Origin of the sequence: Rhizobium grahamii (assembly GCF_009498215.1) — a bacterium.
Taxonomy (GTDB): Bacteria; Pseudomonadota; Alphaproteobacteria; order Rhizobiales; family Rhizobiaceae; genus Rhizobium; species Rhizobium grahamii_A.
Genome location: NZ_CP043498.1, coordinates 850,906 through 962,497, shown reverse-complemented (window position 1 = coordinate 962,497; position 111,592 = coordinate 850,906). Strand labels below are relative to the sequence as shown.

The following is a 111,592-nucleotide window of genomic DNA, read 5'->3' as shown; positions in this document are numbered from 1 at the left end:
CATGAAGCCGAGCGCCTTTTCGAGGCGGGCCTTGACGCTGGTGGTTTCCAGCATCTCCTGCTTCTCGGTGATCTTGATCGACAGGTGCGAGGCAACCGTATCGGCCAGCTTCGAGTAATCGTCGATCTGGCTTGCGGCGCCGACAACCTCTGGCGAGATCTTCTTGTTGAGCTTTACGTAGCTCTCGAATTCGGAGACGACCGAGCGGCTGAGCGCTTCAAGCTCGACCGGATCGTCATCTGGCTCTTCGAGAACGTGACCGAGGGCTTCGTAGAAATCCTCGCGGTCCGTATAGGAATCGATTTCGGCGCGCGCACGGCCCTCGACCAGCACCTTGACGGTGCCGTCGGGCAGCTTCAGCAGCTGCAGCACGTTGGCGACCGTACCGACATTGTGGATAGCAGACGGTTCCGGATCGTCATCGCTCGCATTGATTTGCGTAACGAGCATGATCTGCTTGTCCGATCCCATGACCTCTTCGAGCGCACGGATCGACTTCTCGCGGCCGACAAATAGCGGCACGATCATGTGCGGGAAGACGACGATGTCGCGCAGGGGCAAAACCGGATATGCGATGCTCGCAACTGACGTTTTCTTCGTCATTTTATTTCCTTTCCATCGTCCCGTTTCCGGGCTCTTCTGGCGCGGCCACTAGAACCGGCCGCACTCCACTTGAAACAACAAGTGGAGGTTCTGACTATGCTTTTCAAGCTGCACCATGGCCGGTGTCCCCCTGGACATGACAGCTATGCGACAACGGAACACCTTCACTTTGGAGCGCCGTGCCAAATCGGCGGCAACCACTTCCGAAGCGGCTAAAACACAAGCCCGAAACACACCAACGGAATCATTCCATAATTGCCAAGGGCGGGGGAATCCGCAACGGCAACAGAGGCGGTTTCCGACCTCTTTAGCAAGATTTATCAGGGTCGTGCACTGGTTTTGAAATAGAAAGGGGCTCGCCAACGGCAAGCCCCCTCAATTCACGGTTCTTATCGTAAAGATATCTCTAAGGCGTCACGCCGAAGCGTTGGCCTTTTCGTCCTGCCGATCGGCGTAGATGTAGAGCGGGCGAGCGGAGCCGCGCGCCACTTCCTCGGAGATGACGACCTCGCGGACGCCTTCGAGCGCCGGCAGTTCGAACATCGTGTCGAGCAGGATCTTTTCCATGATCGAGCGCAGACCACGAGCACCAGTCTTGCGGACGATCGCCTTGCGAGCGATTTCGCGCAGAGCATCCTCGTGGAAGGTCAGCTCGACGTCTTCCATCTCGAACAGGCGCTGGTACTGCTTGATCAGCGCGTTCTTCGGCTCGGACAGGATCTGGATCAGCGCGTCCTCGTCGAGATCCTCGAGCGTTGCCAGAACCGGCAGACGACCGATGAATTCCGGGATGAGGCCGAACTTGACCAGATCTTCCGGCTCGAGTTCGCGCAGCACTTCGCCGACGCGGCGATCGTCCTGAGCCTTCACGGTCGCGCCGAAGCCGATCGAGGTCTTCTCGCCACGGGCGGAGATGATCTTGTCGAGGCCAGCAAACGCACCACCGCAGATGAACAGGATGTTCGTCGTGTCGACCTGCAGGAATTCCTGCTGCGGATGCTTGCGACCGCCCTGCGGAGGAACAGAAGCAACCGTGCCTTCCATGATCTTCAGAAGCGCCTGCTGAACGCCCTCGCCCGACACGTCGCGGGTGATCGACGGGTTGTCCGACTTGCGGGAAATCTTGTCCACTTCGTCGATGTAGACGATGCCGCGCTGGGCGCGCTCGACGTTGTAGTCGGCAGCCTGCAGCAGCTTCAGAATGATGTTTTCGACGTCTTCACCAACATAACCGGCTTCGGTCAGCGTCGTCGCGTCAGCCATCGTGAAGGGAACGTCGATGATGCGAGCGAGCGTCTGGGCAAGGTAGGTCTTGCCGCAACCGGTCGGACCGACCAGCATGATGTTCGACTTCGCCAACTCGACTTCGCCGTTCTTCGACGCATGTGCGAGGCGCTTGTAATGGTTGTGTACGGCAACGGACAGGATCTTCTTCGCCTGGCGCTGACCGATGACATATTCGTCGAGAACCTTGATGATGTCCTGGGGCGTGGGAACGCCGTCACGGGACTTGACCATCGAGGATTTGTTTTCCTCACGGATGATGTCCATGCACAATTCGACGCATTCATCGCAGATGAAAACTGTCGGCCCGGCAATCAGCTTCCGGACTTCGTGCTGGCTCTTTCCGCAGAAGGAGCAGTACAGGGTGTTCTTAGAGTCGCCGCCGTTGCTGCCGCTGACTTTGCTCATATCACTTTCCTTCCAGCACGCCGCATTTCAAAGTGAAATAGCGGTCCACTCATTGGCCTGCTCCTACCAGGAGCATCAGCCGGGCCAAGGCCTTTAAGGGGTACGAACCGGTACAAACTATGTTGTTCTCGTTCCGGCGGCAACGGTTTCCCCTTTGAATGCCGATGCTATGTCATAAAAATTCAACATAGCATTAATACTTGAGATTGCCGCACCCGCCACAGGGTTTCTTCCCTTGTTCGATCACAAATGAGATAGAACTGTGGCGGATAAAACACCATCCCTACTTCTTACTAGGCCGCATCGCCTTCCATCTCGGCACGCGACGTCAGGACCTTGTCGATCACGCCCCAGCTCTGCGCTTCTTCCGCATCCATGAAGTGATCGCGGTCGAGCGTCTTTTCGACTTCCTCGTAGGTGCGACCCGTGTGCTTCACGTAAACCTCGTTAAGGCGGCGCTTCATCTTCAGGATGTCGCGGGCGTGGCGCTCGATGTCCGATGCCTGCCCCTGGAAACCGCCCGAGGGCTGGTGAACCATGATGCGGGAGTTCGGGGTCGCGAAGCGCATGTCCTTGTGGCCGGCAGCGAGCAGCAGCGAGCCCATCGATGCGGCCTGACCGATGCAGAGCGTCGATACGGCCGGCTTGATGAACTGCATCGTGTCGTAGATCGCCATACCGGCGGTGACCACGCCACCCGGAGAATTGATGTAGAGCGCGATTTCCTTTTTCGGGTTCTCGGCTTCCAGGAAGAGGAGCTGGGCGCAAACGAGCGTCGCCATATGATCTTCGACCGGCCCCGTCAGGAAGATGATGCGTTCCTTGAGCAGGCGCGAGTAGATATCATAGGAGCGTTCACCGCGATTGGTCTGTTCCACAACCATCGGCACGAGCGCCATAGCGGTATCGACTGGGTTTCTCATGTGCGTCCTTTGTCAACGTCTTGCCGGCCCGACGCCGGGAATCAAAGAAAATGCCTTACCCCTACATAGAGCTTCCCTACCCTCCTCTTCAAGACACGCCTGGGTATAACGTTAAGAGGCGGGCGGGTTACCGAACGATGTGGTCTCGTCTATCGCCTATTGTTCGAAACGCGCGTTAATCGCGACCTGACAATTCGTACCCCCACAGTTTTTCTCTCCAGCAAGATGAAGGAATACTGAATCCTCCGCAAACCCGTCCCGCGTTTACCGGACGGAAAGCCTATCGGCAGATATGTGTCGGCAGACCCCGATGGAACAGGCGCCGGTTAAGCAACTCGCCAGTCTCTTTTGGGAATGATGCTGGCAACGAAGGGGTATTGCCGTGTTCAGCGTTACAACGGGACTGACGATTTGGTGTGCGGAGGCCGCGACACTTGCCCTGGTGGCGTTCTCGGCGTGGCACCACAATGTCCGCAACAGGGCCTATCTGCATTGGGGCTTCGGTTTTCTGCTGAGCGCTATAGGCTTTGCCATGGTCGCACTGCGCGGTCACATACCCAACCTGCTTTCGATCGAAATTGGAAACGCCATCGCGCTGGCCGGTCAGAGCGCCTGGATCGCCGGATATCTGGCGCTAGACAAGCGAAAGATCGAATGGTGGATCGCGCTGCCGCCTCTTGTATGGCTCGCGGGCGTTTTCCTCCCCTGGGTCAACGACGACTATGCCAACCGCGTCATTCTCTACAATCTGGCGTCCGCAACCGGTGCCACCGGGCTTGCCATGGCGGTCATGTCACCCGGAATCCGGCTTGAGCCGACGCGTACAAAGCTCGCTGTCATCTTCCTGTTTCAGAGCTGCGTATGTTTCGGTGCCGCCCTTGTAATCGGACTGACGTCCCCGACGGCTGCTGAGGCTGCAAACTATGCGGGGATCGCAGCCTTGGGAACCGCCTTCCCTCTGACACTCGCCTGCGTGCTGACGTGCCGCGTCATCATGGAGCGCTCGGAAAGACAGCTGCGGCTTTTGAGCGCCACCGATACACTGACCGGCGTGTTCAACCGCCGCGGTCTCTTTGCGCAGTTCGCCGGCATACAAATTCGGGCTCATGACGAGAAGCGTCAGATGGCCGTCCTCCTCTTCGACCTGGACAATTTCAAGCGTATCAATGACAGCTTCGGACATCATGCGGGCGATGTCGTGCTGACCGTGTTTGCCCGGATGGCCCGTCAGTATACGCTGGCCGGCGCATTCGGACGCATGGGCGGCGAGGAATTCGCAGCCTTCGTCAGCGTGGCCGACCAGACGGAAGCCGAAGCGCTTGCCGAATCGATCCGGGCGGAACTCTGCCGCGCACCGATCAACACCGGAGACGCGCTCGTCCCGGCGACTGTCAGCACCGGTGTTGCCCTCTCCTCGCCGATCGAAGCCAATATGGACAAGCTCGTTTCGGCAGCCGACCGTGCGCTCTATGCAGCCAAGGCGGCGGGTCGCAACTGCACCGTCGTCTTCGGCGAGGCAGAGGCGGCAGCTCCCCCACCCGCGGCGCCTGCCGAACGCAGCGGCGAGCTCGTTCCGACACTCGACGACCAGATTCATGCGCTGCGCCGCGTCGGATCGCTGGCTCGTTAGGCATCGCCTCGATCTTTGAGAAGGATTGAAGCCGAAGTACGCGCTTATGCGACTTTCCGGCTTGCGACAAATCCGCTAAGCCGGAGACATGATGATACCCTCGTTTCTCTCCATAGACGCGGCTACGCGACACGTCTCGCTGGATGCCAGCAACCCGGAATTCTATAACAATCCCAACGCCGCCTATGCGGCGCTGCACGCCCATTGTCCCACGTTTTACTGGGATCAGCAGAAACAGTGGTTCTTCACCGGCTATGACCATGTGAACGCGCTCCTGAGGGACCGCCGTTTCGGCCGCCAGATCCTGCATATTGCCTCGCGTGAGGAACTTGGGCTTCCAGAGCCTGACCAGCACGTCGCGAATTTCGACCTCGCCGAGCGCTATTCGCTGCTCGAACTCGAGCCGCCCGAACACACGCGCCTGCGTACGCTCGTCAACCGGGCCTTCGTTTCCCGTCATGTCGAAAAGATGAAGCCGGAGCTTACCGAGCTCGCGACCAGGCTGATCGACGATTTCGAGAAGAAGGGCGAGGTCGAGCTGCTCTCCGCCTTCGCCGACATCATCCCCGTGACGATGATCGCACGCATGATCGGCATCCCGGAGGAGATGGGGCCGCAACTGCTCAAGTGGTCGCATGCCTATATCCGCATGTACCTCTTCGGCTGCACGCGAGAAGACGAGGACGGCGCCGACAAGGCCTCGAAAGAATTCTCGGATTACGTCAAGGGCATGATTGCGGAACGCCGCGCCAATCCGCGCGACGACCTGCTGACCCACATGATCCATACGGAGCATAAGGGGCAGTACCTGACCGAAGACGAGCTCGTATCGACGACGATCGTTCTATTGAACGCCGGACACGAGGCGACTGTCCACCAGATCGGCAACTCGGTGCGCGTCATCCTGGAGAGCGACTACAACCCGGCAGAGCTTTTCAAGGACGAGGCGACGACCGAGCGGACAATCGAAGAGACTCTGCGGATCTGCGCGCCTGTTCATATCTTCCAGCGTTGGGCGCTGGAGGACGTGGAGGTCGACGGCGTTTCCTTCAAGCGTGGCGACAAGGTCAGCCTGATCCTCGCCGCCGCCAACCTTGATCCGGCAAAGTTCAGCGATCCCCTGGTGTTCAAGCCAGCGCGAAACGAAGCCGCCAATCTTTCTTTCGGTGCCGGCATCCACTTCTGCATCGGCGCACCGCTGGCACGTCTGGAGCTCAATGTCGTGCTTCCGATCCTATTCGAACGGTTGGCGGGACTGAAGATCGCAGGGACGCCTGCGATCAAGGACGTCTACCATTTCCATGGATTGGACCGGCTCGACCTCTGCTGGTAACAAAAAATCCGCGCCCCTCAGGAAGCGCGGATTGTGAATTAGACGAAGTGGACGCCGGACTGCGGCGTCCTTGTTATGATTTATTCAGCGGCCCGCAGGGCGGGCGCAGGCAATTCCTGCTCAGGCAATAGCTGACCTGCCATTGCCGCGGCGAACTGCTCCTGATCGAGCTCATTTTCCCAACGCGCGACGACAACCGTTGCAACGGCATTGCCGACGAAGTTCGTCAGAGCCCGGCATTCGGACATGAACCTGTCAATGCCGAGGATAAGTGCCATGCCGGCGACCGGAACGGACGGGACGACCGACAGCGTCGCGGCAAGGGTGATGAAACCTGCACCGGTGATCCCGGCAGCGCCCTTGGAGCTCAGCATGGCAACCGCGAGAAGCAGGATCTGATCTGCCAGCGACAGCGGCGTGTCCGTTGCCTGAGCGATGAACAGGGCTGCGAGCGTCATGTAGATGTTCGTGCCGTCGAGGTTGAACGAGTAGCCGGTCGGAATGACGAGACCGACGACCGAGCGCTTGCAGCCGGCACGTTCCATCTTGGCCATAAGACCCGGAAGCGCTGCCTCGGAGGACGACGTACCGAGCACCAGCAGCAGTTCTTCCTTGATGTAGCGGATCAGGGAAAGGATCGAGAAGCCGTTATAGCGGGCGACAGCACCGAGCACGACCAGCACGAAGATCAGGGACGTCAGGTAGAAGGTGCCGATCAGCATGGCGAGATTGGCAATAGAGCCGATGCCATACTTGCCGATGGTGAAGGCCATGGCGCCGAATGCGCCGATCGGGGCAGCCTTCATCAACACGGCGACCAGCTTGAAGACGGGGGACGTCAAAGCCTGCAGGAAATCCACCACGGGACGTCCGCGATCGCCGACCATCGCCAGCGCGATACCGAACAGGACCGAGAAGAACAGGACCTGAAGGATATCCCCGTCAGCAAAAGCGCCGACAATCGTGTTCGGGATGATGTTCATCAGGAAGCCGGTGATGGTCGTGTCGTGCGCCTTCTCGGCGAAGCTCGCGACAGCCTTGGCGTCGAGCGTCGCGGGATCGATGTGCATGCCGGCGCCAGGCTGGACGACATTCGCCACGACGAGGCCGACGGCCAGCGCCAGTGTCGAGAACACCAAAAAATAGATCATGGCCTTGCCGGCAACACGACCGACCTTCTGCAGGTCGGACATGCCGGCGATACCGGTGGCTACCGTGAGAAAGATAACTGGCGCGATAATCATCTTTACCAGCTTGATGAAGGCGTCGCCGAGCGGCTTCAGCGCCGTTCCGATCTCGGGATAGAAATGGCCGAGCAGAATACCGGCCGCGATCGCCGCCAGAACCTGCACGTAGAGGTGCCGATAAAAGGGTAGTTTGCCACGCGCTGGGGTGGCGGGGAGTGCAATGTCCATCATGTCCTCCATCGAGCCCCAAACCAGACCGGCCTCCCGGGGCGAATGCGTTAGTCGAAATGCAGCAGGTACTGCAGCCAGTACTTTGCAACATCCGTGCCAGAACATTCAGGGTCGTTTATCGAATTGATATCTATGTGCATTTCTCCGACGGCCTGCTTCGGCAGCGACAGATTGAGCGGATTTCCGCACAAATCCATTTGACGAAAGTGCGAAATTGCGCACATGATCGATGATGCTCGACACCATTGCTCAGACAGGCGAAGCGACCCGAAGCACCGCTGAAAACAGCCGGCGGGGATGGACCATATTCGCGGCGATCGCGGTTATCCTCCTGGCTGCTGCCTTTATAGCTGCCGGCTCCTACGCCCGACGCTCGTCGATCGAGGCACTGGAGAGCCAGAGTCGTACCGACGCCAATCTGAAGATCGCCCTGCTGACAGCCGTGATGGAACGGCCGAGAGCACTGCCACTGCTGCTTGCCGAAGATCAGCAGGTGATAGACGCGCTGCTCTCCCCCCGCAGCAACGCGGTCGACATCCTGAACCGGAAGCTGGAACGCCTCGTTACCGGCACGCAGGCAGCGGTGCTTTACGTCATCGGCAAGGACGGCATCGCCATCTCCTCGAGCAACTGGCGCGAACCGCTCAGCTTCGTCGGCAACGACTATACCTTTCGCGCTTACTTCCAGCGCGCGATGACAGAGGAGACAGCAGAGCATTTTGCCCTCGGCAGCGTCAGCAAGCGTCCCGGTCTTTATATCGCCAGACGCGTCGGCAGTGCCGCCGCGCCGCTCGGCGTGGTCGTGGTCAAGCTCGAATTCGACCGCCTGGAGGCCGACTGGAGAGACGCGAAACGGCCCGTCTACGTGACTGACGACCAGGGCGTCGTGCTCATCACCAGCATTCCTTCATGGCGCTTCATGACTGCGGAGCCGGTACCCGAAAAGGACCTCGCCGCCATTCGCGCCAGCCTGCAATTTGGCGATGCTCCGCTGACGCCGCTACCGATTATGCGGCCGAAGGCGATCGATCCCGAAGCATCGCTCGTCGCTGCCGTGTTGCCCGGCGGCGGCGAAGCAGAATATCTGCGCCTGCAGACCCCCGTTCCGACGACGCCATGGCGGCTCGAATATCTCGTGCCGACCGAAGCCGCCGTCGCCGCCTCCGTTCGCGAAGTTCGCCTCCTGGTGCTTGCGGCCCTCGTTCCGATCCTGGCGATCGTCGCCTTTCTCATCCGGCGCCGTCATGTCGCTGCGGCGAGGATCGCGGCTGAGCAATCGATGCGCGAGGAGCTTGAGCGCCGCGTGGTCGAGCGGACAGAGGATCTCAGCCGCGCGCGTGACCGTCTTCAGGCCGAGATCTCGGATCACAAGGAAACCGAGGCGCAGTTGCAGGTCGTTCAGCAGGAACTCGTCCAGGCAAACCGTCTCGCGATCCTCGGCCAGGTCGCGGCCGGCGTCGCGCATGAGATCAATCAACCGGTTGCCACGATACGCGCCTATGCCGACAACGCCCGCGTGTTTCTCGACAGGCAGCAAATACGACCCGTCGAGGAAAACCTCGGAGCCATCGCTTCGCTGACGGAGCGCATCGGGACGATCACCGAGGAACTGAAGGCGTTCGGCCGGAAAGGACGCGCCGCTCCCGAGCCGGTCGACCTTCGCAGCATCATAGAAGGCGCCGTCGTGCTGTTGCGAAGCAGATTCGCGGGCCGGCTGGATGCGCTGGATATCAGCCTTCCGCCCGCCGACGTCAGGGTGATGGGCAACCGCGTCCGGCTGGAGCAGGTGCTGATCAATCTTTTCCAGAATGCTCTCGAGGCGCTGGAAGGCAGACCCGATGCGAAGGTCGAGGTCTCCGTCACGGACACGGCCGATACGGTGACCATACACGTGGCCGATAACGGGCCTGGCATATCGGACACGATCCTGAAGTCGCTGTTTACGCCGTTCAACACATCGAAAGAAAAGGGACTGGGGCTCGGGCTGGTGATCTCGAAGGACATCGTCGCCGACTACGGAGGGCAGATCGACGTCACGAGTAGCACCGCCGGCACCTGTTTCACCGTCCAACTTCCGAAAGCAAAGACATGAGCGACGCACCTGCCATCTTTCTCATCGATGACGACAGGGATCTCCTGCGCGCGACAAGCCAGACATTGGAGCTTGCCGGCTTTGCGGTTTCCGCATTTTCCACAGCAGGCGAGGCTCTTTCCAACCTGACTCCGGATTTTCCTGGCGTAATCGTGTCCGATATTCGCATGCCGCAGATCGACGGATTGCAGCTATTCGACCGCGTGCGCAAACTTGATATCGACCTGCCCGTAATCCTGATCACCGGTCACGGCGACATACCGATGGCGGTGAAGGCCATCCAGGACGGCGTCTATGATTTCATCACCAAGCCTTTCGCGGCAGATCGCCTCGTCCAGAGCGTCCGGCGCGCCGTCGAAAAACGGCGGCTTGTCATGGAAAACCGCGCACTGCGGCGAGCCGGCGAAGAGGCCCGCGACGATCTCCCCCTCATCGGCCAGACACCGGCGATGGAACGTCTGCGTCGTACGTTGCGACAGATCGCGGACACCGACGTCGACGTGCTCGTGACCGGCGAAACCGGCAGCGGCAAGGAAGTCGTCGCCAGCCTCCTGCATCAGTGGAGCCGCCGCTCTTCGGGCAACTTCGTGGCGCTCAACTGCGGCGCTCTGCCCGAAACGGTCATCGAAAGCGAACTATTCGGGCACGAGCCGGGTGCCTTTACGGGCGCACAGAAGAAACGCATCGGTCGCATCGAGCATGCAAGCGGCGGCACGCTCTTTCTCGACGAGATAGAGAGCATGCCGCCATCGACACAGGTCCAGATGTTGAGAGTGCTTGAGATGCGCGAGGTGACGCCGCTCGGCACCAACGAGGTAAGGCCCGTCGACCTCAGGGTCGTTGCGGCCGCCAAGGTCGATCTCGGCGACCCCGGCCAGCGCGGGGAGTTTCGAGAGGATCTGTATTATCGGCTGAATGTCGTGACGATCTCGATTCCGCCATTGCGAGACAGGCGAGACGATGTTCCGCTGCTTTTCGGATATTTCGCGGAACGGGCGGCCAAGCGTTTCAGGCGGGAGGTTCCGACGATGAGCGCCGATACTCGCCAGCACCTCCTGAGCCATGACTGGCCCGGCAATGTTCGCGAACTCTCGCATTTCGCGGAACGCTTCGTTCTCGGCGTCGAGCAGCCGTCCGCTTCCAAGGAAACCAGGCGTGTCGAGACAGACGACGATCTGCCGTTACCCGATCAGCTGGAGCGGTACGAAGCGAGTGTCATCCGGCAGGCGCTCGACAGAAACGAGGGCGACGTCAGGCGAACGATCGCTGCCCTCGGCATCCCGCGCAAGACCTTTTACGACAAGCTGCAGCGGCACGGCATCACCAGGAGCGATTTCGAACCTGCCGGCAACAAGGATTAAAAAAGCCCGCTCCGCGGGGTGGCGGAGCGGGAAATTGACTTACCAGCGTGAGGGTCGACCGCCGCCGCCCCTCACAGGAGCAACCTATGCGATGCCGCCGGGCTGCGCTTTGACATGGATCATTGCGGCGGAGGAACAGATCGTGCCGCGATCATCGCTCAGTCGACGTTGACGCCGTAGCGAGCAGCCGGCTTGCTATGCGAAAGATTGGGGCCAAGCGCCAGGCGCGCTGTCGTCAGTTGCGCCAGATCGTTTTCATTCGGCAGTGACGGGATCGTGATCAGCTCACCCTTGTCGAAGCCAGCCAGCGAGGCATCGACCATATCGTTGACATCCATCACCATCGAGGCGGGAAGATTGTCGACGGAGCCTCCTGCGCGTTCGAATATTTCGGTCCGGGTCAGACCAGGTAGCACCGCCTGAACCTTGACACCCTGCTCCGCGACTTCCGCGTGGATTCCCTGGGTGAGATTGAGCACGAAGGCCTTTGTGGCGCTATATGTGGCGTTGAACCGCTCCGGTATGAATACCACCACAGAGGCGATATTGACGATCGCGCCCCTGCCCCGCTTGGAGAATGCCTGTGCCGCAGCGACTGCAAGGCGGTTTACCGCGACGACGTTGAGTTCGATCATGTTTTCCAGATAGTCGGCGTCGTCGTCGAGCATCTTGCCCTTGGGTCCAATGCCTGCATTGTTGACCAGCATCGTGATCGCCGCATCGTCACGCAGGCGTTGTTCGACGACGCGAACATCCGCCCGGTTCGTCAGATCCGCCACCAGCACCTCCACCTCAACGCCCTGCTCGGCCTTCAGCCGCTTCGCCAGAGCCGAGAGGCGCTCGCCGTCGCGTGCGACAAGAAGGAGATTGTAGCGGCGCTTTGCCAGGCGATCAGCATAAGCGGCGCCGATCCCCGAGGAGGCACCGGTAACCAAAGCAGTCCCAGGATTGAAACCAGACATGACGGTATTCCTTTCCAATTTTGATTTTACTGGCATATGCCACTATATTTGTATAGTCGTGCCGCCAGCGCAAGGGGAGAGACGATAAATTTCGAAATGAGAGGATTGACTGACCGTCAACGATCGGAAGACATCGAGACCGGAGATCGATCATGAACGACAAGACCGAAGCACCAGGCAGCTGGGACTACTGCAACAACAGCGCCCTGAAACGCGCCTCCCGCCAGCTTGGCCAACTCTACGAGGATATCATGGCGCCGAGCGGGCTGAGGGCGACGCAGTATGCGCTGCTCACCCAGATCAAGCTCGGCGGCGCGACGCCTCTGAAGGCCCTCGCCGAGGCTATGGTGATGGATCTTTCCGCGCTCGGACACACGCTGAAGCCACTCTTGAGGGACGGCATGGTCGAGCTAGTACCCGACGAGAAGGACCGTCGCGTAAAGCGCGTTCGGCTGACGGCGTCAGGAGAGGCAAAATGGGCGGAAGCCCAGCTCCTATGGAGAGACGCTCAGGACCGGTTCGATCGCGCCTTCGGCAAGGACGCTGCCGACGCCTTGCGACAAACGATGAACCTGATTTCATCAGGCGGTTTCGCAGAGGCCTTCGCCGACGCGAAGCCGACGTCACCGAATAGAGACAAGTGCGTTTCGGCAGGACAGACTAGCCCGATCAAACGCGGATGACGTAGTCCTTGCGGGTCGTCTCGATGACTTCCCAGGTTCCGATGAAGCCCGGCTTCAAGATCATCCTGTCGCCGGCGCGCAGATGAACGGGCTCTCCGCCCTCCTCCGTCACGATCGAATAGCCGGAAAGGACATTGAAGTACTCCCACTCGTCATAGACGATGCGCCACTTTCCCGGCGTCGCTTCCCATATGCCGGCATAGATACCGCCATCGGCTTCGTCGAAACTCCATGTGCGGAACTGCGGATCACCAGCGATGATCCGGTCGGCGGCGGGAGCGCCGAACTCCGGTTTGCTACCGTTCTCTTCGAATCTGATGAACGTCGTCATCGGCCCTCTCGATATCCTTCGCGGCGGAGCGCGACTGCCTAAAATCTATCGGCATCTTGCACTCTGCGCACGGCAGGTCCAGCAAAACTGAGATCGGATCTCGATCATGGGGCTTGGAGCGCTGTGATCGCTATCCTTGTGTGATAAAATGCGATTCTCGCTCCAGTCACTGTTCCCGGACTCACAGACGCATGAAATTAACGGCATCCGATCTCAATCTAATGTGGGAATTCCGGCTCCTCTTCAAGGTAAACTCAGGACCGCCCAATCCGATCGGCTACGGCTGGCTGATCGCAGACCAACACCTGAGCGTCAAAAATGAAGTTGTGATCGAACCCTATTCGGGCCTTTACGGGGGACCCTACGTCCCCAGCACCGGCGGTGTTCACTATTGCGGCCTGACATCGATCGGATTGCTGTCCTATTCCTATTCGCCGTTGCCTGAACCGATGAAGGTCGGACGCTATTGCTCCATTTCATCGGGTTTGACCTTCCTGGACAGCTATCACCCGCTTGACCTGGTGACGACCTCGATCATTACCTTTCGCAGCAAAAGCGTACTTTGCCGGGATTTCACCAATGCTGAACAGGTTTCAAAATATGGTTGGGACATCCACGGCAATAAACCCTATCCTACCTTGGAGAACGACGTATGGATCGGCCGAGACTGCACGTTGCAGATGGGCATTCGCCTTGGCACCGGTTCTGTCGTCGCGGCCAACAGCGTGGTGACGAAGGACGTGCCGCCCTTTGCGATCGTCGGCGGAAATCCGGCAAAAATCATTCGCTACCGGTTCGACGAGGCGACGATTGCGAAATTACTGGAAAGCGAATGGTGGAACTACCACCCCAAGAATCTCTGCGCGATCGGCTTTGACGACATTCCGAGGTTTCTCGATGAGGTGGCGCTGCTGAAGGACGATCCGACAGCCAAGCTGAACCTGCCCATATTGCGGATCACCGACAAGGAAATGGTCGCCACAATGCCGTGACCAGCGCCCCGGCCACCATTTTCAGATCCTTTCGTCGAATCAGACGAAAATCAGCACCCGCACTATCCAAGCCGGGTGCTGATCATGTTGCTATCTGGCGGGAAGCGCCGATCAAGCCTTTGCGAGCGACTGTTCGAGGTCGGCGATGATGTCCTTCACATCCTCGATGCCGATCGACAGGCGGACCACGCCGGGGCCAGCGCCGGCAGCGATCTTCTGCTCGTCGGTCAGCTGCCGGTGGGTGGTGGATGCCGGATGTATGATCAACGATCGGGTGTCACCGATATTGGCGAGGTGCGAGAACAGCTGCAGCCCTTCAACGAGTGCCTTGCCCGCCTCGTAGCCGCCCTTGACGCCGAACGTGAAGACGGAGCCCGCTCCCTTCGGCGAATAGCGCTTCTGCAGGGCGTGGTTCGGGTCGTCCTCGAGGCCGGCATAGTTGACCCAAGCGACCTTGCTATGCGCCTTCAGCCATTTCGCCACGGCAGCGGCGTTCTCGCTGTGGCGCTGCATGCGCAGCGGCAGCGTCTCGATCCCGGTCAGGATCAGGAAGGCGTTGAAGGGCGAGATCGCCGGACCAAGGTCGCGCAGACCAAGGACGCGGCAGGCGATCGCGAAGGCGAAGTTGCCGAAGGTCGAGTGGAGAACGACGCCGTTATATTCCGGCCGCGGGCTCGAGAGCATCGGATAGTTGCCGGACTTCGACCAGTCGAAGGTGCCGCCGTCGACGATGATGCCGCCCATGGAGTTGCCGTGGCCGCCGAGGAACTTGGTCAGCGAGTGGACGACGATATCGGCGCCGTGTTCGATCGGGCGAATGAGATAGGGGCTGGCCATCGTATTGTCGACGATGAGCGGCAGTCCGTGCTTGTGTGCGACTTCCGCGATCGCGGCGATATCGACGAAGGTGCCGCCCGGATTGGCGAGGCTCTCGATGAAGATCGCGCGGGTCTTTTCGTCGATCTGGCTCTCAAAGCTCGAGGGATCGCCTGAATCTGCCCAACGAACCTGCCAGCCGAAATTATCGAAAGCGTGGCCGAACTGGTTGATGGAGCCGCCGTAAAGGCGCTTGGCCGCTACGAAATTCTCGCCCGGTCGAAGGATCGTGTGGAACACGATCATCTGCGCGGCGTGGCCCGAGGCAACGGCCAGCGCCGCCGTGCCGCCTTCGAGAGCCGCGACACGTTCTTCGAGAACCGCCTGCGTGGGTTCATGATGCGGGTATAGATGTTCCCGAACTGCTGCAATCCGAAGAGAGCGGCTGCATGATCAGCGTCGTTGAAGACGTAAGCCGTGGTCTGATAGATCGGCGTGGCGCGCGCACCGGTCGCCGGATCGGGCTTGGCGCCGGCATGGACGGCCAACGTGTTGAATCCCGGATCATTATTACTCATGAAAATTCCTCCCGTTTTTACAATTTGACGCGGCGGAGCATAGCCGACACGCCGTAAAAGGTAATCGCCAATCTATTTCAACCGAGGCGCGTTTAAAGAAAAAAACGTCCCATCAGGCGATCAGGCGCGGATACTCGATTGCCGGGCAGCGATTCATGACAACCTTCAATCCGGCGGTCTCGGCAATCTGCGCGGCCGCATCATCACGAACGCCAAGCTGCGACCAGATCACCTTCGGGCGGGGCTCCATCCGCAGCGCCTCCTCCACCACCTCCGGCAAGTATTCGGACGCCCTGAAGACATCGACCATATCGACTGCGGTGGGGATGTCGGCAAGCCGGGCATAGACGAGTTGCCCATGGATCAGCTTGCCTGCCTGGCCGGGATTGACGGGGATGACCTGATAGCCGCGTGCCAGCAAGAACGCCATGACACCGTTGCTGGGGCGCGCCGGATTTGGCGAGGCGCCCGTCAGCGCGATCGTCTTCACCGAGCGCAGGATATCAATGATATAGTCGTCGTCATATCGGTCGTGGTTCATGCGTGCCTCTTTGCCACCAAGCCATGATTTCCGCGCCGAATTTTGAAACCGGCGCCTCGCTTTTATCGTATATAGGTAGTGCCAAGCCACAGGAGGATCCCCATGAGAAAGACGGCCCTTTTGCTTTCCTTTGCATTGGTCGCGTCGCCGGCCATGGCAATCTCTCGATACAACTCGCAGAGCATGACGTGCCAGAGCGCCCGTGCGGCCATTCACAACGAGGGCGCGGTGATTTTCCGCTATCCGTCCAAGCGCGTTCCCGGGATGCCGCTCTACGACCGCTATGTCCGCAACAGCCGCTTCTGCGACGGCAACAAATATGCTGAATGGACGCGTATTCCGACGAAGGATGACCCCAGCTGCCGGGTTCTCAATTGTCAAAATATCGACAACCTGGACGGGATGTTTCTTGTTCCAGACTATTCGCTCTGAGGCGATCGCAAGACATCTGCGCCGCTCTCGTCCAGCTTGCTGAAACACAACTTCTCCGGCCCATCAAAACGGGCCGATTATGACAACGTGTGTCATTCACGCATCACGCCTAAAAATTGCGAGAGCACGCGAGGCTCTCGTTCTATGTATATCCTGTATATGAACACCATATGTTCCTGCATATGTTAGAAACACCTCATAGTTGAATGAGGCGAATCGATTAAACGCAGTTGGCGTACGTACATCTTGGTGACACCGCCAGCCGACAATCTGTGATTGTTAACGCGTTCGTCACCGCTACGTGTCGGGATCGCACCACGCAAAGCCATGTTGGCATTTTGCCTTTGACGGCGTAACAAGGGCCTCGGATCCCCCGTCAATACACCGCTCGGTAGTCTTTCTTGTCGCTCACAGTCATCCTGCTGGTTCTTCTAGGCGCGCTGCTGCACGCAATCTGGAACGCGCTCATCAAGGCGGGCACGGACAAGTCGCTTGACGCCAGCCTCATCTCGGCAGGTGGTGCGATTACGGCCCTGCCCTTCCTGTTTTTCCTGCCGCTGCCGGAGGCCTCGGCCTGGCCTTACATCGGCGCTTCGGCGATCCTTCAGTTCATCTATTTCCAGCTGGTCGCCGGCGCCTATCGGGCGGGCGACATCGGCCTCGTCTATCCGATCATGAGGGGCTGCGCGCCTCTGCTGGTCGCCGCGACAAGCGGTTTCATCCTGAACGAGAGCCTCTCGCCCGGCGCGATGCTTGGCACCGCGACGATCTGCGCGGGCATTCTCACGCTGGCGCTCGAGGCAAGACGCGGCAGCGGCCATGCGATCCGTCTGGCGCTCGCCAACGCTTGCGTCATCGCGACCTATACCTATGTCGACGGCATCGGGGCGCGGATATCCGGCAACGCGATATCCTATACGCTATGGATGTCGCTGCTGCCTCCGATCCTGCTTCTGACCTGGGCCGTCTCGAAGCGGGGCGCGGTGGCTGTTGCCGTGCATGTCCGCTACAATTGGTGGCGCGGACTGATCGGCGGCGGCGGATCGATTGCCTCCTACGGCCTCGCGCTATGGGCGATGACAAAAGCGCCGGTCGCAACCGTCGCTGCGCTTCGAGAGACGTCGATCCTGTTCGCTCTGCTGATTTCCGTTATCGTGCTCAAGGAAAAGGCCAGTCCGTGGCGCTATCTCGCCGGCGCGATCATCGCACTTGGCGGCCTGATCCTCAAGCTCGCCTGAGCTATTCGCCAGTCCACTGTGGCGTGCGCTTGGACAGGAAAGCCCCGATCCCCTCTTCGGCATCGGCCGTCAGCATATTGTCGACCATTACCTGCGCCGCATAGCTGTAGGCTTCCTCGACCGGCATTTCGAGTTGGCGATAAAACGCTTCCTTGCCGAGCTTCAGCGTCAGCGGCGATTTGCTCGCAATTACGGACGCATATTTGGTGACGACCTGCGTCAGGTACTGTTTCGGTACGATGCGGTTCACGAGGCCGAAATCCTTGGCCGTGGGGGCGTCGATCGTCTCTCCGGTCAGCAGCATCTCCATCGCCTGCTTGCGATGGGCAGCCCGCGTCACAGCCACCATCGGCGTCGAGCAGAACAGGCCGATATTGACGCCCGGCGTGCAGAAGGTTGCCGTATCGGTGCAGATTGCAAGATCGCAGGAAGCGACAAGCTGGCAGCCGGCAGCGGTCGCAAGGCCATCGATCTCGGCAATGACGGGCTTAGGGAGGCGGGTGATCTCGAGCATGAGGTCGGCAGCCAGCGCGAAGGTTTCCTCGAAAAATGCCTCGCCGCCGTCCTCGTCGGCGCGATGCGCGGTCAGCTCCTTCAGGTCGTGGCCGGCGGAAAAGACATTGCCCGTCGAGGCGATGATGACCACGCGGACGGCAGCGTCTTCGGCAGCGCTCTGCAGCTCGCCGATCAGCGTTTCCATGACCGCGATCGAAAGCGCGTTTGCAGGCGGATTGCTGAGCGTCAGCCGCAGGACCCCGTCGCTCAACTGCGGAATGACAAGCGCGCCCTCGCCCGCTTTGCTCGGGTCTTTCCGAAAGGATACGACTTCGGCCATGGTCTAACTCCCTGCATTGCCATTTCGTGCTAATTGTTCTGCCACAGGCGACAAGCAATTTCGAGGCAAACTCATGCAGCCGGTCATGACGATCGACGAGCTCCACCGTTTTCTGGACACGGATTTCCCCCAGATCCACACGGACGGTCGGGTCTTCTCCATCACCGAAATCCGCCCCGGCAGCGTCTCGATGCGTCTCGACCCAAACGAGAGGCACTTACGCCCCGGCGGCACTGTATCAGGCCCCGCGCTTTTCACCCTGGCGGATGTCACGGCCTATGCGTCGGTGCTCGCGCATATCGGACCAGTCGCACTGGCTGTGACCACCAATCTCAACATCAATTTCCTGCGACTGCCAAAGCTCCGGCCAACGACCTGCATCTGCAGAATTCTCACGCTCGGCAAGCGCCTCGCGGTCATCGAGGCATCGATTTTCCAGGAGAATGAGGACGAGCTGATCGCCCACGCAACGGCGACTTACTCGATTCCGCCACGCGAAATGTGAGGTATTAAATTACCACATACCTAAGCGCTTGATTTTGCTTGTATGTTTTTATGGGGCAGTAACTCGGCATCATTGACCGGGCACGTCTTTGCCTTTATACACACCCCCAGAAATGCAGCCTTCCGGGGCTGCTTTCTTTTTGGTGCGTCTCCGGACGTCCAAACCAAGCAACAAGAAACGCCCTTCGCCTTCGGGCACAAGGGATCCAAAAGAGAGTAACTACTATGGCAACTTTCTCCCAGAAGCCTGCAGAGGTGGAGAAGAAGTGGGTCATCATCGACGCCGAAGGGCTGGTCGTTGGTCGTCTCGCTTCCGTCATCGCTATGCGTCTGCGCGGCAAGCACAAGGCAACCTTCACGCCCCACGTTGACGACGGCGACAACGTCATCGTCATCAATGCCGACAAGGTCGTATTCACCGGCAAGAAGTACTCCGACAAGGTTTACTACTGGCACACCGGTTTTGCCGGCGGCATCAAGGAGCGTACCGCTCGCCAGATCATCGAAGGCCGCTTCCCGGAGCGCGTTCTCGAGAAGGCTGTTGAGCGCATGGTTCCGCGTGGCCCGCTCGGTCGTCGCCAGATGAAGAACCTCCGCGTTTACGCTGGTTCCAACCATCCTCATGAAGCACAGCAGCCTGTCGTTCTCGACGTGGCCTCGCTGAACAAGAAGAACGTAAGGAGCGCCTAAGAATGGCTGACCTCTCCTCCCTGAAGGATCTCGGCACGGCTACCGAAGCTTCGGCTCCGGTTCACGTCCGCAAGGTCGACTCGCTTGGCCGTTCCTACGCGACCGGCAAGCGCAAGAACGCTGTTGCCCGCGTCTGGGTCAAGCCGGGCTCCGGCAAGATCATCGTCAACGGCAAGGAATTCGCGGAATACTTCGCACGTCCGGTTCTGCAGATGATCCTGCGCCAGCCGATCGTTGCTGCTGCCCGCGAAGGCCAGTTCGACATCATCGCTACCGTTGCCGGTGGCGGTCTTTCCGGCCAGGCCGGTGCTGTTCGTCACGGTGTTTCCAAGGCTCTCACCTACTTCGAACCGGGCCTGCGCTCGGTCCTGAAGAAGGGTGGCTTCCTGACCCGCGACAGCCGCGTTGTTGAACGTAAGAAGTACGGTAAGGCCAAGGCTCGCCGTTCGTTCCAGTTCTCCAAGCGCTAATCGCTTCGAACTATCGAAATGCGAAGGCCGGGCTCTGCCCGGCCTTTTTTGTTATTCCGGCCTACGAAAGAAGGCCTCCAGCCTGTACCCATCAGGGTCGATCACGAAGGCCGCGTAGTAGAACTGGCTGTATTCCGGGCGGACACCGGGTGGGCCATTGTCTTCGCCGCCATTGGCAAGGCCCGCGGCATAGAAGGAATTGACCGCTTCCTCGCTGGTCGCCGTAAAGCAGAAATGCAATCCCGATCCACGATCCGCCGGCACCGGATGCTCTGCCTCCATGACCCAGAAGGCCGGCTTTTCGGCACCGTATCCGACAGTATTGCCAAAACTGGACAGCCGCTCATAACCGAGCGCTCCGAGTGCCGCGTCGTAGAACGCTCCCGATCTTTCAATATTCTTTACGCCGATCGATATGTGATCGAACATGGGTATCAGCTCCTTCGCTCATCGCTGGCTGCAGGTTCTCCGACACCGGGAGCGAAGTCAACGACGCGCTTCGATCCCGAACCAACAACGGCAGCTTCAGAGCGTGCCATCGGCGGCCACACCGCTAGGCCGCCGGCCCCAGAGCGCCGAGAAGTGTCGCGAAGGCACCCTCGCTCTGGTAGGGAAACACCAATCGCAGCAATTCCGGGCCAAGTCTCGGCTGAAGCCGACGCGCTTCGACCTCGCAGTGCGCGCGCCGTACCTCGTCTCCGCGCAGGGCATGGGCAGCTGCAAGCAAGATGAGTGTTCGCCATGACTTCGTCGGTACATTCTCAAATTCCTCCGCGGCGTCATCGCCACGGCCTTGCTGAAGCCGAATGATGCCGCTGATCGCCCAGAACCACACCGGCGGATGCGTCGATCGTCGAAAGCATTCCTCGATTTCGGCAGCGGCGGCTTCCAGATCACCGACATAGTGGAGCAATTCGGCGAAATCGGCGCGGATCTCGACATCGCTTGGCGCGAGGTCGCGCGCCTTGCGGTAGTGGGATTTCGCGCCCTCATAGTTTCGCATCATCAACTGAACCAGCGCCGCAGAGTACTGCGCAAAGGCGTCGTTGTTGTCGAGGCGCAATGCGATGCGCGAGACGTCCTCAGCGCGTTGCAGACGCTCAGGCGTGCCCTCCATGCTGAAGGTGTGCGTCAGTGCAATGGCGTGCATGGTGTGAGCTTCGATAAGACCAGGGTCGAGCTGCGCGGCTCTCTCGAAGAAGCGTTCGGCCTCCCACAGCAGATGTTTGGCATCGAGCATCCTGCCATAAAGAAAGTTCTCGTAGGCGGACCAGGAGGATTCGGGTCTAGTGGCGACGGTCTTGGATGACACATGGAGGACCTTGTCCACCACGAGCGACACGATCTCCGCTGCGACGGATTCGATTGCATCCATTTGACAATCTGCCGGAAGATCGAATGCCCGAGACCACAGTATCGACGTGGCCGTCGTGGACGCGAACCTAACGCTCAGCCGGAACGGGCCTGCTCCATGAACGCCGATGCTCACTGTGTAATCGTGAGCGCGCATGCTCATTTCCGCCGCCGAAGTCGGAGCGACGTCGATCCAGCGGCGCTCCGAGAGAAACTGCTCGATGCTCGAGCTTACCAACCCTGCAATATCCTGCCCGCCGGCAAAGGGTGAGGACCCTGATGCAACTCGCACGAGGACTTTTTCCGCGCTCCGCGACGACGTCGCTTCGTCAGCCGCGAGTGTGCAGCGGGGATCGGGCCAGTCCGGCGCGGTTGCCAGTGCCAGACGCGGACTGGTCGTTCGATGTTCTTCAGGCGTTTTTCGCCGCCAGCGACGAACTCGCCCCCAAGTCGCGTCGCGATCTGGTGATAGACCCCATCGGTCACGCATATGCCGCCCGGCAACGCGTTTGCTTCAATACGAGAGGCGACGTTGACCCCATCCCCGAACATGTCGGAGCCGTCCACCAGAACGTCCGCAAGGTTGATGCCAATCCTGATCGCCGGGCGCGCGCCCTCACCTGTTCCGTTCACCAACTCGCCCTGGATCGCCATCGCGCATTCGACCGCGCCAGTCACCGAGTCGAATACGGACAGTGTTCCGTCGCCAATCAGCTTGAAGATCCGGCCGCCATTGCGCTCGATGTTCGGCTCCACAACATCGCTGTGTATCGCCTTGACCAGCGCGAGCGTCGTCTCTTCGTCGCTTTCCATCAGGCGGGAATAGCCGACAACGTCCGTCGCCATGATCGCTGCCAGCCGTCGCTTGAGAGGCACGCTCGGCATAAGCCCTCCGAGAACCGTTTCACTCAGCATCAACAACGACGGGTAGAGTAGCACAGAACGATCGGTGGGATCATCGTCTCCGCGATGCTGCGTGTGCCTTGCATTCTATCGTCCTGTCGCTTACCCCTTCTGCCGGCAGGCATCCGCCTGCGTCAGATCGAAGTCAGGATTACCCTCGTGGCAAAGAAGACCATAGATCACGCCTTCACGGCAACCAGCCTCACCTCCTCAGCCAGCGACCCGACCTTTGCCGGCGCGCTGTCATTCATGCGCCGCCGCTTCACCAAGGATCTGACCGGCGCGGACGCCGTTGTCTGGGGCATTCCCTTCGATGCGGCGACCTCAAATCGGCCCGGCACGCGGTTCGGTCCCCAGGCGATACGCCGCGCATCGGCGATTTTCGACAACGACCCGCAATACCCTTTCAATCGCGACCTCTTCGCCGAGATGGCCGTCATCGACTATGGCGACTGCCTGCTCGATTACGGCAATCACCACGAGACGCCCAAGGCGATCGAGCAGCAGGCCCGAACGATCGTCGACAGCGGCGCCTTCATGCTGACCCTTGGTGGCGATCATTTCGTCACTTGGCCGATCCTCAAGGCGCATGCCGCCAAGCATGGACCGCTGGCGCTCGTCCAGTTCGACGCACACCAAGACACCTGGTTCGACGACAACAAGCGTATCGACCACGGTTCCTTCGTGGCGCGGGCAGCGCGAGACGGCATCATCGATCCGGATCGGTCGATCCAGATCGGCATCCGGACGCATGCGCCCGAGGATTTCGGCATTCACATTCTCTATGGTCACCTGCTCGAGGACATGAGCGCCGGCGATATCGCATCGACGATCATCTCGCACACCCGCGGGGCACCGTCCTACCTGACCTTCGACATCGACTGCCTCGACCCGGCCTTTGCGCCTGGCACCGGCACTCCTGTTTCGGGCGGCCCCTCCAGCGCCAAGATCCTCTCAGTGCTGCAGCGCCTGCACCAGCTGGACATCAGGGGCGCGGATGTCGTGGAGGTGTCACCGCCCTATGACCATGCCGATATCACCGCCATTGCGGGGGCGACGGTCGCGATGTATATGCTTGGCCTGCATGCCGAACGCCGCGCAAGCGCGTCACACGGCTGACTCATCTCTCTTACAAAATGATTCCGGACTTCTTTCTAACCTATTGAAAGTGTGAGCAAGACAATGGCACCGAAGATCTTCATCGATGGCGAACACGGCACGACGGGCTTGCAGATCCGCACGCGCATGGCCGGCCGTCGCGATGTCGAGCTTCTGTCGATCCCGGAAGCCGAGCGTCGCAACGCGGCGATGCGCGAGGATATGCTCAATAACGCCGACATCGCGATCCTCTGCCTGCCCGACGATGCTTCGAAGGAGGCCGTGCAGATGGTCTCCGGCAATAACAACGTGCGTGTCATCGACACCTCCACTGCCTTCCGCGTCAACCCGACGTGGGCTTACGGTTTCGCGGAGATGGACAAGGAGCAAGCGGAAAAGATCAAGGCTGCTCGCTTCGTCGCCAATCCCGGCTGCTACCCCACCGGTGCCATCGGCCTCATTCGGCCGCTGCGTGCTGCCGGCATCCTGCCCGACGGCTATCCGGTCACGGTCAATGCGGTTTCGGGCTACACCGGCGGCGGCAAGCAGATGATCGCGCAGATTGAAGACCAGAGCCGCGACGATGCGATTACCGCGCCACACTTCCTCTATGGCCTGACGCTGACGCACAAGCACGTTCCCGAGATGAAGATCCATGGGCTGCTCGATCGCGCGCCGATCTTCTCGCCGTCGGTCGGGAAGTTCGCGCAGGGCATGATTGTTCAGGTGCCGTTGCATCTCGATGATCTGGCCGATGGCACGACGCTCGAAAGCATCCATGCTGCCCTCGTCGCTCACTATGCCGGCCAGGATATCGTGACTGTCGTGCCGCTGGAGCAGAGCAGCAAGCTGCCGCGTATCGATGCTGTCGAACTCGCCGGCAAAGACACGATGAAGCTCTTCGTTTTCGGCACGCCGGGCGCCTCGCAGGTCAATCTCGTGGCGCTGCTCGACAACCTCGGCAAGGGCGCTTCGGGCGCGGCTGTCCAGAACATGGACCTAATGCTCGCCTCCTGATCCGGGAGCCTGTCGATGTCGCTTGATGCGCTGCTGGCAGACACGGGCGCGTGGTTTACCACGGCCCTGCCGGATCATGGCGTGCTATCGCTTATCGTCATCGCCTTCATTGCGGGGCTGGCACGGGGTTTCTCCGGGTTCGGTGCGGCATTGATCTTCATTCCGCTCGGCGGCGCGATCATCGGCCCAAAGCTGATATCGCCCGCCCTGCTTGTCATCGACGGCCTGGCAACGCTTGGGATGATCCCGCCGGCCTGGCGCAGTGCCAACCGGCGCGAGGTCTTCACGATGGCCGCGGGCGCCATCCTCGGCGTGCCCGCCGGTACCGCGGCACTGGCTCTGATGGATCCGCTTACCCTGCGCTGGGCGATCACGGCCGTAGCGATTTGCCTGCTCGCGTTGCTTGTCTCCGGCTGGCGCTATCACGGCGAACCGCGGGCGCCGCTTACCTCGATGACCGGGCTCATCGCCGGGCTTTTCAGCGGCGCAGCGCAACTCGGCGGACCTCCTGTCGTCGCCTACTGGCTCGGTGGGACGACCGGTTTTGCCCGGGTGCGCGCGAATGTCGTCCTCTACTTCGCGGTTTCGACCTGCTTCAGCGTCGTAAGCTACTATTTCGGCGACCTGTTTGTGCCGGCGGTCTTTGCTCTCACGGTTGTCATCCTGCCAAGCTATGCGGCCGGTCTCTATGGTGGCTCGTTGTTGTTTGGGCTTGCCAAGGAAAGCACCTTCCGGCTGATCTGCTATCTTTTGATCGGCGCGTCGGCCGTCATGGGGATGCCTGCTCTCGACGGCATTCTCCGCTAGTACCGCCCAAACACGCCTCCCCAAACGGTTGACCGGAACGTTTCGTCTCGTTCGTTGATCATGCGCGCGCCTGCGAATACAGTCTGGCCACGAGCGAGCGGGAGATCCTCATGGGCAGCGTCATCCTCTTCGGCATTGCATTCATCGGCGGCACGATCGTCGTTACGCTGGCTTTCTATTTCCTGATGCGTTTCATCATGGGGGCCGACCCGACCGGAAAGGACAGGGAGCTGGCCGGCGCAGTGGTCATGCGCATATCATCCCTTCACGCGCTGATCCTGGCGCTGGTGTTCGCGCAAGAGATGATCGAATACCAGCAACTGAAATTCGAGAGCGTGACCGAGGCGAACGCCGTCGCCAACGTCTATTTCGACGCGGAACGCTACGGCGCCAATGAAAAGCCGCCGATCCAGCAGGCCCTGTTCGAATATGTCCAGATCGTCGTTGATGAGGAATGGCGCAGCTTGGGCACCACGGGGCAGCTTTCGGCCACCGCATGGGCCAAGTGGGATAACGTCTACCAGCGAGTACTGGATCTGACCCCAACCAATGTTCGGCAGCAGAGCATCCGCGATCACATGCTCGCCAATGTGCACGCCATCTCGGACTCCCGAGACAAGCGCGAAAACAGCGGCACGGACTCCGTCAGCAAGATCTTCTGGTTCGCTGCGATCTCTGGCGTCATCTTCATGGCGCTCGGCTACTATCCCTACCCGCCCGACGCACGAAATCTGCTGCTGCTGTCCGTTCTCGGTGCCTTCACCGGCATTATTCTCTTCTTTATCTACGCGTTCTCGGACCCCTACAATCCGCCGGCCACGCTAAAGCCGACGGCGTTCGAGCGCCTGCTGGAGGAACTGGCAAGCCCGCCGCCGTCGGGATAGCTCGTTCCTCCGTCAGCGAGCAGCCAGAAGGGCGCGGGTGCGAAGCGCGAGTGTTTCGCCCGGGCCATGGACTGCGGCGAATAGCAGGCCGGCAAAGAAGGTGAAGTGATCGATGAAGAAGCCGAATTCGGCCTGGTTTCCCGTCCACCGCCCCGGCCCATGGAATGAAAAGGCCAGGAAGAGAACGTATAGGCCGGCAAGCAGCGCTGCTTCGGAGAAGAATGCCCCCGTCAGCAGGGCGAAAGCGAGTGCGAGTTCGAAGAATGCCGCGACCCACGCGAGGAACAACGGCATCGGAAAGCCGGCAGCCGCGATGAAATCTGCCGTCGACTGCATGTCCAGGAATTTCAGCGTCGATGCCATGATGAACACCGCCGCGAAGATGAGGCGCGCGACGAGAATAGCGATTGCCTTACCCTTCTCCCTGCCCGTAAAGGGCACCCGTTTGATCTCTGGCAGATGATGCCTGTTGCGTCTTCCCTACAAGGACGAACTGCCTGGCGCCTTGCCGACAGGCCTACAATCTTTTTCGCAGGTGCCGGGAAATGAAACCCTCGACGCTAGGCTCGCAGGACGTTCGCGGTTTGATTCAAGTCGTTCATCTATCGATTCCGGAAACAGCCTGAACCCGTTGATCTCGGAGTCCTTTGACGCGGCGAGGCCCGCATCGGCGTTTATGCGATTTCTATTTTCCGCGGCGCGCAGCGGAATGGATTCCCTACGGCCGCCAGCTGTAGCCTTTCCTCATGATGCACGAGGTGAACGTCATGAGAGATTTCATTTCTTCGAGCTTGCAGATCGCACGACCGGATAGGCGCATGCCGAAACGGCAAATGCGCGAAAGGCGGACGGCCCAGGCTCTGGTCATCTTCGGCGTCGTACTGGCGGCGGTAGAGCTCTACGTGATCCTGGCCGGGTTCTGACGCCAATGAGACCGAACAGCCTCCTTCGTCTCGGCGCCGTCACGACTGCGTTGGTAACGCCATTCCGGGGCGACGCCGTCGACCTTTCAACGCTTGAAAAGCTCGCCGTCAGGCAAGTGCTGTCAGGCGTCGGCGGCCTCGCCGTCTGCACAGTGACGGGCGAAGGCCCGACCCTTTCGATGCTCGAGCGCTCGGCCGTCCTTCAATGCTGCATGAGAGCCGCCGACCGTCGCGTTCCGGTGCTCGCCGCGACCGGCACCAACTGCACACTCGAGACAATAAGGCTCACCCAACAGGCCGAAGCCCTTGGCGCAGCGGCAGCGATCGTGACCGTCCCTTACTATTCAAAACCGGGGCAACGCGGTATTCTCCACCATTTCCAGACGCTTGCGGCGGAAACCAGTATTCCTGTCATCGTCGACGACAATCCGGCACGCTCTGCAAGCAGCCTTTCGCCTCAGACATTGGAGGCGCTTGCGACAATCCCCTCGATCGCCGGCGTGATCGGACATGGAATACAGCCTCCCTCGCCTGCATTGCGCGAGCGCTTCCTCTTCCTTTCCGACAGAGACGACACCTCGCTCGCCTTTCTAAGCGGCTACGGCACCGGCATCATCTCGTCCGGCGCCAACGTCCATCCGCGATTGTTCAACTCGCTCCACAATGCCGCCCTCGCCGGCAACATTCCCGGCGCTTTGGCCCTTGAACGGCGGCTGCATCCCCTGACGCAAATATTGGGCGATCAGGCACCGGCTCAGATCAAGTATGCGCTGCGGCTTCTCCTCGATGTCGATGCGACGGTTCGGCTGCCGATGGTAGAGCTCGATGCCGACGAAAGAGCCGCGGTCTTCGACGCACTCACCTCGGCTGCGGAAACCCGCCCTCTCGCATCTTGATGCGACTACATCCCCCTGCATCCACACCATGAAAGGAACCGAAATGCCCCTCCACCATCATGCTCGCCGTTTCGCCGCAGCCAGCCCGAAAGCGCTGCCGCGTTTCACGATCGGCAGCAACAGCGCGGGTCGCTGGGTCGTCAACGATCGGGAGGGGCGCGTCGGCGGGATATTCGTCAGCCGGGATGCGGCGCTGCATTTCGCCGTCGAAGAATGCGACCACGATCTCAGCCAGATCTCGTTCGCGCCGGGCGAAACCGCACTCCGCCTCATCGCGGGCAGTGAGGATCCGATCGTCCATTAGCGCTTTCGCGGAAAAGCGGGCGGAAGCCTCAAAGGCCAACTCTTCGTTAACCGAAGATTGCTAGCGTTTGTCGCAATAGACGACGGACGCCCCCAATGCCGAAACCCAATTTTCGCTTCACCCACTACGACCTCAAGGAACAGCGAGCTGGGACGATCATCGAGGTGACGCTGTCTGCCGTGGCGAATGTTCGCTTGATGACGGCACCGAACTACCAGCGTTTTACCGAAGTGCTCGATTTCAAGTATGTGGGCGGCGTAGCGCGCAAATCGCCGGTAAAGCTGTCGATCCCGGAGAGCGGCCACTGGCATCTGGTGGTCGACATGGAAGGACATCATGGTCTGGCGGAGTCTGCCGTGAAACTGATCGCGGGCCCTGGCGGCCAGATGCGGGCCTCCTGATCAGCGCTGATTGCGCTCCTTGCGAAGCTTCGCCCACCAATCCAGACGCTTCCTGATATCCCGCTCGAAACCGCGTTCCGGCGGGTCGTAGAAGGTCTGGCGTCCCATCTTCTCCGGAAAATAGTCCTGACCTGAAAAGGCATCCGGCTCGTCGTGATCGTAGCGATAGCCTTCGTTGTAACCTTCATCCTTCATCAGCTTCGTCGGCGCATTCAGAATGTGCTTCGGTGGCAGAAGCGAACCATTTTGCTTGGCAGCCATGGTCGCGGCCTTGAAGGCGGTGTAGACGGCGTTCGATTTCGGGGCGGTGGCGAGATAAACGCAAGCCTGTGCGAGCGCCAGTTCCCCTCCGGAGAGCCGAGATAGTCGTAGGCATCCTTGGCGGCGTTGCAGACGACCAGTGCCTGGGGATCGGCAAGACCGATATCCTCCACGGCCATGCGCACCAGCCGGCGTCCGAGATATAGCGGATCCTCGCCGGCGTCGAACATGCGCGCGAGATAATAGAGCGCGGCATCCGGATCGGACCCGCGGACGGACTTATGCAAAGCAGAAATCAGATTGTAGTGCCCGTCCTGCGCCTTGTCATAAACAGGCGCCCGGCGCTGGACGATCCGCGTCAGGCCCTCCGTGTCAAAGGTCTCACCCTGACGGACAGCGCGCCAGACCTCTTCGGCAAGGGTCAGTACCGCGCGACCATCGCCGTCGGCCATGCGGAGCAGGCTGATCCTCGCCTCCGGCGTCAGCGGCAGGGATTTCTGCTCGGTTGCCTCGGCCCGCTTCAATAGCTCTTCTAGGCTCGTATCATCATGCGACTTGAAGGTGAGGACACGGGCACGCGACAAGAGAGCGGCATTGAGTTCGAACGACGGGTTCTCGGTCGTGGCGCCGACAAGGATGACGGTACCGTCTTCCATGACCGGCAGAAAACTATCCTGCTGCGCGCGATTGAAGCGATGGATTTCATCGACGAAAAGCAGCGTCTGGCGCCCGTCCATGCGGCGCAACCGCGCGGACTCGAACACCTTCTTGAGATCCGCGACACCGGAAAAGATCGCCGAAATCTGCTCGAAGGCAAGACCCGCCTCGCCCGACAGTAGCCGCGCGACGGTGGTCTTGCCGGTGCCTGGCGGGCCCCAGAAAATCATCGATCCCAACGAGCCGCTTTCGATCATCCGCCTGAGAACGCCGTCATCACCGGTCAGGTGTTCCTGACCGGTGACTTCACCAAGCGTCTGCGGGCGAAGCCTGTCTGCAAGCGGTCGCCGGTTGGCGACCTCCTGCGGAATGCGCGGCGCGAAGAGATCGTTGCTCATCGGAAGAACTGCCGGATGCGCTGACCGTCACGCTCGATCTCGACGCGCCAGAAATTCGGCCCCTGACTGGCGACCGATTCCAGTTCCTTGGTGGTCTTCACCTCGGAACCGTTGACGGAGACGATGATGTCCTTCGGCTCGAAACCGAGGCTTGCGGCAACCGATCCATCCTTGACCTCGGCAACGACGACACCGCTGGCCTCCGACGCCATCCGCAGCTCGTCGGCGACACGCGGCGAGAGATTTTCGACGACCGCACCCGTGAACGGGGAATGGCCACCGATGGTCCGCTGGTCTCGAGGCGCGGTTTCCGGAGCGCGTGCAAGGGCGAGATCGACCTGCTTCTCCTTGCCGTTGTCGACCACGGTCAGCTTGGCCGAATTGCCGAGACCCGCAGTCGTGAGGCGATAGAGCAGCGCGTCGGGATGTTCGACGGTGACGCCGTCGACGGCCGTGATCACCTGCCCTGGCTTCAGGCCGGCCTTGGCAGCAGGGCCACCTTCGCTCACCTTGACGACGATTGCGCCGCGCGCCTTGGCGAGGCCGAGGGCGTCGGCAACCTCAGATGTGACGGCATCAAACGAGGCTCCCACATAGGGGCGCTCGAAAGCCTTTACACCGGCGTCGGCGGAGGCAAGAAACACCTTCACCAGATTGGCCGGGATGGCGAAGCCAATGCCGTTCGAGCCGCCACCGCGCGAAAAGATCGCGGTATTGATGCCGATCAGTTCACCCTTCATGTTCATCAAGGCGCCGCCGGAATTGCCGGGATTGATCGAGGCGTCGGTCTGGATGAAGAAGCCGAACTCGTTCTTGACGACCTGATTGCGGGCCAGCGCCGAAACGATGCCCGACGTCACCGTCTGGCCGACACCGAAGGGATTGCCGATCGCAAGCACAAGATCGCCGACCTCAACGCCGTCGGAGTTGGCGATCGGCAGCGTCGGGAAGGTTTCCTTGGTGTCGATCTTCAAGACGGCGAGATCGACCCGGTCGTCCTTCAGTACGACCTTGCAGGGAAATTCCCGACCGTCAGACAACGCGACCTTGATATCGTCAGCGCCATCGACGACGTGGTTGTTCGTCACGATCGTTCCGTTCGCCTCGACGATCACACCGGAGCCGAGCGAAGACTGTTTCTCGCTGCGGTTCGGCATCTGCTGGCCGAAGAACTGCTCGAAGAAGGGGTCGCCGGCAAAGGGCGATTGCCGGCGCACTGTCTTTTCCGCATAGACATTGACGACGGCGCCGGCGGTCTGCTTGACGAGCGGCGCAAAGGAGAGCTGCATCTCCAACTGACTCTGCGGCACGGTCTTGGCGGTTTGCGCAATGGCGGCAACCGGCAGCGCGAGCATCAGAGCCACGAGAGGCAGGGCTGCGCGCTTTAGCAAGTCTGGCATGGGAAGTCCTTTTGAAATTCTCTTGTGAAGACGTTGTAGCGCCGGACGCTAGAAAGGAAAGAGGGCGGAAGGATGGAAGAATACGGCAAGGCGGGACGACGTGAAGCGCTTGTGAAGTTGAGTCAAAGACGATTGGTATGCATCTGATAACAAAGATCAAAGCATGGACGAAGTCACTCAAGCGTGACATCGTCGTACTCTGGCTGGCGGCGCGCGACAACCGCGTTCCCTGGCACGCCAAGGCAGTCGCCGGCGCTGTCGCCGCCTATGCGCTTTCGCCCATCGACCTCATCCCGGATTTCATTCCGGTGCTGGGCTATCTGGACGATCTGGTGATCGTGCCTCTCGGGATCATGCTGGCCATCCGCCTGATCCCTCCCACAGTGATGGCAGACCTTCGGGCTCAAGCGACAAAACGACTGGAGCGTCCGTCGGGACGAGCCGGCATGATCTTTATTCTTGCCGTTTGGGCGTGCTGCATCATCTACATGTGCCTGCTCTTTCTGAGAGCCATTCGTAGTTGAACAGGAAACCATGCATGATCTCTCGTCGAAATATTGCCTTGACGCTGACAGGCGCTTCCATGCTGCTGTCCTTGTCTACAGTCACCCACGCCGCCAGCTTCGATTGCGAGGCGAAAACGCTGCAGCCTGACGAAAAGGCGATCTGCGACAACCGCCCGCTCAACGATGCCGACGTGAAGATGGTGACGACATTCGACCTGCTCTCCGGCCTGATGGCGATGGGAGCGCGCGGCACGCTTCAGGACGAACAGACCGCCTGGCTGAAGAAGCGACAGGCTTGCGGCGCCGACACGTCCTGTATCAAGGCGGCCTATGACGAACGGCTGCTGCAGCTGGACGCGACCTACAAAAAGATAAACCGGCCGCTTTGAGGCGACCGGTCCATATGAGCAGCTGACTCTTAATCAGCGGGTCGAGATCGCCGTTCAGCGACCGCCGAGGTCACGCACAGCGCCACGGTCGGCGCTGGTTGCAAAGGCGGCATAGGCTTTCAGCGCGGTCGTGACGTTGCGCTTGCGGACTTCGGCCGGATGCCAGCCCTTCTCCTCCTGAGCGGCACGGCGCGTGGCCAGCTCCTTGTCATCGACCCGCAGGCTGATGGTCCGGTTCGGGATATCGATGTCGATCATGTCGCCATCGCGAACAAGGCCGATCGTGCCGCCATTGGCCGCCTCAGGCGAGGCATGGCCGATAGAAAGACCCGACGTACCACCGGAGAAGCGACCGTCGGTGATCAGCGCGCAAGCCTTGCCGAGGCCCTTCGACTTCAGGTAGCTGGTCGGATAGAGCATTTCCTGCATGCCCGGACCGCCCTTCGGACCTTCGTAACGGATCACCACAACATCGCCGGCGACGACTTCATTCGACAGGATCGCCTTTACGGCCGCGTCCTGGCTCTCATAGACCTTGGCCGGGCCTGAAAATTTCAGGATCGATTCGTCGACACCTGCGGTCTTCACGATGCAGCCGTCGAGCGCGAGGTTGCCCTTCAGAACGGCGAGGCCGCCATCCTTCGAGAACGGATGCTGTGCATCGCGGATAACACCCTTCTCGCGGTCGAGGTCGAGTTCTTCCCAGCGAGAGCTCTGGCTGAAGGCAACCTGCGTCGGAACGCCACCCGGTGCGGCGCTGAAGAGATCGAAGGCAGCCTTGTTGTCGGTGACCGCGACATCCCATTGGGCCAGTGCTTCGCGCATGGTCGCAGCATGGACGGTCGGCAGGTCGACATTCAGCAGGCCGGCACGATCGAGCTCGCCGAGGATCGCCATGATACCGCCTGCGCGGTGAACGTCTTCCATGTGAACGTCGGCCTTGGCAGGCGCGACCTTCGACAGGCAGGGAACGCGACGCGACAGACGATCGATGTCGTCCATGGTGAAATCGATTTCGCCCTCATGAGCGGCTGCCAGAATGTGCAGGACGGTGTTGGTCGAGCCGCCCATGGCGATGTCAAGCGCCATGGCGTTCTCAAACGCGCCCTTGCTGGCAATGGTGCGCGGCAGAGCGGTCAGATCGTCCTGTTCGTAATAACGGCGGGCAAGTTCGACGACGCGACGACCGGCTTCAAGGAAGAGTTCCTTGCGGTCGGAATGGGTGGCGAGCGTGGAGCCGTTTCCAGGCAAGGACAAGCCCAAGGCTTCGGTCAGACAGTTCATCGAGTTTGCCGTGAACATGCCGGAGCACGAGCCGCAGGTCGGGCAGGCCGAGCGCTCGATGACGGCAACATCTTCATCGCTGATCTTGTCGTCGGCGGCAGCGACCATGGCATCGACGAGGTCGAGCGCGACCTTCTTGCCATGCAGGACAACCTTGCCGGCTTCCATCGGGCCGCCGGAGACGAAGACCGTCGGAATATTGAGGCGGAGCGAGGCCATCAACATGCCGGGCGTGATCTTGTCGCAGTTGGAGATGCAGACCATGGCGTCGGCGCAGTGGGCGTTGACCATGTACTCGACGCTGTCGGCGATGAGTTCGCGCGACGGCAGCGAGTAGAGCATGCCGTCATGGCCCATGGCGATACCGTCGTCGACGGCGATCGTGTTGAACTCCTTGGCGACACCGCCTGCTGCTTCGATTTCGCGGGCGACGAGCTGGCCGAGATCCTTGAGGTGGACGTGGCCGGGCACGAACTGGGTGAAGGAGTTCACCACCGCAATAATCGGCTTGCCGAAGTCCGAATCCTTCATGCCCGTTGCGCGCCAAAGGCCGCGCGCACCCGCCATATTGCGGCCGTGGGTCGTGGTTCTGGAACGATAGGCTGGCATTGGCATATTCCTTACGTGTCGGAAACTGTCGGCGACGCGGGGGCGCAGTGCTAGAAGCGGCCAGGCTATCGCCGTATTTTGGAATTGTCCTAATCCAAACGGCCTGAGCTGTCACTACCGGGAAGGCCGAAACCGGTACGCCTGCTTCGCCGGGTGCATCGGTCATATACGATGGCCACCGTCGTTTTGTTACAGACTATTCCATCAAACAGCGTACACAAAAAGTTGGCTTTCCGCAGCCATGCCACTGGGCATAAACAATGATCCAAAGACGCGATTGATGCGTTGAAGGTTTATACCGAGCTGCCAATGCTCAGGAGGTTTCCGATGCCAGCCTATCGCCCACCCAAGATCGCATCTTCGGAGATCACGCCACAGCAGGTCTATCTCAGACGCCGCGAGTTCCTCGGCGCCGCCACGCTGGGCGCTATGGCGCTCTACGGAGCCGGCAAGGCCAGCGCCGCGGCTCTCTCTGTCATCGAGAGCAAATACAAGGTCGATGAGAAGGCGACGTCGCTAAAGGACATCACGACCTACAACAATTTCTACGAATTCGGGCTCGACAAAGGCGACCCCGCCGCGCTCTCGGGAAACTTCAAGCCCCTGCCCTGGACGATCAAGGTCGATGGCATGGTCAACAAGCCGGGCACCTTCGATGTGGAAGCCTTGATGAAGGAATTCCCGATCGAGAACCGCACCTATCGCATGCGCTGTGTCGAAGCGTGGTCGATGGTCATTCCGTGGGACGGCTTTCCGCTTGCCTCCCTGCTCGACAAGGTGGAGCCGCTGGGGAGCGCGAAATACGTCGCCTTCGAGACCGTCGTACGACCGGACGAAATGCCGGGGCAGAAAGGCATCTTCCAATCGCTCGACTGGCCTTATGTCGAAGGTCTGCGGCTCGACGAGGCACGCCATCCACTCACGCTGCTCGCCGTCGGCCTCTACGGCCAGACGCTCCCCAATCAGAATGGTGCGCCGATCCGGCTGGTCGTGCCGTGGAAATACGGCTTCAAGGGTATCAAGTCGATCGTCCGGATCACCCTGACCGACAAGGAGCCGAAGAACACCTGGCAGGTAACCAACTCGCAGGAGTACGGCTTCTACGCCAACGTCAACCCGGAGGTCGATCATCCGCGCTGGAGCCAGGCGAGCGAGCGGCGTATCGGTGAAAGCGGCTTCTTCGGTGCCAGCCGTCATCCAACGTTGCCGTTCAACGGATATGCCGACGAGGTCGCCAGCCTCTACAGCGGCATGGATCTGCGGAAGAATTTCTGATGGCTGGTCTATCGTTCAGCCTGCCGAAACGCTGGCAGTCCGCCTCCATATGGGCGCTTTACGTCGTAGGGCTGCTGCCTGCCGTCTGGACGTTCTATCTCGGCGCCACGGATCAACTCGGTGCCGATCCGGTGAAAACCTTCGAACTGTTCCTCGGCCTCTGGACGATCCGCTTTCTCATCCTGACGCTGGCCGTCTCGCCTGCCCGCGATTTCTTCGGCTGGAACTATCTCCGCTATCGCCGCGCACTCGGGCTGCTGACGTTCTACTACGCGCTGATGCACTTCACGGTCTACATGGTGCTCGACCAGGCGCTCGACCTCTCGGCAGTGCTTGATGACGTGTTGAAACGCCCCTTCATCATGTTCGGGATGGGTGCTCTTGCCCTGCTGGTGCCGCTTGCAGTGACCTCGAACAACTTCTCGATCCGCCGGCTCGGGCCGAATTGGGTGCGGTTGCACCGGCTCGTCTATATCGTGGCGGCGGCCGGCGCCGTGCACTTCGCGCTGTCGACGAAAATCCTCGACCTCGAGCAATATATCTATGTCGGCCTGATCATCCTGTTGATCCTCTATCGTTCCTGGCGACCGATCGCGCGGAGCAGGAAGCGCGGGCAAGGCAGGCAGCGGAGCGCCACAGCGGCGGTTTGATCGCCCGTCGCTATGTGAATGATCACCGCCTGCGCCAAGCTTCAACGAGGCAGGCTGCCGATATGCCTGTCGAATAGGCGACAACGTTCCAGACGGAAAATACGCGCCCCAGGAGCAAAGCTCCGGCCGTGGTCAGACGGAAAGCATCCAGGGCCGGCGTGTGATAGAGGCGTGAGAGTTCGACGGCAACGGCAGCAGCTACCGCGACCAAAGCCGTTAGGTATAGTCGTGTCCGTGGCGCCGCCAGGCGGCATATCAGGTAGACCATGGCTCCCCAAAGCATCGAGCCACCATACTTGACCACGAGAAATGGCAAGCCGATCTCGTACCCGAATCGGCGCAAGACGAGGCCCGCCGCAATCACTGACAGCACGGAAAGAAAATAACGGAGTCTCGGCCGCGCAAAGGAAGAGGCAGCGGCGTGTATAGCGCCTTCGGTCACAATCTTAACGATTTCCTCGATACTAGCTGCGGTGGCGTCTTCGAAGCGCCGCGCCGTGGCTACCGGCCGCGTCGCGAATGCATCTCCTGCTCTATTGGCGGCCCAATGTCAAAAACTGCTGTGCTTCAAAACCTCCTGCCCTCGCTAGACAGACATCTGATTGACAGGCCGGCGGCTGATCGACTGGGGGGCCTCAAGCGGTTTCTGGTCGAGTTTCTCTATTTCGGCATCAAGGAAGCGCGCGCCTGCCTCTTTGCCGGATTGTTCTTTCTCGCCGTCTTCGCCGTGCCGCGGGCAGGACTGGCCGGAATTCCCCGCTATGATCTCCTGCTATTGATCGCAATCGTCATCCAGGCCGTAATGGTTTGGACGAAGCTCGAGACCATCGACGAGCTGAAGGCGATCTCGCTGTTTCACCTCGTCGGCTTCGCACTCGAGGTTTTCAAGACCTCGGGCAGCGTCCCGTCCTGGTCCTATCCCGATTTCGCCTACAGCAAGATCTTTGGTGTGCCGCTTTTCTCCGGGTTCATGTACGCGGCGGTCGGGAGCTATATCGTCCAGGCCTGGCGGCTCTTCGACCTGCGAATCAAGCACCATCCTCCCTATTGGATGGCCGCCCTGACGGCGCTGGCGATCTACGCCAATTTCTTCACCCACCACTATATCGGCGACTACCGCTGGTACATCGCGGCATGCACTCTCGGCCTTTATGCCAGAACAACAGTCGTGTTTCGGCCCTATGACCGCGACCGGAAGATGCCGCTGCTCTTTGCCTTCGTCCTGATCGGCTTCTTCATCTGGCTCGCAGAGAATATCAGCACCTTCCTCGGCATATGGCAGTATCCCAACCAGGTCGGCGCGTGGTCGATCGTTCATCTCGGCAAATGGAGTTCCTGGTGCCTTCTCGTCATCATGACGTTCACGATCGTTGCCAACCTGAAGCACATCAAGCATTGCATCCACGTACCCGATTGAACCACGCAGCAACTCAGGCAGATGCACAAACGAAAACAGCCGGGCTTTTCAGCCCGGCTGTTTTGCTTCCGGCGAACCGGAAAGGACTAAGCGGCTTCAGCAGCGGCTGCTTCAGCTTCAACGCGAGCCTTGTCGGCTGCGCCCTTGGCATAGGTGTCGCGGTCAACGAATTCGATGACTGCGAGAGCAGCGTTGTCGCCCTGGCGGAAGCCAGCCTTCATGATACGCAGGTAGCCGCCGTTGCGGGTTGCGTAGCGCGAAGCGATCGTGTCGAAGAGCTTCGAAACGACAGCGGCGTCGCGGATCTGCGAGATCGCCTGACGACGAGCGTGCAGGTCGCCGCGCTTGCCGAGTGTTACGAGCTTTTCAACGATCGGACGGATTTCCTTTGCCTTCGGCAGGGTCGTCACAATCTGCTCATGGGTGATGAGCGAAGCCGCCATGTTGGCAAACATTGCCTTGCGGTGGCTAGCGGTTCTATTCAGCTTGCGGCCGGCTTTACCGTGGCGCATTGCTATTCTCCTTCACTTGCAGGCATCCGCCTGCCGTTTGAATGTTAGTACTGGTCTTCGTAACGCTTGGCGAGATCTTCGATGTTCTCGGGCGGCCATGCCGGCACTTCCATGCCGAGGTGCAGGCCCATGGAAGCGAGAACTTCCTTGATTTCGTTCAGCGACTTGCGACCAAAATTCGGTGTGCGGAGCATTTCTGCTTCGGTCTTCTGAATGAGGTCGCCGATGTAGACGATATTGTCGTTCTTCAGGCAGTTTGCCGAGCGAACAGACAGTTCGAGTTCGTCCACCTTCTTGAGGAGCGCCGGATTGAAAGCGAGTTCGGTGACTGCTTCCTCTTCGGTTTCCTTCTGCGGCTCGTCGAAGTTGACGAACACGCCAAGCTGATCCTGCAGGATGCGAGCCGCGAAAGCGACGGCATCTTCGCCGGAGATCGAACCATCGGTTTCGATGGTCATGTTCAGCTTGTCGTAGTCGAGAACCTGTCCTTCACGGGTATTTTCTACCTTGTAGGACACCTTCTTGACCGGCGAATAGAGACTGTCGACCGGAATGAGACCGATCGGAGCATCTTCCGCACGATTGCGATCGGCCGGAACATAGCCCTTGCCGTTGTTGACCGTGAATTCCATACGGATTTCGGCGCCCTCGTCGAGCGTGCAGATCACATGCTCGGGGTTGAGGATTTCGATGTCGCCGACCGTCTGGATGTCGCCAGCCGTTACAACGCCCGGGCCCTGCTTACGCACGACCATGCGCTTTGCGTCATCGCCATCCATCTTGATGGCGATTTCCTTGATGTTGAGGACGATGTCCGTAACGTCTTCGCGGACGCCCGGGATCGACGAGAATTCATGCAGCACGCCATCGATCTGCACGGCCGTCACTGCGGCACCGCGCAGCGAGGACAGCAGAACGCGGCGAAGCGCGTTGCCGAGGGTGAGGCCGAAACCGCGCTCCAGCGGCTCTGCTACGAGCGTCGCCTTGGTGCGCGAGCTCGAAGAGAACTCGACCTTGTTCGGCTTGATCAATTCCTGCCAGTTTTTCTGAATCATATTTTTGCCTTCCGTTCGTTGCCACCATCCAATCGTGACAACCGAGCTTGAGAAGCACCGGGAGCGAAGATCCGCTCACCGGTGTTGTGAATGGCGATGATCAGACGCGGCGCTTCTTGCGCGGGCGGCAGCCATTGTGCGGGATCGGCGTCACGTCGCGGATGGACGTGATCATGAAACCAGCAGCCTGGAGCGCGCGCAGAGCGGACTCACGACCCGAACCCGGACCGCAAACTTCGACTTCCAGCGACTTCATGCCATGTTCCTGAGCCTTCTTGGCGCAGTCTTCGGCAGCGATCTGAGCAGCGAACGGGGTCGACTTGCGCGAGCCCTTGAAGCCCTTGGCGCCAGCAGACGACCAGGCAATAGCATTGCCCTGCGCGTCGGTGATCGTGATCATCGTGTTGTTGAAGGTCGAGTTGACGTGGGCAACGCCCGACGAAATGTTTTTACGTTCGCGACGGCGAACGCGTACGGCTTCCTTGGCCATTTGTATCCCTTTCTTGGATCTCTGCACCGCCGTAATACCAGCGGCTACACCGGAACGAGACCTCGCGGCCCTGCCCCAAACTCAAAAGAGGCCGGCGCAGACCGCCAGCCCCCTCACCTCCGGTTTCCCGGAAATTACTTCTTCTTACCAGCGATAGCCTTTGCCGGGCCCTTGCGGGTACGAGCATTGGTGTGCGTGCGCTGACCACGGACCGGAAGGCCGCGGCGATGACGCAGGCCGCGGTAGCAGCCGAGGTCCATCAGACGCTTGATGTTCATCGAGGTCTCGCGACGCAGGTCACCTTCGACCTGGTAATCGCGGTCGATGGTTTCGCGGATCTGGAGGATCTCGGAGTCCGTCAACTGATGGACGCGCTTGTCAGCCGGAAGACCGACCTTCTCCATGATTTCCTGAGCGAATTTCGAACCGATCCCGTGGATATACGTCAGCGCGATTACAACGCGCTTTGCAGTCGGGATGTTGACGCCAGCGATACGTGCCACGCCTATTCTCCTTGCGTTCCAGTTGCCATCCGGCAAGTGGTGTCTCGTTACACGACCCAGAGAGGTCGCAATTACAATTCAGGTTCTCAACAAGTCAAAACGATCGAACCCGGAATTCCCTTGGGAAGTCCGCGCCGATCGCATGAGATATCGCGAGTTGGCGCGGTGTTTAGCGGAATCAGCGCTTAAAAGCAACCGCTTCCGCCAAGTTTATTTCCAAAGCCCTAAAGCTTCGAAAGAATGGCTTCGATCTCGTTCGTGACGTGATCGATGTCCGCCATGCCGTCCACCGACTTCAACTTGCTCTTGGCATAGTAGTAGCCGATCAGCGGCGAGGTTTCCTTATAGTATGCCTGGAGGCGCGTGACGACCGTTTCGCGGTTGTCATCCGGGCGGCGCTTGAAGTGAGTCGAACCGCAGCGATCACAGACACCGTCGACCTTCGGCTTCACGTTGGTGTCGTGATAGCCGGCGCCGCAGTTGGCGCAGGTGTAGCGACCGGATACGCGATCGGCCAGGATCTTGTCGTCGACCTGGATCTCGATCACGGTCGAGAGCTCCAGCCCCTTGCCCTTCAGCATGCTTTCCGTCGCGTCGGCCTGAACCAGCGTGCGAGGATAGCCGTCAAGGATAAAGCCCTTGGCGCAGTCGGGAGCATCGAGACGCTCAGAAACGATGGCATTGACGATCTCATCCGAGACAAGCTTGCCGGCGTCCATGACGGCCTTCGCGCGCTTGCCTACTTCCGTGCCTGCCGCAACGGCTGCGCGGAGCATGTCGCCCGTGGAGAGTTGCGGAATTCCGTACTTCTCCACGATCCGCTGAGCCTGGGTCCCCTTACCCGCGCCCGGCGGCCCTAACAGTATGAGTCTCATCGCCCCCTCTTTCCTCCACGCAACTTCGATTTCTTGATCAGGCCTTCGTATTGCTGTGCGATCAGGTGACCCTGGATCTGTGCCACCGTGTCGAGCGTTACGCTAACCACGATCAGGAGCGACGTGCCACCGAGGGACAGCGGAATGCCCGTTTGCGACACCAGAATTTCCGGCAGAATGCACACGAAGACGAGGTAGATCGCGCCGATGACCGTAATGCGGGTCAGCACGTAATCGATGTACTCGGCGGTCCGCTCACCCGGACGGATCCCGGGAATGAAGCCGCCATGCTTCTTCAGATTGTCGGCCGTGTCCTTCGGATTGAAGACGATGGCCGTGTAGAAGAAGGCGAAGAAGGCGATCAGCAGACCGTAGAGCAGCATGTAGAGCGGCTGGCCGTGGCCAAGGGCTGCAACGATCGATGTCGCCCAGGACGGAAGAGCCGTGGTGTTTGCGAAGCCTGCAATCGTCGCCGGCAGCAGAAGCAGCGAGGACGAGAAGATCGCGGGAATGACGCCCGAGGTGTTGAGCTTGAGCGGCAGATGCGAGGTGTCGCCCTGGAACATGCGATTGCCGACCTGACGCTTCGGATACTGGATCAGAAGGCGGCGCTGCGCGCGCTCGACGAAGACGATGATGGCGATAACCGCAATCGCGATGAGGATGACGGCAAGAATCAGCGTCGTCGACAGAGCGCCGGTGCGGCCAAGTTCCAGCGTACCTGCAAGCGCCTGCGGAAGGCCGGCGGCAATACCTGCGAAAATGATCAGCGAAATACCGTTGCCGATACCGCGCGAGGTGATCTGCTCGCCGAGCCACATCAGGAACATCGTGCCGCCGAGCAGCGTGATGACGGTAGAGATTCGGAAGAAGATACCCGGATCGACAACGAGACCGTTGCCGCTCTCAAGGCCAACGGAGATGCCGTAGGCCTGCAGGGCGCCGAGAAGAACGGTGCCGTAGCGGGTGTACTGGTTGATGATCTTGCGGCCCTGCTCGCCTTCCTTCTTCAGGTTCTCGAGCGCCGGGACGACAGAGGTCATCAGCTGCACGATGATCGAAGCGGAAATGTAGGGCATGATGCCGAGCGCGAAGATCGCCATGCGCTGTACAGCGCCGCCCGAGAACATGTTGAAAAGGCCGAGAATGCCGCCAGCCTGGCCGCGGAAGGCCTGAGCGTAAGCTTCTGGATTGAGGCCTGGAAGCGGAATATGCGTACCCAGCCGGTACACGAGGAGAGCTGCCAGTGTGAACCACAGGCGCTTCTTAAGATCCTCGGCTTTGGCGAAGGTCGAGAAATTGAGGTTGGAAGCCAACTGTTCCGCTGCAGACGCCATGCGATTCTCCGCGCTACCAATTTCGGGGTTCCCGCCTGGGGCTCATCCCGGAATCGGCATTTCTGAATTATTCAAAAGCGGGCTTCGGACGGATTGCGGGCGCAACCTATGCCTCACCCTGTGTTTAGTCGTACCGTCCATGACGCACGTGCGTCCAGCCGGTTTTTGTGAGGCTCACATATGGGAGCAAAATCGCCCGGTGTGAAGCACCCCGGGCGACTTATCATAGATTAAATTACTCTGCAGCTGCGGCAGAAAGAAGCGTGACGGAACCGCCAGCCTTTTCGATCTTTTCGACAGCAGGCTTGGAAGCGCCGGCTACTTCGAACTTGACCTTTGCCTTCAGCTCGCCGTCGGCGAGAACGCGAACGCCGTCCTTGACGCGACGGATAACGCCGGCAGCCTTGAGAGCTGCTGCATCAACCGTGGACTTGGCGTCGAGCTTGCCAGCGTCGATCGCAGCCTGAACACGCTCCAGCGACACGACGACGAAGTCGGCCTTGAAGATGTTGTTGAAGCCGCGCTTCGGCAGGCGACGGTAGATTGGCATCTGACCGCCTTCGAAACCGTTGATGGCGACGCCTGAACGGGACTTCTGACCCTTCACACCGCGACCACCGGTCTTGCCCTTGCCCGAACCGATACCGCGGCCGAGGCGCTTGCGGCTGTGGGTCGAACCTTCGTTGTCTTTGATTTCATTGAGTTTCATAGCGAATCTCCCGGCTTACTTCTCGTCGACGATGCGAACGAGATGCTGGACGGCACGGATCATGCCACGAACGGAAGGCGTATCTTCCAGAGTGCGGCGACGGTGCATCTTGTTGAGTCCGAGGCCGATCAGCGTGCGCTGCTGGACATCAGGACGGCGAATCGGGCTGCCGATCTGTTCGACAGTAACCGTCTTCGCTTCAGTCTTCTTGGTAGCCTTAGCCATCTGTCAGACTCCTCTTATTCTTCAGAGGCGTTGCCGGAAGCGGCACGGCGAGCCTGAAGCGTTGCATACTTGATGCCGCGCTGTGCTGCGATGTCCTTCGGGTGAACCTGGTGCTTCAGAGCGTCGAAGGTAGCACGAACCATGTTGTATGGGTTCGAGGAACCGGTCGACTTGGCGACAACGTCGTGAACGCCGAGCGTTTCGAAAACGGCGCGCATCGGACCACCGGCGATGATACCGGTACCGACCTTGGCCGAACGAAGCAGGACCTTGCCGGCGCCATGGCGGCCATGAACGTCGTGATGCAGCGTACGACCGTCACGCAGCGGTACGAAGATCAGTTCGCGCTTAGCAGCTTCAGTCGCCTTGCGGATTGCTTCCGGCACTTCGCGTGCCTTGCCGTGACCAAAGCCAACGCGGCCCTTCTGGTCGCCGACGACGACGAGAGCGGCGAAACCGAAACGACGGCCGCCCTTAACAACCTTGGCGACGCGGTTGATCGCGACCAGCTTGTCGACGAATTCGCTATCGCGTTCTTCGCGGTTCTGGCGATCGTCGCGAGAACCTCTTCTTTCCTGTGCCATTGTCCTTTTCCTTTTTCTTTTGCGGGTGGAACGGCAGACAAAACGAGGACCGCATCAGCCTCCCCTATCGAGGAGCGTTTGCGGTCCGGTGAAAATCCGGCCGGACGCTCTAAGCTCCGGCCGGAAATCTAATTAGAAGGTCAGACCGCCTTCGCGGGCTGCGTCTGCCAGGGCCTTGATGCGGCCGTGGTAGATGAAGGCGCCGCGGTCGAATACGACCTCGTTGACGCCTGCCTTCTTTGCGCGCTCTGCAACGAGCTTGCCGACGAGGGCAGCCGCTGCGGTGTCAGCACCGGTCTTCAGAGAACCGCGCAGATCCTTGTCGAGAGTCGAGGCGGACGCGAGCGTCTTGCCGGCAACATCGTCAATGACCTGAACATAGATGTTCTTCGAGGAGCGATGAACCGACAGGCGCGGACGGCCATTGGCCACCGACTTGAGATGACGGCGCACGCGGTTGGCACGACGTGCAAGTGCTTCTTTCCTGCTAGCCATTTCGCGTGATCCTTACTTCTTCTTGCCTTCTTTGCGGACAATCCGCTCTTCGGCATACTTGACGCCCTTGCCCTTGTAAGGCTCAGGACCGCGGTATTCGCGGATTTCGGCGGCAACCTGGCCGACCTGCTGCTTGTTGATGCCGGAAACGATGATTTCCGTCGGCTTCGGCACAGCAATCGTGATGCCCTGCGGTGTCTCATAGACAACGTCATGGCTGAAGCCGAGCGCCAGCTGCAGGTTCTTGCCCTGCAGCGATGCACGGTAACCGACGCCGTTGATTTCGAGCTTGCGCTCAAAGCCGTCCTTGACGCCCTTGAAGATGTTCTCGATCATCGTGCGGGACATGCCCCACTTCGAACGAGCATCCTTGGACTGCGTGAGCGGCGTGACCACAACCGCGTTATTTTCGAGCTTAACGCCGACTTCGTCGTTTGCGACGAAGAACAGCTCGCCCTTCGGGCCCTTTGCAGTAACCTTCTGGCCTTCGACCGTAGCCGTAATCCCAGCAGGTACCTGAACGGGCTTCTTACCGATACGAGACATTTTTATATCCTGTCTGTTCGCTATGGAGATCGATGCTCGGTATTAGAATACCGAGCAAAGAACCTCGCCCCCAACGTTCTGTTCGCGAGCCTGGTGATCGGCCATCACACCCTTCGGAGTCGAAAGGATGGTGATGCCGAGGCCGTTCGCGACCTGCGGAATGGACTTGACCGAGACATAAACCCGGCGGCCCGGCTTGGACACACGGCCGATTTCACGGATCACCGATGCGCCTTCGTAGTACTTCAGCTCGATGCTGAGTTCAGACTTGCCATTGCCGAAATCGACAAGGGAGTAGCCACGGATGTAGCCTTCAGCCTGAAGAACATCGAGAACACGTGCACGGAGCTTCGAAGCAGGCGTCGAGACCGACGACTTGCGGCGGGAAGCGCCGTTACGGATGCGAGTGAGCATATCGCCCAACGGATCAGTCATTGTCATCTAACCTGCTCCTTACCAGCTCGACTTGACGATGCCCGGCACCTTGCCGAGATTGCCGAGTTCACGCAGCGCGATACGCGACATGCGCAGTTTGCGGTAGTATGCGCGCGGACGGCCCGATACTTCACAACGGTTGCGAATACGGGTCTTCGATCCATCGCGCGGCAGGGATGCCAGCTTGATCGAGGCCTTGAACCGCTCTTCGATCGGAAGAGCCTGGTTCATGATGATCGCCTTCAGCTCAGCCCGCTTGGCGGCCTGGTTAGCGACCGTAATACGGCGGCGCTTGTTCTTTTCAACTGCGCTTGTCTTCGCCATGTGTGGTTCCTTTTCTACGCTCGTCGTTACGGTTACTGACGGAACGGGAAGTTGAACTCTGTCAGCAGAGCCCGCGCTTCGTCGTCCTTCGTTGCCGTCGTGCAAACGATGATGTCCATGCCCCACATCTGATCAACCTTATCGTAGTTGATCTCAGGGAACACAATGTGCTCCTTGATGCCCATGGCGAAGTTGCCACGGCCGTCAAAGCTCTTCGGGTTCAGGCCGCGGAAGTCGCGAACGCGCGGAAGCGCGATGTTGATCAGACGGTCCAGGAACTCGTACATGCGAGCGCCGCGCAGGGTAACCTTTGCGCCGATCGGCATATCTTCGCGGACCTTGAAGCCAGCGATAGAGTTGCGTGCACGGGTGATGACCGGCTTCTGACCAGCGATAGCGGCCAGGTCAGCTGCAGCAACAGTCGGCTTCTTCGAATCAGCCGTTGCTTCACCAACACCCATGTTTATTACGATCTTGTCGAGCTTCGGAATCTGCATCTCGTTGGCGAAGGAGAACTTCTCCTGCATCGCCGCACGAATGCGCTCGACATATTCCTTCTTGAGCCGCGGCTCGTACTTTGCCTCAGCCATCAGATCACCTCACCGGAACGCTTGGCCACACGGACCTTCTTGCCGTCAACAACCGCGAAACCGACGCGGGTCGGCTTGCCGTCCTTGTCGACGATTGCAACGTTAGAAAGGTGAACAGCGGCTTCCTTCGTGATGATGCCGGCTTCCTGGTTCTGCGTCTGGCGCTGGTGGCGCTTTACGACGTTGATACCACGAACAACGGCACGATCTTCCTTAGGCAGAACCTGAAGGACTTCGCCAGTGCGGCCCTTGTCCTTGCCTGCGAGCATGACGACCTTGTCGCCCTTACGAATCTTTTGCATCGTTCGCGCTCCTTACAGTACTTCGGGAGCGAGCGAGATGATCTTCATGTGGTTCTTGGCGCGAAGTTCGCGCGGAACCGGTCCGAAGATACGGGTGCCGATCGGCTCTTTTTTGTTGTCGATGAGGACTGCTGCATTGGTGTCGAAGCGGATGATGGAACCATCAACGCGACGGATTTCCTTGGCGGTGCGAACAACAACCGCCTTCATCACGTCACCCTTCTTCACGCGGCCGCGCGGAATAGCTTCCTTGATCGAAACGACGATAACGTCGCCGATCCCGGCATACTTGCGCTTAGAACCGCCCAGCACCTTGATGCACATGACACGACGTGCGCCGGAATTATCCGCCACGTCGAGGTTTGTTTGCATCTGAATCATATCAGGTCGCCTTTTTGGTTTACCGGAATGGTTGGGCTCAGAGCCCCCTTCCCCGGCTTATGAAAATTGTCAGCCGGCCGCTTGCCACGAGAGCAGGCGAAAACACGGCATAGCTTGAATAGCGCGGGATCGATCGTGCCAGGGTGGTTTCCCAACGGGACCTTCCGTGCGCTCAAAGCAAAAGAACGCTCGACGAACGAGCGTTCTGACGCTGCTTCATACAGATATTTCCGCGAGACGCAAGGCCTCGCGCAAAAATCTTACTTGGCCTGGGCGGCTACAACCGTCCAACGCTTGTCCTTGGAGATCGGCGCGCATTCCTCGATGGATACGGTATCGCCGATCTTGTACTGATTGTTTTCGTCGTGGGCCTTGTACTTCTTGGAACGACGAACGGTCTTCTGCATCAGCGGATGAGCGAAACGACGCTCAACGCGGACAACTACAGTCTTCTCGTTCTTGTCGCCAACGACGACGCCCTGCAGGATGCGCTTCGGCATATTCTTAGGCCTTTGCTTCTGCCGCCTTCTGGCGGGCAATGGTTTTCACGCGGGCGATGTCCTTGCGAACTTCATTGACGCGGGAGGACTTTTCGAGCTGACCGGTGGCCTTCTGGAAGCGCAGGTTGAACTGCTCCTTCTTCAGGTCGGCAAGCTTGTCCTTGAGCTGATCGGCCGTCAGGCCGCGAACTTCTTCGGCTTTCATGTGCCTTGCTCCTTACTCTGCAATGCGCTGTACGAAGCGCGTCTTGACCGAGAGCTTGGCAGAGCCGAGGCGAAGCGCTTCGCGAGCGATTTCTTCGCTGACGCCGTCGATCTCGAACATCATGCGGCCTGGCTTGACCTTGCATGCCCAATATTCAACAGAGCCCTTACCCTTACCCATACGGACTTCGGTCGGCTTAGCGGTTACCGGAACATCCGGGAACACGCGGATCCACACGCGGCCAGCACGCTTCATGTAACGCGTGATCGCGCGGCGGGCCGCTTCGATCTCGCGTGCATTCACGCGGTTTGGCTCCTGAGCCTTAAGGCCGAATTCACCAAATGCGAGGTCGGAACCTCCCTTGGCGACGCCCTTGATGCGGCCCTTGAATTGCTTGCGGTACTTAGTACGCTTTGGCTGCAACATTTCTTATTCTCCGAACTTATGTGCCACCAACGCTATCAAGCGTTGTCGCGGCGACGATCGCGGTCACGGCTAGCCGGACCCTGAGCATCACCCTCGAGTGCGCGGCGCTCGGAGGCCATCGGATCGTGCTCAAGGATTTCGCCCTTGAAGATCCAAACCTTGATGCCGCAGATACCGAAAGCGGTTTCCGCTTCGGCTGTGCCGTAGTCAATGTCAGCGCGCAGCGTGTGCAGCGGAACGCGACCTTCGCGGTACCATTCCGTACGAGCGATTTCAGCACCACCGAGACGGCCTGCGCAGGTGATCTTGATGCCTTCGGCGCCAAGACGCATTGCAGACTGAACGGCGCGCTTCATGGCGCGACGGAAAGCAACACGACGCTCGAGCTGCTGAGCGATCGACTGTGCGACGAGCGTAGCGTCGACTTCCGGCTTACGAACTTCAACGATGTTGAGGTGCGTTTCGGAATTCGTCATGTCCGACAGCTTCTTGCGGAGCTTGTCGATGTCTGCGCCCTTCTTGCCGATGATGAGGCCCGGACGAGCCGAGTGGATCGTGACGCGGCACTTCTTGTGCGGACGCTCGATGACCACCTTGGCGATACCGGCCTGCTTCAGTTCGCTCATGACGAACTTGCGCATCTTCAGGTCTTCGTGCAGCAGCTGACCGTACTCGGCGTTGTCCGCGAACCAGCGGCTATCCCAGGTACGGTTGATGCCAAGACGGAAACCAATTGGATTGATTTTCTGACCCATTATGCGGCCTCCTCGGTGGCAGCTTGAACTTCGCGAACGACGATCGTCAGGTGCGCAAAGGGCTTTTCAATGCGCGACGCACGACCACGGCCACGAGCGTGGAAACGCTTCATGACGATCGACTTGCCGACGTAGGCTTCAGCCACGACCAGCGAGTCAACGTCGAGATCATGGTTGTTCTCGGCGTTTGCGATTGCAGATTCAAGCGTCTTCTTGACAGCACCGGCGATCCGCTTGCGGGAGAATTCCAGCTCAGCGAGTGCACGTTCGACCTTCTTGCCGCGGATAGCCGCAGCAACCAGGTTGAGCTTCTGTGGGCTGACGCGGAGCGTACGGGCGACTGCTTGCGCCTCGTTGTCCTTCAGCCGGCGTTCGGCTTTTGCCTTGCCCATGATTACTTCCTCTTTGCCTTCTTGTCCGCACCGTGACCGTAGTAGGTCCGGCTCGGAGAGAATTCACCGAACTTGTGACCGACCATGTCTTCATTGACGCTGACCGGAACATGCTTGCTGCCGTTGTAGACGCCGAACGTCAGGCCGACGAACTGCGGCAGGATCGTGGAGCGACGGCTCCAGATCTTGATTACTTCTGCACGTCCGCCTTCACGAACCTTCTCAGCCTTCTTGAGAAGATAGCCGTCAACGAACGGACCTTTCCATACTGAACGAGCCATTGGAGACTTCCTCTCTTACTTCTTACGCTGGTGACGCGAGCGCATGATCATCTTGTCGGTCGACTTGTTCGACCGCGTGCGCTTGCCCTTGGTCGGCTTGCCCCACGGAGTAACCGGATGACGGCCACCCGAGGTACGACCTTCACCACCGCCGTGCGGGTGATCGACCGGGTTCATGACAACGCCGCGGTTATGCGGACGCTTGCCGCGCCACACCGTACGACCGGCCTTGCCGTCGTTGATGTTGGCATGGTCAGGGTTCGAAACCGCACCGATCGAAGCAAGGCAGGAGCCAGGCACGAGGCGCTGTTCGCCCGAGTTCAGACGAAGGATCGCCAGACCCGCGTCGCGGCCTACGAGCTGTGCGTAGGAACCAGCGGAGCGAGCGATCTGACCGCCCTTGCCCGGCTTCATTTCCACGTTGTGGATGATGGAGCCAACCGGGATGTACTGCAGCGGCATGGTGTTGCCGGGCTTTACGTCGACAGCCTTTTCCGAAGCGATGACCTTGTCGCCGGCAGCGATACGCTGCGGAGCGATGATGTAGGCCTGTTCGCCGTCGGCGTAAGAGACGAGCGCGATGAACGCCGTACGGTTCGGGTCGTATTCGATACGCTCGACCGTGCCCTCGACGTCGAACTTGCGACGCTTGAAGTCAACCAGACGATACGTACGCTTGTGACCACCGCCGATGAAGCGAGCCGTGATGCGGCCGAGGTTGTTACGACCACCGCTCTTCGACAGACCTTCCGTCAGCGCCTTGACCGGCTTGCCCTTGTAGAGCGCGGAACGGTCGACGATGACCAGCTGACGCTGGCTCGGGGTTGTAGGATTGAATGTTTTCAATGCCATTTTTTTATTCCTCAGAGACCGGTGGAGACGTCGATCGTCTGGCCTTCAGCCAGCGTCACGACAGCCTTCTTCACGTCCTTCTGCTTGCCGACAAAACCTTTGAAACGCTTGGTCTTGCCCTTGCGGAGCAGAGTGTTGACGGCCGTGACCTTGACGCCGAAGAGCGCCTCGACTGCAGCCTTGATTTCCGGCTTCGACGCCGTCTTGGCGACGTTGAAAACAACCTGGTTGTTTTCCGATACCAGCGTGGACTTTTCGGTGATCGCCGGCGAGACGATCACATCATAGTGGCGAAGATCGGTCACTTGAAACGCTCCTCTAGAGCTTCAACGGCAGCCTTGGAAAGCACGAGCTTGCCGCGGCGCACGATGTCATAAACGTTGATGCCCTGGATCGGCAGAACATCGATGTTCGGGATGTTCTGGGCTGCGAGCTTGAAGTTGCCATCAAGTTCAGCGCCGCCGATGAAGAGAGCGTTGGTCAGGCCGAGCGACGCGAAAGTCGAAGCCAGCGCCTTGGTCTTTGCTTCAGCAGCAACCAGGTTGTCGATGATGATGACATCATCGGACTTCAGCTTTGCCGAGAGAGCGAGACGCAGGCCGAGAGCGCGAACCTTCTTCGGAAGGTCGTGTTCGTGGCTGCGAGCAACCGGGCCGTGAGCCTTACCACCGCCGCGGAACTGCGGAGCGCGAGCCGAATGGTGACGAGCGCGGCCCGTACCCTTCTGCTTGTACATCTTGGCACCGGTACGCCATACGTCGGCGCGGCCCTTTGCCTGGTGAGTGCCCTGCTGCTTCTTGGCAAGCTGCCAGCGGATGACGCGGGCGAGAATGTCTTCGCGGGGCTCGAGGCCGAAAATCGCGTCAGAAAGAGAAACCTTCCCTGCGTCTTTTCCCTCGAGGGTCTTGACGTTGAATTCCATTGGTCTGGCTCCCTTACTTCGCGGCCGACTTGACGGCGTCGCGCACGATGATCCAGGCACCCTTGGAACCGGGTACTGCACCCTTGATCAGGATCAGACCGCGATCTTCATCGGTCGAAACCACTTCAAGGTTCTGAGTCGTTACGCGCGTCTGGCCCATGTGACCAGCCATCTTCTTGTTCTTGAAAACCTTGCCCGGATCCTGGCGCGAACCCGTCGAACCGTGCGAGCGGTGCGAAACCGACACACCGTGCGTGGCGCGGAGACCGCCGAAGCCGTGACGCTTCATGGCGCCGGCAAAGCCCTTACCAATCGTCGTACCCGTCACGTCGACGAGCTGACCAGCTGCGAAGTGACCGGCCTTAAGCTCGGTACCAACGTCAAGCAGGTTGTCTTCCGTAACGCGGAATTCCTGAAGCTTGGCCTTCGGCTCAACGTTGGCAACAGCAAAGTTACCGCGCATAGCCTTCGACGTATTCTTGACCTTCGCCGTGCCAGCACCGAGCTGTACCGCGACATAGCCATTCTTTTCAACAGTGCGCTGGGCTACAACCTGGCAGCCTTCCATACGCAGTACTGTCACCGGAACATGTTCGCCGGCGTCGTTGTAGACGCGGGTCATGCCGATCTTCTGTGCAATCACACCTGAACGCATCGGTTCAATCCTTCCAACTCAGCTCGAGCCAGGCTCAGAGCTTGATCTCAACATCGACACCAGCGGCGAGATCGAGCTTCATCAGCGCGTCTACCGTCTGCGGGGTCGGGTCAACGATGTCGAGGAGGCGCTTATGCGTGCGCATCTCGAACTGCTCGCGGCTCTTCTTGTCGATGTGCGGGGACCGGTTTACCGTAAACTTCTCGATGCGAGTCGGAAGCGGAACGGGGCCCCGGACGCTTGCGCCGGTGCGCTTCGCCGTCGACACGATCTCGCGCGTCGAAGCGTCGAGAATGCGGTGATCGAACGCCTTCAGGCGAATGCGGATATTTTGGCCGTTCATTCGACGTTATCCTTGTGTTTGTTATCCCGCGCGCCTTTTGGGCAGGCACGGGTTGTTCTTATTCCTAAGGCGGACCACCGGTTTCAAAGATCGATGGAGGCTGCGGGTTACCGAGCCCCTATCCAGTCTTCAGGCCTTTCAGCCCACCTTATTGTTTGTTGTAGTCACCCGATTCGATAAACGAAGCAGGGCGCAAACAGCGCTCGCGCGCCATGTGCAACATTTTCTTGTAATAAGCAAGCGGCCGAAGCCACTTGCTTCATAATATTGTCATCGAAGCGGCCACCCCGTTGAGAGTGGCCGTTTGCGAAGATTACTCGACGATCGAGGCGACGATGCCGGCGCCGACGGTACGGCCGCCTTCGCGGATAGCGAAGCGCAGCTTTTCTTCCATCGCGATCGGAACGATCAGCTCGACAGCAACGGTGACGTTGTCGCCAGGCATAACCATTTCCGTGCCTTCCGGCAGCGAGACGATACCGGTCACGTCAGTCGTACGGAAGTAGAACTGCGGACGGTAGTTGGTGAAGAACGGCGTATGACGGCCGCCTTCTTCCTTCGTCAGGATGTAGGCTTCGGCCATGAACTTCTTGTGCGGCTTGACAGAGCCCGGCTTGCACAGGATCTGACCACGCTCAACGCCGTCACGGTTAACACCGCGAACCAGAGCGCCGATGTTGTCGCCAGCCTGGCCCTGATCGAGCAGCTTGCGGAACATTTCAACGCCGGTAACCGTCGTCTTCGAGGTTGCGCGGATGCCGACGATTTCGACTTCTTCGCCAACCTTGACGATGCCACGCTCGACGCGGCCGGTCACAACCGTACCACGGCCAGAGATCGAGAACACGTCTTCGATCGGCATCAGGAACGGCTGGTCGATCGGGCGCTCAGGCGTCGGGATGTAGGCGTCAACAGCAGCCATCAGTTCGCGGATCGCGTCTTCGCCGATCTTCTTGTCCGAGTCTTCCAGAGCAGCAAGAGCCGAACCCTTGATGACCGGAATGTCGTCGCCCGGGAAGTCGTAGGACGACAGAAGTTCGCGAACTTCCAGCTCGACGAGCTCGAGAAGCTCGGCGTCGTCAACCTGGTCGACCTTGTTGAGGAACACGACGATCGCCGGAACGCCAACCTGACGAGCAAGCAGGATGTGCTCGCGGGTCTGCGGCATCGGGCCGTCAGCTGCCGAGCAAACCAGGATCGCGCCGTCCATCTGTGCGGCACCGGTGATCATGTTCTTGACGTAGTCGGCGTGGCCGGGGCAGTCAACGTGAGCATAGTGACGGTTCGGGGTCTCGTACTCGACGTGTGCCGTCGAGATGGTGATGCCGCGGGCCTTTTCTTCCGGAGCAGCGTCGATCTGGTCGTACGCCTTGAACTCGCCGAAGTACTTCGTGATCGCTGCCGTCAGAGACGTCTTGCCGTGGTCAACGTGGCCGATCGTGCCGATGTTAACGTGCGGCTTGTTGCGCTCAAACTTACTCTTTGCCATTTCGGCTCTCCATTCTTGCTAGTCCGCGAGGGACTTAATTCTTGTTATCGGTCAATTGGTATTCCGGTCACTTCTGACCGGAATACTTTGCCTGGATTTCCGTTGCGACGTTCGACGGGACCGGCGCGTAGTGATCGAAGGTCATCGTGTACTGAGCACGGCCCTGCGACATGGAGCGCAGGTTGTCGACGTACTTGAACATGTTCGCCAGCGGAACGTTGGCGGCGATAACGATTGCGATACCGCGCTGTTCCTGACCCTGGATCTGGCCACGACGGGAGTTCAGGTCGCCGATAACGTCGCCGACGTAGTCTTCCGGAGTGACAACTTCGACCTTCATCATCGGCTCGAGGAGCTGAGCACCGGCCTTCTTGGCTGCTTCACGGAAGCAAGCACGCGAAGCGATTTCGAACGCCAGGACCGACGAGTCAACGTCGTGGAAGGCACCGTCAACGAGCGTCGCCTTGACGCCGAGCATCGGGAAGCCAGCGAGCGGACCGGAAGACAGAACGCTTTCGATACCCTTCTGAACGCCCGGGATGTATTCCTTCGGAACAGCACCGCCGACGATCTTGGATTCGAACTTGAAGTCTTCGCCATCCGGGTTCGGTTCGAAGATGATCTTGACGCGTGCGAACTGACCGGTACCACCGGACTGCTTCTTGTGCGTGTAGTCTTCTTCGTGCTGACGCGTGATGGTTTCGCGGTAGGCAACCTGCGGCGCACCGACGGTTGCTTCAACCTTGAACTCGCGACGCATACGGTCGACGAGAATGTCGAGGTGAAGTTCGCCCATGCCGGCGATGATCGTCTGGCCAGATTCCTGGTCAGTCTTCACGCGGAAGGACGGATCCTCAGCTGCCAGACGGTTGAGCGCGAGGCCCATCTTTTCCTGGTCGCCCTTGGTCTTCGGCTCGATCGCGATCTGGATGACCGGCTCGGGGAATTCCATGCGCTCGAGGATAACCGGCTTCAGCGGATCGCAGAGCGTATCGCCAGTGGTGGTTTCCTTGAGACCGGCGAGAGCAACGATATCGCCTGCGAAGGCTTCTTCGATGTCTTCACGCGAGTTCGAGTGCATCTGCAGCATGCGGCCGACGCGCTCGCGCTTGTCCTTGACCGTGTTCATGACCGACGCGCCCTTTTCGAGCTTGCCGGAGTAGATGCGGGCGAAGGTGAGCGAACCGACGAAGGGGTCGTTCATGATCTTGAACGCGAGCATGGACAGCGGCTCGTTGTCGTCAGCATGACGCTCGATTTCAGCTTCCGTCTTGAAGTCGATGCCCTTGATCGCAGGGATGTCCATCGGCGACGGCAGGTAGTCAACAACTGCGTCGAGCAGCGGCTGAACGCCCTTGTTCTTGAAGGCGGTGCCGCAGAACATCGGATGGAACTTGACGTCGATCGTGCCGCGACGGACGAGCGCGCGGATCTGGTCGTTGTCGGGCATGGTGCCTTCGAGGTAGGCTTCCATCGCGGCTTCGTCGATCTCGACAACGGTCTCGATCAGCTTTTCGCGATATTCTTCAGCCTTGGCCTTCAGGTCATCAGGGATTTCGACGACGTCCCACTGAGCGCCGAGCGATTCGTCGCGCCAGATGAGAGCGTTCATCTCGATCAGGTCGACAACACCCTTGAATTCGCTTTCTGCACCGATCGGCAGCTGCATGACAACAGCCGTTGCACCGAGACGGGTCTTGATCATCTCGACCGAGCGGTAGAAGTCCGCACCGGTCTTGTCCATCTTGTTGCAGAAGATCATGCGCGGAACGTTGTACTTCTCAGCCTGACGCCAGACGGTTTCCGTCTGCGGCTCTACGCCGGCGTTGGCATCGAGAAGAGCAACAGCACCGTCGAGAACGCGCAGCGAACGCTCGACTTCGATGGTGAAGTCGACGTGGCCGGGGGTGTCGATGATGTTGAAGCGGCGCATCTTGCCGTCACGGCCCTTCCAGAAGGTCGTGGTGGCAGCGGAGGTGATCGTGATGCCACGCTCCTGCTCCTGCTCCATCCAGTCCATCGTGGCCGCGCCATCGTGCACTTCGCCGATCTTGTGCGACTTGCCGGTGTAGTAAAGGATACGCTCAGTCGTCGTCGTCTTGCCGGCGTCGATGTGCGCCATAATACCGAAATTACGGTAGTCTTCGATTTTATATTCGCGAGCCATAATGGACTGCCTTTCGAACCCGTTCGGGATTACCAGCGATAATGCGAGAACGCACGGTTGGCGTCAGCCATCTTGTGCGTGTCTTCGCGCTTCTTGACCGCGGAACCACGGTTGTTGGATGCATCGAGAAGCTCGCCCGACAGTCGGTCGATCATGGTCGTTTCGTTACGCTTGCGCGCAGCAGCGATCAGCCAGCGGATGGCCAGGGCCTGACGGCGCTCCGGGCGAACATCAACTGGAACCTGATAGGTAGCACCACCAACGCGGCGCGAACGGACTTCAACGTGCGGAGCAACGTTGTCCAGAGCCTGATGGAACACGCCGAGCGGCTCCTGCTTGGACTTGCCCTGTACGGAGTCAAATGCGCCGTAAACAATGCTTTCAGCGACGGACTTCTTGCCGTCAAGCATGATTGCATTCATGAACTTGGTGACGATGAGATCGCCGAACTTCGGGTCCGGGTTGATCTCGCGCTTTTCTGCTCTATGACGTCTGGACATACTTCTCGTCTCTTCGAATGTTAAGGCGCTCTACCACGCGGAGGACCTCGCGCAGCGCCGGGATTTCAAAACCGAATTACTTCGGACGCTTCGCACCGTACTTCGAACGGCGCTGCTTGCGGTTCTTGACACCCTGGGTATCGAGAACGCCGCGGATGATGTGGTAACGAACGCCCGGCAAGTCCTTTACGCGGCCGCCACGGATCATGACAACAGAGTGTTCCTGCAGGTTGTGACCTTCGCCAGGAATATAACCGATGACTTCAAAGCCATTGGTCAGACGGATCTTGGCGACCTTACGGAGAGCCGAGTTCGGCTTCTTCGGCGTCGTTGTGTAAACGCGTGTGCAAACACCGCGCTTCTGCGGGTTTTCCTGCAGTGCAGGAACTTTGTTACGCTTTACGTTTGGCTGGCGCGGCTTGCGGATCAGCTGGTTTACGGTAGGCATTCAACCATCCCTTACGTTTAAATCTCGAACCCTTGCGGGCGTAACTCACGCCGTCTCCGGCAAGATCACACGCGTGTCTCAATGCGCAAAACGTGGCCCGATCCGCTTTCACAGATGGACCACAGAAAGCAGAGGACGCATAAAGAAATGCGTCATGCGTACAGGCAACATATCTTCAACGTGCGTTTCGAACCTTGTTTGAGGTGATCTTCGAGGCGCGTCGCCCCGAATGGCCATGCCTCACATGGGTCCGGATGGCGCGGGTACTACTGGTTTCCCGCCGTCTCGTCAAGGCTGTTAACAAATAAACTTCGGCCAAACGCCTTGAAACCGGGCGTTTGAGGGCTCTTTCGGGCCTTCTAGGCGAATTCGCTGCAGCACGGCAAGATAAACTTGGGCAATGCAACAAAACCGGCTATGGAATCACTGATTACAGGGGCTAAGCCCATGAAATCAGATTCAAATCTCGAATCGAAGGACATCCGATGATCACTGCCCCCGACAACGACAACAATTCGGAAGGCCCGATGGTCTTCATCATCATCGGCAAGGGCTACGAGTCCGACAACAGCGAAGGCGTCGATCTTCACGTGATGCTCAGGGCCGCCGACGAAGACAGCGCGGTTCGCGAGGCTCTGAATGCGCTTGCTGAAGAGGGATTCATCGAAGCCGACCTCGATCAGATCGGCATGTTGACCGAAGTGCCGGCCGAGGAGCCGCACGCCTCCGCCTACCAGGGCGCCGTCGAAGGCGAAGTGGCGATCATCCGCTTCAGCTGATAAGCAATTAGGCCGAATCAGCCTGTTCGGGCGGCCAGATGCTCAGGTCGAATTCCGGAAACACGAAAGGCCGGTTAGTTTCTTGGCATAGCGAGATTATTAGGCTCGCCAAGATATCACGACCGGTCCGCACGTGCCGATGGAATTCGTCATGCTGGTTATAGGCAGGGAAGGGTTCTGTGTCGCCCCCTCTTACGATACCGAAGGGAAATTTCGATCCCAGAAGCAGAATCGGGAACATGAACTGCGTGATGATGTAAATTGTATTTACTGAAAAGTCCGCTTTGTCGCCCCAGGTACCAAGCCAGTTTTCATCCCTATACTTTCCCTTCAGTGGAATAGCGGCGAAGAGCCCGCCAACGAAGCTCGGATGGGTTGAACCCGATAGTATCGGGTTCGATCCTCTCCCCCAGTTCGCAAAAGTCTCTGTTATCGGCTGGCGTTCATGAGCAGCAATCGTTTTAAAGAAGTCTGCCCAAGCTGCGGTTATCCTCCGACGAAGCTTTCCGCCGCGTAGATGTGTTTGCCAGAATAATTGCGACGCTTCAGGCGTGTCACTTTTCACAAACTCGTCCGCAAAGGCTGGCTCATGCACGACGGCAACCAGAACCTCCATGTATTCTGCTACTGAACGGACAATCGTTCGCGCGGAACCGTCAAACCCCGCCAGGACGAGATGCCTTATTGCCGTCAGGTCGGAGATTATCTTGCTCAGAAGGACGACAATGGATTTTTCAAAATTTTTCATCATGCCGCGCTCTAGTCGGCCGGCGTGCACTACGACATCCAAGCTGATCAACCAGCTTATGCACTCGTCTAAAATTGCCACCCAAAGATCCACGTAAGGAAGGTCTATGCCGGCATTCCGTGAGAGCGAGTGACTTACTAGCTCCGGAACAGAAACGCCAGCCGCTCATTGTCACCAAGCGCTTCGCCTCGTTCATTCCAACGAGCCTTGAGATGACGCTCCAGATCGGCGCGCCTAAATATAGCGCTCCCGCTGTCGTCGCCCGCTGAGCGCTCGTTGTTTGACATCGGCCTCGTTGTTTCTGGAAGAGAGTCGCAAAACATCGTAACATTGCCGACTATTTGATATGTTTCAACCCACTTGAGCTCGCTAGATGCGACCAACGGTTCGTTCGGGCTATCGCCGGCATCAACGCGCCCGCATTGTTCTTCTCAAACAAAAAAGCCGCCCGGATCGCTCCGGGCGGCTTTTCAATTCTTGGACCAGACTGCCGATTACTCGGCAGCCGGGGCGCTTTCGCCTGCGAGGTCCTGCAGCATCGGCGTGGCAACATCGGCGCCCGTGCCCTTGCGGCGTTCTTCGAGGATCATCTCGTCGCGCGAGGTCGCGATACGGCGGATCTGAGTCATGGTGCCACCGGTACCGGCCGGGATGAGGCGGCCGACGATGACGTTTTCCTTCAGACCCTGCAGACCGTCGGTCTTGCCGGCGATCGCAGCTTCCGTGAGCACCTTCGTGGTTTCCTGGAAGGAAGCCGCGGAGATGAAGGACGGGGTCTGCAGCGACGCCTTGGTGATACCGAGCAGGACCGGATCGCCGTAAGCCGGCTTCTTGCCCTGTTCGATCAGCGCGTCGTTGACGTCTTCCAGCTCGATACGGTCGACGTTGTCGCCGACGATGTAGGTCGAGTCGCCCGCATCGGTGATTTCCACCTTCTGCAGCATCTGACGGACAATCACTTCGATGTGCTTGTCGTTGATAACAACGCCCTGGAGACGATAGACTTCCTGGATTTCGTTGACCAGGTACGAAGCCAGAGCTTCGACGCCCTTGATCGCCAGGATGTCGTGCGGAGCCGGGTTACCGTCGAGGATGTAGTCACCCTTTTCGATGTAGTCGCCTTCCTGAAGATGGAAGGGCTTGCCCTTCGGGATCAGGTATTCGACAGGCTCGACACCGTCTTCAGCCGGCTCGATGATGACGCGACGCTTGTTCTTGTAGTCGCGGCCGAGGCGGATCGTACCATCGATCTCAGCGATGATGGCGTGGTCCTTCGGACGACGAGCTTCGAACAGTTCGGCAACACGCGGCAGACCACCGGTGATGTCCTTGGTCTTGGCGCTTTCCAGCGGCGAACGTGCAAGCACGTCACCCTGCGAGACCTTCGTGCCCGGCTCTACCGACAGGATCGCATCGACAGAGAGCAGGAAGCGAGCGTCACCACCACGAGACAGCTTCATGACATTGCCGCTGGCATCCTTGATGACGATTGCCGGCTTGAGGTCCGAACCACGCGGGGTCGAACGCCAGTCGATAACCTGACGCTTGGTGATACCCGTGGATTCGTCGGTCGCTTCGAGAACCGAGAGACCGTCGACAACGTCTTCGAACTGAACGGTACCGGCTACTTCCGTCATCATCGGACGGGTGTAGGGGTCCCACTCTGCCAGACGCTGACCGCGCTTGACCTTGTCGCCTTCGTCGACGTGCAGCTTCGAGCCGTAAGCGACGCGCTGCGAGGAGCGCTCGACACCGCGTTCGTCCAGGATCTGGACGGTCATGTTACGGCCCATGGCGACAAGTACGCCATCCGAGTTGCGCAGAACGTTGCGGTTCTTCAGCTGGATCGTGCCTTCGTACGATGCTTCCAGGAACGACGAGTCAACCACGTTAGCCGTGCCACCAAGGTGGAACGTACGCATGGTGAGCTGCGTGCCCGGCTCGCCGATCGACTGAGCCGCAATAACGCCGACGGCTTCGCCCATGTTGACAGGCGTACCGCGTGCGAGGTCGCGACCGTAGCAGACCGAGCATACGCCCGTCTGGACTTCGCAGGTCAGTGCGGAGCGGATACGGATCGACTGGATACCAGCCTTTTCGATCTCGATGACATCGGGCTCAAGGATCATCTTGCCGGCGTCGACCAGACGCTCGCCGGTGATCGGATGATCGATATCATCAAGAGCCGTACGGCCGAGGATACGCGCGCCGAGCGACGCGACGACCTGACCAGCATCGACGATGGCAGTCATCGTAAGACCGGTGTCGGTGCCGCAATCGACCATGTTGACGATGCAATCCTGCGCGACGTCGACGAGACGACGGGTCAGGTAACCCGAGTTCGCCGTCTTCAGAGCCGTGTCTGCAAGACCCTTACGGGCACCGTGGGTCGAGTTGAAGTACTCGTTGACGGTCAGACCTTCCTTGAAGTTCGACGTGATCGGCGTCTCGATGATTTCGCCCGACGGCTTGGCCATGAGGCCGCGCATGCCGCCCAGCTGACGCATCTGGTTCGGAGAACCACGAGCACCCGAGTGCGACATCATGTAGATGGCATTCATCGGCTTCTGGCGGCCGGTGTTCGGATCGAACTCGACGGCCTTAATGCGGGCCATCATGTCTTCGGCGACCTTTTCGGTTGCCTTGCCCCAGGCGTCAACGACCTTGTTGTACTTCTCGCCCTGAGTGATCAGGCCGTCGTTGTACTGCTGCTCGTATTCCTTGACGAGGTTTTCGGTGTCGCCAACGATCTTCGCCTTGGTTTCCGGAATGATCATGTCGTCCTTACCGAACGAAATGCCGGCGCGGCAGGCATGCGTGAAGCCGAGCTGCATGATGCGGTCGCAGAAGATGACCGTGTCCTTCTGGCCGCAATGACGGTAGACCGTGTCGATCATCTTGGAGATGTTCTTCTTGGTCATTTCCTGGTTGCAGATGTCGAAGGTCACCTTGCCGTTCTTCGGCAGGAGTTCGCCGATAAGCAGACGGCCAGGCGTCGTTTCATAGATCTTCGAGTACGGCTTGCCGTCTTCGTCGATCGACTTGAAGCGACCGCGGATCTTGGAGTGCAGCGTCACGACCTTGGTCTCAAGCGCGTGATGCAGCTCGCCGAGGTCGGAGAAGGCCATGCCTTCGCCCGGCTCGTTCTGGTTCATGATCGCGAGGTAGTACAGGCCGAGAACCATGTCCTGTGAGGGAACGATGATCGGTGCACCGTTTGCCGGGTGCAGGATGTTGTTCGTCGACATCATCAGGACGCGGGCTTCGAGCTGGGCTTCGAGCGACAGCGGCACGTGAACGGCCATCTGGTCGCCGTCGAAGTCGGCATTGAAGGCCGTGCAGACGAGCGGGTGCAGCTGGATGGCCTTGCCTTCGACCAGGATCGGTTCGAAGGCCTGGATGCCCAGGCGGTGCAGCGTCGGTGCGCGGTTCAAGAGAACCGGATGCTCGCGGATGACCTCGTCGAGAATATCCCAGACTTCCGGCTTTTCCTTTTCAACCAGCTTCTTGGCCTGCTTGACGGTCGAGGAGTAACCCTTGGCGTCGAGGCGGGCGTAGATGAACGGCTTGAACAGTTCGAGCGCCATCTTCTTCGGCAGGCCGCACTGGTGCAGCTTCAGTTCCGGACCAGTCACGATGACCGAACGGCCGGAATAGTCGACGCGCTTGCCGAGAAGGTTCTGACGGAAGCGGCCCTGCTTGCCCTTGAGCATGTCGGACAGCGACTTCAGCGGACGCTTGTTGGCGCCGGTGATGACGCGGCCACGGCGGCCGTTGTCGAACAGCGCATCCACAGATTCCTGCAGCATGCGCTTTTCGTTGCGGATAATGATGCCCGGAGCGCGCAGTTCGATCAGGCGCTTCAGACGGTTGTTACGGTTGATGACGCGGCGGTACAGGTCGTTCAGGTCGGACGTCGCGAAACGGCCACCATCGAGCGGAACCAGCGGGCGCAGGTCCGGCGGGATGACCGGGACGACCTTCATGATCATCCATTCCGGACGGTTGCCCGACTCCATGAAGTTCTCGACGATCTTCAGGCGCTTCATCAGCTTCTTCTGCTTGAGATCCGACGTGGTGTCGGCCAGATCCGAGCGCAGGTCGCCCGCGATCTTCTCAAGGTTCATCGATGCAAGCATTTCGAAGATGGCTTCAGCGCCGATCATGGCGGTGAACTGATCTTCGCCGTACTCATCGACGGCAAGCATGTATTCTTCTTCCGTCAGGAGCTGGTGCTCCTTGAGCGCGGTGAGGCCCGGCTCGGTGACGATGTAGTGTTCGAAGTAGAGAACGCGCTCTACATCCTTCAGCGTCATGTCGAGCAGCGTCGAAATGCGCGAAGGAAGCGACTTCAGGAACCAGATGTGGGCAACGGGAGCGGCGAGCTCGATGTGGCCCATGCGCTCGCGGCGAACGCGCGACAGCGTGACTTCGACGCCGCACTTTTCGCAGATGATGCCCTTGTACTTCATGCGCTTGTACTTGCCGCACAAGCATTCGTAGTCCTTGATCGGTCCGAAGATGCGGGCGCAGAACAGACCATCGCGTTCAGGCTTGAACGTACGATAGTTGATCGTTTCCGGCTTCTTGATCTCACCATAAGACCAGGAGAGAATCTTCTCCGGAGACGCAATCGAGATCCGGATGGAATCGAAATTCTGCGCAGGCACCTGCGGATTGAAAAGATTCATGACCTCTTGGTTCATGCCTGTCTCCTTCATGGGCTTGAAGCCCTCAACTGCGATGGCAAGCGGCAAATTCCCGGGAGCCGCGCCATAGCGAAAAACGACTATAACCGCAAAATGCGGCAGAAACGTCCCTGCCCGGCCAACACGTTACGGGGCCCAGGCGGGAACGGTGTGCGCTGCATTACAGCGCACACCCTATCAAGTGGTTACTCTGCGGCGTCCGGCAGCTGGCCGGCCTGCTGTTCGTCAACCTTCGAGTTCTCGAGCTCGACCGACAGACCCAGCGAGCGCATTTCCTTGACGAGAACGTTGAAGCTTTCGGGAATACCCGCTTCGAACGTGTCGTCGCCACGGACAATGGCTTCGTAGACCTTCGTACGACCTGCGACGTCGTCGGACTTGACCGTGAGCATTTCCTGCAGCGTGTAAGCCGCACCGTATGCTTCCAGAGCCCAGACTTCCATTTCCCCGAAGCGCTGACCGCCGAACTGCGCCTTACCACCGAGCGGCTGCTGGGTGACGAGCGAGTAAGGACCGATCGAGCGAGCGTGGATCTTGTCGTCGACAAGGTGGTTCAGCTTGATCATGTACATGTAGCCGACGGTGACCTTGCGGTCGAAGGGCTCGCCAGTACGGCCGTCGTACAGAACCGACTGACCGGACTCATGCAGACCTGCCTTCTTCAGCATCGAGGCAACGTCGGGCTCATGCGCACCGTCGAAGACCGGCGTTGCGATCGAGACACCCCGGCGGGACTGCTCGGCCAGCTTGACGAGCGAATCGTCGTCGAAGTTGGCGACTTCGTCCTTTGCCTGCGACGCGTAGACTTCCGTCAACTCCGTCTTCAGGTCCGTGATGTCCATCGTCTTGCGGTATTCGTCGAGCAGCTCGCCGATCTTCTTACCCATGCCGGCGCAAGCCCAGGCAAGGTGGGTTTCGAGGATCTGGCCGACGTTCATGCGCGAAGGCACGCCCAGCGGGTTCAAGCAGATGTCGACATGCGTGCCGTCTTCCAGGAACGGCATGTCTTCAACAGGCACGATACGCGAGACAACGCCCTTGTTACCGTGACGGCCGGCCATCTTATCGCCCGGCTGGATCTTGCGCTTCACAGCGACGAAGACCTTGACCATCTTCATGACGCCAGGAGGCATTTCGTCGCCGCGCTGGACCTTCTCGACCTTGTCCATGAAGCGCTGTTCAAGGCGCGATTTGGACTCGTCGTACTGGCCACGCAGAGCTTCGAGCTCGCCCTGGGCCTTCTCGTCTTCGACGGCGAACATCCACCACTGCGAGCGGGGATATTCGGAGACGACGGAGTTCGAAAGCTCGGTGCCCTTCTTGAAGCCCTTCGGGCCGGCGATGGCGACCTGGCCACGCAGCATGTCGACCAGACGACCGTAGACGTTACGGTCGAGGATCGCCTGCTCGTCGTCGCGGTCCTTTGCAAGACGCTCGATCTCTTCGCGCTCGATAGCCATCGCGCGCTCATCCTTTTCAACGCCGTGGCGATTGAAAACGCGAACTTCGACGATCGTGCCGTAGGTGCCCGGAGGCATGCGCATCGAGGTGTCGCGAACGTCGGACGCCTTTTCACCGAAGATGGCGCGCAGAAGCTTTTCTTCCGGCGTCATCGGGCTTTCGCCCTTCGGCGTGATCTTGCCGACGAGGATGTCGCCCGGCTGAACTTCAGCACCGATGTAGACGATACCGGCTTCGTCGAGGTTCTTCAGAGCTTCTTCCGAAACGTTCGGAATGTCGCGCGTGATTTCTTCCGGACCAAGCTTGGTGTCGCGGGCCATCACTTCGAATTCTTCGATATGGATGGAGGTGAACACGTCGTCAGCGACGATGCGTTCCGACATCAGGATCGAGTCTTCGTAGTTGTAACCGTTCCACGGCATGAACGCGACGAGCGCGTTGCGGCCGAGTGCCAGGTCGCCCAGGTCCGTCGACGGGCCGTCGGCGAGGATGTCGCCGCGGTTGACAACGTCACCGACGGTTACCAGCGGACGCTGGTTGACGCAGGTGTTCTGGTTCGAACGCTGGAACTTCTGCAGGCGGTAGATATCGACGCCGGACTTGCCAGCTTCGAGGTCTTCCGTCGCACGGATAACGATACGCGTCGCGTCGACCTGGTCGACCACGCCGGTGCGGCGGGCACCGATAGCAGCGCCGGAGTCGCGGGCAACGATCGGCTCCATGCCGGTGCCGACGAACGGAGCTTCAGCACGCAGCAGAGGCACGGCCTGACGCTGCATGTTCGAGCCCATGAGAGCGCGGTTGGCGTCGTCGTTTTCCAGGAACGGGATGAGAGCCGCAGCAACCGAAACGACCTGCTTCGGCGAAACGTCCATCAGGTTCATGCTGTCGCGCGGAGCGAGCATAACTTCGCCAGCGTGACGGCAGACGACGAACTCGTCGGTGAACGAGCCATCGGCGCCAAGTTCGGCGTTCGCCTGAGCAACGTAGTACTTCGCCTCTTCCATGGCGGAGAGGTAAAGAACGTCGTTCGTAACCTTGCCATCAACGATGCGGCGGTACGGCGATTCAATGAAGCCGTACTTGTTGACGCGGGCGAAGGTCGCGAGCGAGTTGATCAGACCGATGTTCGGGCCTTCCGGCGTTTCGATCGGGCAAATACGGCCGTAGTGGGTCGGATGAACGTCGCGGACTTCGAAGCCCGCGCGCTCGCGGGTCAGACCACCCGGGCCAAGTGCCGAAAGACGGCGCTTGTGGGTGATTTCCGAAAGCGGGTTCACCTGGTCCATGAACTGCGACAGCTGCGAGGAGCCGAAGAACTCGCGGACGGCAGCGGCTGCCGGCTTTGCGTTGATCAGGTCCTGCGGCATCACCGTATCGATTTCGATCGAGGACATACGTTCCTTGATCGCGCGCTCCATGCGGAGCAGGCCGAGACGGTACTGGTTTTCCATCAGTTCGCCGACAGAGCGAACGCGACGGTTGCCGAGGTTGTCGATGTCGTCGATTTCGCCCTTACCGTCGCGCAGTTCGACCAGCATCTTGACCACAGCCAGGATGTCGTCCTTGCGCAGGATACGGACAGTATCTTCGACGTCGAGGTCGAGACGCATGTTCATCTTCACGCGGCCAACGGCGGAGAGATCGTAACGCTCCGCATCGAAGAACAGCGAGTTGAACATGGCTTCGGCCGAGTCCATCGTCGGCGGTTCACCCGGACGCATGACACGGTAGATGTCGAACAGAGCGTCCTGACGGTTCTCATTCTTGTCCGCGGTCAGCGTGTTGCGGATGTAGGCGCCGACGTTGATGTGGTCGATACCGAGAACCGGAATCTCGTCGAAACCGTGCTGCAGGATAACAGGCAGCGTCTTTTCGTCGATTTCGTCGCCGGCCTCGAGATAGATTTCACCCGTCGAGTAGTTGACGATGTCTTCGGCGAGGAAGTTGCCGTACAGGTCTTCGTCGGTTGCCTTCAGAGCCTTCAGGCCCTTGTCAGCGAGCTGGCGGAGCAGACGCGGGGTCAGCTTCTTGCCGGCTTCGACGACAACTTCGCCGGTGTCGGCGTCAACCATTTCGGTGATCGCCTTGGCACCCTTGAGGGTTTCAGGCTTGAACGGAATGCGCCAGCCCTTGCCGTCGCGCTGATAGTCGGACTTCGTGTAGAAGGTCGACAGGATTTCTTCGCCGTCCATGCCGAGGGCCATCAGCAGCGAGGTCACAGGGATCTTGCGGCGACGGTCGATACGAGCGTAGACGATGTCCTTGGCGTCGAACTCGATGTCGAGCCAGGAACCGCGATACGGGATGACGCGGGCAGCGAAGAGCAGCTTGCCGGAAGAATGGCTCTTGCCCTTGTCGTGATCGAAGAACACGCCCGGCGAACGGTGCATCTGAGACACGATAACGCGCTCGGTGCCGTTGACGATGAACGTACCGTTGTTGGTCATGAGCGGCATGTCGCCCATGTAGACGGACTGTTCCTTGATGTCCTTGATGGACTTCGCGCCCGTATCCTCATCGATATCGAACACGATCAGACGAAGCGTAACCTTCAGCGGCGCGGCGTAGGTCAGGTCGCGCTGGCGGCATTCATCGACGTCGAACTTCGGCGGCTCGAATTCGTAGGACACGAATTCCAGCATGGAGGCGCCCGAGAAATCCGTGATCGGGAAAACGGACTTGAAAACTGCCTGAAGGCCCTCGTCAGGGCGACCGCCCTTGGGCTCTTCAACCATCAAAAACTGGTCGTAAGACGCCTTCTGAACCTCGATGAGGTTCGGCATCTCTGCGACTTCTGGGATTTTACCGAAAAACTTGCGTACGCGCCTACGACCATTGAACGAAAGGGTCTGAGCCATCGTCGCTCCTTCAAAATTGCATCCGGGCCTGCAACGGACGGGAACCGATGGCCAGTCGACCCCGTCAATCAATGTGTACTTCAATCTCGTCTCACTTCCCGAAATACGAGGCCGGATTGCCTTCGCGTCTCGGTTCGAGACCATCCTCTTGAAGAACCCATTACCCAAAAGCCGTTTTCAAGCGGCTTTTGGGTAATTCGTTCCGGAAAACGGCAAATGGGAGGCCGGAAATCCAGCCTCCCAGATGCAATTCAAGATTACTTAACGTCGACCTTAGCGCCGGCGTCTTCAAGCTTCTTCTTGATGTCGGCAGCTTCAGCCTTGGAAACAGCTTCCTTGACAGCCTTCGGAGCGGCTTCAACGAGGTCCTTAGCTTCCTTCAGGCCGAGGCCGGTGATGCCGCGAACTTCCTTGATGACGTTGATCTTGTTAGCGCCGGCGTCAGCCAGGATAACGTCGAACTCGGTCTTTTCTTCTTCAGCAGCAGCCGGAGCAGCGCCACCGCCAGCAGCAGCAACTGCTACCGGAGCAGCAGCGGAAACGCCCCACTTTTCTTCGAGAAGCTTGGACAGTTCTGCAGCTTCCAGAACGGTCAGCGAGGAGAGGTCGTCTACGATCTTTGCGAGATCAGCCATTGTATCAATTCCTTATGTTCGGTTCGAACCGGTTGTTTATAAACAGCAAAAAACCGCCTTATGCGGCTTCGTCCTTCTTGGCGTAAGCCGAAAACACACGAGCAAGCTGGCTTGCCGGTGCTGCAACAACGCCTGCGATGCGGGTAGCCGGAGTCTGGATCATGCCCAGCAGCTTCGCGCGCAGTTCGTCCAACGAAGGCAGGGTCGCGAGCGACTTGACTGCTTCTGCGTTGAGCGTCGTTGTTCCCATGGCGCCGCCCAAAACAACGATCTTATCGTTGGTCTTGGCGAAATCCACGACGACTTTCGGAGCGGTGATCGGGTCATTGCTGTAAGCAATGAGCGTCTGACCGTTAAAGAGATTGGAAATCCCTTCCGCTTCCGTACCCTGAAGGGCGATCTTGGCCAGGCGGTTCTTCGCGACTTTGACGGTACCGCCAGCTGCGCGCATCTTGGAACGGAAGTCGTTCATCTGCGCGACTGTAGCACCAGCATAGTGGGCCACGACAACCGAGCCCGAAGCCTTGAAGACTTCGTTCAGTTCCGTGACGAATTCGCGTTTTTCCGCTCTTTCCACTGCCTATCTCCAGTAGATGGGACCGTAAACGGGCCCATCGGGTTGCCTTTGCCTCTCGGGATCAAAAGAGATCCCAAGCGACGCTTGAGGATCCTGTCCCCTCGCGCTCCGCGCCAGTTAAGGCTGAGAGGCACAAGGCATCCTAGGCTCGAACCAAATTCATCGAAGCAGAGCTTCAAGCAATTCGGGTCTTACCCGTCTCATGCAGGCCAAGTGATTAAGGGAAAACCACCTGCAATCTCGGACAGGATTCCGGATTTCTCCGGAATACTCCGGCCCCTTGCGAGGCCGGAATTCTTGAGCCGGACCGAAGCCCGGCGAATTTATTAAGCGGCCGGAGCCGTAACGGACGACGGGTCGATCTTGACGCCCGGGCCCATGGTCGAAGAGATCGCTACGCGCTTGACGTAGTTGCCCTTGGCGCCAGTCGGCTTTGCCTTGATGACGGCGTCAGCGAAGGCGCGGATGTTTTCTTCCAGCGCCTTGGCGTCGAACGAAGCCTTGCCGATACCAGCGTGGACGATACCAGCCTTTTCGACGCGGAACTCGACAGCGCCGCCCTTGGACGCCTTAACGGCACCAGCAACGTCCATCGTAACCGTACCAACCTTCGGGTTCGGCATCATGCCACGCGGGCCGAGAACCTTACCGAGGCGACCGACGAGCGGCATCATGTCCGGGGTCGCGATGCAACGATCGAAATCGATCTTGCCGCCCTGGACGATTTCGACGAGCTCTTCAGCGCCGACGATATCTGCGCCAGCTGCCTTGGCTTCATCAGCCTTGGCGCCACGAGCGAAGACAGCAACGCGAACGTCACGGCCGGTGCCGTTCGGCAGGTTGACAACGCCGCGGACCATCTGGTCTGCGTGACGCGGGTCAACACCCAGGTTCATCGATACTTCGACGGTTTCGTCGAACTTGGCGATAGCCCGTTCCTTGACCATGCCGATGGCGAGGTTCAGAGCGTAGAGCTTCGTGGGATCAACACCTTCGTTGATCTTCTTGGTGCGCTTGCCAGCCATGGTCTTATCCTACCACTTCCAGGCCCATGGCGCGGGCAGAGCCCTCGATCATCGCCATTGCACCTTCGATATCCGCTGCGTTCAGATCCTTCATCTTGGCTTCTGCGATCGTCTTGATCTGAGCCTTGGTGAGCTTGCCGGCGGTAGCGCCCTTGCCAGGCGTCTTCGAACCGGACGTGATCTTCGCTTCCTTCTTCAGCCAGTAGCTAACCGGCGGCTGCTTCATAGCGAAGGTGAAGGACTTGTCCTGGTAATAGGTGATGACGACCGGGATCGGCATACCCTTTTCCATTTCCTGCGTAGCGGCGTTAAACGCCTTGCAGAATTCCATGATGTTAATGCCACGCTGACCAAGCGCCGGGCCGATTGGCGGGGACGGGTTTGCCGATCCTGCCTTAACCTGAAGCTTGAGCTGGCCTGCAACTTTCTTAGCCATATCTCTCTGCCTTTCACTGACGGTCGGTTGCCCGACCAATAAATGCCGGATCGCTCCGGCGGCTGCGGTTGCGTGGTTCGGATTTTAGGACCCGGCTAAGGTGCCCTCACCTTCCACGCGCTTTACGGCCTTCGCCGCAAGGACATAAGCCGTCGCCGGCTTACGTCCGAACTCAAACCTTCTCGACCTGAGCGTATTCCAGTTCGACCGGCGTAGCGCGGCCAAAGATCGACACTTCCACCTTCAGGCGCGAACGCTCTTCGTCCACATCCTGAACCGTGCCGTTGAACGAGGCGAAAGGACCATCGGAAACGCGGACCTGCTCGCCGATCTCGAAGGTAACAGATGCCTTCGGCCGCTCGACACCCTCCTGAACCTGACCGAGAATACGGTCGGCCTCATAGTCCGGAATCGGAACAGGCTTGTTATCAGAGCCGAGAAAGCCGGTAACCTTCGGCGTATTCTTGATCAGGTGGTAGGCTTCGTCCGTGAGGTTTGCACGCACAAGAACATAACCCGGGAAGAACTTGCGCTCGGAATCGACCTTACGGCCGCGACGCACCTCAACCACCTTTTCAGTCGGAACGAGAATCTTCTCAAAAAGATGCTCGAGTCCCTTCTGCCTGGCCTTCTCCTCAATGGATTCAGCCACCTTCTTCTCAAAATTCGAATACGCGTGGACGATGTACCAACGTGCCGCCATGTTACCACTCCACCCGATCAGTTGCCGACGTTCAGCACGAAGCTCAACAACCAGCCGATGAGCTGGTCCGCAGCAAAAAAGAACAGCGCAGCAAAGATCACCATCACAAGCACCATGACCGTCGAGATCATCGTCTCGCGGCGCGAAGGCCAGGTAACTTTCGCCGTCTCGGAGCGAACCTGCCGCAGAAACGTAAGTGGATTAGTTTTGGATGCCATCGACTGCCCACGCAATTACGGCGCGTAAAGCTGAAACTATCAGCCCCACGCACCGCGTGTCTGTTGAACCTTACATAAACACCGATTCCCAATTGCACAAGAGGGAAACCGAAGTTTAACGAAATTGGCGATCACGATGCCGGCTGCACGGGTCCTGCGACCAGGCACTTGGCACCGCCCTCTCCTACTGGAAGACGTCAAGCTACGTCCTCCTTTCGGTCGCGGTGATTAGCACGACCACTGCCGGAATTGCAATGCTTCTCCGAAATCTTTTGCCGGGGCGTCGCTCTGAGCGGTCGTTACTCGAACAGTGTCACGGTGGTGCCGAAGTAGTTTGCGGTCTGCGTCGCACGCTTCGAGGAAGAGAGTTCACCTCTCACGAGTTCATCCGGATCGTATAGCCCCTCCGAGCGGGTGATCAGCCACACGCGGCGGTAGCTCTGGATAGCTGCGGCCATTTTCTGAACGTCAGCTACCATGACAACGGGGGCCCCGAGGTTGCTGACGAACGTGCGACCGCCACTCTCATCACGCACGGGAAATGGCCCGGGAACATAGACGATCGGCGGGAAGCCGAGACGTCCCTCGGCGTAATAGAGCAGTTCGACGCTGAGCTCGCTTGGCGTCGCCACGACCACATCGCCCGCTTCCGCGACGGCGGCTATGTCTTCCGCCATCCGTCTCGGATCTTCGACAATGTGGGCATATCCTCTCGCAACGTCCATCGCGCTCAACGCCAGGAAACCAACGAGAACGAAGGCCTTAACAGCCGGGTTCTTCCAAACGCTGACGATACCAACCGCGACAAGCAGCATCGCCAGCGGTGCCAACCATTCGAACAACCGGCTGATGTAGATAGGCTTGATCGTGAAGCTGATCGCGAGAACCATCGAAAGCGGCAGGAACAGTACGATCAGTAGGTTCAAAGCCGTTGGCCGGTCGGCCCTCCAAAGCGCGAACCACCCTATGGCGGCCAAGATAGCGGCTGCGGCGGCAGGGATATCACCGCCCGACGCGAGGATCCATGCGGAGATAAGATCCTGCCTGCTCGTTGTTACCCAGAAGGAAAGCCTTGCGAAATGCTGGCTCTGCCAGAAGTACATCGGCAAATACGGAGCCCAGATCGCCAGGGCAGCGAGACCGGCCCCGACCGCCACACCGAGGGACCTCACGCGACGTCCGGGAAGAAACAGCAGGATCGAAAGGCAGAGACCAACCCAAATGCCGAAGGCGATGAACACAGCGGTATTGTGAAGCCACAGGGTTACGCCGCCTGACGCGGCCAGCGCGATCGCCGGCGTCAGCACCGGCGTGACGCGGAATCTTCCAGGCAACTGAACGGCCATCGCATGAAAAAGCGCAACGGACGAGATGATCGCGAGGGTCGCGGTGAGCGTTTCCAACGCATAGGGACGCGCCTGCTGAGCGAAGAAGATGTTGCCCGCATTGGCGGCGAGCAGCAAGCCTGCAATCAGGGCCGCCGCCTCACCCTTGCCACCAAGCCGTAGCAACCGGCCCGAGATCGCTACAGAAAGCACGGTCAGCACGCTGGCGAAGACCGACAGGCCGCGAAGGCCCCATTCCGTTGTGCCGAACAGCGCCGCCCATCCCTTCAACAGAGCGTAATAGAACGGCGGATGCGTCTCATAGAGCGGGACATCGGTCCACAATTCGCGAAGCGGCAAAGCCGCAAACCAGGCGCTGTAAGCTTCATCCAGCCACAGCGACCGGCTGGATAGAGTCGGCAGCCGCAGGCAGAGCGCGACGACGACAATAGCAAAGGCACAGATCCAGAAGCGCGCACCCGCGAGATATGACGCGGGTGCTGAAGCCCCGTTGCCACTGCGCGCTCGCGGAAAAGCGGCGGCAGTATCGCTCATGGTTTCATCGCTCATTTGCCGCAGGTACCGATCTCAGCCAAGTGAAGCACACGCCGCTAGAGGTTTCGTTTCCCGGCAAGCACGGGGCTGCTCGGGCAATCCAGCTATAGCAATGACACGGGAAGCGAAAGAAAAGCGTTAACAGCGAGCGATCAGCGGCGACGCAACCATACGGCGTACCGATGCAAAATGACCGTCTTTGGAGAAAATGGCAGGGGCAGAGGGGCTCGAACCCCCGACCTGCGGTTTTGGAGACCGCCGCTCTACCAGCTGAGCTATACCCCTTTACGCTTTACATTCAGCTTCTTGACCGATCGGCCGCGAAGCGAAACTGCAAGCATGGCGCTCCTTTAAGGCGGCGGCGCAGGATTGGCAAGTGCGTTTTTCGATTTTTCCAATCCTGCGTCGCCACAAGTCCCGTCAATCACACCTTCACGTATTTCCGCCAGTCGTGCTCTTCCTTGAAACCAAGCACTTCGCGGATCTTCCGGTTGGAAAGCAGGCCTTCATATTCGCCGATCTCGCGCTGGAACGGCACGTTCGGATAGAATCGCCGCGCGAGTTCCTTTGACGGCGTATTGGCCGAAACGGTATCGTTGGCGGCATTGAAGACCTGGAAACCGAGGCCGTCCTTCTCGATGCACAGATGGCAGATCTGACCCAGATCGCGTGCGTCGATGTAGCTCCAGGCGATACGCTTGCGCATCTCCGGATTGGCAAAGTAGGTCGGGAAGCGCTCGTATTCGTGCGGCTCGATGACGTTGCCGATCCGCAGCGCATAGATGTCGAAGCCGGAGCGCTCCGCAAAGGCGCGGGCCGTCTTCTCGTTCACGACCTTGGAGAGGCCGTAGGAATCCATTGGATCGACGTCGTAATCCTCTTCCAGCGGGAACTGGTGGAAATCCCGATGGCCTTCGGCAAAGCAGACGCCATAGGTCGTTTCGCTGGAGGCGATGATGATCTTACGGATGCCGAGCTTCACTGCCGCTTCGATGACATTGTAAGTCCCCATCGTATTGATGCGGAAGGTCTCGTTGTCAGGCTTGATGAGGATGCGCGGGATTGCCGCGAAATGCACAACCGCATCAAAGGGCTGGACGCCCCTGCCCGCATCCAGGTCGGGAAAGTCCCGGTGCATCGAAAGCGCGTTGAATACCTGGCCGCTGTCAGTGATATCGGCGATCAGGTTTGTCACGCCGGGGCTGTCCAGCGGCACGAGATCGACGTTGTGCACCTCATAGCCGGCATTGACCAGCCAAGGCACGGCATGGCGCCCTGCCTTGCCCGAACCACCCGTAAAGAGAATGCGCTTTTTCATGATGTCCTCCCGTATGCAATTGGAGGCATAGATAACGGCTTCGCGGTCAAGCGCAAGTGTGCCCGACAGCAGGGATTGCACCACCGAAGCGCGCCACAGGAGGATGGACAAAAAAAGCCCCGCTGTTTCCAGCGGGGCTTCTTCAATTGGATAATCCGAAGATTACTCGACGATCGAGGCGACGATGCCTGCGCCGACGGTACGGCCGCCTTCGCGGATAGCGAAGCGCAGCTTTTCTTCCATCGCGATCGGAACGATCAGCTCGACAGCAACGGTGACGTTGTCGCCAGGCATAACCATTTCCGTGCCTTCCGGCAGCGAGACGATACCGGTCACGTCAGTCGTACGGAAGTAGAACTGCGGACGGTAGTTGGTGAAGAACGGCGTATGACGGCCGCCTTCTTCCTTCGTCAGGATGTAGGCTTCGGCCATGAACTTCTTGTGCGGCTTGACAGAGCCCGGCTTGCACAGGATCTGACCACGCTCAACGCCGTCACGGTTAACACCGCGAACCAGGGCGCCGATGTTGTCGCCAGCCTGGCCCTGATCGAGCAGCTTGCGGAACATTTCAACGCCGGTAACCGTCGTCTTCGAGGTCGCGCGGATGCCGACGATTTCGACTTCTTCGCCAACCTTGACGATGCCACGCTCGACGCGGCCGGTCACAACCGTACCACGGCCAGAGATCGAGAACACGTCTTCGATCGGCATCAGGAACGGCTGGTCGATCGGACGCTCAGGCGTCGGGATGTAGGCGTCGACAGCCGCCATCAGCTCGCGGATCGCGTCTTCGCCGATCTTCTTGTCGGAATCTTCGAGAGCGGCCAGAGCCGAGCCCTTGATGACCGGAATGTCGTCGCCCGGGAAGTCGTAGGACGACAGAAGTTCGCGAACTTCCAGCTCGACGAGCTCGAGAAGCTCGGCGTCGTCAACCTGGTCAACCTTGTTGAGGAACACGACGATCGCCGGAACGCCAACCTGACGAGCAAGCAGGATGTGCTCGCGGGTCTGCGGCATCGGGCCGTCAGCAGCAGAGCAAACCAGGATCGCGCCGTCCATCTGTGCGGCACCGGTGATCATGTTCTTGACGTAGTCGGCGTGGCCGGGGCAGTCAACGTGAGCATAGTGACGGTTCGGGGTCTCATACTCGACGTGTGCCGTCGAGATGGTGATGCCGCGTGCCTTTTCTTCCGGAGCAGCGTCGATCTGGTCGTACGCCTTGAACTCGCCGAAGTACTTCGTGATCGCTGCCGTCAGAGACGTCTTGCCGTGGTCAACGTGGCCGATCGTGCCGATGTTAACGTGCGGCTTGTTGCGCTCAAACTTACTCTTTGCCATTTGAATGCTTCCTGTGAACGAAATGGATGACCCCGGCGAACCGGTTTAGTGCCGCCGTTTAAGGCTTTCGGGGAAATTGCGCAAGACCTAATTGCGGACCGTATTCCTAGCCTGCGGGCCATATGGGACGGGGCATGCAATCGGCAATATCCATCGTAAATGGCAGCGCCGATATATTCTCGAAAAACGGGCGCCGGTTGTCGAGGATGTGGTACTACTTCCTGCGCAGCCCTGACGCCAAAGCATTGTTTGGGAGACAACGCATGGAACCCAAGGAAATTGCCAAGAGATCCCTAAGCAACTTTCTGATTTTTGCCGCCTGCGCATTTGTACTGTGGATACTTGCCGCTGCGATCGACTGGGTCGCGCAGATCCTCCGCCTCTCCTCGCCCGAACGTCTTCCAGCCTTGGCGACATCCATCGTCAGTTCGTCGACGCTGCAGGCGATCGTCGCGATCTGGCTGCTGACGGCGGCCTTTGCCATCGCCTTCCCGAAAATGCTGACGCCGCTTTCGGCGACGACGACACTGATGTTCGACGTCGGATACGGCATTCTCGGCGCGCTCACCGGCTTCGGCATTGCCATCGGCCTTTTCGGGGGCGGATGGTCGATCCTTCTCCGCGCGCTCGTCTACAGCGCGATCATCGCGATCGGCTTCATTGCCGTTCGCAAATGGCTTTCGAGGGAGGACATCAGCACCTACGGAAATAAAAGGTGGACGATTGCCGGCATCATCGCGATCGCTTCGCCGTTCGTTCTTCTCTGGGGCTAGAAGCACACAAAGATAAGATGACGATCTGAATGGCTATGCTGGGGATCTGGAGCGGGTAGCGGGAATCGAACCCGCGTATTCAGCTTGGAAGGCTGCTGCTCTACCATTGAGCTATACCCGCGGGATGGTCCGATCCGAGGACGAATGGTGGAGAGAGTTGGATTTGAACCAACGTAGGCTGAGCCAACGGATTTACAGTCCGTCCCCTTTAACCACTCGGGCATCTCTCCAGTTTTTCGTCCGGATCGTTAGACCAAGTCTGCAGGCCTTCGAAGCGTTGCCGCCCCCTCGGTCTGCGCCGCGTATATGACCGGACGATTTCCGCATGTCAACACGATGACGGTGGAAAAAATGTGAAAAATTTCATCGGCCGTGGAAAGCCGGGCTCCTGAAAGAAATCCTATGCGGGAAGAAAGGCCCTCGCTATAAAGCCGCATGAGCAAAGACAACAAAACAGGCGGCCGGTCCGCTGACGACAAGTCCGCCAAGGACACACATTATGCGAATCTGCGCCGCGCGCATCGCGACAACAAGCGCGAACGCGGCGAGATTCCGACACCACCAGAACAGAAGCGCCGTCGCGGCGGCGAGGACTGGAAGCCTCCGACACTCGCGCCCGAGCAGGTTTATCTCTACGGCCTGCATACGGTTCGCGCAGCGCTCGGCAACAAGGAGCGCAAGAGCGTCAAGCTTTCGGTGACGCAGAACGCTCTTGCCCGGCTGGAAGTCGACGTCGAAGCACTCGGCATTCCCGTCGAAATGGTCGCCCCGCACGACATCGACAAGTTTCTCGGCCCCGACGCAATCCATCAGGGCGTCATGCTGGAAACGCGCCCCCTGCCCGTCCGTCGGCTTGAAGCGCTCAAGGATAGCCCGCTGCTTCTCGTGCTGGATCAGGTAACCGATCCGCACAATGTCGGCGCCATCATGCGCTCGGCCGTCGCCTTCAATGCCGCTGCGGTCATCACGACGCAGCGTCACAGCCCGACCGAATCGGGTGTGCTCGCGAAATCGGCCTCCGGCGCGCTCGAACTCATTCCCTACATCCAGATCACCAACCTGGCCGACGCGCTGGGTGAACTGCACAAGCTCGGCTTCACGACGATCGGTCTCGATTCGGAGGGGCCGGCACCGCTCGAAGGCACATTTAACGGCGACAAGGTTGCCTTGGTGCTCGGCTCGGAAGGCAAAGGGTTGAGGCAGAAGACGCGCGAGACCGTCAATGCACTCGCCCGGCTCGATATGCCCGGCGAAATCAAGTCACTGAATGTGTCGAACGCCGCGGCGATCGCGCTCTATGCAGCAAGGCAATATCTGAAATCGTAGCCGGCTCCTGAAGCGGGCGGCGACAAGGGGAGGTTCGCATTGATCCGTCTTTCGATTCGCAGCCTGTTTCTCGCCGCCGGCGTCTTCGCCTCAATGCCCGTTCTGGCGGATGATGTCGACGCTGACATCATCAAGGCCCAGGCAGGCAGTTATCTGCTTGCCCCGGCCGACGGCACGCCGGGTTGCAGGATAACGCTGGAAACGACGACCGCGATCGGCGGATACGCCGTTTCGGGCGCCGCCGGCTGCGCCAAGGCGCTGCCGCGCTTTGCCGAAGCCTACGCGTGGAACTTCGGTGACGACGGCACCCTCATCATGCTCGATGCCACGCGCAAGGTCCTGGCGCGCTTCATCGAAAGCGAGGGTTCACCGCTTGCTACCGACGGCGACCAGCCGTTGCTTCTGCTCGACGCCCCTGATGCTGTTGACCATGTGCCGACCGTTGCCAGCCTTGCCGGCGAGTGGCGCCTCAAACGTCCCTCGGGGCAGGCCATATGCGCGGTCACGCTTCAGAACAAGCCCGGCGAAGACGGCAATTCGCCAATGTCACCGTCTGGAGACTGTGACAAGGCCATCGCAGACCTGCACCTTTCCCTGTTTCATGTCGAAGGGTTCGGACTTGTCCTCATGAGCACCGATGGAGCCTCGCTCTCGTTCGACATGAGACCGGACGGATCGTTCGAGAAAAGTCCCGATGAGGGCGGCAAACCGCTTGTCATGGTCAGGGGTCCATAGCCTCGCCCATTTGATGCGGCATTCTCACGGCGACCTGAACTCCCCGATATAAAGGAGACGAACTCGGCATGGCATTGCGCTCTTTGATCTTCGGCGTCACCTTCATCGCGATCCTGGTGGCAATCGTGCTCAGCATCGGCTGGATCGACAAAACGCAGCCGCTCCACCAGCCCGATCCCCTCGCGCCGGCGACGGTTCCCAGTCAGCGGCCACCCGCGCAGTAGCTGCTCTCATCCGGAACCGAAAGCCTCTCCACACGTTCTCACCTCCGCAACAAGGAGAACCGGTGTGCGAATAATGATCGTCGTTATTGCGGTGATGGTTGTATCGGTGCTCAGCATCGCGATCATGTCGCCATCCGGTGACGGAAACGTCCTGGATGATGGTCACCTTCAGGCGAGCATCCGGCAGACGGCACAGAACTGAGCCTGCGAGTTTCCACGCTCAAATGACGGCCTGCGCCGTTTTCTGCTTTACAGGACGGCAGAATCTGCTACTTGGCAGGCATTGCCCTTGTAGCTCAGTTGGTAGAGCACCTGATTTGTAATCAGGGGGTCGCGGGTTCGAACCCTGCCGGGGGCACCACAATTCCTGAACGAAATCAGTTCTGATGATAGAGCTGCCTGACATTTTTCGTGTCGCATGACCTTGCAGCTGTTTCACTTGGTTTGCAGCCATCCCCTTTACAGACACGGCCAGATGGCACTCCATGAAAGCAGCATGGCAGGAGCGAAGGCCATGCTCTTTCCATTCTGTCGGTTGAACGAGAAAGCCCCGCCATTTCTGACGGGGCTCTTCTTGGAAGAGATGGAGACCGCTTAGCGGATGTAAAGCTTGAACACCGACCGCGGGTAATAGTAGCCATCGCTGTGGCGACGATAGCCCTGGCGGTAGTCGCGATATCCACGGTGGCCGTTCCAATAACCGCGACGGTCGCGCCGGTGTTCATAGCGATCCCGGTGGTGCCTGTCGCGGCGCCAGTCATTCCGGCGATCTTCACGGTACTGGGCGAGTTCTACGTCGGATGTAACTTGCTGATGCTGTGCCACGAGCGGGGCGGCCGAGGCCATGCCGAAGCTCGATGCCGCAATAACAATTGCAACTACAGTCATTCCGAGACGAGAAAAAATTCTATTCATGGTTACGCCTTTCCAGTGGTAATGTGAGCGACCATGCCCTTCCGGGTATGAACGGAACATGAACTACCACTGGCCAGATCACGGCCGGGCGCGAACACCGACCTTCACCAACAACTGTCCGCCCGATTGGTGCCGCTCCTGACGGCGTACAGCCAAGATAGAGCTTGCATTCTTCCCTCTGCTGCTCGGTAATGAGCCTCTATCGCAACCAGGAGGAATCGATGGCCAAGGGTCAAGCCAAAAGCAATAAAGAGGTCCGCAAACCCAAGAAGGACAAGGCCGCGCCTGCTGCTGCGCCTACTCTTGGGGCTAAGACCGTCGAGGCTAGTAAGCAGAAGAAGCCATGAACTTCAGCCTCCCCGACATCGCTTCGGGGAGGCCCAAGCCTCAAACCAGACGCGATCCCTTTCGTTGCAGCGCGCCTTTTGAGTGCGCCATCGATGCGACATGGAACGCGACAATCCCTACACAAAGGTGTTCGTGCCTGATCTGTAATCAGTGGGACGCGGGCGGAGAACGGCTTGCCGCCTAAAACGCCTTGTCGGGTGACCCTGCGATCAGTTAGCTAGGTGCACTCAACAAAAGGGAATTGCATGGGCCGGTCATTTCAGACGCTTTCCTTCCTGGCCTCCCCGGCCTCAGAGGCGCTGGCCGCGCGGGAAGAGCTGATTCGCCTCTACGGCGACGTGCCCCCTCAGGAAGCGGATGTGATCGTTGCGCTTGGCGGCGATGGCTTCATGCTGCAGGCCCTGCACAGCACGATGAACTCGGGCAAGCTGGTCTACGGCATGAACCGCGGTTCGGTCGGCTTCCTGATGAACGACTATCGGACCGAGAAGCTGCAGGAGAGGATCTGCGAGGCCGTCGAAAACGCGTTCCGTCCGCTGCAGATGACCACGGCGAATGCCGACGGCACGAATTCGACAGCCCTTGCGATCAACGAAGTGTCGCTTTTCAGGCAATCTTATCAGGCAGCCAAGCTGCGCGTGGAAGTGGATGGAGTTGTCCGGCTCGAAGAACTCATTTGCGACGGGCTGATGGTGGCAACGCCGGCGGGATCTACTGCCTATAACCTCTCGGCACACGGACCTATCCTGCCGCTCGACGCACCGCTGCTCGCCATGACGCCGGTCAGCGCGTTTCGGCCCCGCCGTTGGCGCGGTGCTCTGCTGCCGAACAAGGTAACCGTCGATATTCATGTTCTCGAGGTCGACAAAAGGCCGGTCAACGCGGTTGCCGATAATTCGGAGGTCAAGTCGGTGCTGCATGTGCGCATCGCCCAGTCGGAGCATATGACAGCTCGCATTCTATCCGATCCCGATCGATCATGGTCCGATCGCATCCTGGCAGAGCAATTCGAAGATTGAGACCGTTCCGATGACCTTGCGCAACGCACTTTTCTGCACGCTTCTCCTCGCCGCACCGCTTTCGGCCGAAGCCGGCGAGGAGCCGGGTACCCTGCTCCCGGCGTCGGTGACCTTCGCGACGAGCACCGGCTATTGGGAGGATGACGGCGAGGTTCCGGTTGTCCAGCATTCGGCTGCCTCGGCCAAGCCTGACGACAGCAAGAAGGCACAGCCGAAGGCTCGGCACGGCTACTATAAGATATTCGCGGTCCGCCAGCCGGATCGTACGGCCAAGGTCTTCCTCCAGCAGATCGCACAGACGGAAGACGGTCCCGACGTGCTCTCGACGGTGGAGATCCAGGAACTCAACGACCTCAAGCCTTATGTCACGGACATCAGGCCTGAGAACTCGACGGGCATGCTGAAGGAGCCCGGCCTGTTTGCCACCGTCTTCCTGAAGACCGATCCCGATGCGGAAGCCGACAGCTGGACCGTGATCATAGACGAGTTCGGCGAGGTCACCGTCGGGAAGGCCAGCAACTGAGATTCTGCCGCCGCCCAGCAGAACGGGTCATCGGCAATAAAAAAGGCCCCATCCGGGGCCTTTTTCTTTAGTCGACGTCGTCGACCACGGCATCCGCCTTGCCGCTGATGCGGTGCGCGAGCGCTGCTTCCATGAACTCGTCGAGCTCTCCATCCAGCACATCGTCAGGCGCGGTGCTGGTAACGCCGGTGCGCAGGTCCTTGACCATCTGGTAGGGCTGCAGGACGTAGGAGCGGATCTGGTGCCCCCAGCCGATATCGGACTTGGAGGCCGCTTCGGCATTGGCCGCGTCTTCGCGCTTCTTCAGTTCCGCTTCGTAGAGACGTGCGCGAAGCATGTCCCAGGCCTTGGCGCGGTTCTTGTGCTGCGAGCGTTCCTGCTGGCACTGCACCACGATGCCCGAGGGCATGTGGGTGATGCGGACAGCGGAGTCGGTCGTGTTGACGTGCTGACCGCCGGCGCCGGACGAGCGGTAGGTGTCGATGCGGCAATCGCTTTCGTTGATGTCGATCTGGATCGAGTCGTCGACGACGGGGTAGACCCAGATGGACGAGAACGAGGTGTGGCGACGCGCGTTGCTGTCGTAGGGGGAGATGCGGACCAGGCGGTGAACGCCAGATTCGGTCTTCAGCCAGCCATAGGCGTTGTGGCCCTTGACGAGAAGCGTCGCGGACTTGATGCCGGCTTCTTCGCCGTCGTGCACTTCGAGCAGTTCGACCTTGAACTTCGAGCGTTCGGCCCAGCGGGTATACATGCGCAAAAGCATGTTCGCCCAGTCCTGGCTTTCCGTGCCGCCGGCGCCGGAGTGAACTTCGAGATAGGTGTCGTTGCTGTCGGCTTCGCCAGACAACATCGCTTCGACCTGCTGGCGCGCGGCTTCGGCCTTGAGTGCCTTCAGCGCGTCTTCGGCTTCCTTGACGATGGCCTCGTCGCCCTCGTCCTCGCCCATCTCGATGAGCTCGATGTTGTCTTTTATCTGCTGTTCGAAGCGGCGTACGCCATTGATGCCGTCATCGAGTTGCTGGCGCTCGCGCATCAGCTTCTGTGCTTCGGTGGCATCGTTCCAGAGGTTCGGATCCTCTGCCTTGTTATTTAACCAGTCCAGTCGTCTTACCGCCTGGTCCCAGTCAAAGATGCCTCCTCAGCAGGGTGATAGCCTGCTTGGTTTCATCGACTACATTCTGGATTTCCGCTCGCATTTTCCTGCTTCTTTACGTTGCTTAGAAAGTTGCCCGTCAAATAATTGTGGCGGCTGCGGATGTAAAGGGCCGCAACCGCTACAGCTGTCTGGAAGAGAGATCAGTAGAGACCGCCGGCGCCAGATTGAACAGCCTGGTTGGCCTGCGGAGAGGTCTTCAGGATTTCCTCGGGCGCCATGGTGTTGTCCATGCCGATGACCGAGAAGCTGTCAGCCGGGCCAGTGCCGGGCTTGAAGGCCTCGATGATCGTATTCGGATCACCCTGCGTCGCGGCCATGCCGGTCTTGCGGTCGATCGGGATCATATTCATCCCGGCCGGAATGACGAACTTCGATTCCGGCATGTCCTTGACCGCCACCTGCATGAACTCGTTGAACACCGGCGCCGAAAGCGAACCGCCGGTGCCGCCACGCCCAAGCGTCGATGGCGTATCGAAGCCGATATAGAGGCCGGCAACGAGGTCAGGGGTGAAGCCAACGAACCACGCGTCTTTTTCGTCGTTCGTCGTACCGGTCTTACCGGCAACGTCGCGGCCGCCGAGGTTGACCTTGCCCGCTGCGGTGCCGCGTTGGATGACGCCCTGCATCATCGAGGTGATCTGGTAGGATGTCATCGGATCAAGCACGGTTTCGCGGTTGTCGACGACGTTGGGCTCATCCTGGTTCTGCCAGTCGCTGGCGTTGCAACCTTCGCAGACGCGCTCTTCGTGCTTGAAGATCGTCTTGCCGTAGCGGTCCTGGATGCGGTCGATCAAGGTCGGCTTGATCTGCTTGCCGCCGTTGGCGATGACCGAATAGGCCGAAACCATGCGCATGACGGTGGTTTCACCGGAGCCGAGCGACATGGCGAGCACCGGCATCATGTGATCGTAGATACCGAAGCGTTCCGCATATTCCGCGACGACGTTCATGCCGAGATCGTTGGCGAGGCGAACCGTCATGCGGTTGCGCGAGTGCTCGATCGCGAAACGGAGCGTGTTGGCACCGCCACCCTCGCCCTCATAGTTGTCGGGCGCCCAGATCTGGCCGTTTCCGGTCTGGATCTGCAGCGGATCGTCGTTGACAACCGAGGCTGGCGTATAGCCGTTATCCATCGCCGCCGCATAGACGAACGGCTTGAAGGACGAGCCCGGCTGGCGCATCGCCTGCGTGGCGCGGTTGAATTCCGACTGCGAATAGGAGAAGCCGCCGACCATTGCCAGAACGCGGCCGGTCTTCGGGTCCATCGCGACCAGACCGCCCTCCACCTTCGGCGGCTGGCGCAGCCGGTAGGAGTTCGAGCCTTCGTCACCGAGCCGCTCGACGTAAACAACGTCGCCGGCCGACAGCACGCCTTGCGGCGACTTCGCGGTCTTGCCACCGCCGGCCGCCCGGTAGGCCCACTGCATGTTCTTTGCCTGGATGACGCCGCGTTCGCGTTCGCTCGGGATCTTCCCGGCGCCGTCTTTCGCAGGCTGCAGGCCAATGTCGACGCTATCGTCGGCGACAGCAAGCACAACGGCCAGGCGCCACTCGGGCACGTCTGACAGTGCGGGAATGTCGGCAAGCGCCTTGCCCCAGTCCGCGGCGGTATCGATCTGTTTCAGCGGACCGTGGAAGCCTCGGCGTTCGTCATAAGTCGTCAGGCCGTCCTGCAGGGCCTTCCGTGCGAAGACCTGCAACTGCGGATCGAAGGATGTCCGGACGGATAGGCCGCCCTCGTACAGCATCTTCTCGCCATACTGGTCGATCAGCTGGCGACGCACGGCTTCAGCGAAATAGCCAGACGCGAAGAGCGAGGGGCCACTGTTGCGGCCGGTGACGCCGAGAGGCTGCTTCTTGGCTTCCGCACCGTCGGACTGGCTGACATAGCCGTTCTCGACCATGCGATCGATAACCCAGTTGCGGCGCGTGATCGCAGCCTCGGGATGCCGGAACGGATGGTAGTTGGCCGGGCCCTTGGGGAGCGAAGCCAGATAAGCGGCATCGGCAATCGTCAGCTCGTTCACCGACTTGTTGAAATAAGTCAGCGCCGCGCTGGCGATACCGTAGGAATTCAGGCCGAAGAAAATTTCGTTCAGGTAGAGCTCGAGGATCTTGTCCTTGCTGTAGGCCTGCTCGATGCGGAAGGAGAGGATGGCTTCCTTGGCCTTGCGCTCCATCGTCTGTTCGCTCGACAGAAGGAAGTTCTTGGCCACCTGCTGCGTGATCGTCGAACCACCCTGGGTCGGGCCGCCGGTCAGATAGGCGACGACAGCGCGGCCGAAGCCGGTGACGTCGATACCGGGATGCTGGTAGAAATTCTTGTCTTCAGCCGACAGGAAGGCAGCCTTCACGCGATCCGGCACAGCCTGGATCGGCAGGAAAAGCCGGCGTTCCTTGGCGTATTCCGCCATCAGGGCACCGTTGCCAGCATGGACACGCGTCGTTACCGGCGGCTCATAGCTGCTCAGCACCGCGTAATCAGGAAGATCCTTCGTGACAGTCGCCAGATAAATGGCAACGACGCCCGCGACGCCCAGAAACAGGACGCAAGCCGCTCCGAAGAAATATCCAAGAAGTCTGATCATATTTAAGCTACCGGTATCTCAATTATCGATCGGCGCGAACTTAACGATCCCATAGATCGCGGCTTTATGCATGCTGCGCCGATTACTCCATGAGCGTTATTGCCACAAGCCAATTCCGTTTTGCGTGTGGAAACATAGTCGTGACTAATGGCCTGAATGTGAGCAAACTAGGGCTCATACCGCTAATTCACGTTGTTTCAGGCCTTTATGAGGAGGCTGTCACTTCTGCGCCACGCTACCGCTCAGCCGCCATTGGCAACCAGCGCCGAATGATAGCGCTTCACGGCCTCTGTCAAAAGGTCCGCCATCTTCGATCGCCATGTTTCGTCAAGCAAGAGCTTCTCGTCCTCCTTGTTCGACAGGAAGCCGAGTTCGAGCAGGATCGAGGGCACGTCGGGTGCCTGCAGCACCCGGAAACCAGCGTGACGATGCGGATTGTTGATGGTGCCGACTTGGTCCTTGAAAGACGACAGCACGCTTTCCGCCATCGAGATCGAAAAGGCCTGCGTCTCGCGGCGCGTCAAATCGAGCAGGATATCGGCCACTTCGGGCGGTTCCGCCGTCACCGTCTTACCGGCAATCTGATCGGAGAGGTTTTCGCGATCGGCGAGATCGGCGGCAAGCTTGTCCGAAGCCTTGTCGGAAATCGTATAAACCGTGGCGCCGCGAATGTCCTTCTGCTTCAGCGTGTCTGCATGCATCGAAACGAAAAGATTGGCGTGGTTCTGGCGCGCGATCTCCACGCGCTCCGACAGCGACAGGAAGGTATCGTCCTTGCGCGTCAGGAAGGCCCGAATGCCGGCCTCACGGTTCAGGCGGTCGGCGAAGGCCTTGGCGAAGGCGAGCGTGACGTCCTTTTCCTGCGTCTTGGTGTCAACGCCGACGGCACCGGTGTCTATCCCGCCATGACCGGCGTCGACAGCGATGACGAGATCGCCGCCCTGCGGTTGTTCCGCGGAGGGAATCGCGCTGGTGGTCTGGGGCGTCGTCGGATCGCTCCAGGACTGCGCTTTGACGAGCTCTTCGAACTTCGCCTTGTCGGTCATCTCGGCTTCGAGCACCAGCCGGTGGCCCTTGCCGCTTTCGTCGGCCTGAACGCGGGCAAGGCCGATCTTGACCGGCTTGATCGCGGTCAGGACGATCCGGGCACTGTCCTCGTCCATCGTCCCGTAGCGAATATCCTTGAACAGGCCCCTCGCGTCGAGATCCTTCGCCGGGAAACCGAAGGCCGTCGCCGGCAGATCGATGATGACGCGTTCAGGGTTTGCGATGTAGTGAACCGAGAACGACGGGGCGCGGTCGAAATCGATGACAACTCTGGTGCGTGCATCATCACCCACGATGCGTGCGCCGTAGGCAAGCAGTCGTTCGTCTGCTATCGCCGCATTGACCGCCACGATCGCGGCAAGCGTTGCCGCCACGATGGCAAGACAGCCCAATCTCAAGCCGGCGGCCACAGCCGCCCCGCGCCGCATCGTCTCAACCAATCGACCGCCCAACCTCAAATGTCACTTTTGAATGTCCCGCAGCTCTCCCGAGGAGCAAATCGGACTCGCCCCTGCAATATCCGAATCGACCAACGCCTGCCGTAGTTTTCTATGTTGCTCCAAATCCATCAATATTATGGCACATTTGGCTTTTCCCTTGATATTATGACGGAGAAAACATACAAGGATTTTCAGGGTAGAAGTGCTGACGGGATAGAGTCGCCTGCAAGGGCAGCCAAACCGCGAAGGACCTGGCGCCACAACCGGCAATCGTCCGCCGTCTTATGCGTTTCCACTCGTAAATTGGATCCTGAATTTCCGGCGTATGCGGGAACTTCATCGGTGGATTAGCCACCAACCGCTCTTTACAGAGAGAGCAAACTCATCGGACCTGAACAAGGTCTTAGTTTTGTCGATCTCGCTTGGTCTTTGATGGTGTCGCAGCAGGTTTTATCTGAAGTCTACAGGCCCCGGGAAAACAGTTTCCCCGCTGCTGTCTGGCTGCTGCCTTCCACACCGCACCAATCGCGACTTTCATTATCCGGCGCTGCAACAACGGACCGCATTCCCCCTGTCTCACCGACAGCGGGAGATGCCGCCGCTCGACTGCGCCGAGGAGCTCAGCTTACATGGCAGACAAAATGCTTATCGACGCGTCTCACGAGGAAGAGACGCGCGTCGTTGTCGTTCGCGGGAACCGCATAGAAGAGTTCGACTTCGAATCACAGCACAAGAAGCAGATTCGCGGCAACATCTACCTGGCAAAGGTGACGAGGGTTGAACCCTCGCTTCAGGCCGCGTTCGTCGATTACGGCGGCAACCGGCATGGCTTTCTGGCCTTCGCCGAAATCCACCCCGACTACTACCAGATCCCCCTCGCCGACCGTCAGGCGCTTCTGCGCGCTGAAGCCGAGGACCATCGTCGCGATGACGACGTCGAGCACATCGAGACCGCAACGGTAGATCTTTCCACGCAGGACCAGCCCGATATCGGTATCGTTCCTGCTGCCGAGCCCACCAACGAAGCGACTGTCGAGGTGGTAGAGACCGCCGAGGTTGTCGAAGCGGTGGAAGAGGCTCCGGCCAAGAAGGCAAAGCCGCGCCGCAGTCGCAAGAAGGCTGCCCCTGCGGTTGCCGAAGAGGCAGTAGCGGAAGAAGCTTCCAACAGCGAATCGCCCGCGACCGCCGACGATGAGGACGAAGGCTCCTCCGGCGGCAAGATGGCCGCGATGGTCGAAACCGATTCGATCTCCGAAGACGTCGACACCCGCCGCCGCAACGACGATGACGACGATGACGACCACGAAGAAGAAGTGATCGAATCCGTCGGCGCCGAAGATGCGATGGAAGAGGTTCCGGACCGGGCCCAGCGCAAGCCGCGCAAGCAGTATCGCATCCAGGAAGTCATCAAGCGCCGCCAGATCCTGCTCGTTCAGGTCGCCAAGGAAGAGCGCGGCAACAAGGGCGCAGCGCTGACGACCTATCTGTCGCTCGCCGGTCGCTACTCCGTTCTGATGCCGAACACGGCGCGTGGTGGCGGCATTTCCCGCAAGATCACCAGCCCGCAGGACCGCAAGCGCCTGAAGGAAATCGCGCGCATGCTCGAAGTGCCGCAAGGCATGGGTGTCATTCTGCGCACCGCTGGCGCGAACCGTACCAAGGTCGAGGTCAAGCGCGATTTCGAATATCTGATGCGCCTGTGGGAGAACGTCCGCACGCTGACGCTTCAATCGACGGCGCCCTGCCTCGTCTACGAGGAAGGTTCGCTCATCAAGCGCTCGATCCGCGACCTCTACAACAAGGATATCGGCGAGATCATCGTTGCCGGCGAAGAAGGCTATCGTGAAGCAAAAGACTTCATGAAGATGCTAATGCCGAGCCATGCGAAGGTCGTCCAGCCGTATCGCGACATCCACCCGATCTTCTCGCGCTCAGGTATCGAAGCACAGCTCGACCGCATGCTGCAGCCGCAGGTGACGCTGAAGTCCGGCGGCTACCTGATCATGAACCAGACGGAAGCGCTGGTTTCGATCGACGTCAACTCCGGTCGCTCGACGCGCGAACACTCGATCGAGGACACCGCTCTCCAGACCAACCTCGAAGCTGCGGAAGAAATCGCTCGCCAGCTTCGCCTGCGCGACCTTGCGGGTCTCGTCGTTATCGACTTCATCGATATGGAAGAGAAGCGCAACAACCGCGCGGTCGAAAAGAAGCTGAAGGAATGCCTGAAGAACGACCGTGCGCGTATCCAGGTCGGTCGCATCTCGCACTTCGGCCTTCTGGAAATGTCACGCCAGCGCATCCGCGCATCGGTTCTCGAATCGACGACACAGGTCTGCTCGCATTGCGGCGGCACCGGTCACGTTCGCTCGCAGTCCTCCGTTGCGCTGCACGTGCTGCGCGGCATCGAGGAGTATCTGCTCAAGAACACGACGCACGACATCACCGTGCGGACAACGCCTGACATCGCGCTCTACCTGTTGAACCACAAGCGCCAGACGATCATCGACTATGAAGCCCGCTTCGGCGTGGCCATCATCATCGATGCCGATGGCGCGGTCGGCGCGCAGCATTTCGCGATCGATCGCGGCGAAGCCGTCGAGAACCCGGTCAAGATCGAAACCCTTTTCAACTTCGCCGCCATCCCTGACGATGACGACGATGACATCGTGATCGAGGTTGACGAGGAAGAAGACGAAGAACTCGAAGAGAAGCCCGCAGCCGCCGAACGTCCGGCAGCGCGCGCCGAAGGTGAAGGCGATGGTCGCAAGCGCAAGCGTCGCCGGCGTCGTCGTGGCCGTAACGGTAACGGCGAACAGCAGGCTGCCAGCGAGTCGGCCTCCGATCAGGCAGACGCTGGCGACGAGGGTGATGACGAGGACGGCGCGATCGAAGCCGATGCAGCCGCACCGGCTACAGCCGACGAGCAGGCTGACGGCGATGAGAGCCAGCGCCGCAAGCGCCGCCGCCGCGGAAAGCGCGGTGGTCGTCGCAACCGCGAGGAAAATGGCGAGCAGTCCGCTGAGGCCGGCGATGAAGACGAGGCCGCGACCGACGCCGAGGAAACCGAGGTAGCAGAACCGGTACAGGCGACTGTGGCTGAATCCATCGAGGTCGTTGCCGAAGAAGCTGTCGAGCCCCAGACTGCCATGGCTGCTGTCGAGACAGCAGCTTCCGTCACCGAAGACGTCAAGCCGAAGCGCGCACGGCGCAGCCGCAAGGCATCGCCGGTGGAAGAGCCGGTTGTCGAAGCCGCTGCCGAGGTAGCTCCTGCTGCGGAACCGGAAACGGTTGAAGCGGCTGCGGATCTGACGGCATCCGTCGAAGAAGAAGCCAAGCCGGTCCGTGCAAACCGCGAGTCGAACATCTCCTCATCGGAGCCGACCGTGAAGTCGACGAGCACCGATGGCGACGGCAAGCCCAAGAAGGCTGGCTGGTGGCAGCGCCGCGGCTTCTTCTAAGAAGCCGCCTGTCGCTTACGCGTAGAAACAAAAAATCCGGCTGTGGTGCAGCCGGATTTTTTTGTGCCTCGATTTGATATCAGTCGCGCTCGGCGATCACTGTGGTGCGAGGATATTCGCCATAGAAGCCGCGCCAGTTGGCGACGGCAAAGCCGAACACGACGAGGGCGCCTGCCTGATGCAACAGGCCCCAATGCACGGGAACCTGCAGCAGCAGCGTTGCTATACCGATCGCAGCCTGGACGATGACCAGAACGAACAGGACGACGGCTCGACGAGCGTGCGTGGTCGATGGAGCCGCCGACAGCGCGATGATCATGTTGAGCAGCGTCAGCGCCAGCAGCGTATAGGCTCCGAGACGGTGGATGAACTGCACCGTCTTCGGATTCTCGAAGAAATTGATCCATGCAGGCTGCTGAATGAGCAGGTCGGACGGAACGATCGCCCCGTCCATGAGCGGCCAGGTATTGTAGCTGAAGCCGGCATCGAGCCCGGCCACCAGCGCGCCGAGGTAGATCTGGAACAGCGCGAAGATCGCGATTACGCCCGCCCACGCCTTTGAACCTGACGTCGGCGCCTCATCGTCGGAATGCGGAGACAGGCCCCGCATGATCCACATGCACGATGCAAAGATCAGGCAGGCCATGATCAGGTGCGTGGCAAGCCGGTACTGACTGACATCGGTACGAACCGACAGGCCCGATGACACCATCCACCAGCCGATCGCCCCCTGCATGCCGCCCAGCGCGAGAATGCCGAGAAGCGGCCAGCGCAGGCGCCGCTCAATCTTTCCGGTCGCCCAGAAATAGATCAGTGGAAGCGCGAAGATAACGCCGATCCCGCGGGCGATAAGGCGATGCGCCCATTCCCACCAGAAGATTCCCTTGAACTGCTCGACCGTCATGTCGCTGTTCAGTTGCTGATATTCGGGAATGCGCTGGTACAGCTTGAACTCTTCTTCCCATTCCGCAGCGTTCAGCGGCGGGATAACGCCGTGGATCGGCTTCCATTCGGTGATCGAGAGCCCGGAATTCGTCAGCCGCGTCGCGCCGCCGACGATAACAAGACAGAACAGCGCCAGAAGGACGAAGCCCAGCCAGACGCGAACCGCCTTACGGTTGCGGTCCTGCGTGCGGACCTCACCCAAGATTCTCTGTTCGGTGGTTGTATTCGCGAATGCCATGACTGCTCCTTGTTTCCGGCATTGATTTGCCCGAGCGGCTCATGCAAAACAAGCCCCGAGCCTTTGCGGCATGCCGTCGCGGCGCCCTTCGTATGAACTGGAATGAAACCGATGCCTGTCCGCCTTCGCAAATTCATCGGCACGATCCTGATCGTCGTTCTCGTTCTGGCCTATGCCGTGCTGGCGAATACCATTGCGGTCGCAACGCTCGGCGAAGCGCCCTGGTGGGCCCACCTTCTCTACTTCTCGCTCAGCGGGCTGCTATGGGTGCTGCCGGCGATGGTCATCATCAAGTGGATGGCCGGTCCCAAACAGCAGTGACCGTTAATCACGGAATAACCCTGATTGCCGGAAAAGCCGCACCACCAGCCTAGCGTAAAGAAAATATAGGGTGCCGATGCCTATTCTTCTCCGCGTCCATAATGCGGAGAGGCGTCGTGCACCAAAAGCAGCTTCATGTCGATCACGAAGCGCAGGCAGAAGCCGGCGTGCCTGATAGCGTGGCGAAGCTACGGGCGTTGAATGTCGAGCTCGCCGTCGAGCGGTTGCAGATTGAACTTGTTACCTCGCTGCAGGCCATTGAAAGCGAATGGCGCGCGCTGGACCGCGACAATCTCAATTCCTTGCACCAGAGCTATGACTGGTGCGCCGCCTGGGTCGAAGCGCATCGACGGCCTCTTGCCGTCATCGCCGGCAAGGCAGGTGCTGACACTGCCTTCATCCTGCCCGTGGAGATCGTATCGTCGCGCGGTATCCGGATCGCCAAGTTCATCGGCGCCGACCACAGCAACATCAACACGGGGCTGTTTGCCGCCGACTTCGCCGCTGCCCTTGGCGCTATCGAGCCGGACCGTCTCTCCGCGATGCTGAAGACCGCTCTTATGGAACATGCGGACCTTCTGCTGTTGCAGAACATTCCGCTGTCCTGGAGAGAGCGTCCAAATCCCCTCACCCGTCTTCCGACGGTGCAGAACCAGAACTATGCCTATCAACTGCCGCTGCTCGAAAATTGGGAAGCGACGCTTAAGCAGCTGAATGCAAAGAACCGCCGCAAGAAGTTTCGTGTGCAGTCGAAGCGGCTCGAAGCGCTTGGTGGTTTCGAATACATCGCGGGAGGCGCACCGGAAGAGCAGCATCAGCTTCTGGATGCGTTCTTCGCGCAAAAGAGCCGGCGCTTTCAGGCGCTCGGGCTACCCGACGTGTTCTCCGATGCGGAAACCAAGCAATTCCTGCACGGCGCGATCGACGCTCGTGATCCTGCCATTCCGGCCTTCAGCCTCGAGATGCATGCGATCCGGCTGAAAGGCGAGCATGAGGGGCATATCGCGGCGCTCGCCGGAATCTCGCGCAAGGGCGATCACGTCATCTGCCAGTTCAGCTCAATTGACGAGACGATCGCGGCGGATGCCAGCCCCGGCGAATTCCTCTTCTGGCAAATGATCCAGCGGCAGCAGGATCACGGCGTCAGTCTGTTCGACTTCGGCCTCGGCGACCAGAGCTACAAGCGCTCCTGGGCGCCGGAAGAGACGGCACATTACGACGTGGTTCTGCCGCTAAACGCTCGCGGCGCGGCAATGGGGCTGTTTCACCGGACCATCACCAGAGGCAAGGCGTTCGTGAAGTCGCATCCGCGGCTCTACAAGGTCGCGCAGCGGATGCGTCGGTTCGCCTGATCAGGCAGCCTCGCGCGATTCCGGGAAGATTTCCGCCTCGCCGCCGCTCATCAGCAGCACACGATGATAGCCGGCTTCCTCGAAATCCGTCATCGCGGCCAGGAATTCGGCCTCGACGATCTCAGGCATCGAGAGAATGATCTCGACATCCTTGCTGCGGGTCAAACGCGACACCGCGGCAACGTTGGCAGCGCCACATTCGACGACAACGAGGTCGTAAGCGGATGACAGCGCGTCGAGCAGCAGGCTCAAGCGATCCGCACCGCGCATGGCCTGGCGCATATCGCTCATCCCCTGCGGGATCAAATGAGCATCGGTCAGGCGATCGCTGTGGATGGTTTCGCCGAAAGCGGCCTCGCCGCAGAGCAGGTCGGTGACGCCAAGCGCCTCATCATTCTCGGCCATGAGGCGGGTCGGGTATCCGGAACCAGTCATATCGAGAAGAACAACCCGCGAGCCGACGATGGCCAGGCGGCGTGCAAGGGCGACGGTTGCGGCCGAGCCATCGTCGCCTGTCGGCGAGATGGCGATCGCCAGCTGTGCGCGGCTCTCGATCAGATAATCGGCGACTGCCGTGACAGAGAACTCGTTCTCCTCTTCTCCCTGCGGCTCGTTTTCTGGCTCGACGACCGCTTCCGAAGGTGCCTCGTCTTCGGAAACCGCCAGCATGCTTGGCGTAGGTGTACGCCTTGGCTGCTCCGGTACGACCACTTCTTCAATCACTTCCTGTTCGATCTCGACGGCACGGGAAACCGGCCGCAGTGCACGACCACTGAAGAGTTCGGCGAGCATGATCGCAATCGAGGTTACGATGAGTGTCGCGAGCGCGACGACGGTGACGATCGGTACGACCTTGGGGAAATAGGGATCGACAGGCTGGATCGCGTTCGAGACGATGCGCGCATCGGCCGGGCTCGAATTCTTATCGGAACGGGAAGCGGCCTCGCGGTAACGCGCAAGGTAGGTTTCCAGCAACTGGCGCTGCGCGGCGGCTTCACGCTGCAGAGCGTTCAAGCCAACCTCATCCGTTCCTGCCTGGGCGCTGCTTGCCTTCAACCTGTCGGACTGCTGCTCGAGTTCCTTCTGGCGCAGCGAGGCAACCTTTGCTTCATTCTCGATGCTTGCGAGGATCTTCTGGGTCTCTTCGCGGATCTGCGCCTTGATGTCGGTGAGCTGAGCCCTCAGGCTCCGCAAGCGCGGATGATTGCTGAGGAGCGTCGTCTGGAGATCGGAGATCTGCGACTGCAACGCGGATTCAGTACCCTTCAGACGCTGGATCGACTGCGACGACATTATATCCTGCAGCGTGTCCGACGCCTCGCCCGAGGAAAGCGCGTTGCGCACGGCCTGCGACCGTGCCTCGGCATTGGCTCTTTCGCCGCGAACGCGGGTGAGTTCCGCGGAGATGTCGTTCAGCTGCTGTGTCGGAAAATTGCTGCCGCCGTTTGTCGGCAAGAGATCGTGTTCGGCGCGATACTCGGCAACCTTCTGCTCGGCATCGCTGACTTTCTGGCGAAGCGTTTCGATCTCCGGCTCGAGCCAGCGGGTGGCTTCCGAGTTGGATGCAAGCTTTGCACCGCTCTGCTTGGAGAGATAGACCGCCGCCATCGCATTCGGGATCTGGGCGGCGAGCCGCGGATCCTTGGAGGTGAAGGTTATGCCGATGACGCGCGAACCCGGCACCTGATAGACCTGCAGCCGCTCGGTGAAGGCGTCGATGATGCGCTCTTCCGGCGGGCTCTCCAGCGGGCTCTTCTTCAGATGCAGTGCGACGAGCAGATCGCTAAAGGCCGAGCCGCTCGCAGCAGCATCGAATTCGGGCAGGTCGTAGAGCTTCTGGCTGTTGATAACCTGCTTGATCAGGTCGGCGGATTGCAACAGCTGGACCTGGCTGGCGATGTTCAGTTCGTCGAGAAGCGGGCTAGCGCCGGCGTCGTTTGTCTGGGCATTGGCGAAGGCCGGCGCGCGCGGCTCGATCAGAATGCGCGTTTCGCTGCGGTACTTCGGCGACATCATCTTCGCACCGGCGAAGGCGACCCCTGCCCCCAATAACGTGATGGTCACGACCTTCAGTCGGCGTGCCCAAACGGCACGAACCAACTGCCCAAGATCGATATCGACATCCTCATGACCACTTACGCCGGACATGCTCTCACTCCAAGAACAAAGGTGACGCGAGAGTAAATGAGTATAGTAACGCAACAGTTAATGCGGCCGCGTGGCTCCGATGCTTGAGTAGAGGCGTTCAAAACGGAAAAAGTTGCGGTCTTTACCGGCTATTAACCCTAACGGATCGATAACGACAGGGAACACTTTCATTTCCTGTGAGCATTGCGGATGCGTGTCGCCCAGACCAAGTTAGTAATGGCCTTGAGCGTTGCCGCTATGGCAGCGATCCTCAGCGGCTGCAACAGCTACAAGCCGGCGCCGAGAGCCTTCAACGAGGCGACCATTCAGCCCTATTCGCTCGATAGCGGTGACCGCCTGCGTATCACGGTCTTCGACCAGCCAAGCATGACGAACACCTATACGATCGACCAGGCCGGCTACATTGCCTTCCCGCTCGTCGGCCAGGTTGCCGCGCGTGGTCGCACGCTGCAGCAATTGTCGGGTCAAATCGCCCAGAAACTCAAGCAGGGCTATCTGCGCGATCCTGACGTCACAATCGACGTCGACCGCTACCGCTCGGTCTTCATCATGGGTGAAGTCGGACAATCCGGTCAGTATGCCTACGTTCCCGGGATGACGGTTCAGAACGCCGTCGCCGTCGCCGGCGGTTTTACCGCCAGAGCCAATCAGGGCGCCGTCGACGTGACAAGGAAGATCAACGGCCAGGTTATTACCGGCCGCGTCAACATCTCTTCCGCGATTGTGGCCGGTGATACGATTTACGTCCGCGAGCGACTGTTCTGAGCGGCATGAGCAGCCAGCGCCCTCTCCGCATCATCCATTGCTTCAGGTCGCCGGTCGGCGGAATCTTCCGCCACGTTCGCGATCTGGTCATGGAGCACAGCAGGGCCGGCCACGAGATCGGCATTCTCTGCGACAGCTCGACGGGTGGCGACCACGAAGAAGCTCTTTTCGACGACATCCGCCCATTTCTGTCGCTCGGCCTGACGCGCGTACCGATCCGGCGCTCGATCAGCTTCTCCGACATGGCCGTGATGTGGGACGGCTACAAGAAGATCAAAAGTTTGCGGCCGGACGTGCTGCACGGACACGGCGCCAAAGGCGGTGTGCTCGCGCGTATCGCCGGCTCAGCCCTGCGGGTGAACAGGTATCGCGTAGCCCGCCTCTATACAGCCCATGGGGGGAGCCTGCATTACTCGCGCTCCTCTCTCGTCGGCCAGTTCGTTCTTCGAATGGAGCGCCTGCAGGAATATCTGACAGACGCGCTGGTCTTCATCTGCGACTATGAGCGCGACACCTACACGAAGCGGATCGGACGACCGCGAACCAAGACGCGGCTGATCTATAACGGTATTGCCGACCGGGACTTCGAACTGATCCCGACGCGCTCCGATGCGGTCCATTACATCTATGTCGGCATGTTGCGGGACCTTAAGGGTCCCGACCTTTTTGTCGATGCCTTTGCGAAGGCGGAACGTATTCTCGGCAGGCCGCTGTCAGCGCTGATGATCGGCGATGGGCCGGATCGGGATCGATACCGCGACATGATGATCGAACGGGGTCTTGGAAAGCGGATCGGCATGCTGCCGGCGATGCGTGTTCAGCAGGCATTCGCGATGGCGCAAAATCTCGTCGTTCCATCGCGCGCGGAGGCTATGCCTTACATCGTGCTCGAAGGACTGGCAGCAGGAAAAACGCTCATCGCCACCCGCGTCGGCGGCATTCCCGAAGCGCTTGGCAAGGACAGCCCTGCCCTCGTCGAACCGGAGAATTCGGACGATCTCGCTCGCGTGATGGCAGAGGCGGTCAGCATTCCCGGATGGCACGAGACAGCGATGCCCCCGGTCAGCCAGATCAAGCAAGTCTTCTCCGCCTCCGTCATGGCGCAAGATGTCCTGAAACTGTACCAGGAGTTGCTCGAAGAACCGCGACGCAAGAAGCCCGACAGCGCGACGTAAAACGTTTCTTAGGGGCTTCCTGCTATTGACTTGAGGTCAATCACTGGCGGTGGCCTCATGAATAAGGCAGAAAAGAACGATCAGTTCGACCTGGAAGCGTTGCGCAGACAGGTTTCCGACGTCAATCAACGCAACACGGCCGATGATGCGCACCCCGCCGAGCCGCTGAACGAGTATGCGCGACAGATAGCGGAACAGTTCGCTGAAAGCACGCACTCTCCCGTCATGCTCATCGGCCAATTGCGGTTGTTCGAGTTCCTGTCGCAGCTGGCGATCGCCCTGGTAACCTTCCTTATCTGGCCGGCCATTGACGAGACTTTTGCCGGGCGCGCGCTCTCAGGCGCCTTCGCTGCCGGGCTGCTGGTGCTGGCACTGCAGACTGCCGATACCTATTCCATTCCTGCACTCCGCTCGAGAATACGCCTCCTGCCTCGCATTCTCGGGGTGTGGATGGGCGTCTTTTTCGTCACCGCCGTGACCATGGTGCTGGTACGCAATGCGGGCCGTCCTGACGTCGATGCCTATGGCCTCTGGTTCGGGATGAGCGCGATCTTTCTGCTGGCGAGCCGCTTTCTCGTTGCCTACGGCATCCGCAACTGGGTGCGCAACGGCATCATGGAGCGCCGCGCGGTCATCGTCGGAGGTGGCGAGCCTGCGAAAGAGCTAATCCGTTCGCTCGAGATGCAGCCGGACAACGATATCCGGATTTGCGGCATTTTCGATGATCGCGGCGAGAAGCGCTCGCCTATCATGGTGGCCGGCTACCCCAAGCTCGGAACAGTGGCCGAGCTCGTCGAGTTCGCCCGTCTCACACGCCTCGACATGCTGATTATCGCGCTGCCGCTCAGCGCCGAGGCGCGAATCTTTCAGCTGCTCAAGAAGCTCTGGGTTCTACCGCTCGACATTCGGCTGGCGGCGCACGCCAATCGCCTTCGCTTTCGCCCGCGTGCCTACTCGCATATCGGCGCGATCCCGATGCTCGATATCTTCAACAAGCCGATCCGTGACTGGGATTCGGTTGCCAAGCGCTGCTTCGACATCTTCTTCGCCATCTTCGCGCTCTGCCTGCTCTGGCCGATCATGCTCGGTACCGCCATCGCGATAAAGGCAACGTCGAAGGGCCCGGTGTTCTTCATGCAGAAGCGTCACGGCTTCAACAATGAGGTCATCAACGTCTTCAAGTTCCGCTCCATGTATGCGGACCAGGGCGATCCGACAGGACGCGCCGCCGTCACCAAGGGTGACGCCCGCGTCACGCCGGTTGGCCGCTTCATCCGGAAGACCTCGATCGACGAGCTTCCCCAGTTGTTCAACGTCCTGAGGGGCGATCTGTCGCTCGTCGGCCCTCGCCCGCATGCCGTGCTTGCCCAGGCACGCGACCGGGCGTTCGGCGACGTCGTCGAGGGCTATTTCGCGCGCCATCGCGTCAAGCCCGGCGTTACCGGCTGGGCCCAGATCAACGGCTGGCGCGGCGAGGTCGACAACGACGACAAGATCAAGTTCCGTACCGCATACGACCTCTACTACATCGAGAACTGGTCGCTGTGGTTCGATCTGAAAATCCTGTTCCTGACGCCTTTCCGGCTCTTCAATACGGAAAACGCATATTGACTGCGATCGAAGCGACATATTCGCGTGTCGCTCACCCGCAGAGAGCGACACTCCGCCTGATCGGGTCCGCCGCGGTCGGCTTTGGCGTGTTCCTGTCAGGTTTTGTCATCAACGAGCCGGCGCCCTATGAGTTGTGGATGGCGGGCCTCGTCGGTCTGTGGTTCATCCTCGGGCTGCGCATATCGCGGACGACGGCACCACTGCTGGCATTGCTTCTGACCTTCAATGTCGGCGGCATGCTGTCGCTGACGCAGATGCGCGACCTGGCCGACGGACCGATGTATGTCGCGGTATCGACCTTCCTGGCGCTGACCTCGATCTTCTATGCCGCAATCATAGAGGACAGTCACCGCCGCCTGCCGCTCATCTTCAATGCCTGGACAATCGCCGCGGTGATAACCTCGCTGCTCGGGATCCTCGGCTATTTCCATGCCTTTCCCGGCGCCGAGGTCTTCACGCTCTATGATCGCGCCAAGGGAGCGTTCCAGGACCCTAACGTGTTCGGCCCGTTTCTCGTTCCCCTTCCCTCTATCTCGTGCATGGGATCCTGACGGGATCGCTGCGGACTGCGCCGATCAAGGCTGGCGCGCTGCTGATCTTGGCACTCGGCGTCTTCCTGTCCTTCTCGCGCGCGGCCTGGGGCCTGTTCCTTCTCACGATCATTCTCCTAATCTTCGTGATGATGCTGAAGGAGCGAAGCGGAGCGTTTCGGCTGCGCATCCTCATCCTCTCGCTCGCCGCGATCGGCATGATGACGGCATCCCTGTTGGTCGCCCTGCAGTTTCCAAAGGTCAGTGACCTGTTTTCGACCCGTGCGCAGCTCGTGCAGCAGTACGATGGTGAGCACCTCGGCCGTTTCGACCGCCATCGGATCGGCTTTACGATGATGATGGAGCGTCCGCTCGGCATCGGGCCGATGGTGTTCGGCACGATCTTCCCTGAAGACGAGCACAATATCTGGCTGAAGTCGCTGACCACCTACGGCTGGCTCGGCTTCATCAGTTACGTGAGCATGCTCTGCTGGACGTTCTATCTCGGCTTCAAGAACCTGCTTAGGGATCGCCCTTGGCAGCCCTACCTGATGATCGGGTGGATTGCCGTTCTCGGTCACGCCGCGATTGGGAACGTCATCGACATCGACCATTGGCGCCATGTGTATCTGCTGTTCGGCGTGGTATGGGGTTGCGCGGCACTCGAAGCGCGACAGGGCCGATCATAAACGCCTGATGGCATCGGCGAGACACTTGCGAACCGCCATCGGCGCGCTAGACTTACCTGATGATCACAGCAACACAAATGCGCGGCGCCCGCGCCATGATGGGCATGAGCATCCAGCAGTTGGCAACCGCATCGGGACTGCCGGCCGCAATCATCGAAACCCTCGAACAGGACCATTCCTCGGGAGAGCCGCAGGCATTGCTGGCGGTTAAAAACGCTCTCGAAGCGGCGGGCGTGATCTTCCTTGCCAGCGGCAATCACGATGAAGGCGGCCCGGGCGTCAGGCTGAAGGCGCGTACCAGCGTAGACGAAGGCCTTCGCCCCGAGAACCTCAATTCCACCAACGACGACTGAAGCGGAACCAAAGCCGCGATTGCGCGTTTAGCCTGCGTATTCAACGTATTGCAGGGGTTTTCGTGAGAACGGGTAATGGTCTTTATTTCGTCATCGGCGCGCTGGTCGTTATCATTGCCGGGCTGGGAGCCTATATTTTTCACGAGGAAAGCAAGCCAGACGGGATCGAAATGAGCATCGGCCAGAACGGCGTTTCGATCGAGCAGAAGTGATCTTCAGAGATAGGCTTTGGCGAGGGCGGCAAGGGTTTTCGGATCTTTGACGCCCTGGCGGTACAGTTCGATCAGACGTGATGCGATCTGCTCGGCTCGCGGCGAGTTTCGTGCGATCTGCCTGTGTCGGCAGATGTCGTCGAGAACGTCGGAAAGGATATCCAGATCCTCCGAAAACAGAGGCAGATCACGAGGAAATATTGGCGATCTAAGCATCGGTTCATATCACCCGCGGAGGGCCGAAACGGAAAACCACCGGGCCGGCAGCCACTCCCATAGCCGGCGATGCAGCCACTATGCTCGCCACACCACCTTTAATCAACTCGCATTATGTTGTGAAACACTAATGTGATCGATCGGCGTCGTCAGTTCTTCAGACGGTCGTGGATCACCTGCGATTGGATCGCGCCCTCGGCGATTATCTCGCCGCTGACCTTCATCAGATAGGCTTCCGCGAGGTCCAGCAAAAGCAAAGCCACATCGCCTTCCGGCATTCCTGCCAGAACGGTCTTTTCAGCCAAATCCAGGAATGCTTGAGAAACAGCCTCTCTGCAATCGGAGGTTAATTCTATGGAAGCCATATATATCCCCAGCATTAAATGACGTCAGCCTAACATATTCACCAAATCATCTCCAGAAATGCGAGTTTCCGCGAGATCATAAATTAGATTTACGTTTGCTTATATTCTAATTTTCTCACGGCTTTACATTATTTTTATTTCATCGTTAAAGCCTGAGGACCGCATGATGGCGGAAAGACATTGATGGATCCGACCCGTACGATCGCCCATCCGTAATCGCCCCTCGCCGTATTGGATCGGCAAGACACACACCGACGGTGCGGAGCCGAGGCAGAAGCGCTCTTTTATTAATACTCATCTGCTAATGGATGAGCATGAGTTCTGACGACGGTTTCGCCTTTATCCTTCCGCTTATCTTCATCTGCTTCGGTGTCGTATTCCTGATCGTTGCGCGCTGGTCGCCGAACTCCGCACTCCGCTGGGGACTGGGCTATCTTTCGGCTGCCGCAGGCTTTGCAACACCCGGACTCCTGACGGATCTGCCGCCGCAATTCCAGGCGTCGCTCGCGGATCTGTTCTTCATCTCGGCTGCCTACCTGAACTCCGAGGCGCTCTTGCTGCATTTCGGACCCACACGGATACGGTATCCGCGCCTTGGTTTCGCGGCTGTCGCCTATGCAGCCACGATCTATGCGGTCCAATACCGCGGTAGCCTGTCTCTCGAACTGATCCTCAGCGATATCGCCTTCGTCGTTCTCATGGCCTCGCCTCTGTTCTTCGTGTGGCGAAGCGCAGCCCGGCCCTATGAGAAGCTGCTTCTGGTCATGGTCGGGCTGGTCGTATTCAACACGATCTTCCGCAACATCGTCTTTGCGGCGATCGCGGATCCTGGAAGTTTCGACCGCTTCCTGCAGTCGTCCTATGCCTATGCGATGCAGGCGACCGAGGCCATCCTCGGCATGCTGCTGGCGCTCAGCGCTCTTGCCTCCGTGGTCCTTCGTGCGATGGATGGCTATAGGGACGCCGCCGAGCGGGATCCGTTGACGCGGCTCTTGAATCGCCGCGGCTTCGAGGCGAAGGCGCAGGCGCTGCGAAGGTCCCATGCCGCAACGATCATCATGTGCGACATCGACCACTTCAAGACGATCAACGACCGCTACGGACATGCGATGGGAGATCGCGTACTCGTGGCCGTTGCCGAGCAGCTCGATGCCCTGACGACGAAAACAGGGTTCGCGTCCCGCTTCGGGGGCGAGGAGTTCGTCATCGCCATCCCGGAAGGCGGCGTCGTCGACGCGGAGCACCTTGCGAACGCCATGAGGCTCGCCATAGCCGAGTTGGAGTGGCACGCCTACGGCATCGCGGATCGAATCACGGCAAGCTTCGGCATCGGCAGAACCGAGCCGACAGATCCGTCGATCCACGACGCGGTCGCTCGCGCCGATGCAGCGCTCTATGCAGCAAAAGCCGCGGGCCGCAACCGCGTTACCATGCAGCAGAACACCATGACACGGACGGCCGCTTTCAGAATGATCTCAGCGGCCTAGCAGGCAAGCAAAAGCGAGCCGGTCCATCACCGGCAAGGGATCAACGAGTTGTCTCTGATGTAAGAAAGCTGGGGCAATCAAGAATTTAATGGTCGGGGCGACAGGACTCGAACTTTATATGGGGTCGTGGTGTTCAAAATGGAGTTCCGAGCAGACCCTGAAAATTTAATTGTGGTCAGATAAATCGAAGAGCCGCCGCTCACGCAGAGCGGCCTCCTTGAGCGAACCTATTACAAATAGCGCGAGGCCTGATCCACCTGCTGGCAAGACGTTCGTACGGAAGGTTTCACTTGCCGGAACCGCCGTGCGGAAATTGTCGCTCTCAAGACCGCCGTTTAAGTCAACGCCCGGGATACGTATTGGATGCCGCTCGCGGGCGGTGCTCGAATTGCCACTTGGGGAAGGGCTTCCCTAAGCTAAATCGACTGCGACAGGTTCAGAGACTTCCTACTCCTACCGGGCGTGCGAAGCGCCGTGTCTCGCGGGAATGGCAATGGTATGTCACTTCCTGGCTTTAACGTGTCACTTCCTGGCCTTTAAATAGCTGTGAAAGCGAACGCCAGCGCCGGTGTCGGCCTCCTCGGGCAAAATAGTGACGCCGTTCTCGAAGAACACATCGCGCAGACGGTTTGCCGATAGCTCATTAATCCTTTTCCGCTCGGTCTTTTCCAAACGGGCGATGACGTACCGTCCGACCCCAGACTTCTCCGAAAGCTCATCCAGCGTATAGCCGAGCATCGCACGGGCATCTTTTAGGCAATCTACCCACACTTTTCCACTGGGTTTAGCCCATCGGACTCCCTCGCCCGCAGTATCCGTAGCGTCAACAAAAATCAGCCCATCGCTGAGAAGGGCATCGCGTATCTGCGAAAGCGCCAATCGATCAGGATGCTTTCTTCCAGGTTGCTCAAGGCCAAGCAAAACGCTGCGCGTAACCATAGCTTTGCTGGCGAGGTCGCTCTGTTTGAGCCCAAGCATCGAGCGTGCCGCTCTGATCTGACTGTGAGTTGGAAGCCCGGCCATGCATCGGAACAAATGCCAAAACCACAAAATGTCAACATATCGACCTATGTCGCGATTAATCTATTTTTCATGCGAATTTCCTACTTCTGTTGCGCGAATCGGTTTACACATCGTGCAAGGAAATCAGAAATCGAATCGAAGGAGACTTCGCATGAACGACAAATGGCTTGGCACACCGCCCAGCATGATAATCCCACGACTGCAGTCGCTCCTTGCTGATATTCAGAGCCTTGCTTCACCCAGGGGCTTCAATGGACCTGTTGATCCGGTCATCATCCGAAACTGCATGCTCGTACAGCGCTCGGTGCCGTGCCTCATCGGAGAGATGTCGGGCCACCCGCACATCAAGGAAGGAAGCCCAGGCGTCACGAGCGAACTGTTCTACCTCGATCAGAAACGCAAAATCGGCAGGTCTCTAAGCAGGTGGTACCATTTCGACCACGGGCTGATCGGCTAGGTGTCGGGAGGAAAAGTTATGGATAAAGCCCTCGCGGATAGCCTAGACCGCTATATTTTTAAGCTGCAAGAAGTGGCCAACCAGTTGAAAGGCTCGCGTTCCAACGAGTTTCGGAAGGCGAACGGCAACAACGCAGCCATCGCTTTGAAGTCAGCAACTGACTTTCTGGCATATTGCGCTCTCGTCGCCCTCTTTCGCAGAAACATTGGCGCCCTATCCGAGCCATCGTGCGTAGCCGTAATTGCCGTCCCGTCTCATTGGCAACTGAGCCACGTTGATGACGCAGCAAAAATTATCTTGAAGGACATTAAGGGCGTCAGGGTCTGCCTGCATCCCACATCAAAGCACCGGCGTGGGTGGGAGATCGACGCGGCAGAAATCCTTGAGTCTGGAGAGAAACTGATCATCTTCGCTCAAGAGGGCTCTGTCCTTCATGAGGATTTCGAGCTTACCGCCACACTCTACGACAGGCTTGCTGTATGCGATGTTCGACACTTGCGAGCCCTCTGTGTATTTCGGCGGTGCGGCAAACTTACCGACGAAGAAGCAGCGGTGATCGGGGAACAAGCGTCGGAGCGAATGGAAGCGATCTTCCGCCGAGATCAGCCAGCAAGCCGGGCCGCCGCAAAGCTATTGGAGGCCGCCAGGATCGGTTCAGCCAACGAAAGACGCCTAGATGTCACCAAGGGCTTCGGCGAGGCAAGCGTGTGGGCTGATGCTCTAAAAAGAGACCTTAAAGATTGGCGACAAGGAAAGTTGCCATGGGCCGAGGTGGACAAGGGTTGTTTGTTATACGGGCCACCGGGTACAGGAAAGACACGTTTTGCGGCTGCTCTCGCTGCCCACTGTGGTCTGCATCTGGAAGCAACCTCGATTCCGAAATGGCAAGCCTTCAAGGACGGCGACCTGGGCGACATGTTGAAGGCAATGTATCAGGCGTTCAATGCCGCGAAGGAAAATGCACCGTGCTTATTATTCCTTGATGAATTCGACGCCATTGGGGACCGAGCTAAGTTTCCTAGCCGTCACGAGACTTATTCGACCACAGTCGTGAACGCTCTGTTGGAATGCTTGGACGGAACGGAAGGCCGTGAGGGCGTGATCGTTCTTGGTGCTTGCAATTATCCAGAGAAGATCGACCCTGCTCTTTTGAGAAGCGGTCGGCTCGAAAAACATGTCCGATTTCCTCTCCCCGATGCAACAGCACGAGGAGAAATCCTTGAGTTTCATCTTCCGAATTTAGCGGGCGATGCAGCCCTGAAGGAAATTGGCGCAAGACTACCTGGAAAAAGCGGCGCTGACTTGGAACGACTAGCTCGCGAAGCGAGGAGGATTGCCCGAAAAGAAAGCAGAGATGTCAACATTTCGGACGTGAGATCGCTGGTAGAAGTGCCGACTCCGCTCGACGCTAAGACGCTATACCGCGTAGCAATCCACGAGGCAGGGCATGCAATTGTGACCCGCGCATTGCTGCTGGGCAAGGTCGAGCGCGTTGAAATCTATGACAACGTGGAAAGCTTTGCGACCACTGTTGATGCCAATGGTGGCACGTTCATCCAAAGCCCTTCCCGCGCGTTTCTAACCCGCTGGGATGCTATGAAGATGATCACGGCGGACTTGGCAGGAGCAGCAGCCGAGGACCTGATTTTCGGACACCGATCCAACTGGTCAACAGGAAACCGAGGCAGCGACTTTGCGAAGGCAACCATGCTGGCAATTCGGATGGTGACAGAATATGCTTTCGGAAATTCGCTCTTTTATCTTCCTGAATCGGTAGACATAACGTCCTCTCCCAAGCTTTGGGAGGACCTTGCACTGCGGGATGACGTTACGGAAATCCTTGGAGAGCAGTATCAGCGAGCACGAGATATGCTCGACGGCCTCAAGCCTGCATTGCTTAAACTTGCCGACGCGCTCGTCAAGCACAAGCGCCTGGACGCTCCGCAGTTGGAACCGTACTGGCCGGGGTCGCGGAAGGTTCCTTCATCCACGACCCAAAGCCGGAACCGCCGCCAACATTAGCGGCCTTCCACGCACAACTTCACCCTACCAATTAACCACGCGCCGTATTTCCTATGCGGCCGATGGAGGCTCAATGAAAGCCTGGATCATTAGCGACATCCACGAAAGCCGCCTCGCGCGGTTTTTCCGCGACCCGCCCAAAGCTCCAAAAGCAGACATCTGCATTTGCGCAGGCGACCTTACGGATTTTATCGAAGACAGTGTTGCCTACATCCGCCGTGTCATCGAGCCAAGGATGCCAGTGGTACTCGTACTCGGGAACCACGACTATTTTGGCCACAGTATCAGCGGTGCGCTTGAGAGGGCTCGACGGCTAGTAGAAGGAAGCCGCATCCATCTTCTGGAAAACGATACGGTGACCATAGGGGACTGCCGTTTCATCGGCGCTACTTTATGGACTGATTTCGCCGTGTCCATTGGCGATGATGAGCATATCCAGCCAGAAGAGCGGCGCGTCAAAGCCCTCGAACTCGTGCCTTCCCGCATATTGGATTTTGAGTGCATTTTCCGCTCGGACCCTCGAAAAATTGATGAGAACGGTATGGTTACAGCTTGGGAAATCCTTGAACGCCACAGGGAAAGCCGAAAATTTATCGACAGAGAATTGTCGCTGGATTACCTCGGGCGAACGGTCGTTGTCACCCACCACGCCCCTTTGATGCAAAGCTTTGACCCGGCCTTCTTCGGAAATGTGACGAACGCCGCGTTCGCTTCCGATCTTTCCGACTTGATCATGCGCCGACGCCCAAGCGTGTGGATTCACGGGCACATACATAAGTTTCGGGATTACATGGCTGACCATACGCGGATTATCTGCAACCCTCTAGGACAGCGGCGAGAGCTTTATACGTCAGGCTTCCGTCCAGGTTTTACCATCGACCTGTAGATCAGCTGTGGCTGACGCCTCAAGGGCGGCGCGTGCATGACGGTCTTTGTACTCAAAATTCCGCTTGTTCGCCGCGCCGTTGCACGATGTAAATGTGCCTATTAGCGCACCGTTTTCAAAAGAGTGTCTTTCCCAATACTGAAATTTTCTTTGGGTTCAGCCGCGACCGGAGAGGAAGCCTCGGAGGCGTAAAATGAGTGGTGACCACAGGTTGCACGATTGACTGTTTTCTGAACTTAGTTTCCCATGCACACCTAAGATTCACGCCGGGCTGCCAGATTGCTACTTCGTCCACGCTTCACAGAACATCACAACGTCTTCGTTCCGCAAGCAGAGTTGGATTTTGCAATTCCGTTTTTGGACGAAGACATACCTCTATATCTCGATCCATTTTTATTGTGGAAATCGCCTTCTTACCAAGACAAAGCCCTACACCAGCTCATGATTGCTGCGTTCAACAATCTAGGAAATTTGGTCAAAACGGGAAACAGAGCCACCGCCGCGAAACAACTTGTTGCGGCTTCAGAATGCGATGAAGTTGGCTTGGGCACGTCGGCCAGCAAAAAAGGCATACGTTTTTCGCAGGCAAAAGCTGAAGAAATTCTGAACCTTTTCGAACACGTCCCAAGGTATCGAGAGCATGGTTTCCGACACTTTGAGGAAATTCAGCTCTTCGTAGACGGTGTCGGCAAAGACCGTATTAGCGATATCGCCTGCAATTTTCTGAAAAGCTTCTTGATTGACTATACCTATCAAGAGTGTCGTAGCCTCGGCATTCCGACATCAAAGGTTATGGTGAGCACCATCTACGAGCCGTCAGAGGCGACGTTCGTTTCCAAAGTGTGCGACGTCCCCGTACATCCGGTTACGAACACTCCTGTCGTCTTTGTTCCTAAACGATGGCTAAGGCATACCCCGTGGATCAATTATGACTCTTATTTCAAAGAGAGCTGCCCGCAAGATGACATAGCCCACCAGGGTGAAGAACTAACCCGCGTCAAAGTTCTGACGTACAATCGTCAAAACTATGGAGCGGTTGACGAGTATATTAGACAGCGCGAGAGAACAGCTGAAGATTGTGTCAATGACCCGCTGTTCAAGCAGATTCCCGCGCTTTCAGCCAAGAGGAAAATGAACGCAATTAGAAAGTTGCCGACCGGAAAAACCGATGGCGCTGACATTGACTATGAGAAGCACATCGGCGAACTGCTTCCTACGTTGCTCTACCCGCACCTTGACTTCGCACAGGATCAAGCTCGGACCGAGAGCGGTGTAAGCATCAGGGACCTGATTTTTTACAACAGTCGAACTCATCCTTTCTTGCTGGAGATGATGGACGATTACGGTTCCAGACAATTGGTGTTTGAGATGAAGAACGTGGCTCGGCTGGAGCGCAAGCACGTAGACCAGTTGAACCGTTATCTCAAAGACGACCTCGGCAAGTTTGGAGTCTTCGTAACGCGCCACCCATTATTGAAGGCTGAACAGAAAGCAACTGTCGACTTATGGTCGGGGCAGCGCAAGGCAATCATAACTCTGACGGATGAAGACCTCGAACAGATGGTCGAGGTCTTTGAAAGTAAGCAGCGATCTCCAATCGACGTGGTGGTGAAGAAATATGCCGAGTTCAAAAGGCTCTGCCCGTAAGGGCGGAATGAAAACGCTTGAGGATGCAGAAAGGCTGGAGAAGGTTACCGGCCAACTCTTGGGGGTACACGCTGAAATCGAAGCATTGGCGAAGAAAACGCCCAACAATTCTCCGAACAAGTTCAAGCTCGACCTGATCAATAACATTCTTGTGTCGGCAAACGCTGTCCTTGGGGCGAACTACAGGCCAGTGGATGGCTTCGAACAATTCAATCCCGACGATGCGCCCACCGTCAGCGACGTGGCTATGATTTTGGGTCAGTACCTGGAAGAAGCCGAGCGGTTCAGGTCTGACAACGTAGAAAAAAACTATTCGGGCTGGTGGTACGTTCTAGACGGGCAAGTATCCAGCAAAGTTGCAGCTCAGCCGCGTAAGCTCACGAGGAAATGAATGTCACGGCTTTATTACGTTACAGAGGCTCAGGTACTTGCTTACGAAGCTGTCTACGGAGTCTTCGCCGAACTTTTCAAAGAACTGAAAGAGCTGGGGAAGAAGAAGCCTGAAGCTACGCTTAGCGCAGCAAAGGTGAAACTTATTAATCGCGTCCTTGATGATGTCCGTAAGGCTTTGAAAGACGCTCCCGATGCGAAGTATCTCGATAGCATCGATGATCAAGCGCTTCCGCAGTTTGGGGACGCAATACTGATTCTCTCCCAGTATGAAGGGGCGCTGAAATCGTTCAAGGAGAGGCATTATGGATACCGATCCAGCCATGGTACAGGCTGGGTTATTCGAGATCAGTAGGTGGCATTGTGACCCATCAGTTTTTCGATCTCACCGCGATACCGACCGGGACCGTCTCGCGCTCCATTAATGTTGCGGTTGCAGAGAAGGGCCTGCGGAAAACGGTCAGCGTCACTTTTGACGAACGGACCGCAAATGGCCTACCCGACGTAGACTTCGTCGACATGCCGACCTTCCTGGATGACCTCATCGCGTCAGGCCAAATTCCTGCGCAAAAGGTCGTCACCAAGACCGTTTCGCTGGATAACGCTGTTAGTGACGGGTTCGACGCGCTCCTCGACCCTGCGGGTACCCAGCTCAAGATACTGATCGATCTCAAGCAGTAGCTCCGTGCGCGTGCGTACTAACGCCGGAGGCAATAAGCCTCCGGCCCCAGCGACGCCACGACCCGTCAAATTTTCCCGAAGCCTATCGCCTCGCTTGCCCTGTGGCTTTGGCCGCAGCAATTATATCGGGGTGATCGCCCTTGCGTGTTCTCCCTCGAGGCAGGATCCGTTGGGCGTCGTTGTTCCTCGCACGCTCCAAGTCCTTAAGCTTGAAAAAATCGTATGTGAACTTTCCGCGATCAGTTATTGGATAGTAAAGCCTGAAAACGGAATCGCCATCTTCGTCACCCTGGAGGTCAATATGCTCACTCCAGACATGGATATTTGGATGAACGATCTTATAGTTTCTTTCATCAAGGATATCTTTGTGAAGAAGGACACCTTTTGATGTGAGATGCGTAACACGCCGTTTTTTTATGGACATGTTGCAGGTTTTGCACGCGACAGACAGGTTGTAGATATCAAAACACAGGAACTTGAAGCGCTCCTTCGGCAGAATATGCTCCCGGTCTGTTTCAATGTTTCGATTATGGAGACTCACGCGGCAGTAGCCGCACCGACTATCCTGAAGCAGAAGATGATATTTCTTCAGCCTGATCTTGAAGGACGAAATTGCCTTGGCTCTTGAATCTGATTTCAAGGCGCTGGAGCTTGCATCGACTCCCCAAGGGTCCTTTAGAGCCACGGCCCACTTAATCGCAATTTTCTCGGAACGACTTTTCTTCAAGCGCATGGTCAATCAAACGACATGATAAGTTTGTCACAAGCCTTTATGAAATCCAGCTGCTTATTGCTGAATGACTGTCGCGCGAAGGCTTCCAAACGCTGTCGAGCCGCTTCCTTTGAAAGAGTGCCGTCGCGTACTCGCCAGGCCAAGTCTGATAGGCTTTCAGAGAGATAATTATTGACAGGTGTTACGGTCTCGAAAGCTTCCCAGAGAATCCTCTCGATGCTCTCATCCGCGCCGCCACGTTCGACGTCTATCTCCCGATAGGTATGTCCTTCGCACTTTATCAGTCTGACGGCGACGTCACCGCTCAAGGCTCCGTTAGCGAGAACAGCTGAGTGTGTTGCGACAAAGAACTTAATATCCTCGCGGCGGAGCAAGTTCGTTATGAACTCGAAAAACTTGACCTGCCAATGGGGATGCAGACTATTCTCTGGCTCATCGACGAACACCCGAGCAAGCTTATCTCGCCGCGATAGAATGAACATCGCCGACGTTATCAACGTGAGTTCGCCAGAACTTGCGTCCTCCAGCGGGACTGCTAATTCGCCGCCCTCTTTAATCAAGCCAAACGTAATTTTGATAGGTGGCCGTTGCTCAGACCGGAGAACGTTGTTGATCTCTCGCTGAAGTATAGGGGCTCGGGCGATGTCTTCTAGGCGTGCCAAGAACGTGTGAACGTCGGAAAAATTGATATCATGAGTCCCGTACAGCCTCTCGACTCCGCGAGCAATTCGGAATGCTTCGTTGCTGATCCTCCTGTATGGCGAAGAAGAACTGCGGGATCGGAACTGCGGCGTTATCTGGACTCTCAGGATGGGCTCATAGCCAGTGTATTCCAACACCTCCCTCATACTGATCAGGCTGAAGGAAGCATCACGCAAGGCGTCCCACAAAAGGCGTGAGAACATCTGGTAAGTGGTGGATTGATTAACGCGTAGATGCGCGTAGTCAGCGCCCGCGATTCTGTCAGGCAAACGCGCGAATGGCGTGTTCGAGATTGCAATGGAGGCCCCGCTTCCCTTGGCATAGTGCTGACACAGGGCCTTTAAGGTTCGGCTCTTGCCAGCGCCATTCGGGCCAACAAGAAAGACGCTGGCGTGTTCGGAAATGCGCTTTAAACGATCTATATCCATAAAGAACCGCTAGGACCAAACTATTCACTTGATGCAACCAGGGATACTTAATCGGCTTTTCTTAAGAAAACTTGCTCAATGACCTTACCCTGTGACTGCCTGTCCGGTAGCGCCAT

116 protein-coding genes, 4 tRNA genes and 5 pseudogenes (1 of these 125 cut by a window edge) are annotated in these 111,592 nt (G+C 59.0%); 51 read left to right on the top strand and 74 right to left on the bottom strand.

Features of this window, described 5'->3' with window-relative positions; translation table 11 throughout:
- From lon to clpP, 3 genes are all read right to left on the bottom strand, one after another.
- Window positions 1-603 carry the beginning of an endopeptidase La gene (gene lon / locus FZ934_RS04825; RefSeq protein ID WP_153270140.1) on the bottom strand. Its footprint begins 1,812 nt before the window's first position, so 603 of the gene's 2,415 nt are visible here — the first part of the coding sequence; the start codon lies at window positions 601-603; its stop codon lies off the left edge, out of view.
- A 414-nt stretch (window positions 604-1,017) separates the two neighbouring features.
- Window positions 1,018-2,295 (bottom strand): ATP-dependent Clp protease ATP-binding subunit ClpX, encoded by a 1,278-nt coding sequence (gene clpX / locus FZ934_RS04820; RefSeq protein ID WP_153270139.1) that lies wholly within the window; start codon window positions 2,293-2,295, stop codon window positions 1,018-1,020.
- A gap of 293 nt (window positions 2,296-2,588) precedes the next feature.
- Window positions 2,589-3,218, bottom strand: coding sequence for an ATP-dependent Clp endopeptidase proteolytic subunit ClpP (clpP, locus tag FZ934_RS04815; protein WP_153270138.1), 630 nt, complete (start codon window positions 3,216-3,218; stop codon window positions 2,589-2,591).
- A 376-nt stretch (window positions 3,219-3,594) separates the two neighbouring features.
- On the opposite strand from clpP, the gene FZ934_RS04810 reads away from it, so the two are divergent.
- On the top strand, window positions 3,595-4,848 hold the full coding sequence (locus FZ934_RS04810; protein WP_432443626.1) for a GGDEF domain-containing protein: 1,254 nt from the start codon (window positions 3,595-3,597) through the stop codon (window positions 4,846-4,848).
- An 88-nt stretch (window positions 4,849-4,936) separates the two neighbouring features.
- Window positions 4,937-6,181, top strand: a complete 1,245-nt coding sequence (locus tag FZ934_RS04805; RefSeq protein ID WP_153270136.1) for a cytochrome P450 — start codon at window positions 4,937-4,939, stop codon at window positions 6,179-6,181.
- Window positions 6,182-6,261: 80 nt separating this feature from the next.
- On the opposite strand, the gene FZ934_RS04800 is transcribed toward FZ934_RS04805, so the two are convergent.
- Window positions 6,262-7,596, bottom strand: coding sequence for a dicarboxylate/amino acid:cation symporter (locus FZ934_RS04800; protein WP_194273758.1), 1,335 nt, complete (start codon window positions 7,594-7,596; stop codon window positions 6,262-6,264).
- A gap of 235 nt (window positions 7,597-7,831) precedes the next feature.
- On the opposite strand from FZ934_RS04800, the gene FZ934_RS04795 reads away from it, so the two are divergent.
- Both FZ934_RS04795 and FZ934_RS04790 read left to right on the top strand, forming a co-directional pair.
- Window positions 7,832-9,691 (top strand): sensor histidine kinase, encoded by a 1,860-nt coding sequence (locus FZ934_RS04795; RefSeq protein WP_246737914.1) that lies wholly within the window; start codon window positions 7,832-7,834, stop codon window positions 9,689-9,691.
- Window positions 9,688-11,052 carry a sigma-54-dependent transcriptional regulator gene (locus FZ934_RS04790; protein WP_153270133.1) on the top strand — a complete coding sequence of 455 codons (1,365 nt, stop codon included), beginning with the start codon at window positions 9,688-9,690 and terminating at the stop codon, window positions 11,050-11,052. The genes FZ934_RS04795 and FZ934_RS04790 overlap by 4 nt, the downstream gene beginning before the upstream one ends.
- Window positions 11,053-11,210: 158 nt before the next feature.
- Here the strand turns inward: FZ934_RS04790 and FZ934_RS04785 are convergent, their stop codons facing one another.
- On the bottom strand, window positions 11,211-12,014 hold the full coding sequence (locus FZ934_RS04785) for an SDR family NAD(P)-dependent oxidoreductase (protein WP_153270132.1): 804 nt from the start codon (window positions 12,012-12,014) through the stop codon (window positions 11,211-11,213).
- 152 nt (window positions 12,015-12,166) lie between these two features.
- On the opposite strand from FZ934_RS04785, the gene FZ934_RS04780 reads away from it, so the two are divergent.
- Window positions 12,167-12,697, top strand: a complete 531-nt coding sequence (locus FZ934_RS04780) for a MarR family winged helix-turn-helix transcriptional regulator (protein ID WP_153270131.1) — start codon at window positions 12,167-12,169, stop codon at window positions 12,695-12,697.
- Here FZ934_RS04780 and FZ934_RS04775 read toward each other — a convergent pair.
- Window positions 12,684-13,028 carry a cupin domain-containing protein gene (locus FZ934_RS04775; RefSeq protein ID WP_153270130.1) on the bottom strand — a complete coding sequence of 115 codons (345 nt, stop codon included), beginning with the start codon at window positions 13,026-13,028 and terminating at the stop codon, window positions 12,684-12,686. The genes FZ934_RS04780 and FZ934_RS04775 overlap by 14 nt on opposite strands.
- A 191-nt stretch (window positions 13,029-13,219) precedes the next feature.
- Here FZ934_RS04775 and FZ934_RS04770 point away from each other — a divergent pair, with 191 nt between their 5' ends.
- Window positions 13,220-14,020, top strand: a complete 801-nt coding sequence (locus FZ934_RS04770; RefSeq protein WP_153270129.1) for a CatB-related O-acetyltransferase — start codon at window positions 13,220-13,222, stop codon at window positions 14,018-14,020.
- 111 nt (window positions 14,021-14,131) lie between these two features.
- On the opposite strand, the pseudogene FZ934_RS04765 reads toward FZ934_RS04770, so the two are convergent.
- Both FZ934_RS04765 and FZ934_RS04760 read right to left on the bottom strand, forming a co-directional pair.
- Window positions 14,132-15,414: pseudogene (locus tag FZ934_RS04765) on the bottom strand (O-acetylhomoserine aminocarboxypropyltransferase).
- 112 nt (window positions 15,415-15,526) lie between these two features.
- Complete coding sequence (locus FZ934_RS04760) at window positions 15,527-15,955, bottom strand: CoA-binding protein (protein WP_153270128.1); 429 nt, start codon at window positions 15,953-15,955, stop codon at window positions 15,527-15,529.
- A gap of 102 nt (window positions 15,956-16,057) precedes the next feature.
- On the opposite strand from FZ934_RS04760, the gene FZ934_RS04755 reads away from it, so the two are divergent.
- Together FZ934_RS04755 and FZ934_RS04750 are read left to right on the top strand one after the other, a co-directional pair.
- Entirely contained in the window at window positions 16,058-16,387 is a 330-nt protein-coding gene (locus FZ934_RS04755; RefSeq protein ID WP_153270127.1) for a hypothetical protein, read from the top strand.
- A 401-nt stretch (window positions 16,388-16,788) separates the two neighbouring features.
- Complete coding sequence (locus tag FZ934_RS04750; RefSeq protein WP_153270126.1) at window positions 16,789-17,625, top strand: DMT family transporter; 837 nt, start codon at window positions 16,789-16,791, stop codon at window positions 17,623-17,625.
- A 1-nt stretch (window position 17,626) separates the two neighbouring features.
- Here FZ934_RS04750 and FZ934_RS04745 read toward each other — a convergent pair whose 3' ends face one another.
- On the bottom strand, window positions 17,627-18,460 hold the full coding sequence (locus tag FZ934_RS04745) for an enoyl-CoA hydratase (RefSeq protein WP_153270125.1): 834 nt from the start codon (window positions 18,458-18,460) through the stop codon (window positions 17,627-17,629).
- 73 nt (window positions 18,461-18,533) lie between these two features.
- Between FZ934_RS04745 and FZ934_RS04740 the strand changes: the two genes are divergently transcribed.
- The 3 genes from FZ934_RS04740 to rpsI all read left to right on the top strand — a co-directional run bounded on the left by FZ934_RS04740 (window position 18,534) and on the right by rpsI (window position 20,124).
- Window positions 18,534-18,965, top strand: a complete 432-nt coding sequence (locus FZ934_RS04740) for a PaaI family thioesterase (RefSeq protein WP_153270124.1) — start codon at window positions 18,534-18,536, stop codon at window positions 18,963-18,965.
- A gap of 224 nt (window positions 18,966-19,189) precedes the next feature.
- Window positions 19,190-19,654 (top strand): 50S ribosomal protein L13, encoded by a 465-nt coding sequence (gene rplM, locus FZ934_RS04735; RefSeq protein ID WP_153270123.1) that lies wholly within the window; start codon window positions 19,190-19,192, stop codon window positions 19,652-19,654.
- A gap of 2 nt (window positions 19,655-19,656) precedes the next feature.
- Window positions 19,657-20,124, top strand: a complete 468-nt coding sequence (rpsI, locus tag FZ934_RS04730; protein ID WP_148181776.1) for a 30S ribosomal protein S9 — start codon at window positions 19,657-19,659, stop codon at window positions 20,122-20,124.
- 51 nt (window positions 20,125-20,175) lie between these two features.
- On the opposite strand, the gene FZ934_RS04725 is transcribed toward rpsI, so the two are convergent.
- The 3 genes from FZ934_RS04725 to FZ934_RS28025 all read right to left on the bottom strand — a co-directional run bounded on the left by FZ934_RS04725 (window position 20,176) and on the right by FZ934_RS28025 (window position 22,362).
- Window positions 20,176-20,553: a VOC family protein gene (locus tag FZ934_RS04725; protein WP_153270122.1), complete on the bottom strand. Its 378-nt coding sequence runs from the start codon at window positions 20,551-20,553 to the stop codon at window positions 20,176-20,178.
- 124 nt (window positions 20,554-20,677) lie between these two features.
- Window positions 20,678-21,499, bottom strand: coding sequence for a tetratricopeptide repeat protein (locus tag FZ934_RS28030; RefSeq protein WP_246737839.1), 822 nt, complete (start codon window positions 21,497-21,499; stop codon window positions 20,678-20,680).
- Window positions 21,500-21,708: 209 nt separating this feature from the next.
- Window positions 21,709-22,362 carry an adenylate/guanylate cyclase domain-containing protein gene (locus FZ934_RS28025; RefSeq protein WP_246737838.1) on the bottom strand — a complete coding sequence of 218 codons (654 nt, stop codon included), beginning with the start codon at window positions 22,360-22,362 and terminating at the stop codon, window positions 21,709-21,711.
- Between the two features lie 177 nt (window positions 22,363-22,539).
- On the opposite strand from FZ934_RS28025, the gene speB reads away from it, so the two are divergent.
- From speB to FZ934_RS04700, 4 genes are all read left to right on the top strand, one after another.
- Entirely contained in the window at window positions 22,540-23,499 is a 960-nt protein-coding gene (gene speB / locus FZ934_RS04715) for an agmatinase (RefSeq protein ID WP_153270121.1), read from the top strand.
- A gap of 63 nt (window positions 23,500-23,562) precedes the next feature.
- Window positions 23,563-24,495, top strand: a complete 933-nt coding sequence (gene argC / locus FZ934_RS04710) for an N-acetyl-gamma-glutamyl-phosphate reductase (protein ID WP_153270120.1) — start codon at window positions 23,563-23,565, stop codon at window positions 24,493-24,495.
- 15 nt (window positions 24,496-24,510) lie between these two features.
- Entirely contained in the window at window positions 24,511-25,302 is a 792-nt protein-coding gene (locus tag FZ934_RS04705; protein WP_153270119.1) for a sulfite exporter TauE/SafE family protein, read from the top strand.
- 110 nt (window positions 25,303-25,412) lie between these two features.
- A complete protein-coding gene (locus FZ934_RS04700; RefSeq protein ID WP_153270118.1) occupies window positions 25,413-26,186 on the top strand; it encodes a DUF4239 domain-containing protein in 774 nt (257 codons plus the stop codon).
- A 12-nt stretch (window positions 26,187-26,198) separates the two neighbouring features.
- On the opposite strand, the gene FZ934_RS04695 is transcribed toward FZ934_RS04700, so the two are convergent.
- A complete protein-coding gene (locus FZ934_RS04695; protein WP_281409922.1) occupies window positions 26,199-26,627 on the bottom strand; it encodes a DoxX family protein in 429 nt (142 codons plus the stop codon).
- 487 nt (window positions 26,628-27,114) lie between these two features.
- Here FZ934_RS04695 and FZ934_RS04690 point away from each other — a divergent pair, with 487 nt between their 5' ends.
- The 3 genes from FZ934_RS04690 (at window position 27,115) to FZ934_RS04680 (ending at window position 28,710) form a co-directional block, all read left to right on the top strand.
- Window positions 27,115-28,005 (top strand): dihydrodipicolinate synthase family protein, encoded by an 891-nt coding sequence (locus FZ934_RS04690; protein ID WP_153270117.1) that lies wholly within the window; start codon window positions 27,115-27,117, stop codon window positions 28,003-28,005.
- A gap of 43 nt (window positions 28,006-28,048) precedes the next feature.
- Complete coding sequence (locus tag FZ934_RS04685; protein ID WP_153270116.1) at window positions 28,049-28,309, top strand: hypothetical protein; 261 nt, start codon at window positions 28,049-28,051, stop codon at window positions 28,307-28,309.
- 95 nt (window positions 28,310-28,404) lie between these two features.
- The gene (locus FZ934_RS04680; RefSeq protein WP_113361774.1) at window positions 28,405-28,710 is read left to right on the top strand and encodes a DUF1883 domain-containing protein; all 306 of its coding nucleotides are present in this window, start codon (window positions 28,405-28,407) and stop codon (window positions 28,708-28,710) included.
- On the opposite strand, the pseudogene FZ934_RS04675 reads toward FZ934_RS04680, so the two are convergent.
- A pseudogene (locus FZ934_RS04675) lies at window positions 28,711-30,026 on the bottom strand (replication-associated recombination protein A). It abuts the gene before it with no gap.
- Window positions 30,023-31,426, bottom strand: a complete 1,404-nt coding sequence (locus FZ934_RS04670) for a DegQ family serine endoprotease (protein WP_153270115.1) — start codon at window positions 31,424-31,426, stop codon at window positions 30,023-30,025. Before FZ934_RS04670 ends, FZ934_RS04675 begins: the two are co-directional and overlap by 4 nt.
- Before the next feature lie 137 nt (window positions 31,427-31,563).
- Between FZ934_RS04670 and FZ934_RS04665 the strand changes: the two genes are divergently transcribed.
- Window positions 31,564-31,950: a YkvA family protein gene (locus tag FZ934_RS04665; protein ID WP_153270114.1), complete on the top strand. Its 387-nt coding sequence runs from the start codon at window positions 31,564-31,566 to the stop codon at window positions 31,948-31,950.
- Window positions 31,951-31,964: 14 nt separating this feature from the next.
- Window positions 31,965-32,321 carry a lysozyme inhibitor LprI family protein gene (locus FZ934_RS04660; RefSeq protein ID WP_153270113.1) on the top strand — a complete coding sequence of 119 codons (357 nt, stop codon included), beginning with the start codon at window positions 31,965-31,967 and terminating at the stop codon, window positions 32,319-32,321.
- A gap of 54 nt (window positions 32,322-32,375) precedes the next feature.
- Here the strand turns inward: FZ934_RS04660 and ilvD are convergent, their stop codons facing one another.
- Complete coding sequence (gene ilvD / locus FZ934_RS04655; protein WP_153270112.1) at window positions 32,376-34,214, bottom strand: dihydroxy-acid dehydratase; 1,839 nt, start codon at window positions 34,212-34,214, stop codon at window positions 32,376-32,378.
- Window positions 34,215-34,541: 327 nt separating this feature from the next.
- Here ilvD and msrP point away from each other — a divergent pair, with 327 nt between their 5' ends.
- Window positions 34,542-35,489 carry a protein-methionine-sulfoxide reductase catalytic subunit MsrP gene (msrP, locus tag FZ934_RS04650; RefSeq protein ID WP_153270111.1) on the top strand — a complete coding sequence of 316 codons (948 nt, stop codon included), beginning with the start codon at window positions 34,542-34,544 and terminating at the stop codon, window positions 35,487-35,489.
- Window positions 35,489-36,139, top strand: coding sequence for a protein-methionine-sulfoxide reductase heme-binding subunit MsrQ (gene msrQ, locus FZ934_RS04645; RefSeq protein ID WP_153270110.1), 651 nt, complete (start codon window positions 35,489-35,491; stop codon window positions 36,137-36,139). The genes msrP and msrQ overlap by 1 nt, the downstream gene beginning before the upstream one ends.
- A 22-nt stretch (window positions 36,140-36,161) precedes the next feature.
- Here msrQ and FZ934_RS04640 read toward each other — a convergent pair whose 3' ends face one another.
- Window positions 36,162-36,566 carry a DUF2809 domain-containing protein gene (locus FZ934_RS04640; RefSeq protein WP_153272364.1) on the bottom strand — a complete coding sequence of 135 codons (405 nt, stop codon included), beginning with the start codon at window positions 36,564-36,566 and terminating at the stop codon, window positions 36,162-36,164.
- A gap of 120 nt (window positions 36,567-36,686) precedes the next feature.
- On the opposite strand from FZ934_RS04640, the gene FZ934_RS04635 reads away from it, so the two are divergent.
- The gene (locus FZ934_RS04635; protein ID WP_153270109.1) at window positions 36,687-37,556 is read left to right on the top strand and encodes a DUF817 domain-containing protein; all 870 of its coding nucleotides are present in this window, start codon (window positions 36,687-36,689) and stop codon (window positions 37,554-37,556) included.
- Between the two features lie 86 nt (window positions 37,557-37,642).
- On the opposite strand, the gene rplQ is transcribed toward FZ934_RS04635, so the two are convergent.
- From rplQ to rpsL, 31 genes are all read right to left on the bottom strand, one after another.
- On the bottom strand, window positions 37,643-38,068 hold the full coding sequence (gene rplQ, locus FZ934_RS04630; RefSeq protein WP_007531696.1) for a 50S ribosomal protein L17: 426 nt from the start codon (window positions 38,066-38,068) through the stop codon (window positions 37,643-37,645).
- A gap of 44 nt (window positions 38,069-38,112) precedes the next feature.
- A complete protein-coding gene (locus FZ934_RS04625; protein ID WP_007787729.1) occupies window positions 38,113-39,123 on the bottom strand; it encodes a DNA-directed RNA polymerase subunit alpha in 1,011 nt (336 codons plus the stop codon).
- A gap of 100 nt (window positions 39,124-39,223) precedes the next feature.
- The gene (gene rpsK, locus FZ934_RS04620) at window positions 39,224-39,613 is read right to left on the bottom strand and encodes a 30S ribosomal protein S11 (protein ID WP_003547577.1); all 390 of its coding nucleotides are present in this window, start codon (window positions 39,611-39,613) and stop codon (window positions 39,224-39,226) included.
- 134 nt (window positions 39,614-39,747) lie between these two features.
- Entirely contained in the window at window positions 39,748-40,116 is a 369-nt protein-coding gene (rpsM, locus tag FZ934_RS04615) for a 30S ribosomal protein S13 (protein ID WP_153270108.1), read from the bottom strand.
- Window positions 40,117-40,340: 224 nt separating this feature from the next.
- Window positions 40,341-40,991: an adenylate kinase gene (locus tag FZ934_RS04610; RefSeq protein ID WP_153270107.1), complete on the bottom strand. Its 651-nt coding sequence runs from the start codon at window positions 40,989-40,991 to the stop codon at window positions 40,341-40,343.
- Window positions 40,988-42,328, bottom strand: coding sequence for a preprotein translocase subunit SecY (gene secY / locus FZ934_RS04605; RefSeq protein ID WP_153270106.1), 1,341 nt, complete (start codon window positions 42,326-42,328; stop codon window positions 40,988-40,990). Before secY ends, FZ934_RS04610 begins: the two co-directional genes overlap by 4 nt.
- A 235-nt stretch (window positions 42,329-42,563) precedes the next feature.
- Window positions 42,564-43,037, bottom strand: coding sequence for a 50S ribosomal protein L15 (rplO, locus tag FZ934_RS04600; RefSeq protein WP_056820360.1), 474 nt, complete (start codon window positions 43,035-43,037; stop codon window positions 42,564-42,566).
- 15 nt (window positions 43,038-43,052) lie between these two features.
- On the bottom strand, window positions 43,053-43,262 hold the full coding sequence (rpmD, locus tag FZ934_RS04595; RefSeq protein ID WP_016553562.1) for a 50S ribosomal protein L30: 210 nt from the start codon (window positions 43,260-43,262) through the stop codon (window positions 43,053-43,055).
- A 14-nt stretch (window positions 43,263-43,276) separates the two neighbouring features.
- Window positions 43,277-43,846: a 30S ribosomal protein S5 gene (gene rpsE / locus FZ934_RS04590; RefSeq protein ID WP_016553561.1), complete on the bottom strand. Its 570-nt coding sequence runs from the start codon at window positions 43,844-43,846 to the stop codon at window positions 43,277-43,279.
- A 132-nt stretch (window positions 43,847-43,978) separates the two neighbouring features.
- Window positions 43,979-44,341, bottom strand: a complete 363-nt coding sequence (gene rplR, locus FZ934_RS04585; RefSeq protein WP_153270105.1) for a 50S ribosomal protein L18 — start codon at window positions 44,339-44,341, stop codon at window positions 43,979-43,981.
- Between the two features lie 12 nt (window positions 44,342-44,353).
- The gene (gene rplF / locus FZ934_RS04580) at window positions 44,354-44,887 is read right to left on the bottom strand and encodes a 50S ribosomal protein L6 (RefSeq protein ID WP_153270104.1); all 534 of its coding nucleotides are present in this window, start codon (window positions 44,885-44,887) and stop codon (window positions 44,354-44,356) included.
- Between the two features lie 42 nt (window positions 44,888-44,929).
- On the bottom strand, window positions 44,930-45,328 hold the full coding sequence (gene rpsH, locus FZ934_RS04575; protein WP_037177374.1) for a 30S ribosomal protein S8: 399 nt from the start codon (window positions 45,326-45,328) through the stop codon (window positions 44,930-44,932).
- Between the two features lie 12 nt (window positions 45,329-45,340).
- On the bottom strand, window positions 45,341-45,646 hold the full coding sequence (gene rpsN, locus FZ934_RS04570; RefSeq protein WP_153270103.1) for a 30S ribosomal protein S14: 306 nt from the start codon (window positions 45,644-45,646) through the stop codon (window positions 45,341-45,343).
- A gap of 32 nt (window positions 45,647-45,678) precedes the next feature.
- Window positions 45,679-46,236, bottom strand: coding sequence for a 50S ribosomal protein L5 (gene rplE, locus FZ934_RS04565; protein WP_153270102.1), 558 nt, complete (start codon window positions 46,234-46,236; stop codon window positions 45,679-45,681).
- Window positions 46,236-46,538, bottom strand: a complete 303-nt coding sequence (rplX, locus tag FZ934_RS04560; RefSeq protein ID WP_153270101.1) for a 50S ribosomal protein L24 — start codon at window positions 46,536-46,538, stop codon at window positions 46,236-46,238. Before rplX ends, rplE begins: the two co-directional genes overlap by 1 nt.
- A gap of 12 nt (window positions 46,539-46,550) precedes the next feature.
- Window positions 46,551-46,919 carry a 50S ribosomal protein L14 gene (gene rplN, locus FZ934_RS04555; RefSeq protein ID WP_007787738.1) on the bottom strand — a complete coding sequence of 123 codons (369 nt, stop codon included), beginning with the start codon at window positions 46,917-46,919 and terminating at the stop codon, window positions 46,551-46,553.
- A 260-nt stretch (window positions 46,920-47,179) separates the two neighbouring features.
- Complete coding sequence (rpsQ, locus tag FZ934_RS04550; protein ID WP_037177362.1) at window positions 47,180-47,419, bottom strand: 30S ribosomal protein S17; 240 nt, start codon at window positions 47,417-47,419, stop codon at window positions 47,180-47,182.
- A 4-nt stretch (window positions 47,420-47,423) separates the two neighbouring features.
- Window positions 47,424-47,624: a 50S ribosomal protein L29 gene (gene rpmC / locus FZ934_RS04545; RefSeq protein ID WP_016553554.1), complete on the bottom strand. Its 201-nt coding sequence runs from the start codon at window positions 47,622-47,624 to the stop codon at window positions 47,424-47,426.
- 12 nt (window positions 47,625-47,636) lie between these two features.
- Entirely contained in the window at window positions 47,637-48,050 is a 414-nt protein-coding gene (rplP, locus tag FZ934_RS04540) for a 50S ribosomal protein L16 (protein WP_003573792.1), read from the bottom strand.
- A 35-nt stretch (window positions 48,051-48,085) separates the two neighbouring features.
- Entirely contained in the window at window positions 48,086-48,805 is a 720-nt protein-coding gene (gene rpsC / locus FZ934_RS04535; RefSeq protein WP_018857109.1) for a 30S ribosomal protein S3, read from the bottom strand.
- Window positions 48,805-49,197 (bottom strand): 50S ribosomal protein L22, encoded by a 393-nt coding sequence (gene rplV, locus FZ934_RS04530; RefSeq protein WP_056820379.1) that lies wholly within the window; start codon window positions 49,195-49,197, stop codon window positions 48,805-48,807. The genes rpsC and rplV overlap by 1 nt, the downstream gene beginning before the upstream one ends.
- 2 nt (window positions 49,198-49,199) lie before the next feature.
- On the bottom strand, window positions 49,200-49,478 hold the full coding sequence (gene rpsS, locus FZ934_RS04525; protein WP_113361790.1) for a 30S ribosomal protein S19: 279 nt from the start codon (window positions 49,476-49,478) through the stop codon (window positions 49,200-49,202).
- A gap of 15 nt (window positions 49,479-49,493) precedes the next feature.
- Window positions 49,494-50,330 carry a 50S ribosomal protein L2 gene (rplB, locus tag FZ934_RS04520; RefSeq protein WP_153270100.1) on the bottom strand — a complete coding sequence of 279 codons (837 nt, stop codon included), beginning with the start codon at window positions 50,328-50,330 and terminating at the stop codon, window positions 49,494-49,496.
- Between the two features lie 11 nt (window positions 50,331-50,341).
- A complete protein-coding gene (locus FZ934_RS04515) occupies window positions 50,342-50,635 on the bottom strand; it encodes a 50S ribosomal protein L23 (RefSeq protein WP_056820386.1) in 294 nt (97 codons plus the stop codon).
- Window positions 50,632-51,252 (bottom strand): 50S ribosomal protein L4, encoded by a 621-nt coding sequence (gene rplD, locus FZ934_RS04510; RefSeq protein WP_153270099.1) that lies wholly within the window; start codon window positions 51,250-51,252, stop codon window positions 50,632-50,634. The genes FZ934_RS04515 and rplD overlap by 4 nt, the downstream gene beginning before the upstream one ends.
- Window positions 51,253-51,265: 13 nt before the next feature.
- On the bottom strand, window positions 51,266-51,907 hold the full coding sequence (gene rplC / locus FZ934_RS04505; protein WP_153270098.1) for a 50S ribosomal protein L3: 642 nt from the start codon (window positions 51,905-51,907) through the stop codon (window positions 51,266-51,268).
- A gap of 34 nt (window positions 51,908-51,941) precedes the next feature.
- Entirely contained in the window at window positions 51,942-52,250 is a 309-nt protein-coding gene (gene rpsJ, locus FZ934_RS04500; RefSeq protein WP_003547547.1) for a 30S ribosomal protein S10, read from the bottom strand.
- 313 nt (window positions 52,251-52,563) lie between these two features.
- The gene (tuf, locus tag FZ934_RS04495) at window positions 52,564-53,739 is read right to left on the bottom strand and encodes an elongation factor Tu (RefSeq protein WP_153270086.1); all 1,176 of its coding nucleotides are present in this window, start codon (window positions 53,737-53,739) and stop codon (window positions 52,564-52,566) included.
- 67 nt (window positions 53,740-53,806) lie between these two features.
- Entirely contained in the window at window positions 53,807-55,906 is a 2,100-nt protein-coding gene (gene fusA / locus FZ934_RS04490; protein WP_153270097.1) for an elongation factor G, read from the bottom strand.
- A gap of 29 nt (window positions 55,907-55,935) precedes the next feature.
- Window positions 55,936-56,406 carry a 30S ribosomal protein S7 gene (gene rpsG / locus FZ934_RS04485; RefSeq protein WP_113363774.1) on the bottom strand — a complete coding sequence of 157 codons (471 nt, stop codon included), beginning with the start codon at window positions 56,404-56,406 and terminating at the stop codon, window positions 55,936-55,938.
- A 76-nt stretch (window positions 56,407-56,482) separates the two neighbouring features.
- A complete protein-coding gene (rpsL, locus tag FZ934_RS04480) occupies window positions 56,483-56,854 on the bottom strand; it encodes a 30S ribosomal protein S12 (protein WP_018902683.1) in 372 nt (123 codons plus the stop codon).
- 485 nt (window positions 56,855-57,339) lie between these two features.
- Between rpsL and FZ934_RS04475 the strand changes: the two genes are divergently transcribed.
- On the top strand, window positions 57,340-57,633 hold the full coding sequence (locus tag FZ934_RS04475) for a transcriptional regulator (protein ID WP_153270096.1): 294 nt from the start codon (window positions 57,340-57,342) through the stop codon (window positions 57,631-57,633).
- A 7-nt stretch (window positions 57,634-57,640) separates the two neighbouring features.
- Here the strand turns inward: FZ934_RS04475 and FZ934_RS04470 are convergent, their stop codons facing one another.
- The 13 genes from FZ934_RS04470 to tuf (FZ934_RS04410) form a co-directional block, all read right to left on the bottom strand.
- Window positions 57,641-58,384 (bottom strand): hypothetical protein, encoded by a 744-nt coding sequence (locus FZ934_RS04470; protein WP_153270095.1) that lies wholly within the window; start codon window positions 58,382-58,384, stop codon window positions 57,641-57,643.
- Between the two features lie 491 nt (window positions 58,385-58,875).
- A complete protein-coding gene (gene rpoC / locus FZ934_RS04465; RefSeq protein WP_153270094.1) occupies window positions 58,876-63,087 on the bottom strand; it encodes a DNA-directed RNA polymerase subunit beta' in 4,212 nt (1,403 codons plus the stop codon).
- 188 nt (window positions 63,088-63,275) lie between these two features.
- A complete protein-coding gene (rpoB, locus tag FZ934_RS04460; RefSeq protein WP_153270093.1) occupies window positions 63,276-67,412 on the bottom strand; it encodes a DNA-directed RNA polymerase subunit beta in 4,137 nt (1,378 codons plus the stop codon).
- A 257-nt stretch (window positions 67,413-67,669) separates the two neighbouring features.
- Entirely contained in the window at window positions 67,670-68,047 is a 378-nt protein-coding gene (gene rplL, locus FZ934_RS04455) for a 50S ribosomal protein L7/L12 (protein WP_037187138.1), read from the bottom strand.
- Between the two features lie 58 nt (window positions 68,048-68,105).
- Window positions 68,106-68,624, bottom strand: coding sequence for a 50S ribosomal protein L10 (gene rplJ / locus FZ934_RS04450; protein WP_153270092.1), 519 nt, complete (start codon window positions 68,622-68,624; stop codon window positions 68,106-68,108).
- A gap of 326 nt (window positions 68,625-68,950) precedes the next feature.
- A complete protein-coding gene (gene rplA / locus FZ934_RS04445; protein ID WP_153270091.1) occupies window positions 68,951-69,649 on the bottom strand; it encodes a 50S ribosomal protein L1 in 699 nt (232 codons plus the stop codon).
- 4 nt (window positions 69,650-69,653) lie between these two features.
- Window positions 69,654-70,085 (bottom strand): 50S ribosomal protein L11, encoded by a 432-nt coding sequence (gene rplK, locus FZ934_RS04440; protein WP_037138708.1) that lies wholly within the window; start codon window positions 70,083-70,085, stop codon window positions 69,654-69,656.
- Window positions 70,086-70,257: 172 nt separating this feature from the next.
- Window positions 70,258-70,788 (bottom strand): transcription termination/antitermination protein NusG, encoded by a 531-nt coding sequence (gene nusG / locus FZ934_RS04435; RefSeq protein WP_153270090.1) that lies wholly within the window; start codon window positions 70,786-70,788, stop codon window positions 70,258-70,260.
- 17 nt (window positions 70,789-70,805) lie between these two features.
- Window positions 70,806-71,006: a preprotein translocase subunit SecE gene (secE, locus tag FZ934_RS04430; protein ID WP_153270089.1), complete on the bottom strand. Its 201-nt coding sequence runs from the start codon at window positions 71,004-71,006 to the stop codon at window positions 70,806-70,808.
- 299 nt (window positions 71,007-71,305) lie between these two features.
- Window positions 71,306-72,886 carry a glycosyltransferase family 39 protein gene (locus FZ934_RS04425; RefSeq protein WP_153270088.1) on the bottom strand — a complete coding sequence of 527 codons (1,581 nt, stop codon included), beginning with the start codon at window positions 72,884-72,886 and terminating at the stop codon, window positions 71,306-71,308.
- A gap of 209 nt (window positions 72,887-73,095) precedes the next feature.
- A tRNA-Trp gene (locus tag FZ934_RS04420) sits at window positions 73,096-73,171 on the bottom strand.
- Window positions 73,172-73,310: 139 nt separating this feature from the next.
- A complete protein-coding gene (locus FZ934_RS04415; RefSeq protein ID WP_153270087.1) occupies window positions 73,311-74,204 on the bottom strand; it encodes an NAD-dependent epimerase/dehydratase family protein in 894 nt (297 codons plus the stop codon).
- A gap of 162 nt (window positions 74,205-74,366) precedes the next feature.
- Window positions 74,367-75,542, bottom strand: coding sequence for an elongation factor Tu (tuf, locus tag FZ934_RS04410; RefSeq protein WP_153270086.1), 1,176 nt, complete (start codon window positions 75,540-75,542; stop codon window positions 74,367-74,369).
- A gap of 263 nt (window positions 75,543-75,805) precedes the next feature.
- On the opposite strand from tuf (FZ934_RS04410), the gene FZ934_RS04405 reads away from it, so the two are divergent.
- Complete coding sequence (locus FZ934_RS04405) at window positions 75,806-76,315, top strand: hypothetical protein (protein WP_153270085.1); 510 nt, start codon at window positions 75,806-75,808, stop codon at window positions 76,313-76,315.
- Window positions 76,316-76,362: 47 nt separating this feature from the next.
- Here FZ934_RS04405 and FZ934_RS04400 read toward each other — a convergent pair.
- A tRNA-Gly gene (locus tag FZ934_RS04400) sits at window positions 76,363-76,436 on the bottom strand.
- A gap of 24 nt (window positions 76,437-76,460) precedes the next feature.
- Window positions 76,461-76,545, bottom strand: a tRNA-Tyr gene (locus FZ934_RS04395).
- 205 nt (window positions 76,546-76,750) lie between these two features.
- Here FZ934_RS04395 and rlmB point away from each other — a divergent pair.
- The 5 genes from rlmB (at window position 76,751) to FZ934_RS04380 (ending at window position 78,961) form a co-directional block, all read left to right on the top strand.
- The gene (rlmB, locus tag FZ934_RS04390; RefSeq protein WP_153270084.1) at window positions 76,751-77,641 is read left to right on the top strand and encodes a 23S rRNA (guanosine(2251)-2'-O)-methyltransferase RlmB; all 891 of its coding nucleotides are present in this window, start codon (window positions 76,751-76,753) and stop codon (window positions 77,639-77,641) included.
- Window positions 77,642-77,680: 39 nt separating this feature from the next.
- Window positions 77,681-78,376 carry an AprI/Inh family metalloprotease inhibitor gene (locus FZ934_RS04385; RefSeq protein WP_153270083.1) on the top strand — a complete coding sequence of 232 codons (696 nt, stop codon included), beginning with the start codon at window positions 77,681-77,683 and terminating at the stop codon, window positions 78,374-78,376.
- Between the two features lie 68 nt (window positions 78,377-78,444).
- The gene (locus FZ934_RS27740; protein ID WP_194273757.1) at window positions 78,445-78,600 is read left to right on the top strand and encodes a hypothetical protein; all 156 of its coding nucleotides are present in this window, start codon (window positions 78,445-78,447) and stop codon (window positions 78,598-78,600) included.
- Between the two features lie 64 nt (window positions 78,601-78,664).
- Window positions 78,665-78,802, top strand: coding sequence for a hypothetical protein (locus tag FZ934_RS27735; protein WP_194273756.1), 138 nt, complete (start codon window positions 78,665-78,667; stop codon window positions 78,800-78,802).
- An 83-nt stretch (window positions 78,803-78,885) separates the two neighbouring features.
- A tRNA-Thr gene (locus FZ934_RS04380) sits at window positions 78,886-78,961 on the top strand.
- A 233-nt stretch (window positions 78,962-79,194) separates the two neighbouring features.
- Here the strand turns inward: FZ934_RS04380 and FZ934_RS04375 are convergent.
- A complete protein-coding gene (locus FZ934_RS04375) occupies window positions 79,195-79,515 on the bottom strand; it encodes a hypothetical protein (protein ID WP_153270082.1) in 321 nt (106 codons plus the stop codon).
- Window positions 79,516-79,736: 221 nt separating this feature from the next.
- Here FZ934_RS04375 and FZ934_RS28400 point away from each other — a divergent pair, with 221 nt between their 5' ends.
- The 3 genes from FZ934_RS28400 to FZ934_RS04365 all read left to right on the top strand — a co-directional run bounded on the left by FZ934_RS28400 (window position 79,737) and on the right by FZ934_RS04365 (window position 81,405).
- Entirely contained in the window at window positions 79,737-79,862 is a 126-nt protein-coding gene (locus FZ934_RS28400) for a hypothetical protein (protein ID WP_281409921.1), read from the top strand.
- Between the two features lie 246 nt (window positions 79,863-80,108).
- Entirely contained in the window at window positions 80,109-80,882 is a 774-nt protein-coding gene (locus FZ934_RS04370; RefSeq protein WP_153270081.1) for an NAD kinase, read from the top strand.
- Window positions 80,883-80,892: 10 nt separating this feature from the next.
- Entirely contained in the window at window positions 80,893-81,405 is a 513-nt protein-coding gene (locus FZ934_RS04365; protein WP_153270080.1) for a hypothetical protein, read from the top strand.
- Window positions 81,406-81,472: 67 nt separating this feature from the next.
- Here the strand turns inward: FZ934_RS04365 and prfB are convergent.
- The 3 genes from prfB to FZ934_RS04350 form a co-directional block, all read right to left on the bottom strand.
- Window positions 81,473-82,604, bottom strand: a protein-coding gene (gene prfB, locus FZ934_RS04360) for a peptide chain release factor 2 (RefSeq protein WP_153270079.1) whose coding sequence is annotated in 2 segments (ribosomal slippage) — window positions 81,473-82,534 and window positions 82,536-82,604 — 1,131 coding nt in all. Because the reading frame shifts where the segments join, the coding sequence is not laid out codon by codon here.
- A 100-nt stretch (window positions 82,605-82,704) separates the two neighbouring features.
- Window positions 82,705-85,152 (bottom strand): penicillin-binding protein 1A, encoded by a 2,448-nt coding sequence (locus tag FZ934_RS04355; protein WP_153270078.1) that lies wholly within the window; start codon window positions 85,150-85,152, stop codon window positions 82,705-82,707.
- A gap of 242 nt (window positions 85,153-85,394) precedes the next feature.
- A complete protein-coding gene (locus FZ934_RS04350) occupies window positions 85,395-86,627 on the bottom strand; it encodes an N-acetylmuramoyl-L-alanine amidase (protein ID WP_153272363.1) in 1,233 nt (410 codons plus the stop codon).
- Window positions 86,628-87,268: 641 nt separating this feature from the next.
- Between FZ934_RS04350 and FZ934_RS04345 the strand changes: the two genes are divergently transcribed.
- Window positions 87,269-90,100: an Rne/Rng family ribonuclease gene (locus FZ934_RS04345; RefSeq protein ID WP_153270077.1), complete on the top strand. Its 2,832-nt coding sequence runs from the start codon at window positions 87,269-87,271 to the stop codon at window positions 90,098-90,100.
- 79 nt (window positions 90,101-90,179) lie between these two features.
- Here the strand turns inward: FZ934_RS04345 and FZ934_RS04340 are convergent, their stop codons facing one another.
- Window positions 90,180-91,283 carry a COX15/CtaA family protein gene (locus FZ934_RS04340; RefSeq protein WP_113362739.1) on the bottom strand — a complete coding sequence of 368 codons (1,104 nt, stop codon included), beginning with the start codon at window positions 91,281-91,283 and terminating at the stop codon, window positions 90,180-90,182.
- Between the two features lie 111 nt (window positions 91,284-91,394).
- On the opposite strand from FZ934_RS04340, the gene FZ934_RS04335 reads away from it, so the two are divergent.
- Both FZ934_RS04335 and FZ934_RS04330 read left to right on the top strand, forming a co-directional pair.
- Window positions 91,395-91,604, top strand: coding sequence for a DUF2842 domain-containing protein (locus tag FZ934_RS04335; protein WP_056825874.1), 210 nt, complete (start codon window positions 91,395-91,397; stop codon window positions 91,602-91,604).
- Window positions 91,605-91,720: 116 nt separating this feature from the next.
- On the top strand, window positions 91,721-92,956 hold the full coding sequence (locus FZ934_RS04330) for a GNAT family N-acetyltransferase (RefSeq protein ID WP_246737837.1): 1,236 nt from the start codon (window positions 91,721-91,723) through the stop codon (window positions 92,954-92,956).
- On the opposite strand, the gene FZ934_RS04325 is transcribed toward FZ934_RS04330, so the two are convergent.
- Window positions 92,957-95,104 carry a GumC family protein gene (locus tag FZ934_RS04325; RefSeq protein WP_153270075.1) on the bottom strand — a complete coding sequence of 716 codons (2,148 nt, stop codon included), beginning with the start codon at window positions 95,102-95,104 and terminating at the stop codon, window positions 92,957-92,959.
- 189 nt (window positions 95,105-95,293) lie between these two features.
- On the opposite strand from FZ934_RS04325, the gene FZ934_RS04320 reads away from it, so the two are divergent.
- The 7 genes and pseudogenes from FZ934_RS04320 (at window position 95,294) to FZ934_RS27730 (ending at window position 100,439) form a co-directional block, all read left to right on the top strand.
- Complete coding sequence (locus FZ934_RS04320; protein WP_153270074.1) at window positions 95,294-95,869, top strand: polysaccharide biosynthesis/export family protein; 576 nt, start codon at window positions 95,294-95,296, stop codon at window positions 95,867-95,869.
- 5 nt (window positions 95,870-95,874) lie between these two features.
- A complete protein-coding gene (locus tag FZ934_RS04315) occupies window positions 95,875-97,044 on the top strand; it encodes a glycosyltransferase family 4 protein (RefSeq protein ID WP_153270073.1) in 1,170 nt (389 codons plus the stop codon).
- Between the two features lie 57 nt (window positions 97,045-97,101).
- A pseudogene (locus FZ934_RS28635) lies at window positions 97,102-97,330 on the top strand (undecaprenyl-phosphate glucose phosphotransferase); the annotation flags it as partial.
- Window positions 97,331-97,407: 77 nt separating this feature from the next.
- Window positions 97,408-98,655 (top strand): undecaprenyl-phosphate glucose phosphotransferase, encoded by a 1,248-nt coding sequence (locus tag FZ934_RS04310; RefSeq protein ID WP_432443625.1) that lies wholly within the window; start codon window positions 97,408-97,410, stop codon window positions 98,653-98,655.
- Window positions 98,652-99,874 (top strand): annotated as a pseudogene (locus FZ934_RS04305) (O-antigen ligase family protein). Before FZ934_RS04310 ends, FZ934_RS04305 begins: the two are co-directional and overlap by 4 nt.
- Before the next feature lie 59 nt (window positions 99,875-99,933).
- On the top strand, window positions 99,934-100,227 hold the full coding sequence (locus FZ934_RS04300; RefSeq protein WP_153270071.1) for a helix-turn-helix domain-containing protein: 294 nt from the start codon (window positions 99,934-99,936) through the stop codon (window positions 100,225-100,227).
- A gap of 62 nt (window positions 100,228-100,289) precedes the next feature.
- Window positions 100,290-100,439, top strand: coding sequence for a hypothetical protein (locus tag FZ934_RS27730; RefSeq protein WP_194273755.1), 150 nt, complete (start codon window positions 100,290-100,292; stop codon window positions 100,437-100,439).
- A gap of 3 nt (window positions 100,440-100,442) precedes the next feature.
- Here the strand turns inward: FZ934_RS27730 and FZ934_RS04295 are convergent, their stop codons facing one another.
- Both FZ934_RS04295 and FZ934_RS04290 read right to left on the bottom strand, forming a co-directional pair.
- A complete protein-coding gene (locus tag FZ934_RS04295; RefSeq protein ID WP_153270070.1) occupies window positions 100,443-100,655 on the bottom strand; it encodes a hypothetical protein in 213 nt (70 codons plus the stop codon).
- A gap of 149 nt (window positions 100,656-100,804) precedes the next feature.
- On the bottom strand, window positions 100,805-101,020 hold the full coding sequence (locus FZ934_RS04290) for a hypothetical protein (RefSeq protein ID WP_153270069.1): 216 nt from the start codon (window positions 101,018-101,020) through the stop codon (window positions 100,805-100,807).
- 314 nt (window positions 101,021-101,334) lie between these two features.
- Here FZ934_RS04290 and FZ934_RS04285 point away from each other — a divergent pair, with 314 nt between their 5' ends.
- Complete coding sequence (locus tag FZ934_RS04285; RefSeq protein ID WP_194273754.1) at window positions 101,335-102,507, top strand: GGDEF domain-containing protein; 1,173 nt, start codon at window positions 101,335-101,337, stop codon at window positions 102,505-102,507.
- Window positions 102,508-103,029: 522 nt separating this feature from the next.
- Here FZ934_RS04285 and FZ934_RS04280 read toward each other — a convergent pair.
- Window positions 103,030-103,485 (bottom strand): helix-turn-helix domain-containing protein, encoded by a 456-nt coding sequence (locus tag FZ934_RS04280; protein ID WP_153270067.1) that lies wholly within the window; start codon window positions 103,483-103,485, stop codon window positions 103,030-103,032.
- Window positions 103,486-103,681: 196 nt separating this feature from the next.
- On the opposite strand from FZ934_RS04280, the gene FZ934_RS04275 reads away from it, so the two are divergent.
- The 7 genes and pseudogenes from FZ934_RS04275 to FZ934_RS04245 all read left to right on the top strand — a co-directional run.
- The gene (locus FZ934_RS04275) at window positions 103,682-103,987 is read left to right on the top strand and encodes a hypothetical protein (protein WP_153270066.1); all 306 of its coding nucleotides are present in this window, start codon (window positions 103,682-103,684) and stop codon (window positions 103,985-103,987) included.
- A gap of 18 nt (window positions 103,988-104,005) precedes the next feature.
- On the top strand, window positions 104,006-106,009 hold the full coding sequence (locus FZ934_RS04270; protein ID WP_153270065.1) for an AAA family ATPase: 2,004 nt from the start codon (window positions 104,006-104,008) through the stop codon (window positions 106,007-106,009).
- A gap of 73 nt (window positions 106,010-106,082) precedes the next feature.
- Window positions 106,083-106,895 carry a metallophosphoesterase gene (locus FZ934_RS04265; protein ID WP_153270064.1) on the top strand — a complete coding sequence of 271 codons (813 nt, stop codon included), beginning with the start codon at window positions 106,083-106,085 and terminating at the stop codon, window positions 106,893-106,895.
- A gap of 279 nt (window positions 106,896-107,174) precedes the next feature.
- A complete protein-coding gene (locus FZ934_RS04260) occupies window positions 107,175-108,542 on the top strand; it encodes a hypothetical protein (protein WP_153270063.1) in 1,368 nt (455 codons plus the stop codon).
- A 7-nt stretch (window positions 108,543-108,549) separates the two neighbouring features.
- Complete coding sequence (locus FZ934_RS04255) at window positions 108,550-108,933, top strand: hypothetical protein (protein WP_153270062.1); 384 nt, start codon at window positions 108,550-108,552, stop codon at window positions 108,931-108,933.
- Window positions 108,934-109,287, top strand: coding sequence for a hypothetical protein (locus FZ934_RS04250; RefSeq protein ID WP_153270061.1), 354 nt, complete (start codon window positions 108,934-108,936; stop codon window positions 109,285-109,287).
- A gap of 185 nt (window positions 109,288-109,472) precedes the next feature.
- Window positions 109,473-109,613: pseudogene (locus tag FZ934_RS04245) on the top strand (zinc-binding dehydrogenase); the annotation flags it as partial.
- 82 nt (window positions 109,614-109,695) lie between these two features.
- Here FZ934_RS04245 and FZ934_RS04240 read toward each other — a convergent pair.
- A complete protein-coding gene (locus tag FZ934_RS04240; RefSeq protein ID WP_153270060.1) occupies window positions 109,696-110,346 on the bottom strand; it encodes a hypothetical protein in 651 nt (216 codons plus the stop codon).
- A gap of 2 nt (window positions 110,347-110,348) precedes the next feature.
- Complete coding sequence (locus FZ934_RS04235) at window positions 110,349-111,476, bottom strand: ATP-binding protein (protein WP_153270059.1); 1,128 nt, start codon at window positions 111,474-111,476, stop codon at window positions 110,349-110,351.
- Between the last annotated feature and the right edge of the window lie 116 nt (window positions 111,477-111,592).

Bases quoted from the DNA above. Each gene is read 5' to 3' on its own strand.
- clpX (WP_153270139.1), bottom strand. From the start codon at position 2,295: ATGAGCAAAGTCAGCGGCAGCAACGGCGGCGACTCTAAGAACACCCTG.
- clpP (WP_153270138.1), bottom strand. From the start codon at position 3,218: ATGAGAAACCCAGTCGATACCGCTATGGCGCTCGTGCCGATGGTTGTG.
- FZ934_RS04805 (WP_153270136.1), top strand. From the start codon at position 4,937: ATGATGATACCCTCGTTTCTCTCCATAGACGCGGCTACGCGACACGTC.
- FZ934_RS04800 (WP_194273758.1), bottom strand. From the start codon at position 7,596: ATGGACATTGCACTCCCCGCCACCCCAGCGCGTGGCAAACTACCCTTT.
- FZ934_RS04795 (WP_246737914.1), top strand. From the start codon at position 7,832: ATGCTCGACACCATTGCTCAGACAGGCGAAGCGACCCGAAGCACCGCT.
- FZ934_RS04790 (WP_153270133.1), top strand. From the start codon at position 9,688: ATGAGCGACGCACCTGCCATCTTTCTCATCGATGACGACAGGGATCTC.
- FZ934_RS04785 (WP_153270132.1), bottom strand. From the start codon at position 12,014: ATGTCTGGTTTCAATCCTGGGACTGCTTTGGTTACCGGTGCCTCCTCG.
- FZ934_RS04780 (WP_153270131.1), top strand. From the start codon at position 12,167: ATGAACGACAAGACCGAAGCACCAGGCAGCTGGGACTACTGCAACAAC.
- FZ934_RS04775 (WP_153270130.1), bottom strand. From the start codon at position 13,028: ATGACGACGTTCATCAGATTCGAAGAGAACGGTAGCAAACCGGAGTTC.
- FZ934_RS04770 (WP_153270129.1), top strand. From the start codon at position 13,220: ATGAAATTAACGGCATCCGATCTCAATCTAATGTGGGAATTCCGGCTC.
- FZ934_RS04760 (WP_153270128.1), bottom strand. From the start codon at position 15,955: ATGAACCACGACCGATATGACGACGACTATATCATTGATATCCTGCGC.
- FZ934_RS04755 (WP_153270127.1), top strand. From the start codon at position 16,058: ATGAGAAAGACGGCCCTTTTGCTTTCCTTTGCATTGGTCGCGTCGCCG.
- FZ934_RS04745 (WP_153270125.1), bottom strand. From the start codon at position 18,460: ATGGCCGAAGTCGTATCCTTTCGGAAAGACCCGAGCAAAGCGGGCGAG.
- FZ934_RS04740 (WP_153270124.1), top strand. From the start codon at position 18,534: ATGCAGCCGGTCATGACGATCGACGAGCTCCACCGTTTTCTGGACACG.
- rplM (WP_153270123.1), top strand. From the start codon at position 19,190: ATGGCAACTTTCTCCCAGAAGCCTGCAGAGGTGGAGAAGAAGTGGGTC.
- rpsI (WP_148181776.1), top strand. From the start codon at position 19,657: ATGGCTGACCTCTCCTCCCTGAAGGATCTCGGCACGGCTACCGAAGCT.
- FZ934_RS04725 (WP_153270122.1), bottom strand. From the start codon at position 20,553: ATGTTCGATCACATATCGATCGGCGTAAAGAATATTGAAAGATCGGGA.
- FZ934_RS28030 (WP_246737839.1), bottom strand. From the start codon at position 21,499: ATGGATGCAATCGAATCCGTCGCAGCGGAGATCGTGTCGCTCGTGGTG.
- FZ934_RS28025 (WP_246737838.1), bottom strand. From the start codon at position 22,362: ATGCCGAGCGTGCCTCTCAAGCGACGGCTGGCAGCGATCATGGCGACG.
- argC (WP_153270120.1), top strand. From the start codon at position 23,563: ATGGCACCGAAGATCTTCATCGATGGCGAACACGGCACGACGGGCTTG.
- FZ934_RS04705 (WP_153270119.1), top strand. From the start codon at position 24,511: ATGTCGCTTGATGCGCTGCTGGCAGACACGGGCGCGTGGTTTACCACG.
- FZ934_RS04700 (WP_153270118.1), top strand. From the start codon at position 25,413: ATGGGCAGCGTCATCCTCTTCGGCATTGCATTCATCGGCGGCACGATC.
- FZ934_RS04690 (WP_153270117.1), top strand. From the start codon at position 27,115: ATGAGACCGAACAGCCTCCTTCGTCTCGGCGCCGTCACGACTGCGTTG.
- FZ934_RS04685 (WP_153270116.1), top strand. From the start codon at position 28,049: ATGCCCCTCCACCATCATGCTCGCCGTTTCGCCGCAGCCAGCCCGAAA.
- FZ934_RS04680 (WP_113361774.1), top strand. From the start codon at position 28,405: ATGCCGAAACCCAATTTTCGCTTCACCCACTACGACCTCAAGGAACAG.
- FZ934_RS04670 (WP_153270115.1), bottom strand. From the start codon at position 31,426: ATGCCAGACTTGCTAAAGCGCGCAGCCCTGCCTCTCGTGGCTCTGATG.
- FZ934_RS04665 (WP_153270114.1), top strand. From the start codon at position 31,564: ATGCATCTGATAACAAAGATCAAAGCATGGACGAAGTCACTCAAGCGT.
- FZ934_RS04660 (WP_153270113.1), top strand. From the start codon at position 31,965: ATGATCTCTCGTCGAAATATTGCCTTGACGCTGACAGGCGCTTCCATG.
- ilvD (WP_153270112.1), bottom strand. From the start codon at position 34,214: ATGCCAGCCTATCGTTCCAGAACCACGACCCACGGCCGCAATATGGCG.
- msrP (WP_153270111.1), top strand. From the start codon at position 34,542: ATGCCAGCCTATCGCCCACCCAAGATCGCATCTTCGGAGATCACGCCA.
- msrQ (WP_153270110.1), top strand. From the start codon at position 35,489: ATGGCTGGTCTATCGTTCAGCCTGCCGAAACGCTGGCAGTCCGCCTCC.
- FZ934_RS04635 (WP_153270109.1), top strand. From the start codon at position 36,687: ATGTCAAAAACTGCTGTGCTTCAAAACCTCCTGCCCTCGCTAGACAGA.
- rplQ (WP_007531696.1), bottom strand. From the start codon at position 38,068: ATGCGCCACGGTAAAGCCGGCCGCAAGCTGAATAGAACCGCTAGCCAC.
- FZ934_RS04625 (WP_007787729.1), bottom strand. From the start codon at position 39,123: ATGATTCAGAAAAACTGGCAGGAATTGATCAAGCCGAACAAGGTCGAG.
- rpsK (WP_003547577.1), bottom strand. From the start codon at position 39,613: ATGGCCAAGGAAGCCGTACGCGTTCGCCGTCGCGAACGTAAAAACATT.
- FZ934_RS04610 (WP_153270107.1), bottom strand. From the start codon at position 40,991: ATGAGACTCATACTGTTAGGGCCGCCGGGCGCGGGTAAGGGGACCCAG.
- secY (WP_153270106.1), bottom strand. From the start codon at position 42,328: ATGGCGTCTGCAGCGGAACAGTTGGCTTCCAACCTCAATTTCTCGACC.
- rplO (WP_056820360.1), bottom strand. From the start codon at position 43,037: ATGAAACTCAATGAAATCAAAGACAACGAAGGTTCGACCCACAGCCGC.
- rpmD (WP_016553562.1), bottom strand. From the start codon at position 43,262: ATGGCTAAGGCTACCAAGAAGACTGAAGCGAAGACGGTTACTGTCGAA.
- rpsE (WP_016553561.1), bottom strand. From the start codon at position 43,846: ATGGCACAGGAAAGAAGAGGTTCTCGCGACGATCGCCAGAACCGCGAA.
- rplR (WP_153270105.1), bottom strand. From the start codon at position 44,341: ATGGCTAGCAGGAAAGAAGCACTTGCACGTCGTGCCAACCGCGTGCGC.
- rplF (WP_153270104.1), bottom strand. From the start codon at position 44,887: ATGTCTCGTATCGGTAAGAAGCCCGTTCAGGTACCTGCTGGGATTACG.
- rpsH (WP_037177374.1), bottom strand. From the start codon at position 45,328: ATGACAATGACTGATCCGTTGGGCGATATGCTCACTCGCATCCGTAAC.
- rpsN (WP_153270103.1), bottom strand. From the start codon at position 45,646: ATGGCGAAGACAAGCGCAGTTGAAAAGAACAAGCGCCGCCGTATTACG.
- rplE (WP_153270102.1), bottom strand. From the start codon at position 46,236: ATGGCTGAGGCAAAGTACGAGCCGCGGCTCAAGAAGGAATATGTCGAG.
- rplX (WP_153270101.1), bottom strand. From the start codon at position 46,538: ATGCAAAAGATTCGTAAGGGCGACAAGGTCGTCATGCTCGCAGGCAAG.
- rplN (WP_007787738.1), bottom strand. From the start codon at position 46,919: ATGATTCAGATGCAAACAAACCTCGACGTGGCGGATAATTCCGGCGCA.
- rpsQ (WP_037177362.1), bottom strand. From the start codon at position 47,419: ATGCCGAAGCGCATCCTGCAGGGCGTCGTCGTTGGCGACAAGAACGAG.
- rpmC (WP_016553554.1), bottom strand. From the start codon at position 47,624: ATGAAAGCCGAAGAAGTTCGCGGCCTGACGGCCGATCAGCTCAAGGAC.
- rplP (WP_003573792.1), bottom strand. From the start codon at position 48,050: ATGTTGCAGCCAAAGCGTACTAAGTACCGCAAGCAATTCAAGGGCCGC.
- rpsC (WP_018857109.1), bottom strand. From the start codon at position 48,805: ATGGGTCAGAAAATCAATCCAATTGGTTTCCGTCTTGGCATCAACCGT.
- rplV (WP_056820379.1), bottom strand. From the start codon at position 49,197: ATGGGCAAGGCAAAAGCCGAACGCCGGCTGAAGGACAACGAGGCGCAA.
- rpsS (WP_113361790.1), bottom strand. From the start codon at position 49,478: ATGGCTCGTTCAGTATGGAAAGGTCCGTTCGTTGACGGCTATCTTCTC.
- rplB (WP_153270100.1), bottom strand. From the start codon at position 50,330: ATGGCATTGAAAACATTCAATCCTACAACCCCGAGCCAGCGTCAGCTG.
- rplD (WP_153270099.1), bottom strand. From the start codon at position 51,252: ATGGAATTCAACGTCAAGACCCTCGAGGGAAAAGACGCAGGGAAGGTT.
- rplC (WP_153270098.1), bottom strand. From the start codon at position 51,907: ATGCGTTCAGGTGTGATTGCACAGAAGATCGGCATGACCCGCGTCTAC.
- rpsJ (WP_003547547.1), bottom strand. From the start codon at position 52,250: ATGAACGGCCAAAATATCCGCATTCGCCTGAAGGCGTTCGATCACCGC.
- tuf (WP_153270086.1), bottom strand. From the start codon at position 53,739: ATGGCAAAGAGTAAGTTTGAGCGCAACAAGCCGCACGTTAACATCGGC.
- fusA (WP_153270097.1), bottom strand. From the start codon at position 55,906: ATGGCTCGCGAATATAAAATCGAAGACTACCGTAATTTCGGTATTATG.
- rpsG (WP_113363774.1), bottom strand. From the start codon at position 56,406: ATGTCCAGACGTCATAGAGCAGAAAAGCGCGAGATCAACCCGGACCCG.
- rpsL (WP_018902683.1), bottom strand. From the start codon at position 56,854: ATGCCTACCGTAAACCAGCTGATCCGCAAGCCGCGCCAGCCAAACGTA.
- FZ934_RS04475 (WP_153270096.1), top strand. From the start codon at position 57,340: ATGATCACTGCCCCCGACAACGACAACAATTCGGAAGGCCCGATGGTC.
- FZ934_RS04470 (WP_153270095.1), bottom strand. From the start codon at position 58,384: ATGATGAAAAATTTTGAAAAATCCATTGTCGTCCTTCTGAGCAAGATA.
- rpoC (WP_153270094.1), bottom strand. From the start codon at position 63,087: ATGAACCAAGAGGTCATGAATCTTTTCAATCCGCAGGTGCCTGCGCAG.
- rpoB (WP_153270093.1), bottom strand. From the start codon at position 67,412: ATGGCTCAGACCCTTTCGTTCAATGGTCGTAGGCGCGTACGCAAGTTT.
- rplL (WP_037187138.1), bottom strand. From the start codon at position 68,047: ATGGCTGATCTCGCAAAGATCGTAGACGACCTCTCCTCGCTGACCGTT.
- rplA (WP_153270091.1), bottom strand. From the start codon at position 69,649: ATGGCTGGCAAGCGCACCAAGAAGATCAACGAAGGTGTTGATCCCACG.
- rplK (WP_037138708.1), bottom strand. From the start codon at position 70,085: ATGGCTAAGAAAGTTGCAGGCCAGCTCAAGCTTCAGGTTAAGGCAGGA.
- nusG (WP_153270090.1), bottom strand. From the start codon at position 70,788: ATGGCGGCACGTTGGTACATCGTCCACGCGTATTCGAATTTTGAGAAG.
- secE (WP_153270089.1), bottom strand. From the start codon at position 71,006: ATGGCATCCAAAACTAATCCACTTACGTTTCTGCGGCAGGTTCGCTCC.
- FZ934_RS04425 (WP_153270088.1), bottom strand. From the start codon at position 72,886: ATGAGCGATACTGCCGCCGCTTTTCCGCGAGCGCGCAGTGGCAACGGG.
- FZ934_RS04415 (WP_153270087.1), bottom strand. From the start codon at position 74,204: ATGAAAAAGCGCATTCTCTTTACGGGTGGTTCGGGCAAGGCAGGGCGC.
- tuf (WP_153270086.1), bottom strand. From the start codon at position 75,542: ATGGCAAAGAGTAAGTTTGAGCGCAACAAGCCGCACGTTAACATCGGC.
- FZ934_RS04405 (WP_153270085.1), top strand. From the start codon at position 75,806: ATGGAACCCAAGGAAATTGCCAAGAGATCCCTAAGCAACTTTCTGATT.
- rlmB (WP_153270084.1), top strand. From the start codon at position 76,751: ATGAGCAAAGACAACAAAACAGGCGGCCGGTCCGCTGACGACAAGTCC.
- FZ934_RS27740 (WP_194273757.1), top strand. From the start codon at position 78,445: ATGGCATTGCGCTCTTTGATCTTCGGCGTCACCTTCATCGCGATCCTG.
- FZ934_RS04375 (WP_153270082.1), bottom strand. From the start codon at position 79,515: ATGAATAGAATTTTTTCTCGTCTCGGAATGACTGTAGTTGCAATTGTT.
- FZ934_RS28400 (WP_281409921.1), top strand. From the start codon at position 79,737: ATGGCCAAGGGTCAAGCCAAAAGCAATAAAGAGGTCCGCAAACCCAAG.
- FZ934_RS04370 (WP_153270081.1), top strand. From the start codon at position 80,109: ATGGGCCGGTCATTTCAGACGCTTTCCTTCCTGGCCTCCCCGGCCTCA.
- FZ934_RS04365 (WP_153270080.1), top strand. From the start codon at position 80,893: ATGACCTTGCGCAACGCACTTTTCTGCACGCTTCTCCTCGCCGCACCG.
- FZ934_RS04355 (WP_153270078.1), bottom strand. From the start codon at position 85,152: ATGATCAGACTTCTTGGATATTTCTTCGGAGCGGCTTGCGTCCTGTTT.
- FZ934_RS04350 (WP_153272363.1), bottom strand. From the start codon at position 86,627: ATGCGGCGCGGGGCGGCTGTGGCCGCCGGCTTGAGATTGGGCTGTCTT.
- FZ934_RS04345 (WP_153270077.1), top strand. From the start codon at position 87,269: ATGGCAGACAAAATGCTTATCGACGCGTCTCACGAGGAAGAGACGCGC.
- FZ934_RS04340 (WP_113362739.1), bottom strand. From the start codon at position 91,283: ATGGCATTCGCGAATACAACCACCGAACAGAGAATCTTGGGTGAGGTC.
- FZ934_RS04335 (WP_056825874.1), top strand. From the start codon at position 91,395: ATGCCTGTCCGCCTTCGCAAATTCATCGGCACGATCCTGATCGTCGTT.
- FZ934_RS04325 (WP_153270075.1), bottom strand. From the start codon at position 95,104: ATGTCCGGCGTAAGTGGTCATGAGGATGTCGATATCGATCTTGGGCAG.
- FZ934_RS04320 (WP_153270074.1), top strand. From the start codon at position 95,294: ATGCGTGTCGCCCAGACCAAGTTAGTAATGGCCTTGAGCGTTGCCGCT.
- FZ934_RS04315 (WP_153270073.1), top strand. From the start codon at position 95,875: ATGAGCAGCCAGCGCCCTCTCCGCATCATCCATTGCTTCAGGTCGCCG.
- FZ934_RS04300 (WP_153270071.1), top strand. From the start codon at position 99,934: ATGATCACAGCAACACAAATGCGCGGCGCCCGCGCCATGATGGGCATG.
- FZ934_RS04295 (WP_153270070.1), bottom strand. From the start codon at position 100,655: ATGCTTAGATCGCCAATATTTCCTCGTGATCTGCCTCTGTTTTCGGAG.
- FZ934_RS04290 (WP_153270069.1), bottom strand. From the start codon at position 101,020: ATGGCTTCCATAGAATTAACCTCCGATTGCAGAGAGGCTGTTTCTCAA.
- FZ934_RS04285 (WP_194273754.1), top strand. From the start codon at position 101,335: ATGAGTTCTGACGACGGTTTCGCCTTTATCCTTCCGCTTATCTTCATC.
- FZ934_RS04280 (WP_153270067.1), bottom strand. From the start codon at position 103,485: ATGCTTGGGCTCAAACAGAGCGACCTCGCCAGCAAAGCTATGGTTACG.
- FZ934_RS04275 (WP_153270066.1), top strand. From the start codon at position 103,682: ATGAACGACAAATGGCTTGGCACACCGCCCAGCATGATAATCCCACGA.
- FZ934_RS04270 (WP_153270065.1), top strand. From the start codon at position 104,006: ATGGATAAAGCCCTCGCGGATAGCCTAGACCGCTATATTTTTAAGCTG.
- FZ934_RS04265 (WP_153270064.1), top strand. From the start codon at position 106,083: ATGAAAGCCTGGATCATTAGCGACATCCACGAAAGCCGCCTCGCGCGG.
- FZ934_RS04255 (WP_153270062.1), top strand. From the start codon at position 108,550: ATGAAAACGCTTGAGGATGCAGAAAGGCTGGAGAAGGTTACCGGCCAA.
- FZ934_RS04250 (WP_153270061.1), top strand. From the start codon at position 108,934: ATGTCACGGCTTTATTACGTTACAGAGGCTCAGGTACTTGCTTACGAA.
- FZ934_RS04240 (WP_153270060.1), bottom strand. From the start codon at position 110,346: ATGCGCTTGAAGAAAAGTCGTTCCGAGAAAATTGCGATTAAGTGGGCC.
- FZ934_RS04235 (WP_153270059.1), bottom strand. From the start codon at position 111,476: ATGGATATAGATCGTTTAAAGCGCATTTCCGAACACGCCAGCGTCTTT.